The sequence below is a fragment of the Acidovorax delafieldii genome, assembly GCF_007993815.1.
GTDB classification, from domain to species: domain Bacteria; phylum Pseudomonadota; class Gammaproteobacteria; order Burkholderiales; family Burkholderiaceae_C; genus Acidovorax; species Acidovorax delafieldii.
In genome coordinates this window covers 563,916-676,753 of sequence record NZ_VJWE01000011.1, presented here as the reverse complement: position 1 = coordinate 676,753, position 112,838 = coordinate 563,916, and the positions used below count along the sequence as shown (strand labels likewise).

At 66.3% G+C, this 112,838-nt stretch carries 104 protein-coding genes (2 of these 104 cut by a window edge); 59 read left to right on the top strand and 45 right to left on the bottom strand.

Going from position 1 to position 112,838, the window contains the following annotated elements; translation table 11 throughout:
• Window positions 1-723, bottom strand: partial view of a formyltetrahydrofolate deformylase gene (gene purU / locus ATF69_RS05820; RefSeq protein WP_056059864.1) — the 5' portion only. 126 nt of this gene lie to the left of the window's left edge; 723 of the gene's 849 nt are visible here — the first part of the coding sequence; the start codon lies at window positions 721-723; its stop codon lies beyond the left edge, outside the window.
• A gap of 72 nt (window positions 724-795) precedes the next feature.
• Here purU and ATF69_RS05815 point away from each other — a divergent pair, with 72 nt between their 5' ends.
• A complete protein-coding gene (locus tag ATF69_RS05815; RefSeq protein ID WP_165836537.1) occupies window positions 796-3,117 on the top strand; it encodes a putative bifunctional diguanylate cyclase/phosphodiesterase in 2,322 nt (773 codons plus the stop codon).
• A gap of 9 nt (window positions 3,118-3,126) precedes the next feature.
• Here the strand turns inward: ATF69_RS05815 and ATF69_RS05810 are convergent, their stop codons facing one another.
• On the bottom strand, window positions 3,127-3,993 hold the full coding sequence (locus tag ATF69_RS05810) for a ChaN family lipoprotein (protein ID WP_146870185.1): 867 nt from the start codon (window positions 3,991-3,993) through the stop codon (window positions 3,127-3,129).
• Between the two features lie 71 nt (window positions 3,994-4,064).
• Here ATF69_RS05810 and ATF69_RS05805 point away from each other — a divergent pair, with 71 nt between their 5' ends.
• From ATF69_RS05805 to ATF69_RS05790, 4 genes are all read left to right on the top strand, one after another.
• Window positions 4,065-6,011, top strand: coding sequence for a type IV pili methyl-accepting chemotaxis transducer N-terminal domain-containing protein (locus ATF69_RS05805; RefSeq protein WP_235511605.1), 1,947 nt, complete (start codon window positions 4,065-4,067; stop codon window positions 6,009-6,011).
• The gene (locus tag ATF69_RS05800) at window positions 6,008-6,757 is read left to right on the top strand and encodes a response regulator (protein ID WP_146870184.1); all 750 of its coding nucleotides are present in this window, start codon (window positions 6,008-6,010) and stop codon (window positions 6,755-6,757) included. The genes ATF69_RS05805 and ATF69_RS05800 overlap by 4 nt, the downstream gene beginning before the upstream one ends.
• A 271-nt stretch (window positions 6,758-7,028) precedes the next feature.
• On the top strand, window positions 7,029-7,442 hold the full coding sequence (locus tag ATF69_RS05795) for a globin domain-containing protein (protein WP_056745792.1): 414 nt from the start codon (window positions 7,029-7,031) through the stop codon (window positions 7,440-7,442).
• Window positions 7,443-7,572: 130 nt separating this feature from the next.
• Window positions 7,573-7,944, top strand: coding sequence for a hypothetical protein (locus ATF69_RS05790; RefSeq protein ID WP_208758694.1), 372 nt, complete (start codon window positions 7,573-7,575; stop codon window positions 7,942-7,944).
• A gap of 130 nt (window positions 7,945-8,074) precedes the next feature.
• Here the strand turns inward: ATF69_RS05790 and ATF69_RS05785 are convergent, their stop codons facing one another.
• The gene (locus ATF69_RS05785) at window positions 8,075-9,181 is read right to left on the bottom strand and encodes a helix-turn-helix transcriptional regulator (protein WP_146870183.1); all 1,107 of its coding nucleotides are present in this window, start codon (window positions 9,179-9,181) and stop codon (window positions 8,075-8,077) included.
• Between the two features lie 386 nt (window positions 9,182-9,567).
• Between ATF69_RS05785 and ATF69_RS05780 the strand changes: the two genes are divergently transcribed.
• The 18 genes from ATF69_RS05780 (at window position 9,568) to ATF69_RS05695 (ending at window position 32,800) form a co-directional block, all read left to right on the top strand.
• Entirely contained in the window at window positions 9,568-10,506 is a 939-nt protein-coding gene (locus ATF69_RS05780; protein WP_158641478.1) for an IPTL-CTERM sorting domain-containing protein, read from the top strand.
• 188 nt (window positions 10,507-10,694) lie between these two features.
• Window positions 10,695-11,366, top strand: coding sequence for a hypothetical protein (locus ATF69_RS05775; protein WP_146870181.1), 672 nt, complete (start codon window positions 10,695-10,697; stop codon window positions 11,364-11,366).
• Between the two features lie 88 nt (window positions 11,367-11,454).
• Window positions 11,455-12,126: an IPTL-CTERM sorting domain-containing protein gene (locus ATF69_RS05770; protein WP_146870180.1), complete on the top strand. Its 672-nt coding sequence runs from the start codon at window positions 11,455-11,457 to the stop codon at window positions 12,124-12,126.
• A 149-nt stretch (window positions 12,127-12,275) separates the two neighbouring features.
• On the top strand, window positions 12,276-12,971 hold the full coding sequence (locus ATF69_RS05765) for an IPTL-CTERM sorting domain-containing protein (protein ID WP_146870179.1): 696 nt from the start codon (window positions 12,276-12,278) through the stop codon (window positions 12,969-12,971).
• A gap of 381 nt (window positions 12,972-13,352) precedes the next feature.
• Window positions 13,353-14,645, top strand: coding sequence for an MFS transporter (locus ATF69_RS05760; RefSeq protein ID WP_116748705.1), 1,293 nt, complete (start codon window positions 13,353-13,355; stop codon window positions 14,643-14,645).
• 20 nt (window positions 14,646-14,665) lie between these two features.
• Window positions 14,666-16,075, top strand: coding sequence for a NarK family nitrate/nitrite MFS transporter (locus ATF69_RS05755; protein ID WP_146870178.1), 1,410 nt, complete (start codon window positions 14,666-14,668; stop codon window positions 16,073-16,075).
• 34 nt (window positions 16,076-16,109) lie between these two features.
• A complete protein-coding gene (locus ATF69_RS05750) occupies window positions 16,110-19,913 on the top strand; it encodes a nitrate reductase subunit alpha (protein WP_146870177.1) in 3,804 nt (1,267 codons plus the stop codon).
• A gap of 17 nt (window positions 19,914-19,930) precedes the next feature.
• Window positions 19,931-21,454, top strand: a complete 1,524-nt coding sequence (gene narH, locus ATF69_RS05745) for a nitrate reductase subunit beta (protein WP_056745774.1) — start codon at window positions 19,931-19,933, stop codon at window positions 21,452-21,454.
• A gap of 20 nt (window positions 21,455-21,474) precedes the next feature.
• Window positions 21,475-22,176, top strand: a complete 702-nt coding sequence (gene narJ, locus ATF69_RS05740) for a nitrate reductase molybdenum cofactor assembly chaperone (RefSeq protein WP_146870176.1) — start codon at window positions 21,475-21,477, stop codon at window positions 22,174-22,176.
• Window positions 22,173-22,904 carry a respiratory nitrate reductase subunit gamma gene (gene narI / locus ATF69_RS05735; RefSeq protein WP_146870175.1) on the top strand — a complete coding sequence of 244 codons (732 nt, stop codon included), beginning with the start codon at window positions 22,173-22,175 and terminating at the stop codon, window positions 22,902-22,904. The genes narJ and narI overlap by 4 nt, the downstream gene beginning before the upstream one ends.
• A gap of 147 nt (window positions 22,905-23,051) precedes the next feature.
• Window positions 23,052-23,885, top strand: a complete 834-nt coding sequence (locus ATF69_RS05730) for a peptidylprolyl isomerase (protein ID WP_425291768.1) — start codon at window positions 23,052-23,054, stop codon at window positions 23,883-23,885.
• A gap of 36 nt (window positions 23,886-23,921) precedes the next feature.
• The gene (locus ATF69_RS05725) at window positions 23,922-24,599 is read left to right on the top strand and encodes a carbonic anhydrase (RefSeq protein WP_015012284.1); all 678 of its coding nucleotides are present in this window, start codon (window positions 23,922-23,924) and stop codon (window positions 24,597-24,599) included.
• Window positions 24,600-24,699: 100 nt separating this feature from the next.
• Window positions 24,700-27,144, top strand: coding sequence for an adenosylcobalamin-dependent ribonucleoside-diphosphate reductase (locus tag ATF69_RS05720; protein WP_146870174.1), 2,445 nt, complete (start codon window positions 24,700-24,702; stop codon window positions 27,142-27,144).
• Window positions 27,145-27,203: 59 nt separating this feature from the next.
• Window positions 27,204-27,881 (top strand): nitroreductase family protein, encoded by a 678-nt coding sequence (locus ATF69_RS05715; protein WP_208758693.1) that lies wholly within the window; start codon window positions 27,204-27,206, stop codon window positions 27,879-27,881.
• A 45-nt stretch (window positions 27,882-27,926) separates the two neighbouring features.
• Window positions 27,927-28,340: a ribonucleotide reductase subunit alpha gene (locus ATF69_RS05710; RefSeq protein ID WP_146870173.1), complete on the top strand. Its 414-nt coding sequence runs from the start codon at window positions 27,927-27,929 to the stop codon at window positions 28,338-28,340.
• An 8-nt stretch (window positions 28,341-28,348) separates the two neighbouring features.
• Window positions 28,349-28,933, top strand: a complete 585-nt coding sequence (locus tag ATF69_RS05705; protein ID WP_146870172.1) for a hemerythrin domain-containing protein — start codon at window positions 28,349-28,351, stop codon at window positions 28,931-28,933.
• A 246-nt stretch (window positions 28,934-29,179) separates the two neighbouring features.
• A complete protein-coding gene (locus ATF69_RS05700) occupies window positions 29,180-30,247 on the top strand; it encodes an AbrB family transcriptional regulator (protein WP_146870171.1) in 1,068 nt (355 codons plus the stop codon).
• A 123-nt stretch (window positions 30,248-30,370) separates the two neighbouring features.
• Window positions 30,371-32,800: a tetratricopeptide repeat protein gene (locus ATF69_RS05695; RefSeq protein ID WP_146870170.1), complete on the top strand. Its 2,430-nt coding sequence runs from the start codon at window positions 30,371-30,373 to the stop codon at window positions 32,798-32,800.
• A gap of 52 nt (window positions 32,801-32,852) precedes the next feature.
• Here ATF69_RS05695 and ATF69_RS05690 read toward each other — a convergent pair whose 3' ends face one another.
• From ATF69_RS05690 to ATF69_RS05680, 3 genes are all read right to left on the bottom strand, one after another.
• On the bottom strand, window positions 32,853-33,152 hold the full coding sequence (locus ATF69_RS05690) for a BTH_I0359 family protein (protein WP_055392879.1): 300 nt from the start codon (window positions 33,150-33,152) through the stop codon (window positions 32,853-32,855).
• A 213-nt stretch (window positions 33,153-33,365) separates the two neighbouring features.
• Window positions 33,366-34,517: a DUF3108 domain-containing protein gene (locus ATF69_RS05685; protein ID WP_146870169.1), complete on the bottom strand. Its 1,152-nt coding sequence runs from the start codon at window positions 34,515-34,517 to the stop codon at window positions 33,366-33,368.
• Window positions 34,518-34,551: 34 nt separating this feature from the next.
• Complete coding sequence (locus ATF69_RS05680; RefSeq protein ID WP_146870168.1) at window positions 34,552-35,334, bottom strand: IclR family transcriptional regulator; 783 nt, start codon at window positions 35,332-35,334, stop codon at window positions 34,552-34,554.
• Window positions 35,335-35,437: 103 nt separating this feature from the next.
• Between ATF69_RS05680 and ATF69_RS05675 the strand changes: the two genes are divergently transcribed.
• Together ATF69_RS05675 and ATF69_RS05670 are read left to right on the top strand one after the other, a co-directional pair.
• Window positions 35,438-36,448, top strand: a complete 1,011-nt coding sequence (locus ATF69_RS05675; RefSeq protein ID WP_108499870.1) for a fumarylacetoacetate hydrolase family protein — start codon at window positions 35,438-35,440, stop codon at window positions 36,446-36,448.
• A gap of 96 nt (window positions 36,449-36,544) precedes the next feature.
• Window positions 36,545-37,522, top strand: coding sequence for a Bug family tripartite tricarboxylate transporter substrate binding protein (locus ATF69_RS05670; protein ID WP_146870167.1), 978 nt, complete (start codon window positions 36,545-36,547; stop codon window positions 37,520-37,522).
• Between the two features lie 120 nt (window positions 37,523-37,642).
• Here the strand turns inward: ATF69_RS05670 and ATF69_RS05665 are convergent, their stop codons facing one another.
• The 3 genes from ATF69_RS05665 to ATF69_RS05655 form a co-directional block, all read right to left on the bottom strand.
• Window positions 37,643-38,056: a VOC family protein gene (locus tag ATF69_RS05665; RefSeq protein WP_056745754.1), complete on the bottom strand. Its 414-nt coding sequence runs from the start codon at window positions 38,054-38,056 to the stop codon at window positions 37,643-37,645.
• A gap of 129 nt (window positions 38,057-38,185) precedes the next feature.
• Entirely contained in the window at window positions 38,186-39,208 is a 1,023-nt protein-coding gene (locus ATF69_RS05660) for a zinc-binding alcohol dehydrogenase family protein (protein WP_146870166.1), read from the bottom strand.
• Window positions 39,209-39,281: 73 nt separating this feature from the next.
• The gene (locus ATF69_RS05655; RefSeq protein ID WP_146870165.1) at window positions 39,282-40,436 is read right to left on the bottom strand and encodes an alkene reductase; all 1,155 of its coding nucleotides are present in this window, start codon (window positions 40,434-40,436) and stop codon (window positions 39,282-39,284) included.
• A 178-nt stretch (window positions 40,437-40,614) separates the two neighbouring features.
• Between ATF69_RS05655 and ATF69_RS05650 the strand changes: the two genes are divergently transcribed.
• From ATF69_RS05650 to ATF69_RS05635, 4 genes are all read left to right on the top strand, one after another.
• Window positions 40,615-41,532 (top strand): LysR family transcriptional regulator, encoded by a 918-nt coding sequence (locus tag ATF69_RS05650; RefSeq protein WP_146870164.1) that lies wholly within the window; start codon window positions 40,615-40,617, stop codon window positions 41,530-41,532.
• Window positions 41,533-41,785: 253 nt separating this feature from the next.
• Window positions 41,786-42,949 carry an iron-containing alcohol dehydrogenase gene (locus ATF69_RS05645; RefSeq protein WP_146870163.1) on the top strand — a complete coding sequence of 388 codons (1,164 nt, stop codon included), beginning with the start codon at window positions 41,786-41,788 and terminating at the stop codon, window positions 42,947-42,949.
• A 174-nt stretch (window positions 42,950-43,123) separates the two neighbouring features.
• Window positions 43,124-44,215, top strand: a complete 1,092-nt coding sequence (locus tag ATF69_RS05640) for an alpha/beta hydrolase family protein (protein ID WP_233193818.1) — start codon at window positions 43,124-43,126, stop codon at window positions 44,213-44,215.
• 147 nt (window positions 44,216-44,362) lie between these two features.
• Window positions 44,363-45,043, top strand: a complete 681-nt coding sequence (locus tag ATF69_RS05635) for a type 1 glutamine amidotransferase domain-containing protein (RefSeq protein ID WP_108499655.1) — start codon at window positions 44,363-44,365, stop codon at window positions 45,041-45,043.
• A 146-nt stretch (window positions 45,044-45,189) separates the two neighbouring features.
• On the opposite strand, the gene ATF69_RS05630 is transcribed toward ATF69_RS05635, so the two are convergent.
• A complete protein-coding gene (locus ATF69_RS05630; RefSeq protein ID WP_146870162.1) occupies window positions 45,190-47,310 on the bottom strand; it encodes a molybdopterin-containing oxidoreductase family protein in 2,121 nt (706 codons plus the stop codon).
• A gap of 137 nt (window positions 47,311-47,447) precedes the next feature.
• Between ATF69_RS05630 and ATF69_RS05625 the strand changes: the two genes are divergently transcribed.
• Complete coding sequence (locus ATF69_RS05625) at window positions 47,448-48,596, top strand: ABC transporter substrate-binding protein (RefSeq protein ID WP_056745736.1); 1,149 nt, start codon at window positions 47,448-47,450, stop codon at window positions 48,594-48,596.
• 46 nt (window positions 48,597-48,642) lie between these two features.
• On the opposite strand, the gene argE is transcribed toward ATF69_RS05625, so the two are convergent.
• On the bottom strand, window positions 48,643-49,800 hold the full coding sequence (argE, locus tag ATF69_RS05620) for an acetylornithine deacetylase (protein WP_056745734.1): 1,158 nt from the start codon (window positions 49,798-49,800) through the stop codon (window positions 48,643-48,645).
• A gap of 76 nt (window positions 49,801-49,876) precedes the next feature.
• On the opposite strand from argE, the gene ATF69_RS05615 reads away from it, so the two are divergent.
• The 4 genes from ATF69_RS05615 to ATF69_RS05600 all read left to right on the top strand — a co-directional run bounded on the left by ATF69_RS05615 (window position 49,877) and on the right by ATF69_RS05600 (window position 55,249).
• A complete protein-coding gene (locus ATF69_RS05615) occupies window positions 49,877-51,088 on the top strand; it encodes a M20 aminoacylase family protein (protein ID WP_099731436.1) in 1,212 nt (403 codons plus the stop codon).
• 101 nt (window positions 51,089-51,189) lie between these two features.
• A complete protein-coding gene (locus tag ATF69_RS05610; RefSeq protein WP_146870161.1) occupies window positions 51,190-52,287 on the top strand; it encodes a M14 family metallopeptidase in 1,098 nt (365 codons plus the stop codon).
• Window positions 52,288-52,444: 157 nt separating this feature from the next.
• Entirely contained in the window at window positions 52,445-53,419 is a 975-nt protein-coding gene (locus ATF69_RS05605; protein WP_056745727.1) for a helix-turn-helix transcriptional regulator, read from the top strand.
• 186 nt (window positions 53,420-53,605) lie between these two features.
• Window positions 53,606-55,249: a tannase/feruloyl esterase family alpha/beta hydrolase gene (locus tag ATF69_RS05600; protein ID WP_244303661.1), complete on the top strand. Its 1,644-nt coding sequence runs from the start codon at window positions 53,606-53,608 to the stop codon at window positions 55,247-55,249.
• A 60-nt stretch (window positions 55,250-55,309) separates the two neighbouring features.
• On the opposite strand, the gene ATF69_RS05595 is transcribed toward ATF69_RS05600, so the two are convergent.
• From ATF69_RS05595 to ATF69_RS05580, 4 genes are all read right to left on the bottom strand, one after another.
• The gene (locus ATF69_RS05595) at window positions 55,310-56,476 is read right to left on the bottom strand and encodes a mandelate racemase/muconate lactonizing enzyme family protein (protein ID WP_146870160.1); all 1,167 of its coding nucleotides are present in this window, start codon (window positions 56,474-56,476) and stop codon (window positions 55,310-55,312) included.
• A 52-nt stretch (window positions 56,477-56,528) separates the two neighbouring features.
• Window positions 56,529-57,227: an SDR family NAD(P)-dependent oxidoreductase gene (locus tag ATF69_RS05590; RefSeq protein WP_146870159.1), complete on the bottom strand. Its 699-nt coding sequence runs from the start codon at window positions 57,225-57,227 to the stop codon at window positions 56,529-56,531.
• A complete protein-coding gene (locus tag ATF69_RS05585; RefSeq protein ID WP_146870158.1) occupies window positions 57,217-58,179 on the bottom strand; it encodes a Bug family tripartite tricarboxylate transporter substrate binding protein in 963 nt (320 codons plus the stop codon). The genes ATF69_RS05590 and ATF69_RS05585 overlap by 11 nt, the downstream gene beginning before the upstream one ends.
• 81 nt (window positions 58,180-58,260) lie before the next feature.
• Window positions 58,261-59,199: a dihydrodipicolinate synthase family protein gene (locus ATF69_RS05580; protein ID WP_146870157.1), complete on the bottom strand. Its 939-nt coding sequence runs from the start codon at window positions 59,197-59,199 to the stop codon at window positions 58,261-58,263.
• A gap of 118 nt (window positions 59,200-59,317) precedes the next feature.
• Between ATF69_RS05580 and ATF69_RS05575 the strand changes: the two genes are divergently transcribed.
• A complete protein-coding gene (locus ATF69_RS05575) occupies window positions 59,318-60,265 on the top strand; it encodes a LysR family transcriptional regulator (protein WP_146870156.1) in 948 nt (315 codons plus the stop codon).
• Window positions 60,266-60,298: 33 nt separating this feature from the next.
• Here ATF69_RS05575 and ATF69_RS05570 read toward each other — a convergent pair whose 3' ends face one another.
• The gene (locus ATF69_RS05570) at window positions 60,299-60,766 is read right to left on the bottom strand and encodes a nuclear transport factor 2 family protein (protein WP_146870155.1); all 468 of its coding nucleotides are present in this window, start codon (window positions 60,764-60,766) and stop codon (window positions 60,299-60,301) included.
• Between the two features lie 89 nt (window positions 60,767-60,855).
• Here ATF69_RS05570 and ATF69_RS05565 point away from each other — a divergent pair, with 89 nt between their 5' ends.
• Window positions 60,856-61,464, top strand: coding sequence for a TetR/AcrR family transcriptional regulator (locus tag ATF69_RS05565; RefSeq protein ID WP_146870154.1), 609 nt, complete (start codon window positions 60,856-60,858; stop codon window positions 61,462-61,464).
• 52 nt (window positions 61,465-61,516) lie between these two features.
• Here ATF69_RS05565 and ATF69_RS05560 read toward each other — a convergent pair whose 3' ends face one another.
• Both ATF69_RS05560 and ATF69_RS05555 read right to left on the bottom strand, forming a co-directional pair.
• Window positions 61,517-62,074, bottom strand: a complete 558-nt coding sequence (locus tag ATF69_RS05560) for a DUF922 domain-containing Zn-dependent protease (protein ID WP_146870153.1) — start codon at window positions 62,072-62,074, stop codon at window positions 61,517-61,519.
• Between the two features lie 32 nt (window positions 62,075-62,106).
• The gene (locus tag ATF69_RS05555) at window positions 62,107-63,741 is read right to left on the bottom strand and encodes a wax ester/triacylglycerol synthase family O-acyltransferase (protein ID WP_146870152.1); all 1,635 of its coding nucleotides are present in this window, start codon (window positions 63,739-63,741) and stop codon (window positions 62,107-62,109) included.
• Between the two features lie 149 nt (window positions 63,742-63,890).
• Here ATF69_RS05555 and ATF69_RS05550 point away from each other — a divergent pair, with 149 nt between their 5' ends.
• Window positions 63,891-64,145 (top strand): acyl-CoA-binding protein, encoded by a 255-nt coding sequence (locus tag ATF69_RS05550; protein ID WP_055397012.1) that lies wholly within the window; start codon window positions 63,891-63,893, stop codon window positions 64,143-64,145.
• Window positions 64,146-64,208: 63 nt separating this feature from the next.
• On the opposite strand, the gene ATF69_RS05545 is transcribed toward ATF69_RS05550, so the two are convergent.
• The gene (locus ATF69_RS05545; RefSeq protein WP_146870151.1) at window positions 64,209-65,129 is read right to left on the bottom strand and encodes a hydroxymethylglutaryl-CoA lyase; all 921 of its coding nucleotides are present in this window, start codon (window positions 65,127-65,129) and stop codon (window positions 64,209-64,211) included.
• Between the two features lie 201 nt (window positions 65,130-65,330).
• On the opposite strand from ATF69_RS05545, the gene ATF69_RS05540 reads away from it, so the two are divergent.
• Window positions 65,331-66,392: an ornithine cyclodeaminase gene (locus ATF69_RS05540; protein ID WP_146870150.1), complete on the top strand. Its 1,062-nt coding sequence runs from the start codon at window positions 65,331-65,333 to the stop codon at window positions 66,390-66,392.
• A gap of 21 nt (window positions 66,393-66,413) precedes the next feature.
• Here ATF69_RS05540 and ATF69_RS05535 read toward each other — a convergent pair whose 3' ends face one another.
• Genes ATF69_RS05535 through ATF69_RS05525 form a run of 3 tightly spaced genes read right to left on the bottom strand, consistent with a single transcriptional unit; the run spans window position 66,414 to window position 68,699 of the window.
• Window positions 66,414-67,118, bottom strand: a complete 705-nt coding sequence (locus tag ATF69_RS05535) for a nitroreductase (protein ID WP_146870149.1) — start codon at window positions 67,116-67,118, stop codon at window positions 66,414-66,416.
• A gap of 8 nt (window positions 67,119-67,126) precedes the next feature.
• Window positions 67,127-67,534: a polyhydroxyalkanoic acid system family protein gene (locus ATF69_RS05530; RefSeq protein WP_146870148.1), complete on the bottom strand. Its 408-nt coding sequence runs from the start codon at window positions 67,532-67,534 to the stop codon at window positions 67,127-67,129.
• Complete coding sequence (locus ATF69_RS05525) at window positions 67,527-68,699, bottom strand: aminopeptidase (protein ID WP_146870147.1); 1,173 nt, start codon at window positions 68,697-68,699, stop codon at window positions 67,527-67,529. The genes ATF69_RS05530 and ATF69_RS05525 overlap by 8 nt, the downstream gene beginning before the upstream one ends.
• A gap of 81 nt (window positions 68,700-68,780) precedes the next feature.
• Here ATF69_RS05525 and ATF69_RS05520 point away from each other — a divergent pair, with 81 nt between their 5' ends.
• Entirely contained in the window at window positions 68,781-69,455 is a 675-nt protein-coding gene (locus ATF69_RS05520) for a DNA-3-methyladenine glycosylase I (RefSeq protein WP_146870146.1), read from the top strand.
• 4 nt (window positions 69,456-69,459) lie between these two features.
• Here ATF69_RS05520 and ATF69_RS05515 read toward each other — a convergent pair whose 3' ends face one another.
• The 5 genes from ATF69_RS05515 to phnF are packed head-to-tail and all read right to left on the bottom strand — an operon-like array spanning window position 69,460 to window position 73,226.
• Window positions 69,460-70,659, bottom strand: a complete 1,200-nt coding sequence (locus ATF69_RS05515) for an MFS transporter (RefSeq protein ID WP_146870145.1) — start codon at window positions 70,657-70,659, stop codon at window positions 69,460-69,462.
• 39 nt (window positions 70,660-70,698) lie between these two features.
• On the bottom strand, window positions 70,699-71,121 hold the full coding sequence (gene arsC, locus ATF69_RS05510; RefSeq protein ID WP_146870144.1) for an arsenate reductase (glutaredoxin): 423 nt from the start codon (window positions 71,119-71,121) through the stop codon (window positions 70,699-70,701).
• Entirely contained in the window at window positions 71,118-71,732 is a 615-nt protein-coding gene (gene phnN / locus ATF69_RS05505) for a phosphonate metabolism protein/1,5-bisphosphokinase (PRPP-forming) PhnN (RefSeq protein WP_146870143.1), read from the bottom strand. The genes arsC and phnN overlap by 4 nt, the downstream gene beginning before the upstream one ends.
• Entirely contained in the window at window positions 71,729-72,457 is a 729-nt protein-coding gene (locus ATF69_RS05500; protein WP_146870142.1) for a DUF1045 domain-containing protein, read from the bottom strand. The genes phnN and ATF69_RS05500 overlap by 4 nt, the downstream gene beginning before the upstream one ends.
• The gene (phnF, locus tag ATF69_RS05495) at window positions 72,444-73,226 is read right to left on the bottom strand and encodes a phosphonate metabolism transcriptional regulator PhnF (protein ID WP_008903098.1); all 783 of its coding nucleotides are present in this window, start codon (window positions 73,224-73,226) and stop codon (window positions 72,444-72,446) included. Before phnF ends, ATF69_RS05500 begins: the two co-directional genes overlap by 14 nt.
• A 75-nt stretch (window positions 73,227-73,301) precedes the next feature.
• On the opposite strand from phnF, the gene phnG reads away from it, so the two are divergent.
• From phnG to ATF69_RS05435, 12 genes are all read left to right on the top strand, one after another.
• On the top strand, window positions 73,302-73,814 hold the full coding sequence (gene phnG / locus ATF69_RS05490) for a phosphonate C-P lyase system protein PhnG (RefSeq protein WP_146870141.1): 513 nt from the start codon (window positions 73,302-73,304) through the stop codon (window positions 73,812-73,814).
• Window positions 73,811-74,452, top strand: coding sequence for a phosphonate C-P lyase system protein PhnH (gene phnH / locus ATF69_RS05485; protein WP_146870140.1), 642 nt, complete (start codon window positions 73,811-73,813; stop codon window positions 74,450-74,452). Before phnG ends, phnH begins: the two co-directional genes overlap by 4 nt.
• Before the next feature lie 2 nt (window positions 74,453-74,454).
• A complete protein-coding gene (locus ATF69_RS05480) occupies window positions 74,455-75,558 on the top strand; it encodes a carbon-phosphorus lyase complex subunit (RefSeq protein WP_146870139.1) in 1,104 nt (367 codons plus the stop codon).
• Complete coding sequence (locus ATF69_RS05475; protein WP_146870138.1) at window positions 75,555-76,475, top strand: alpha-D-ribose 1-methylphosphonate 5-phosphate C-P-lyase PhnJ; 921 nt, start codon at window positions 75,555-75,557, stop codon at window positions 76,473-76,475. The genes ATF69_RS05480 and ATF69_RS05475 overlap by 4 nt, the downstream gene beginning before the upstream one ends.
• A complete protein-coding gene (locus ATF69_RS05470; RefSeq protein ID WP_146870137.1) occupies window positions 76,472-76,933 on the top strand; it encodes a GNAT family N-acetyltransferase in 462 nt (153 codons plus the stop codon). The genes ATF69_RS05475 and ATF69_RS05470 overlap by 4 nt, the downstream gene beginning before the upstream one ends.
• Entirely contained in the window at window positions 76,930-77,718 is a 789-nt protein-coding gene (gene phnK / locus ATF69_RS05465) for a phosphonate C-P lyase system protein PhnK (protein WP_146870136.1), read from the top strand. Before ATF69_RS05470 ends, phnK begins: the two co-directional genes overlap by 4 nt.
• Complete coding sequence (gene phnL / locus ATF69_RS05460; RefSeq protein ID WP_146870135.1) at window positions 77,715-78,446, top strand: phosphonate C-P lyase system protein PhnL; 732 nt, start codon at window positions 77,715-77,717, stop codon at window positions 78,444-78,446. Before phnK ends, phnL begins: the two co-directional genes overlap by 4 nt.
• A complete protein-coding gene (locus ATF69_RS05455; protein ID WP_146870134.1) occupies window positions 78,443-79,597 on the top strand; it encodes an alpha-D-ribose 1-methylphosphonate 5-triphosphate diphosphatase in 1,155 nt (384 codons plus the stop codon). The genes phnL and ATF69_RS05455 overlap by 4 nt, the downstream gene beginning before the upstream one ends.
• Before the next feature lie 112 nt (window positions 79,598-79,709).
• On the top strand, window positions 79,710-80,570 hold the full coding sequence (phnC, locus tag ATF69_RS05450; protein ID WP_146870133.1) for a phosphonate ABC transporter ATP-binding protein: 861 nt from the start codon (window positions 79,710-79,712) through the stop codon (window positions 80,568-80,570).
• Window positions 80,571-80,616: 46 nt separating this feature from the next.
• A complete protein-coding gene (gene phnD, locus ATF69_RS05445) occupies window positions 80,617-81,564 on the top strand; it encodes a phosphonate ABC transporter substrate-binding protein (RefSeq protein ID WP_055399982.1) in 948 nt (315 codons plus the stop codon).
• Between the two features lie 34 nt (window positions 81,565-81,598).
• Window positions 81,599-82,405, top strand: a complete 807-nt coding sequence (phnE, locus tag ATF69_RS05440) for a phosphonate ABC transporter, permease protein PhnE (protein ID WP_146870132.1) — start codon at window positions 81,599-81,601, stop codon at window positions 82,403-82,405.
• 13 nt (window positions 82,406-82,418) lie between these two features.
• Entirely contained in the window at window positions 82,419-83,003 is a 585-nt protein-coding gene (locus ATF69_RS05435) for a phosphonate degradation HD-domain oxygenase (protein ID WP_146870131.1), read from the top strand.
• Between the two features lie 35 nt (window positions 83,004-83,038).
• Here ATF69_RS05435 and ATF69_RS05430 read toward each other — a convergent pair whose 3' ends face one another.
• The gene (locus ATF69_RS05430; protein WP_056059735.1) at window positions 83,039-83,500 is read right to left on the bottom strand and encodes an Lrp/AsnC family transcriptional regulator; all 462 of its coding nucleotides are present in this window, start codon (window positions 83,498-83,500) and stop codon (window positions 83,039-83,041) included.
• Window positions 83,501-83,597: 97 nt separating this feature from the next.
• Here ATF69_RS05430 and ATF69_RS05425 point away from each other — a divergent pair, with 97 nt between their 5' ends.
• The gene (locus tag ATF69_RS05425) at window positions 83,598-84,566 is read left to right on the top strand and encodes an EamA family transporter (protein ID WP_056745662.1); all 969 of its coding nucleotides are present in this window, start codon (window positions 83,598-83,600) and stop codon (window positions 84,564-84,566) included.
• On the opposite strand, the gene ATF69_RS05420 is transcribed toward ATF69_RS05425, so the two are convergent.
• Genes ATF69_RS05420 through ATF69_RS05395 form a run of 6 tightly spaced genes read right to left on the bottom strand, consistent with a single transcriptional unit; the run spans window position 84,511 to window position 91,485 of the window.
• Window positions 84,511-84,909, bottom strand: coding sequence for a RidA family protein (locus ATF69_RS05420; protein ID WP_055400021.1), 399 nt, complete (start codon window positions 84,907-84,909; stop codon window positions 84,511-84,513). The genes ATF69_RS05425 and ATF69_RS05420 overlap by 56 nt on opposite strands.
• Before the next feature lie 2 nt (window positions 84,910-84,911).
• Window positions 84,912-86,579, bottom strand: coding sequence for an AMP-binding protein (locus ATF69_RS05415; protein ID WP_146870130.1), 1,668 nt, complete (start codon window positions 86,577-86,579; stop codon window positions 84,912-84,914).
• Window positions 86,580-86,583: 4 nt separating this feature from the next.
• Entirely contained in the window at window positions 86,584-87,780 is a 1,197-nt protein-coding gene (locus ATF69_RS05410; RefSeq protein WP_121941830.1) for an acyl-CoA dehydrogenase family protein, read from the bottom strand.
• 4 nt (window positions 87,781-87,784) lie between these two features.
• Window positions 87,785-88,639, bottom strand: a complete 855-nt coding sequence (locus tag ATF69_RS05405) for an enoyl-CoA hydratase family protein (protein ID WP_142148883.1) — start codon at window positions 88,637-88,639, stop codon at window positions 87,785-87,787.
• Window positions 88,636-89,127 (bottom strand): MarR family winged helix-turn-helix transcriptional regulator, encoded by a 492-nt coding sequence (locus ATF69_RS05400; RefSeq protein WP_146870129.1) that lies wholly within the window; start codon window positions 89,125-89,127, stop codon window positions 88,636-88,638. Before ATF69_RS05400 ends, ATF69_RS05405 begins: the two co-directional genes overlap by 4 nt.
• A gap of 6 nt (window positions 89,128-89,133) precedes the next feature.
• Window positions 89,134-91,485, bottom strand: coding sequence for a bifunctional salicylyl-CoA 5-hydroxylase/oxidoreductase (locus ATF69_RS05395; protein WP_146870128.1), 2,352 nt, complete (start codon window positions 91,483-91,485; stop codon window positions 89,134-89,136).
• A gap of 113 nt (window positions 91,486-91,598) precedes the next feature.
• Here ATF69_RS05395 and ATF69_RS05390 point away from each other — a divergent pair, with 113 nt between their 5' ends.
• Entirely contained in the window at window positions 91,599-92,885 is a 1,287-nt protein-coding gene (locus tag ATF69_RS05390) for a class I SAM-dependent methyltransferase (protein ID WP_146870127.1), read from the top strand.
• Window positions 92,886-92,894: 9 nt separating this feature from the next.
• Window positions 92,895-93,209 (top strand): DUF1840 domain-containing protein, encoded by a 315-nt coding sequence (locus tag ATF69_RS05385; RefSeq protein WP_056059719.1) that lies wholly within the window; start codon window positions 92,895-92,897, stop codon window positions 93,207-93,209.
• A 112-nt stretch (window positions 93,210-93,321) separates the two neighbouring features.
• On the opposite strand, the gene ATF69_RS05380 is transcribed toward ATF69_RS05385, so the two are convergent.
• The 9 genes from ATF69_RS05380 to ATF69_RS05340 all read right to left on the bottom strand — a co-directional run bounded on the left by ATF69_RS05380 (window position 93,322) and on the right by ATF69_RS05340 (window position 104,756).
• Window positions 93,322-94,404, bottom strand: a complete 1,083-nt coding sequence (locus ATF69_RS05380) for a Bug family tripartite tricarboxylate transporter substrate binding protein (protein WP_342212237.1) — start codon at window positions 94,402-94,404, stop codon at window positions 93,322-93,324.
• Between the two features lie 240 nt (window positions 94,405-94,644).
• The gene (locus ATF69_RS05375; RefSeq protein ID WP_056059714.1) at window positions 94,645-95,631 is read right to left on the bottom strand and encodes a tripartite tricarboxylate transporter substrate-binding protein; all 987 of its coding nucleotides are present in this window, start codon (window positions 95,629-95,631) and stop codon (window positions 94,645-94,647) included.
• A 347-nt stretch (window positions 95,632-95,978) separates the two neighbouring features.
• Window positions 95,979-97,226: a phenylacetate--CoA ligase family protein gene (locus ATF69_RS05370; RefSeq protein WP_146870126.1), complete on the bottom strand. Its 1,248-nt coding sequence runs from the start codon at window positions 97,224-97,226 to the stop codon at window positions 95,979-95,981.
• 223 nt (window positions 97,227-97,449) lie between these two features.
• The gene (locus ATF69_RS05365; protein ID WP_056060067.1) at window positions 97,450-98,262 is read right to left on the bottom strand and encodes an ABC transporter ATP-binding protein; all 813 of its coding nucleotides are present in this window, start codon (window positions 98,260-98,262) and stop codon (window positions 97,450-97,452) included.
• A 221-nt stretch (window positions 98,263-98,483) separates the two neighbouring features.
• Window positions 98,484-99,812: an ABC transporter substrate-binding protein gene (locus tag ATF69_RS05360; protein ID WP_056059709.1), complete on the bottom strand. Its 1,329-nt coding sequence runs from the start codon at window positions 99,810-99,812 to the stop codon at window positions 98,484-98,486.
• 126 nt (window positions 99,813-99,938) lie between these two features.
• Complete coding sequence (locus ATF69_RS05355) at window positions 99,939-101,015, bottom strand: branched-chain amino acid ABC transporter permease (protein WP_056059708.1); 1,077 nt, start codon at window positions 101,013-101,015, stop codon at window positions 99,939-99,941.
• 28 nt (window positions 101,016-101,043) lie between these two features.
• A complete protein-coding gene (locus ATF69_RS05350; protein ID WP_056059706.1) occupies window positions 101,044-101,973 on the bottom strand; it encodes a branched-chain amino acid ABC transporter permease in 930 nt (309 codons plus the stop codon).
• A 15-nt stretch (window positions 101,974-101,988) separates the two neighbouring features.
• Window positions 101,989-102,774 (bottom strand): ABC transporter ATP-binding protein, encoded by a 786-nt coding sequence (locus tag ATF69_RS05345; protein ID WP_056060064.1) that lies wholly within the window; start codon window positions 102,772-102,774, stop codon window positions 101,989-101,991.
• 35 nt (window positions 102,775-102,809) lie between these two features.
• Window positions 102,810-104,756: an AMP-dependent synthetase/ligase gene (locus ATF69_RS05340; RefSeq protein ID WP_146870125.1), complete on the bottom strand. Its 1,947-nt coding sequence runs from the start codon at window positions 104,754-104,756 to the stop codon at window positions 102,810-102,812.
• Between the two features lie 181 nt (window positions 104,757-104,937).
• On the opposite strand from ATF69_RS05340, the gene ATF69_RS05335 reads away from it, so the two are divergent.
• Together ATF69_RS05335 and ATF69_RS05330 are read left to right on the top strand one after the other, a co-directional pair.
• Entirely contained in the window at window positions 104,938-106,698 is a 1,761-nt protein-coding gene (locus tag ATF69_RS05335; protein ID WP_146870124.1) for an ExeA family protein, read from the top strand.
• A 5-nt stretch (window positions 106,699-106,703) separates the two neighbouring features.
• The gene (locus tag ATF69_RS05330) at window positions 106,704-107,519 is read left to right on the top strand and encodes a general secretion pathway protein GspB (RefSeq protein WP_146870123.1); all 816 of its coding nucleotides are present in this window, start codon (window positions 106,704-106,706) and stop codon (window positions 107,517-107,519) included.
• Between the two features lie 134 nt (window positions 107,520-107,653).
• Here ATF69_RS05330 and ATF69_RS05325 read toward each other — a convergent pair whose 3' ends face one another.
• Window positions 107,654-108,865 carry an ABC transporter substrate-binding protein gene (locus ATF69_RS05325; protein ID WP_244303660.1) on the bottom strand — a complete coding sequence of 404 codons (1,212 nt, stop codon included), beginning with the start codon at window positions 108,863-108,865 and terminating at the stop codon, window positions 107,654-107,656.
• A gap of 165 nt (window positions 108,866-109,030) precedes the next feature.
• On the opposite strand from ATF69_RS05325, the gene ATF69_RS05320 reads away from it, so the two are divergent.
• Window positions 109,031-109,756 carry a Crp/Fnr family transcriptional regulator gene (locus tag ATF69_RS05320; RefSeq protein ID WP_056059696.1) on the top strand — a complete coding sequence of 242 codons (726 nt, stop codon included), beginning with the start codon at window positions 109,031-109,033 and terminating at the stop codon, window positions 109,754-109,756.
• 98 nt (window positions 109,757-109,854) lie between these two features.
• On the opposite strand, the gene ATF69_RS05315 is transcribed toward ATF69_RS05320, so the two are convergent.
• Window positions 109,855-111,570: a methyl-accepting chemotaxis protein gene (locus tag ATF69_RS05315; RefSeq protein WP_146870122.1), complete on the bottom strand. Its 1,716-nt coding sequence runs from the start codon at window positions 111,568-111,570 to the stop codon at window positions 109,855-109,857.
• Window positions 111,571-111,736: 166 nt separating this feature from the next.
• On the opposite strand from ATF69_RS05315, the gene ATF69_RS05310 reads away from it, so the two are divergent.
• Window positions 111,737-111,958, top strand: a complete 222-nt coding sequence (locus ATF69_RS05310; RefSeq protein WP_146870121.1) for a hypothetical protein — start codon at window positions 111,737-111,739, stop codon at window positions 111,956-111,958.
• Between the two features lie 17 nt (window positions 111,959-111,975).
• Window positions 111,976-112,838: the 5' portion of a DUF4394 domain-containing protein gene (locus ATF69_RS05305; protein ID WP_146870120.1), read on the top strand. 31 nt of this gene lie beyond the right edge of the window; the window shows 863 of its 894 coding nt (coding positions 1-863); it begins with the start codon at window positions 111,976-111,978; its stop codon lies beyond the right edge, outside the window.

Here is a 112,838-nt window from a genome sequence, read left to right as displayed (position 1 = left end):
GGTGTGGTCGGCGCGGGCCACGTCCTGCTCGATGATCGGGCCTTCGTCCAGGTCGGCCGTCACATAGTGGGCCGTGGCGCCGATCAGCTTCACGCCCCGGTCATGGGCCTGGTAGTAAGGCTTGGCGCCCTTGAAGCTGGGCAGGAAGCTGTGGTGGATGTTGATGGCCCGACCGGCCAACTTTTGACATAGGTCAAGAGAAAGTATCTGCATGTAACGGGCCAATACCACCAACTCGGCCCCTTCGCCCTCGATAATCTCAAACTGTTTGGCTTCGGCCTGGGCTTTGGTGCTGCCCGTCATCGGGATGTGATGAAACGGCACGTTGTAGCTGGCCGCCAGCTGGTAGAAGTCGCGGTGGTTGCTGATGATGGCGCGGATGTCGATGGGCAGCAGGCCACTCTTCCAGCGGAACAGCAGGTCGTTGAGGCAGTGGCCTTCCTTGCTGACCATGAGCACGGTTTTCATGGGGGCTGCCGTGGCGTGCAGGCTCCAGTGCATGTTGTAGGGCTCGGCAAAGCTGGTCAGGCGCGCTTTGAGGGTGGGGTGGTCGTGCTGGTCGCAGGCAAACTGCACCCGCATGAAGAACAGGCCCGTGGCGTGGTCGTTGTACTGCGCGGCTTCTTCGATGTTGCCGCCATGCTCCAGCAAAAAGCCGGAGACGGCGTGCACCAGCCCCAGGCGGTCGGGGCAGGACAGGGTAAGGATGTAGGCGTTGGTCATAGCTGTGCAATTGTCGCAGCAAGGGCCAAAGGCCGTGAAACCGTGAAATCAACAAGGAGCGCAAGAAGCGCAATGGGCAACGAGGGCTATGCCTCATCACTGGTCCCCTGGCGGGGCATGCTGCTGTACCTGGTGCTGGGGGTGGCCTGGGTGTTTGCGGGCGATGTGTTGCTGGCCCACTGGGTGACCGACCCGGCCCTGCTGACCCGTTTTCAGACCTGGAAGGGCTGGGGCTATGTGGCGCTGACCAGCGGCCTGGCCTGGTGGCTGCTGCGGCGCATGCGCCGCGCCGAAAAGGTGCGCATGGCCATGGCGCAGGAGCTGACGCAGATCGTGCGCCATGCGCCGGCCGGGTTTGCGCGGGTGGCGCTGGACGGCAGCTTTCTGTGGGCCAACGCCCGCCTGTGCGACCTGCTGGGGGCCACGCCCGCGCAGACGCTGGGCCTCAATTTTCGCGATGTGATGATCGCCCAGGACCCTGACTGGGCGGCGTCGCAACTGGAGCGCCTGCTGGCTGGCGAGATCGACCACTATGTGGGCGAGCGCCACTGCCTGCGGCTGGACAACGGCCGCCGGGCGCCTGTGCTGTGCACCGTGACGCTGGCGCCCGAAGTGGGCGATGAGCCCGCGCACCTCGTGTGTGTGGTGCAGGACCTCGACGAGATCAAGGCCGCGCGGGCCGCGCTGCAGCGCAGCGAGGCCCGCCAGCGCCTGGCGGCCACGGTGGTGGACAACACCATGGAGGGCGTGGTGGTGACCGACGCCCACAGCCGCATCCTGTCGGTCAACGCGGCGTTCACCCGCCTGCTGGGCTATACCGAGGAGGAGCTGCTGGGCAAGACCCCGCGCGTCTTCAAGTCGGGCCGCCACGACAAGGCTTTTTATGAGGCGATGTGGTCGGCGCTGACCGAAACCGGGTACTGGCAGGGCGAGATCTGGAACCGCCGCAAGAACGGCGAGATCTTCCCGGAGCACATGTCCCTGTCGGCCGTGCGCGACCCGGCGGGCGAGATCACGCACTACGTGTGCATGTTCACCGACATCTCCGAAGAAAAGGCCCAGCAGCGGCAACTGGAATACCTGGCGCACAACGACCCGCTCACGGGCTTGTCCAACCGCACCTGGTTCGGACACCAGCTGGAGCTGGCGGTGCAGGAGGCGCAAGGCAGTGGCGAGCACATCGCCGTGCTGCTGCTCAACCTGGACCGCTTCAAGGACGTGAACGACAGCTACGGCCATGCCACGGGCGACGAGGTGCTCAAACACATTGCGCGGCAGGTGCAGTCCGCCCTGCGGCCCGGAGACGTGCTGGGGCGCATGGCGGGCGACGAGCTGGCCGTGGTGGCGCGCAACCTGCGCCATGCCGATGGTGCCGCCGCCGTGGCGCGCCACCTGATCCGCGCCGTGGCCGAGCCCTGGCGTTCGCCCGACGGGCTCGAGGTGGTGGCGGGCGTCAGTGTGGGCATCTGCATGTTCCCTGAGCACGCTGGCACCACCGAACTGCTGCTGCAGGGCGCCCACGCGGCAGTCTATGGCGCCAAGGCGCGCGGCCGGGGGGCGTGGTGCTTCTTCCACGAGGCCATGACCCAGGCGGCCCGCGAGCGGCTGGAGCTGGAGTCGCGCCTGCGCCTGGCGCTGGCCCAGGGCCATCTGCAGATGTACTACCAGCCCCAGATCGACATTGCCACCGGTCGCATCCAGGGCGCCGAAGCCCTGGTGCGCTGGAACGACCCGCAAGAGGGGCTGATCTCCCCCGCGCGCTTCATTCCCGTGGCCGAGACCTCGGGCGTCATCGGCCCGCTGGGGGAATGGGTGGTGCGCGAGGTCTGCCGTCAGGGCCAGCAATGGCGTGATGCCGGGCTGCCCCCGCTGACCCTGGCGCTGAATGTGTCACCGCGCCAGTTCCACCTGACCGACTTGGCCGGTTGCACGGCGGCCGCGCTGCAGGCCAGCGGGTTCCCCGCGGCACTGCTGGAGCTGGAGATCACCGAAAGCGCCCTGGCCGAACGTACCGAAGAAGCCCGCCAGGTGCTGGTGCGCCTGCGCGAGCTGGGGGTGCGCATCGCGGTGGATGACTTTGGCACCGGCTATTCGTCGCTGGCGCAGCTCAAGCGGTTTCCCATCGACGTGCTCAAGATCGACCAGGGATTCATCCGCGATATTCCGCAAAGCGAGGACGACATGGCCATCAGCGCCGCCATCATCGCCATGGGGCACAGCATGGGCCTGTCGGTGCTGGCCGAGGGGGTGGAGACCGAGGGCCAGTTGGCCTTCCTGCGCGAACGGGGCTGCGACGCCTACCAGGGCTACCTGTGCAGCCGCCCTGTGCCTGCCGACGATTTTGTGGCGCTGCTGCGCGCGCAGGCGGAGACTGCAGCCGCCGCGCAGGGCTAAAAGGCGCGCTCAGACCTTCTGTCCGGGGGGCGCAGGGCGCCACTGCTCGCGCAACTCTGCGCACACATCACGCGGGGGCAGCGCCGGGGTCTGGACCACGGCATCTGCTTGTGCACCTGATTTGATAGCGGCTGGCGCATGCTCCACCTGCGCTATCACTACTTTTGACACCAGATTTGCCGGCCAATGGGTTGGCACGCCCAGGTGGCGCAGCACATGGCCGCCGCCAGCCACCAGCAGCACTGTCTGGCCGGAGCGCAACGCCTCCTGGGCCGTCCGGGCCATGCTGGCGTCGCGGGCGATCTGGATGCGGGCCATGGGCGCAATTTGTGGCTCCGGCAGCAGCCCGCAGTGGCCGTCGCGCAGCGCCTGGTATTGCTGCGCCAGCGCGGGGGCGGGCAGGTGCCGGTCCCACGCGGTCTCCGCCATGGCGGCCCGCATGCGGGCGCGAGGCAGGTTGCCTCCCAACACGGGCACGCCGGCGCCCACGGCCGCCATCACCACCGGACCATAGGCCTGCCATGGCCAGGCGGCGTTGTCCCATTGCAGGGCGGCCTGGGCCTGCGCTTCGCTGGCATCGCGCGGCAGGCCCCGTGTGCTTTGGCCCCGCTCGGCCATCTCCATCACCACGGCCGCCAGCTGCCCGCGCGAGGACAACCACGCCACGGCCTCGCGCTGCAGGCGCTGGTGGTCGGGGGCATCGTGCTGCTCGCCCAACAGCAGTACATCGGCGGGAAGCAGGCTCTGCAAGCGGTCGGTCCAGAGGGGGGAGGGCGGCGTGCCCGGGGCAGGGGCGTAGGCGCAGCCAGCCAGCGCCACGGTGACGCTTCCCAGCACCAGCCAGGTGCGCAGGAGAGGGAGGGGCAGTCGTTGCATGGCTCCATGCTACGCGGGCCGCTCTTGACCCAGGTCAAGGTTGTGGCCATGCCCCTTCCCTACACTGCGCCATGCGCTCCCGTCCCACGCTCTCCACCAAACTCCTTGCCATGGGCGCGGGCTTCTTGTTGGTGGCGCTCGCTTCCATCGGCCTGACCCTGTGGGTGACCTGGAAGCTCGAGGGCGGCGCAGCGGCGGTCAACGAGGCCGGCCGCCTGCGCATGAACATGTTGCGCATGGTGCTGGTGCTGCAGACCGAGCCACCCGAGGCCGTTCAAGAACGCGCCCGCCAGTTCGACGCCAGCCTGGAGTTGCTGCGCACGGGCGATCCGTCGCGCCCGCTGTTTGTGCCGTGGAGCGATGAGACACGTACGCGGTTCGATGGCATCCGCGCCCGGTGGGCCGAGGCCCGCACCGGGTGGGTCAGCGCATCGCCCCCGGACCGCGCCCGGAACCTGGCAGAGGCCGATGCCTTTGTGCAGCAGGTCGATGGTTTTGTGGATGCCATCGAGATCCAGATCGCGGGCTGGACCGCCGCGCTGCACCTGTTCCAGCTGTTCATGATGGCGCTGGCCATCGTGGCTGCCGTGACCTTCATGGCGGTGAGCTATCTGCTGGTCATCAATCCCGTGGCACGTCTGCAGCAGGCCCAGGCCCGACTGCGCCAGGGCGAGCTGGGCACGCGGCTGCCGGTGGATACGGATGACGAGTTCGGTCAGCTGTCGGCGGGCTTCAACCTCATGGCGCATGCACTGCAGGCATCGCACGACGAGCTGGAGCACAAGGTGCGCGAAAAGACCGCCAGCATCGCTGTGCAGAACCAGCGCCTGGCCGCGTTGTATGAGGTGAGCGCGCTGGCCAGCACGGCGGGCAGCCTGGAGCTGCTGGCCCAGGGTTTTGTGCAGCAGATCCGCCGCGTGGCGGGGGCCGACGCAGCTGCCGTGCGCTGGTCCAATGAGGCCAACGAACGCTATGTGCTGCTGGCGGGCGACGGCCTGCCGCGCACCATGGCCGAAGGCGAACACTGCCTGCACACGGGCACCTGCCTGTGTGGCCAGCCGCAGGCCCAGGCGCGCACGCGGGTCATTCCCATCACACCGTCGACCACCGTTGCCTTGCCCCATTGCCGCGAGGCGGGGTTCCAGACCATGGTCACCATCCCGGTGCAGATGCTGCAGCGCCTGCTGGGCGAGGTGGATCTGTTCTTCCGCTCGCCAGTGGAGCTGACCGATGAACTGCGCGACCTGCTCGAAGCCATGACGCGCCACCTGGCCAGTGCCATGGAGGGCCTGCGTGCCACCGCGCTGGAGCGCGAGGCGGCGGTGGCCGAGGAGCGCAGCCTGCTGGCGCGGGAGCTGCACGACTCCATCGCCCAGTCGCTGGCCTTCCTCAAGATCCAGACCCAGCTGCTGCGCGATGCCGTGGCGCGCGGCGATGAGGCCAAGCGCGACCGCAGCATCGGCGAGCTGGATGTGGGTGTGCGCGAGTGCTATTCCGATGTGCGCGAGCTGCTGGTGCACTTCCGCACCCGAACCAGCGAGGAAGACATCGAGTCAGCGCTGCGCGCCACCTTGTCCAAGTTTGAGCACCAGACCGGCATGGCCACCACGCTGGGCATGGTGGGCCACGGCTTGCCGCTGGCGCAGGACGTGCAGATCCAGGTGCTGCACATGGTGCAGGAGGCCTTGTCGAACGTGCGCAAACATTCGGGCGCCACGCGGGTGGATGTGCTGGTGCACCGCCATCCACGCTGGCGCTTTGAGGTGCAGGACAACGGAACTGGCTTTGAGGTGGCCTCCGTGCCACCGGACTCGCTGCATGTAGGCCTGGGCATCATGCGCGAGCGGGCCCAGCGCATTGGCGCAGTGGTCCAGGTGGAGTCCGCTCCGGGGCAGGGCACCCGCGTGTGCATCGAGCTTCCCTCGGTCGCACCCACCCAGCCTCACCAGCCCGCCGCATCCACCCATTCAGCGGGTTCGATATACGCCGTAGCCCCCCAACAAGCCACCATGCCATGACGACCTCCGTATTGCCCGTTGCCACAACCCCCGCGTCAGCGCCGACGACACCGCCGGTCACGCTGCTGGTGGTGGACGACCACACGCTGTTCCGTCGCGGGCTGATCGCGCTGCTGAGCCAGTATGAGGGCCTGTCCGTGGTGGGCGAGGCGGGGGATGCCGCGCAGGCCCTGCGGCTTGTGCCCCAGCTGCAGCCGCAGGTGATCCTGCTCGACAACCACCTGCCCGGGGTGATGGGCGTGGATGCCATCCAGGGCCTGCGCGAAGTCTCGCCCGCCTCGCGCGTGCTCATGCTCACCGTGAGCGAGGACGCGCAGGACCTGGCCACCGCGCTGCGCAACGGCGCGCAGGGCTACCTGCTCAAGACCATCGACGGCGACCTGTTGGCCCAGGCCATTCGCCGTGCCGCCCGGGGTGAGCCCGTGGTAAGCCCCGAACTCATGGGCAAGCTGGTGGCGGCGTTCCGGTCGCAGGGTGCGCCCGAGATAACGCCCGTCGCGTCCATACCCGCCGATGCCGCTGCGGTCGCTGCAGGCGCCGCCAGCGGCTTCACACCCCTCTCACCGCGCGAGGAAGACGTGCTGCGCGAGATTGCACGCGGCGCAAGCAACAAGGAGATCGCGCGCACGCTCGACATCGCCGAGACCACGGTGAAGATCCACGTGCAGCACATCCTGCGCAAGCTGGGCCTGAGTTCGCGCGTTCAGGCGGCCGTCTACGCGTCAGACCGGCAGCGCGCAGAGTAGCGCGGCAGTGCAACCGCCGTGGTCGGCCAGGGATTTGCCGCTGACCACTCTGCGGGCAAGCCGGTGCACCTGCGCAAGCGCGCGCTGCGCAAGGCCCGGCGCATGAAGCCATCGCGCCCGTTACATCGCCAATCGCACATAGCGCGTCGCCCATAGCGCCTGCCGTCATGCAACCCCTGGGGGTGGGGCGCAGCGCGGGGGAACTTCATAGACTTCTTTCCAGTGTTCTACCTGCCACTGGCCAACGGCCGCATTGCTGAGGAAGCCTTTGATGTCCCCCGAACAAATCCATCTGGTTCGCCAGAGCTTTGCGCAGGTTGCTCCTGTCGCCGCGAAGGCGGGTGCGCTGTTCTACGCCAAGCTGTTCGCGCGCGATGCCGCTATCAGCGGGCTGTTCGCCTCGTCCGACATGAACGAACAGGCGCGCAAGCTGCTGGACATGATCGGCAGCGCCGTGCGCATGCTCGGCCAACCCGAGCAGCTGGACGCCGCACTGCGCGCACTTGGCAAACGGCACGCGGGCTATGGCGTAGAGGCCGCGCACTACGACACGGTGGGTGCGGCGCTGCTCGACACACTGGCCGAAGCACTTGGCGGCGCCTTCAACCCCGCCACGCGCGAGGCATGGGGCGCCTTGTATGCCCACGTGGGCACCACCATGCGGGCGGGGGCCGCAGGGGCGTAGCATTGCAGCGGCGGGCGGTTTGCTTGCCCGGGTGACCGATCCTTGTCTGGTTGCACGCCCCGGGGCATGATGCTTTCGCCAGCACCTGGTGCCGGGGCGCTGGCCCCCATCGATACAGGAGCAACAACGCATGAAAATCACCTCCTTGCGCCGCTTCGGCGCAGCCGCAACCATGGCAGCAGTCTCCCTTGCTACCGTCTTCGCCTCTGTCACTGTCGTGGCCGACACCACCAAGCCGCTGCTGTTCAAGATCGTTACGGTCAAGGACGATGTCATCGTTGCCGTGCCGCCGGACGAGGCCGGTGCCCCGCGCCCCGAAGCCGCCGCCATTGGCCAGGCTCTGGCCGCCAAAGGCGCGCTCACCCTCTGGCAATACGCCACACGCAAGGCAGCCGACGGCGCACTGGAAATGGCCCCTCGGGCCAAGATCAGCGTGCTGGCGCACGACAGCCTGCGTGTGGAGCCCTACACACCAGCGGTGCGTGTTGTGCCGGTGCCGTAGTGGCGCTTGCCTGGCCTGGAAGGACTTGCCCTGGTCGGGCTGAAAAAAAAGCCGAAAGGAGCGAAGCCCGTGTGTTTCTTCATGAAGCCCCTTTTGAACGGGCTCTTACCCTCGCCCCACCAGAGGCTCCTCAACGGGGCGCCAGCAGACGGGCTTGCAGCTCCAGCCGGTTTTGCACGCCCAGCCGCGTGTAAATCTGGCGGCGGTGGTAGGTGGCGGTGTTGGCGCTGATCCCCATGCGTTCGGCAATCTGCGCTTCCGGCAAGCCCCGCGCCAGCCAGTAGGCCAGTTCGTGCTGGCGCTGCGGCAGGCCCAGCGCACGCAGTGCGGGCAGCAGGTGCGCCACGCGCGGCACCCGGTGGGTGATCTGAATGCCCACCGCCTGTCCTTCGCCCGCTGCGGCGGCCATCTGCGTGGCGCGCAGGCTGAACCAGCCGCTGGCGTTGTGCAGGTCCAGCTGGGGCAACGCTGCCGCAGGGCCATTGCGGCTGTCACCATGCCGCCCCGCAAAATGCAGGCGCTGCAGCAGAGCCTGCAGCGCGGGGGGCAGCTCAGAGCGGCGGTGCCAACTGGGACCAAAGGCCTGCGCCAGCAGCTGATTGGATTTTTGTGACGTCCACAGCAACCGTCCCTGGGGCGTGGTCACCAGCATGGCACTGTCGTGCACCACGCTGTCCTGCGTGTCCAGCTCCCCCGGCTGCAGAATCCGCGCCAGCCACGGCTCCAGCCGCCCTAGCATGGCCAGGTCCCGCACCCCAAAGCGCGACGCAGCCATGCTGCGGTACAGCTTGATCGTGCCCAGGCCCTCGCCCTGCGGCGTGCGCAGCACCAGGCTCAGCAAATCAAACACCTCCACCGGCCGCAGCGTCACGTTGTAGAAGTCGCTGCGCAGCAGTTCGCTGATTGGCACCGCCAACAGCTGCTCCAGCCCCTGCGCCCCGTGGTCAAAGCGCACCGCGTCGGCAAACTGGTGGGCACTGCGGCGCATCACCTTGCGCTCGCTGGCCATCACCTGCGGGTCAAAGTAGGTGTGGATCGTGTCCCGCCCCATAGACGGCTCCAGATATGCATCCATCCCCCCATTGCCGCCCGGATAGAAGTACGCGCCCGAGTCAAAGCTGATGAGGTAGTGCAGCTCGTGCAACACGGGCTCGATGAGCTGAGGCCCGTTGAAATCAAGGCAAGCCATCTGCTGCAGGCGCGCAATGGCCCGCTGCTGAATGCGGGTGAGGGGCATGGACGTGACTGAAAAGTTTGCTGCAGCGCATCAATGCAATGCGTATATCGCAACGTAGCACATCGAATGTGTTGTTGCCCAACCCTTGGGGGTGGGGCGCCGCGCGGGGGGGCTCCATAAACTTTGTTGCAGCCCAACCCCTTCTATCGAGGGCTTTCGTGCTCTCTTTTGAATAGCGGGCCTGAAAAGCCAGCCATCGCAGACCATGCCATGAAAAGAACCGCTGTTTTCCGCGCTCCGGCCTGCCACAAGGTCTGCGCAGGGGGCCGCGTGGGCGGTGAATCGTCTGTCTTTGCAGACTCTATTTGCTCATTGAAAGATAGCTTTTAGCGCTTGCTGGATAAGCACTAGAGCCCATTTTTATGAAATTTTCAGGCAGACCTCCCATGAAGAAATACCTTGTACTCCTGGCTTCAGTCCTTCTTCAGGCCAGCGCTTGTGCTGCCACTTACACCTTCACGGGCCCTCTCTACACCAATCTGACCCCGTTCACCACCCCGTGCGCCACGCCCACCTGCGCCGACTTCTCCACGGCCATGCGGCAAACGGGCAGCTTTGCCACCGCCGCACCGTTGGCGCCCAACCTGGTCAATACAAATATCACTAGCTTGGTCCAGTCGTTTTCCTTCGACGATGGGCTCATGCAATACAACAGCGGGGACTCCGCCACTCGGTTGAACTTTGCCTTCGTCTCCACGGATGCGGCCGGCAACATCCTGAACGAAAACATTGCAATTTTTCATTGGCAAACCGCAAGCCACGGTGTCAATGAACGGATAGACGTGTTCAGGGTCAACTTGAGCAGCTATTTCAACGGGTACTGCCAAGCCCTGAATGGCTCCGGCGCTTGCACGCTATTCGGCACAGATGCTTCTACCAGCAGGACTTTGGCCTACATTGGGGCAGGTGGGTGGGTTACTTCCGCATCTCCGCCACAGGTGGCCCCCACCATCACCAGCGCCACACCACCCGGTGGCACCGTGGGCGCCCCCTACCACTTCACGGTGGTGGCCACGGGCACGGCTCCCATCGCCTTCACCGACGCAGGAACCCTGCCGCCAGGGCTTGTTATCGACCCCAACACAGGTGTCATCACCGGCACGCCCACCAGTGTGGTCAACCAAGGTGTGACCATCACTGCCAACAACGGTGTGATGCCCAGCACGGTGCAGACATTCATGATGGCCATCGCCCCCGCCCCCGCCGCCGCGACCTCGGTGCCCACGCTCAGCGAATGGGGCTTGCTGCTGATGGCCTGTCTGGTGGGTGGCGCAGGCTGGTGGCAGGTGCGGCGCCGTGCCACGTCGCGCTGGCCCGCGGCATGAGCGTGCAAACACGTCCAGCAGCGGTGGTAGCGCCCGCGCCGGACTCCGCTGGGGCGAGGCTGCTTGTGCTCTTTGCACACACATCGCACTGCGCAGTTGGTCTGGTTTGCTATCCAAGTGATAGCTTGATGCGGTTTGCATACGGGCGTTCGCGCCTGCTTTTATTGAAATTTTCAGACAGACGCTTCATGAAAAAATACCTCGCACTCCTGGCTGCGGCCCTTCTCCAGACCGGAGCCTGGGCCGCCACCTACACCTTTGCCGGCCCCACCTACACCAGCCTGCAAGACTACTCAGCGCCTTGCGCTGTCGGCACCTGCGCCAACTTCAACGCGGCCATGCAGCAAACGGGCCACTTCACCACCAGCCAGCCGCTGCCACCCAACCAGAGCAGCCTGGACATTGCGCCCCTCATCACCTGGTACGACTTCAATGATGGTGTGACGAGTTACACCATGAACGGGCTCAACACCCGGCTGGCAATGGCCAAGGTATCCACCGACGCAGCGGGCCAGATTGTCGATACCGACATCGTTTTCCAGTGGTGGCAAACCGGCAGCCATGGTGTGGGCGACCGGTTGAGCTACATGTCGGTCAACTTTGCCAGCTACTTCAATCGGACCTGCACGTCTCTTGAAAGCCCCGACGTCTGCAATACCTTCGGTGACGACAGCGCCGCCAGCCACGGCTTTGCCCACTTTGCCGAAGGTAGTGACGGCTGGACGAGCGATGTCCCCGTGGTGGCGCCGGGCGGGCCGCAGTCCGTGCCCGTTGACAACCCGTTTGCCCTGGCGCTGACCGCCGCCGGCTTGCTGGGCCTGGCATTGCGCGCGCGGCAGAAGCTGCTCTTCAAAACATAGCTGCTTGTGCTTTTCTGATAAGTGCTGAAGGCGATTTTTGCATCCACCCGTCCATCCACCCAGTTCGCGTATTTGGCGATAGAGCACCATGAAAAAATATCTTGTACTCCTGGCTGCGGCCCTTCTTCAGGCGGGCGCCTGGGCTGCCACTTATACCTACACGGGCCCTGCCTACAACGCTTCAGAACTGCACAATTTCACGGCTTGCCCCCCAGGTACGGGCAATTGCGGGGCCTACACCACGGCAATGGCGGAGACTGGCTCGTTCACCACGGCCGTCCCTGTGGCCGCCAATCTCAATAGTGAAGACATCACGTCGCAAGTCACTTCGTTTTCCTTCTCTGACGGGCTGACTGTTTACGCCAGCGGTGACCCCCAGGTCACGCTCATGAGCGTGGTGGCTACCACCACAGGCGGCGTGCTTCAGTTCTCTGTGACGCTGCTGCGCTGGCAAACGTCTGCCCCCCATGCGAGTGGAGACCATCTCGACCGGATTTCGCTGAGCCAAGGCGGTCAGCACAACGCTGTGTGCAGTGATGTTGGGCTGAATCCGCAAGGGGATCAGTGCTATGCCTCTAGTGCGGGCGACGTGTTTTCCAGTTGGCGGAATGACGCTTTGGTGAACGGCATTTGGGTAGCCTCCGGCCTTCCGCCCGTGGCCTCCACCGCAGTTCCCACGCTGGGCGAATGGGGCCTGTTGCTGCTGGCCTCTCTGATGGTCGGGGCGGGCTGGATGGCGGTGGGCCGGCGCCGTATGTGAGTGCGAATTCTGCCCAGCGGCCTGCAGGCATTCACCATCAAGTCTGCTATCCAAAAAATAGCTGTTTGCGCTTGCCAGATAAGCGCTAGAAGTAGTTTTTTCATCAAACCACCCTCACTTCCACTTCGCGCACCTGGCGACCCATCCCCGTGAAAAAGTACCTTGTATTTCTGGCCGCAGCCCTGGTGCAGGCGGGCGCCTGGTCGGCCACTTACACCTACGCGGGTGTTCCGTACACAGCCGCAGCCATCACCAACTACAGCAGCTGCACGGCTGGAGCCTGTGGCAACTTCACGGCGGCGATGGCGCAATCGGGGTCGTTCACCACCGCGGCCCCGTTACCCGCTAATTTGAACAACGCCGACATCGCTTCGCTGATCACCAGCTTTTCATTCAGCGATGGGTTGATCCAGTACAACAGCGCTGACCCCGACACCACCTTGGTCGGCGCCCAGGCATCCACCAATGCCAGCGGGGATGTGTTGGCGATAGAGCTCAGCTTTCAACATTGGGCAGACAACAGCCCCCATGTGCTGGGCAGCCGCATGGGCGTGATGATCCTGCGCCTTTTGGCGCGCAAGAATAGCCAGTGCCAAGGCGTCGTATTCCAGTCGCCCAGTGGTCGAGACGTGTGCCAACACGTGGATTTCGATGCGGCCAGCAGCCGGGTCACTCTTTCAGCGCCTGGCACCCCTGGGGCGTGGACTGTCACGGGCCTTGGCCCCGTGGCCGCCAAGGCCGTTCCCGCGCTGGGTGATTGGGCGGTGCTGTGCCTGGCGTGTGCACTGGCTGGCATGGGTTGGTGGACCACCCAGCGCCGCCGGTTTATCCACCGTTCGGGCTGAGCCTGGAGAAGCCACGGCCTGTTTCGGTGAGTGGGGTTCCCACTGGAGCCGTTCACTGAGCGCAGTCGAAGCGCCGCGCAAGGCGTCGACAAGCCTGTCCTGAGCCTGTCGAAGGGCTCAGCCAGAACGGCTGCTTCAAGTTCAAAGGTGTCGACTGAATAACGCACTGTCACGCGTTTGGCTGATGGCACGGCGCTCCGCAGCCTGCGTTTGCTCGCTTGCCTGCCCGGGATGCTTGCCGCAGGGAGTAGTTCTTTCGGATGATGTGCCCCGCAGCGCGGCCTAGTCCTTCTGCCGCGCCCCGGCTGGTCGAGTGAAGGATGTGCAAAGGTCGCCACAAACGCGACCATTCCTCTCATGCAAAAAGAGAGGAATCGCGCAATGGCCAACGCAACCCTGCCCCCGGGCGACAGCCCGCAGCGCACTCGCCAGGCTTGGTCGGTGCTGATCGTCAGCACCTTCGCCTTCACGGTCTGCTTCATGGTGTGGATGATGTTTGGCGTCATCGGCATCCCCATCAAGAAGATGCTGAACCTGAACTCCACGCAGTTCGGGCTGCTGATGTCCATGCCCGTGCTCACGGGCTCGTTGGTGCGGGTGCCCCTGGGTATCTGGACCGACAAGTTCGGTGGCCGCATCGTGATGGCGGCCGTCATGGCTACCACCGTGCCTGCCATCTGGCTCATGAGCTATGCCACGGAGTACTGGCACTTCCTGACGATCGGCCTGTTCGTGGGCTTGGCGGGGGGCTCGTTCTCAGTGGGCACGCCCTATGTGGCGCGCTGGTTCCCCAAGCATCGCCAGGGCACGGCCATGGGTGTGTATGGCGCGGGCAACTCGGGTGCAGCCGTGAACAAGTTCGTGGCGCCGGTGCTGCTGGTGGCCTTCGGCTGGACCATGGTGCCGCAGGTGTATGCGGCCATCATGCTCGGCACGCTGGTGCTGTTCTGGTTGTTCAGCTACAGCGACCCGGCCCACCTAGTGCCCAGCAACGTTAAGTTCACCGACCAGCTCAAGGCGCTCAAGGACCCCAAGGTCCTCAAGTACTGCCAGTACTACAGCATCGTGTTTGGCGGCTATGTGGCGCTGTCGCTGTGGATGGTGCAGTACTACGTGGGCGAGTTTGGCCTCGACATCCGCGTGGCGGCACTGCTGGCCGCGTGCTTCTCGCTGCCCGGCGGTGTGCTGCGCGCCATTGGAGGCATGCTGTCCGACAAGTACGGCGCCCACAGCGTGACCTGGTGGGTGATGTGGGTGAGCTGGATCTGCCTGTTCCTGCTGAGCTACCCCCAGACCGATTTCACCATCGTCACCGTCAACGGCCCCAAGACCTTCCACATCGGCCTGAACGTGTACCTGTTCACCGGTCTCATGTTTCTGCTGGGCATTTGCTGGGCCTTCGGCAAGGCCAGTGTCTTCAAGTACATCAGCGACGACTACCCCCACAACATCGGCGCCATCAGCGGCATCGTGGGTCTGGCTGGTGGCCTGGGCGGGTTCGTGCTGCCGATCCTGTTCGGTGCGCTGATGGACCTTACCGGCATCCGCTCCAGCGCTTTCATGCTGATGTACGGCGTGGTGTGGGTCTCGCTCATCTGGATGTACTTCACCGAAGTGCGCAACACCCGTCTCATGGGTTCGCAGGGCGCTGTTGCGCAACCTGCCACCCGTTGATCTTTCAAGGAAAACTCACCATGTCTGCCACTACCACCAGCGGGCGCCAGGGGCGTCTGCTCACCCTCTGGGCCCCGGAGGACAAATCGTTCTGGGAGCGCGAAGGCGAAGCCATCGCCAAGCTCAACCTGTGGATCTCGGTGCCCGCGCTGTTCCTGGCCTTTGCCATCTGGCAGGTCTGGAGCGTAGTCGCCGTGAGCCTGCCGGGCCTGGGCTTCAAGTATTCGACCAACCAGCTGTTCTGGCTGGCGGCGGCACCCGCGCTCTCGGGCGCCACGCTGCGCATCTTCTACTCGTTCATGGTGCCGCTGGTCGGTGGCCGCCGCTGGACGGCGATCTCCACCGCCTCGCTGCTGATCCCGGCCATCGGCATCGGCTTTGCGGTGCAGGACAACACCACGGCCTACCCCACCATGCTCATCCTCGCGCTGCTGTGTGGCCTGGGCGGCGGCAACTTCAGCTCCAGCATGGCCAACATCAGCTTCTTCTTTCCGAAGGAGCGCAAGGGCTCCGCGCTGGGTGTGAATGCGGGCCTCGGTAACCTGGGCGTGTCGGTGGTGCAGTTCCTCAGCCCTCTGGTCGTTACGGCCGGTATCTTTGGGGTCTTTGGTGGCGATGCACAGACCATTGTGAAGAACGGCCAGACCGCGCAGGTGTGGACGCAGAACGCCGCCTTCATCTGGGTGCCATGGATTGCGCTGACGGCGCTGGCCGCCTGGTTCGGCATGAACGACATTGCCGATGCGCGTGCCTCGTTCGCTGCGCAGGCCGCCATCTTCAAGCGCAAGCACAACTGGCTGATGTGTGTGCTGTACCTCGGCACCTTCGGGTCGTTCATCGGCTATGCCGCAGGCTTTCCGCTGCTCATCAAGAGCCAGTTTCCTAACATCAACCCCCTGGCCTACGCATGGCTGGGGCCGCTGGTGGGCGCGGTGGTCCGGCCGTTTGGCGGGTGGCTGGCCGACAAGCTCGGCGGCGCGCGCGTCACGCTGTGGAACTTCATCGTCATGGCGACTGCCGTGGTGGGCGTCACGGTGTTCCTGCCATCCGCAGGCAATGAAGGTCAGTTTGCAGGCTTCTTCGTGTGCTTCCTGGTGCTGTTCCTCACCACCGGTATCGGCAATGGCTCCACCTTCCGGATGATCCCCGTGATCTTCCTGACCGAAGCCATGCGCGGTGTGGACCCCCGCAACACTGCGGCCGTGGCCCAGGCCAACAAGGAAGGCAACACCCTGGGCGCCGCCACGCTGGGCTTCACGGCCGCCATGGCGGCCTACGGCGGGTTCTTCATTCCCAAGAGCTATGGCAGCTCCATCGCGCTGACCGGCAGTCCCCACGCAGCGCTGTGGACGTTCTTCGCCTTCTACCTCGTTTGCATCGTGATCACCTGGTGGCACTACGCGCGCAAGAACGCCGCCATGCCTTGCTGATGACCCCTGAACAGAACAGAACAAGGAGCCCCCGATGAGCCATTTCCTCGACCGCCTTTCGTACTTCTCGCAGCCCCGCGAGACCTTTGCCCAGGGCCATGGCGAAACCAATGGTGAAGACCGCACCTGGGAAGACGCCTACCGTGACCGCTGGGCACACGACAAGATCGTGCGCAGCACCCACGGCGTGAACTGCACGGGCTCCTGCTCGTGGAAGATCTACGTCAAGGGCGGCATCGTGACCTGGGAAACCCAGCAGACCGACTACCCCCGCACCCGGCCCGACCTGCCCAATCACGAACCCCGTGGCTGCGCACGCGGCGCCAGCTACAGCTGGTACCTGTACAGCGCCAACCGCGTGAAGTACCCCATGGTGCGCGGCCGCCTGCTCAAGCACTGGCGCGCCGCCATCGCCCTGGCCAAGAGCCCGGTGGACGCCTGGGCCAGCATCGTCGAGAACGATGCCTCCAAGCGCGAATGGCAAAAGCAGCGCGGCCTGGGCGGCTTTGTGCGCAGCACCTGGGACGAAGTCAACCAGATGATCGCTGCGGCCAACGTGTACACCATCAAGAAGCACGGCCCGGACCGCATCATCGGCTTCTCGCCCATCCCGGCGATGTCGATGATTTCGTATGCGGCGGGTTCGCGTTACCTGAGCCTCATCGGCGGCGTGTGCATGAGTTTTTACGACTGGTACTGCGACCTGCCCCCCAGCAGCCCGCAGACCTGGGGCGAGCAGACCGACGTGCCCGAGTCGGCCGACTGGTACAACAGCTCGTACATCATTGCCTGGGGCTCCAACGTGCCCCAGACGCGCACGCCGGATGCGCACTTCTTGACCGAGGTGCGCTACAAGGGCACCAAGGTGGTGTCCATCACGCCCGACTACTCCGAAGTCGCCAAGCTGGGCGATCTGTGGATGCATCCCAAGCAGGGCACCGACGCTGCCGTGGCGATGGCCATGGGCCATGTGATCCTGAAGGAGTTCTACTTCAAGGACGGCGGCAAGGGCCGCTCGGCGTACTTTGATGACTACGCACGCCGCTACACCGACCTGCCGCTCCTGGTGGTGCTGAAGGAAAAGACGCTGCCCGATGGCCGCACGGTGATGGTGCCCGACCGCTATGTGCGCGCCAGCGACTTTCCGAACAAGCTCGACCAGTCCAACAACCCCGACTGGAAGACCGTGGGCTACGACGAACTGGGCCAGGTCACGCTGCCCAATGGCTCCATCGGCTTCCGCTGGGGGGCCGACGGACGTGCCGACCAGGGCCTGTGGAACCTGGAGGACAAGGAAGCGCGCACCGGCAACACTGTCAAGCTCAAGCTTTCGGTGATCGAGGACGGCGCGCAGGCCCATGAAGTGGCTGATGTGGCCTTCCCGTACTTCGGCGGCGTGGCAACGCCCAACTTCACGGCCAACGAACAAGGCGGCGACGTGATGGTGCGCCGCGTGCCGGTGTCCCACCTGGAGCTGGCCGGGCACGAAGCCCAGGGCCGGGTGATGGTAGCCACCGTGTTCGACCTGCTGGCTGGCAACTACGGAATTGACCGGGGTCTGCCCGGCGAAGAGCAGGGCGTCACCTACGACAGCGACCGCCCCTACACGCCCGCCTGGCAAGAAAAGATCACCGGTGTGCCGCGCGATCAGATCATCACCGTGGCGCGCCAGTTTGCCGACAACGCCGACAAGACGCATGGCAAGTCCATGGTGATCATCGGCGCGGCCATGAACCACTGGTACCACAGTGACATGAACTACCGGGGCATCATCAACATGCTGATGCTGTGCGGCTGTATTGGCCAAAGCGGTGGCGGCTGGGCGCACTATGTGGGCCAGGAAAAACTGCGCCCACAGACGGGCTGGACGGCGCTGGCCTTTGCGCTGGACTGGATCCGCCCACCGCGCCAGATGAACAGCACGAGTTTCTTCTACGCCCACACCGACCAGTGGCGCTACGAGAAGCTGGGCATGGAGGAAATCCTCTCGCCCCTGGCTGACAAGAAGGCCTACCACGGCGCGCAGATCGACTACAACGTGCGCGCCGAGCGCATGGGCTGGCTGCCATCAGCGCCCCAGCTCAAGACCAACCCCATGCAGGTGGCCAAGGATGCCGCTGCAGCGGGTATGGACGCGAAGGATTACGTCGTCAAGTCTCTGAAGGACAGCACGCTCACGATGAGCTGCGAGGATCCGGACCATCCGTCCAACTGGCCGCGCAACATGTTCGTGTGGCGCTCCAACATCCTGGGCTCGTCGGGCAAGGGGCATGAATACTTCCTCAAGCACCTGCTGGGCACCACCCACGGCGTGCAGGGCAAGGACCTGGGTAAAGACGAAGCTAAGCCCGAGGAAGTGCAGTGGCACACCAACGCGCCCGAAGGCAAGCTGGACCTGCTGGTCACGCTCGACTTCCGCATGAGCACGACCTGCCTGTATTCGGACATCGTGCTGCCCACGGCCACCTGGTATGAAAAGAACGACCTCAACACCAGCGACATGCACCCCTTCATCCACCCCCTGTCCACGGCGGTGGACCCTGCCTGGCAGGCCAAGAGCGACTGGGAGATCTACAAGGGTTTCGCCAAGGCCGTGAGCGAGGTCAGCGTGGGCCATCTGGGTGTGGAGAAGGACGTGGTGCTCACGCCCATCATGCACGACACGGCGGGTGAAATGGCCCAGCCCTACGGCGTGCGCGACTGGAAGCGGGGCGAGTGCGAACTGATCCCCGGCAAGACGGCGCCGCAGGTCACCGTGGTCGAGCGCGACTACCCCAACCTCTACAAGCGCTTCACCGCCCTGGGCCCCTTGATGGACAAGGCAGGCAACGGCGGCAAGGGCATCGGCTGGAACACGCAGACCGAAGTCGGCCAATTGGGCGACCTGAACGGCCGTGTGAAGGAAGAGGGCGTGACGCAAGGCATGCCCCGCATCGTGACCGACATCGACGCCACCGAAGTGGTGATGATGCTGGCACCCGAAACCAACGGCCATGTGGCCTGCAAGGCCTGGGAAGCCCTGGGCAAGCAGACGGGCCGCGACCACGTGCACCTGGCGCTGCACCGCGAAGACGAGAAGATCCGCTTCCGCGATATCCAGGCGCAGCCGCGCAAGATCATCAGCTCGCCCACCTGGTCGGGCCTGGAAAGCGAGAAGGTCAGCTACAACGCGGGCTACACCAACGTGCACGAGTACATCCCATGGCGCACGCTCACGGGCCGCCAGCAGTTCTACCAGGACCACCCGTGGATGCGTGACTTCGGCGAAGGCTTTGTGAGCTACCGCCCACCGGTACACCTCAAGACGCTGGAAGAAGTCGAGGGCAAGAAGCCCAACGGCAACCGCGAGATCGCGTTGAACTTCATCACCCCGCACCAGAAGTGGGGCATCCACAGCACGTACAGCGACAACCTGATGATGCTCACGCTCAACCGGGGTGGCTCCGTGGTGTGGCTGAGCGAAGACGACGCCAAGGTTGCGGGCATCGTGGACAACGACTGGGTTGAACTTTTCAACGCCAACGGCGCCATTGCGGCCCGCGCGGTGGTGAGCCAGCGCGTGAACCCCGGCATGGTGATGATGTACCACTCGCAAGAGAAGATCATCAACACCCCTGGCTCCGAGATCACCGGCACCCGTGGCGGTATCCACAACTCGGTCACGCGCATCGTGCTCAAGCCCACCCACATGATTGGCGGCTACGCACAGTACAGCTACGGCTTCAACTACTACGGAACCATCGGCACCAACCGCGACGAGTTCGTGCTGGTGCGCAAGATGGACCGCGTGGACTGGCTCGACGATGAGCCTGTGTCCAGCACCGCAGCCCACGCCTGAAGCCAAGGAGAAACACGATGAAAATTCGCGCACAAATCGGCATGGTGCTGAACCTGGACAAGTGCATTGGTTGCCACACCTGTTCCGTCACCTGCAAGAACGTCTGGACCAGCCGCCCCGGGGTGGAATACGCCTGGTTCAACAACGTCGAAACCAAACCCGGCATCGGCTACCCCAAGGAATGGGAAAACCAGGACAAGTGGAATGGCGGCTGGGTGCGCAGCCCCGACGGCTCCATCGCGCCCCGCCAGGGCGGCAAGTGGAAGCTGCTCATGCGCATCTTCGCCAACCCCAACCTGCCGCAGATCGACGACTACTACGAGCCCTTCACGTTCGACTACGACCACCTGCAGTCCGCGCCTGAAACCAAGGCCGCACCCACGGCCCGCCCGCGCAGCCTGATCACCGGCAAGCGCATGGAGAAGATCGAGTGGGGCCCGAACTGGGAAGAAATCCTGGGCGGTGAGTTCAGCAAGCGCAGCAAGGACAAGAACTTCGACGATGTGCAAAAGGACATCTACGGCCAGTTCGAAAACACCTTCATGATGTACCTGCCGCGCCTGTGCGAGCACTGCCTGAACCCGGCGTGTGTGGCATCGTGCCCCAGCGGCTCGATCTACAAGCGCGAGGAAGACGGCATCGTGCTGATCGACCAGGACAAGTGCCGTGGCTGGCGCATGTGCGTCTCAGGCTGCCCCTACAAGAAGATCTACTACAACTGGCAGTCGGGCAAGGCCGAGAAGTGCATCTTCTGCTACCCCCGCATCGAGGCGGGCCAGCCCACGGTGTGCTCGGAAACCTGCGTGGGCCGCATCCGCTACCTGGGTGTGCTGCTGTATGACGCAGACCGCATCCAGGAAGCCGCCAGCGTGGAGCGCGACCGCGACCTGTACCAGGCCCAGCTCGACATCTTCCTGAACCCGAACGACCCCGATGTCATCAAGCAGGCCCGCATCGACGGCATCCCGGACAGCTGGATGGACGCCGCCCGCAACAGCCCCGTCTACAAGATGGCGGTGGACTGGAAGGTGGCCCTGCCGCTGCACCCCGAGTACCGCACGCTGCCCATGGTCTGGTATGTACCGCCCCTGTCGCCCATCACGGCTGCCGCCAATGCGGGCCATGTGGGCGTGAATGGCGAGATCCCCGACGTGTCGCAGCTGCGCATCCCCGTGCAGTACCTGGCCAACCTGCTCACCGCCGGTGATACAGGCCCTGTGGTGCGGGCGCTGGAGCGCATGCTGGCCATGCGCACCTACCAGCGCGACAAGCATGTGGAGCAGCGCCAGAACCTGTCGGTGCTCAAGCAGGCGGGCCTGTCGATGGCGGAGGTGGAGGAGATGTACCACGTGATGGCGATTGCCAACTACGAGGACCGCTTCGTCATCCCATCTGCCCACCGCGAATACGCCGAAAACGCGTTCGACATCCGGGGCGGCTGCGGCTTCTCGTTTGGCAACGGTTGCTCCGACGGCGCCACCGAGACCAGTATGTTCGGTGGCAAGAAGCCGCGGACCATCCCCATCAAAGCGACTGTTTGAGCGACACGGAAGGAATCACCATGTTCAAGAAGAACCCGACCTCCGTGCGCCTGACCCTGCGCGCCCTGGGCTACCTGCTGAGCTACCCCGATGCGCAGCTGCGCAGCGTGATGCCGCAGCTCATCGACGCTCTGCAGGCCGAGCAAGCCCTGACGGCCGAGCGCATGGAGGAGTTGAAGGTGGTGTGCGAGCACCTGGCTGCACTCGACCCGCTGGAAGCCGAAGCCCGCTACGTGGACAACTTTGATCGAGGCCGCCAGACCTCGCTGCACCTGTTCGAGCATGTGCACGGCGATTCGCGTGACCGGGGCCCGGCGCTCATCGACCTGTTGCAGACCTACGAGAAGGCAGGCCTGCAGTTCCAGGCAGAGGAGCTGCCCGACCACCTGCCGGTGGTGCTGGAGTTCGCCTCTACCCAGCCGCCCGAAGTGGCCAGGGAGTTTCTGGGCGAAATGGCCCACATCCTCAATGCGCTGTTCAGCGCCCTCGTGGCGCGCAACAGCCCCTACGCCAGTGTGATTGCCGCCGTGCTCGAAGTCTCGGGCCAGCGTGTGCAGTCGGTGGCGCTCACGCCCGAGCCGCCCATGGACGAGGTCTGGGCCGAGCCCGAAGCGTTTGGCGGTTGCAGCACCCAGGGCCAGTCCAAGCCCGACCAGCCGCAGCCCCTGCATTTTGTTCGTACCCCCCGCGCCGAGCGGGCACCCGAAGGAGTCTCAGCATGACCACCTGGCTTGACACCCTGCTGTTTGGCATCTATCCCTACATTTGCCTGGCCGTGTTCTTCATCGGCAGCTGGACGCGGTTTGACCGTGACCAGTACACCTGGAAGAGTGACTCGTCGCAGCTGCTGCGCACCGGCAGTCTGCGCTGGGGCAGCAACCTGTTCCACATCGGCGTGCTGTTCCTGTTCTTCGGCCACACGGTGGGCATGCTCACGCCGCACTTTCTGTATGAGCATTTCATGAGTGCAGGCGCCAAGCAGCTCATGGCCATGGTCTCCGGCGGGATCGCGGGCACGCTGGGCTTCATCGGCCTGTCCATCCTGCTGCACCGCCGCCTGTCGGACCCTCGCATCCGTGCCACGTCCAAGACCAGCGACATCCTGATTCTGGTGCTGCTGTGGCTGCAACTGGCACTGGGCCTGGCCACCATTCCGCTGTCGGCGCAGCATCTGGATGGCTCCATGATGATGAAGCTGGCCGAGTGGGGGCAACGGGTGGTGACCTTCCGCAGCGGCGGGGTGGAGCTGCTGGCCGAGGCGGGCTGGATTTTCAAGGCCCACATGTTCCTGGGCATGAGCATCTTCCTGGTCTTCCCCTTCACCCGTCTGGTGCATGTGTGGAGTGGATTTGGCACGCTGGCCTATGTGCTGCGCCCCTACCAGGTGGTGCGTGCGCGCCGCTTGAACCTGCCCCCAGGCCACATGCAGTCGCAAGACCGCCGCGCCTGAAATCCACCGACTATCAAGGAGCACACCATGAGCGGATGTGGAACCGGGAGCTGCGGATGCGGCTCCACTGACAGCGGCGTGGCGGCAGCACCTGCCAGCACGCTGACCCCGACGCAGGCTGCGGCCTACGAGGCCCTGGTGGCAACGATGGACGATGTGCCCCTGCAAGCCACCCTGGCACCACAAGCTGGCGCCATGGGGGGCGGTGGCTCGGTGGCGGCCGAGGTGGCACGTGTCAATGGCGTGGCCCTCAATGCCCCGCACGAGTCGCTGGACGAAGAGGCCCTGCGCCAGCGTGCGTGTACCGAGCTGCTGCGCCAGGCGGCGCAACAGGCGGGCCTTCTGCCCGCGAGCGATGTGCCGGGTGTTGAGGGGGCTATCAGCGTCCAGGCCTCCAATGCCATTGAGCAGTTGCTGGAGCGTGAGCTGGACCTCCCTGACCCTTCAGAAGAAGCCTGCCGCCGTTACCACGACGCCCACCCTGCGGCACACGCCCAGGGAGAGCGTGCCCAGCTGCGCCATGTGCTCTTTGCCGTGACGCCGGGGATAGATGTGAAGCAGTTGCGCCTGCGGGCCGAGGCCTTGCTGATTGAGCTGCGCTGCGCGGACGATGGCGGTGCCCAATTTGCCAAGGCAGCAGCCCAGTGGTCCAACTGCCCCAGTGGCCAGCAGGGCGGCGACCTGGGCTGGCTCACCCGCGCCGATTGCGCCCCCGAGTTCGCCCGCGAGGTGTTTGGCGGCGCCGAGATCGGCGTGCTGGCGCGCCTGGTGCACAGCCGCTTTGGCCTGCATGTGGTGGAGGTGGTGGCCCGTGACCCCGGGCAGCAGCCCTCGTTTGAGGAAGTGCGCCAGGCCATTGCGCTCACCCTGCGCCAGCAGGCCTGGGTGAATGCGTTGCGCCAATATTTGCAGCTGCTGGCGGGCGCCGCCGTGGTCGAAGGGGTGGCGCTGGACGCGGCCGACACTCCGCTCGTACAGTAGTTGCTCCACACACCACCGTTATCTGATTGCCTGCCCATGCCCGACGAGTTGCTGGACCGCTTGCGCCGCTTCCATGACGACGCTTTCCCCCAGTATCGCCAGCAGTTCCAGGCGCTGGTGGACGAAGGGCAGCATCCCACCACCTTGTTCATCGGGTGTTCCGACTCCCGCCTGGTGCCCTATCTGCTGACTGGTGCGGGGCCGGGCGAGCTGTTTCTGGTGCGCAATGTGGGGGCGTTCATCCCGCCGTACGACGGGTCGCATGGCCACCATGGCACCACGGCGGCCATCGAGTTCGCGGTGCTCAACCTGCAGGTGCGCCGCATCGTGGTGTGCGGCCACAGTCACTGTGGGGCCATCAAGGCGATGTATGGTGAGGTGTCGCCCGAGGCCCCCAACCTCAACCGCTGGCTGGACCTGGGGCGCGAGGCACTGTTGCCCATGCAGCCGGGTCCCGAAGTATTGCGCCGCACCGAGCAGCGCGCGGTGGTGCTGCAGCTGGAGCGCCTCATGGAGTACCCCATGGTGCGCAGCCGGGTGCAGTCGGGCCAGATCAGCCTGCACGGTTGGCACTATGTGATCGAGGACGGCGAAGTGCATGTGTTCGATGTCCAGACCGGTGGATTTGTGCCCGCTTCGCAGTCGGACCACAGCGGCACCGGCCCCTACCAGCCCTACGTGGAGCATGATGGGCAGGTGCTGGTGGACGAGTGAGCGGCTACCGACTTGCCATGGCGCTGCATTCGGAGTGGAATGAGCGCTCCTTGACGGAACGCAACCCCGTTTCAGCCTGAAACCCAAATCATCGGCCCCCATGAAACGCGAACCCCAGCCCCCACTCAACCCCACCTCGTCCCTGCAGCCCATCAGCCTGGATGTGTTGCGGGAGAAATACCTCAAACCCGGCGAAACCACGGCCGACGAGCTGTACCAGCGCGTGGCACGGGCCCTGGCCTCGGTCGAAAAACCCGAGCTGCGCGAAAAGTACGAGGCCCTGTTCCTCGCCAACCTGAAGGCGGGCGCCATCGGCGCAGGCCGCATCATGAGCGCAGCGGGCACCGACATCCAGGCCACCCTCATCAACTGCTTTGTGCAGCCCGTGGGTGACTGCATCCAGGGCGTGGATGACGAAGGCTTTCCGGGCATCTACGAAGCGCTGCGCGAGGCGGCCGAGACCATGCGCCGTGGCGGGGGCGTGGGCTACGATTTCTCCCGCATCCGTCCCAAGGGCGCACAGGTGAAGGCCACCGCCTCCATGGCATCGGGGCCGTGCAGCTACATGAACGTGTTCGACCAGTCCTGCTCCACCGTGGAGAGCGCTGGCGCACGCCGGGGTGCGCAGATGGGCGTGCTGCGCATCGACCACCCCGATGTGCACGAGTTCATCACCGCCAAGCGCACGCCAGGCCGCTGGAACAATTTCAATGTGTCGGTGGGTGTGTCGGACGAGTTCATCCAGGCCGTGCAGAACAACGCACCGTGGGAGCTGGTGCACAAGGCCCGCCCCGGCACCGCCCTGCTGGCCCAGGGCGCTCGCCAGCGCGCCGATGGCCTGTGGGTCTACGTCACCGTGGCCGCGCGCGAGCTGTGGGACACGATCATGAAGTCGGCCTACGACTTTGCCGAGCCTGGCATCCTGTTCCTGGGGCGCATCAACGAAGACAACAACCTGCATTACTGCGAAGACATTGCGGCGACCAACCCCTGCGGAGAGCAGCCGCTGCCGTCCTATGGCTGCTGTGACCTGGGCCCCATCATCCTCACCCGCTTTGTGCGGCACCCCTTTGGTTTTGGCGGTGTGGCCGCGTTTGACTTTGACGCATTCACCCAAGCCGTGGCACTGCAGGTGCGCGCACTCGACAATGTGCTCGATGTGACCTACTGGCCGCTGCCGCAGCAGCGCGACGAGGCCATGGCCAAGCGCCGTATTGGCGTGGGCTTTACCGGCATGGGCAACACGCTGGCCATGTTGTGCCTGCGCTACGACTTGCCCGAGGGCCGCACCATGGCCGCGCGCATTGCCGAGTGCATGCGCGACGCAGCGTATGCCGCATCGGTGGATCTGGCGCGCGAGAAAGGTGCGTTTCCAAAGTTCGATGCGCGGGGCTACCTGGCGGAAGGCACGTTTGCGAGCCGGCTGCCCGAATCGCTCAAGACCGCGATCCACCAGCACGGCATCCGCAACAGCCACCTGTTGTCCATCGCGCCCACCGGCACCGTGAGCCTGGCCTTCGCCGACAATGCCTCCAATGGCATCGAGCCGCCGTTCTCGTGGATGTACAAGCGCAAGAAGCGCGAGTCCGACGGCAGCACCACCGAATACGCTGTGGAAGACCATGCCTGGCGCCTGTACCGCGAGCTGGGCGGGGATGTGGAGGCGTTGCCGGACTACTTCGTCTCGGCCCTGGCCATGCCGGCCGAAGGCCACATCGCCATGATGGAAGCCGTGCAGCCTTTTGTGGACACGGCCATCTCCAAGACCGTCAACATTCCCGCGGACTACCCCTACGAAGGGTTCAAGGACCTGTACCTGCAGGCCTGGCGCGCCAAGCTCAAGGGCCTGGCCACCTACCGGCCCAACAGCATTCTGGGTTCGGTGCTCGAAACCCATGCGGAACCTGCGCCTGCACCCGCTGCGGCGCCTGTGGTGCCACCCGCACCCCCGGTGGACCCCATGCGCACCGTGATCGAAAGCCGTCCGCAAGGGGGCCTTTCAGCGGTGGCTGAGAAGCTTGAATACTGGACGCAGGAAGGCCACAAGACCCTGTACCTCATCGTGTCCTTCCTGCCCGTGCCCACGGGCGTGGGCAACGGTACGGTGGACCGCGCCATCGAGTTCTTCATGCCGGTGGGCCAGAGCGGCGAGTCGCAGCAGTGGATCACGTCCAGCATGCGCATGCTGTCGCTCGCAGCGCGCGGCGGTTTTCTGGAGCGGGCGCTGTCCGACATGCGCAAGGTCGCCTGGGACCGTGGCCCGGTGCGCCTGGGCACCCACCGCAAGGACGACGGCACGCTGGTGCCCATGTGGCACGACTCCGAAGTGGCGGCCATGGCCTATGCCATCCAGAACATCCTGGCGCGCCGCGTGGCCGACCCGGTGCAGCAGCAACTGCCGCTGGACGAGCCCGCCCCGCTGCCCGTGGCCGTGCCCCAGGCCATGGCGGGCAAGAAGTGCAGCGAATGTGGCGCCCATGCGGTCATCCGCAAGGACGGCTGCGACTACTGCACGCAGTGTGGGCACCTGGGGAGCTGTGGATGAATGGTCGGGCTCGGCATCGGCCTTCCCGGCACACACGGTAAGCATTGGAAGGATTCCCCATGTCTGTCATTCCCTGGCCGTTGAACCCTTCGTCTCGCGCGCAGCCTGCTGCGGCGCGGGCCAGTGCGCCTGACGATGTGGCCGGGCTGGCGGCGGCGTTGATCCAGTCACGCCAGACCATCCTGCCCAAGCGCCTGGGCGGGCCCGGCCCCAATGCGGCCGAGCTGGCGCAGATCCTCCAGGCCGCAGCCCACGCGCCAGACCATGGCCAGCTGCTGCCCTGGCGCTTCATCCTGGTGCCGCAGGCCGCGCGTCCGTCGCTGGCCGATGTGTTTGCGCAGGCCCTGCTGGAGCGCGACTCTGCCGCCACCCCCGAGCAGGCCGAGCAGGCACGCGAGAAGGCGTACCGCTCCCCGGTGTTGCTTTTGGCGGTGGTAGATGCCGAGCGAGGCGACGCCGAGATTGATCTGGCCGAGCGCACCGTCTCTGCCGGCTGTGCCGTGCAGAACATGCTACTGATGGCCACCGCGCAGGGCTACGGTTCGGCACTGACCAGCGGCAAGGCGCTGAAGGCGCCGAGCCTGCGGGCCTTGTTTCAACTGGCGGCCTCCGAGCAGGCCTTGTGTTTCATCAGCATCGGCACCGTGTTGTCGCGCAAGGCGGTGCGCGCACGCCCTGCGGCAGGCGCCTATGTGAGCACACTGGATGCCAAGCGGGGCGTGGTGCCTGGATTTTGAAGCGCGCTGGTGGCCCCCACCTTTCATTGATTGCGAGACCTTTTCATGGATATTTCCAGTTTTGACGACCTGCTGCAGGCTGCGCGCATGCAACCCGAGCCGCAGCGCCTGCTGTTCGTCTTCGCGGCGGTGGAGCTGCCCGACGACGCCACCCCGGCGCAGCGCGCGCGCTTCGAGGCCGGGCAGGGCGGTGCCCTGGTGCCGCTGATGTGTGTGGACAAGACGCCGCAGGAACTGCCATCGTTCGACGCACTGGTGACCGAGGCCCGCCAGTTCACCGCCCCCGGCCACGACTGGGCCATCGTGTTTGCGGCGGCGATGTCCGGCACGCTGAACCAGGCGCCCAGCAGCGCCGATGCCGAGGCGCCCTTGCAGCGCATGGTGGATGCGATCAAGGGTGGGGCGCATGGGGCGTTCATTCCGTTTGACCGCCAGGGCCACCCTGTGCGGTTTGGCTGAGGCCTGCCATGGCACAGGCGTCCGTACCTGCGTCCGCATCCACATCTGTTGCTGCGCCAAAGCATCTGCCCGGCTTCAGCGCACCGGCCGTGGGCTTTGAGCAGCCTTTTGCCATGCTGGAGGCCTGCCACGAGCGCGTGCAACGCACGCTGGGTTTGCTGGGCCGCTTGCGTGAGCATGTGCGAAAGCAGGGCGTTGACAACGATGCCCGCCAGGCCGCGCGGGATGTACTGCGTTATTTCGACATCGCAGCACCGCTGCACCACCAGGACGAAGAACTGCATGTGTTCCCCCTGCTGCTCGCCCAGGCCACGCCCGAGGTCCGGGCGCTGGTCACGCGCCTGCTGCACGACCACGTGGCCATGACCACCGACTGGGCAGCGGCCCGGGCCGGGCTGCAAGGGTTGCTGGATGAAAGCGCCACCGGCTTCACGCCCCAGGACGAGGCCGCGCTGGACCGTTTTGCCATGCGGTATGACGCCCACATCGCCGCCGAAGAAGGCGTGGCCTATCCTGCTGCTGCCGCTTTGCTGCCGCCCGCGTCCCTTGCGGCGATGGGGCAGGAGATGGCTGCGCGGCGGGGTGCGATCTGATTGCTATTAAAAATATAGCTGAAAGCGCATATTCGACTAGCGCAAGAGGCCGCTAGGGCTGAAATTTGGCGCCAGCTGCCCCCAGGGACTGCTTGGCGCACGGTGCCACGCGGCCGTTGCCCGGTGGCGATGCCAGCCGTTCCGTCTGGGCAGCGCCTTGGCGGCTGCAGGGCCAGCGGCTCGCGCGATACTGCGGGGTTGCGCGACCCGCCGCGCCTGTTTGCTTGCCTGCCTGCCGTTTCCCGTATGCGCCCCCTCTTTATTGTTCGCACCCTGGCCACCCTGGCCTTGGCGTGTGCCGCTGCCGCTGCCTGTGTGGCCCTGCAGACCCCGCTGCCCTGGATGATCGGCCCACTGCTGGCTACTTCTGTCGTGTCGATGGCCGGCGGCCCCACCGAAAGCTGGGGCCCGCTGCGCAACGCCGGGCAATGGACCATTGGCGCCGCGCTGGGCCTGTATTTCACGCCCCAGGTGGTCGCGCTGATCGGCGGCCTGTGGTGGGCCATCGTGCTGGGCATTGCGTGGGCGCTGTTCTTGGGCTGGCTGTTTGGCGCCTGGCTCTACCGTGTGCACGCGCCCCGCATGCACGGTGTTCCTGCGCCGATGCTGCGCGCCACCAGCTACTTTGCCGGCGCGATTGGGGCAGCGTCCGAGATGACCTTGTTGTCCGAGCGCGAAAACGCACGCACCGACCTGGTGGCCGCCAGCCACAGCCTGCGGCTGCTGATCGTTACGGTGACCATTCCGTTCGCGCTGCAGTTCAGCGGCCTGCACGGCCTCGATATCCTGCCGCCCACGCTGCGGGTGGTGAACTGGTCGGGGCTGGCGCTGATGGCGCTGCTGACCGGTGCGGGGGCGCTGCTGATGGACCGGCTGGGCCGCGCCAACCCCTGGTTCATGGGGGCGATGCTGGTGTCCATGGGCCTGACCATGGCGGGCCAGAGCCTGTCAGCAGTGCCCCAGGGCATGGTCAATGCAGCGCAGCTCGTGATCGGGGTGAGCCTGGGCGTGCGGTTTCGCGCGGAGTTCTTGCACACCGCGCCGCGTTGGCTGGCGTCGGTGGCGCTGGGCACGGTGGCGTTGATGGGCGTGTGCGCACTGTTTGCCGGTGCCCTGGCCTGGGCGACGGGGCTGCCCTGGGTCACCTTGCTGCTGGGCACTTCGCCCGGCGGCATCACCGAGATGGCCATCACGGCCAAGGTGCTGCAGCTGGGGGTGCCCGTGGTGACGGCGTTCCAGGTGTGCCGGCTGATTGCGGTGCTGATGCTGGTGGACCCGCTGTACCGAAAAATTTACCCGCCTCCCGGGACCTGATGCCTCGCAGCGGCCGATTGTGGTGGGTGGGGCCACGGCCTCCCGCACAATCAGGGTCCATGGCGATGCGTTCGCCCATACAACCATCTTGCGCGCGGCCCTGGACGGCTGCATATCCTGACCATGAGCATCAAGTACAACTTGGGCGGCCGCCCTCCACAGAGTCTTCAGACCCAGCAATCGGCATTGTTCGAACAGGCTCTGCGCTTGCACCAGCAGGGGCAGTTGGCACAAGCCAATCAAATTTACAACGCTATCCTGCAGGCCAATTCGCGCCATTTTGGCGCCTTGCACATGCTCGGCGTTCTGGCGTACCAGACGGGGCACCACCAGGCTGCATGTGACTTGATGGCGCAAGCGATTGCACAGCAGCCAAAGGACCCCGCGCCCCATGTCAATCGCGGGCTTGCTTTGGGTGCATTGGGACTGCGCGAGGAGGCGCTGGCGCATTTTGATCGTGCCATTGCCCTGCGCGCTGATTTCGCCGAGGCCCATGTCAACCGCGGAAAGACACTGGTGGAGTTGGGGCGGGTTCCAGAGGCCCTCCAGAGTTACGATCTGGCCATCGCAACCCAACCCCGGATGGCAGCCGCCCACAACAACAAGGGAACCGCGCTTCGGACGCTGGAGCGGTTGGATGAGGCCTTGGAGTGCTACCAGCGGGCGTGTGCGCTGGATGGCAACTATGTTGATGCGCTGCTGAACATGGCAACGCTGCACGCGGCACTTGGCCAGGCAGATGAGGCGCTGGCTGGCTTCGACCAGTTGCTCGCGCTGCAACCTCAACACGCCCAAGCCCACAACGGCAAGGGCGCGATCCTGGCGCAGAAGGAGCAGTGGGCGTTGGCGGTACCGCACTTCCAGGCCGCCATTCAGTCGGACGAGAAGCTGGTGTCAGCACACAAGAATCTGGGGCAGGCATTGCATGCGCTGGCCCAGTATGCCCAGGCCGTGCCTGTATTGCGAAAGGCTGCAGAGCTGCAACCCGATGACCTGGACATCCTTGCCTTGCTGGCCGTCGCGCAGACCGATGCAGGGCAGTTTGCCGACGCGCTTGGCACATACGACTTGGCCATCTGGATGGCCCCGGACAGGCCTGGCTTGTACTTCAACCGCGCGGGTCTCCACGTACGATTTAACAGACATGCGCAGGCGCTGGCAGACTTCATGGCGGCGTCCGATATGCAGCCGGACAACCAGCATTTGTTCGGCTGGATTGCGAACAGCCGTGTTCACGCGTGCGACTGGAGCGGGCTGTCTGCCGATTTGAAGCGCTGCGAAGAAAGTATTCGTGCTGGGGAAAACAATGTGCCGCCTTTTGTGGCGTTGTCGTTGTTTGACGCCCCCGCATTGCAGATGCAGGCTGCTATCAATCGCGTAGCGGCAGACTTCCCGGAAAACCATTCTCTGGGCGCCATTTCTCAACGTGCGCCCTCTCAAAAAATCCGCGTGGGCTACTATTCCGCAGATTTTTACGGCCATGCGACTGCATTCCTCATGGCGGAGCTTTTTGAAAAGCACGACCGGCAGCGTTTTGAGTGGTTCGCGTTTTCCTACGGGCCGAATGTCCAGGACTCAATGCGAGAACGCCTGGCCGCCAGCTTCGATCACTTTATCGACGTGCGTGAGCACAGAGACATTGATGTTGCCCGCATGTCCAGAGAGTTGGGCATAGATATCGCCGTCGATCTGAAGGGCTTCACAACAGACCAGCGCTTTGGAATTTTTTCCCATCGCTGTGCTCCCGTGCAGGTCAGTTACCTGGGATATCCGGGAACGACAGGGGCGCCTTATATGGACTACGTCGTGGCCGACAGGGTGGTCATTCCGGAAAAGGAGAGAGAGTTCTTTACCGAGAAGGTGGTGTACCTGCCGCACAGCTACCAAGTCAATGACGCGAAGCGCAGAATCAGTGACAGGGTGTTCACGCGTGAGGAACTGGGGCTTCCAAGCAGTGGTTTCGTATTTTGTTGCTTCAACAACAATTACAAGATTCGTCCCCCGGTTTTCGACAGCTGGATGCGCATCCTGCAAGCGGTGCCGGGCAGTGTCTTGTGGCTCTTCGAAGGCAATGCCAGCGTCATGGACAACCTGCGCGCAGAGGCGCAGTCCAGGGGTATAGCCGGTGATCGCCTGGTGTTTGCCCCGCGCATGCCGTTGGACGATCACTTGGCGCGGCACCGCTTGGCCGACCTGTTCCTTGATACCTTGCCGTACAACGCCCACACCACTGCGAGTGACGCGCTCTGGGCAGGCCTGCCAGTCCTGACGCGGGCAGGCCAATCGTTCGCGGCGCGAGTGGCCGCCAGTCTGCTGCAGGCGGTAGGAATGCCGGAGTTGGTGACCCACACTGCAGAGGAATATGAAGCGCTCGCCATTGCGCTGGCGCAGGACCCTGTCCGGTTGCAGGCGCTGCGCGACAAACTGGATGCGGAAAAAAACCAAGCCCCGCTATTCAACGCAAAACAGTTTGCGAGTGACATTGAGGCGGCGTATCTGGCAATGCACGCGCGTTGTGTGCAAGGCCTGCGTCCCGATCACATCGAGATATGAGTGGCTGGTAGCCGCCCCCGAGCGACGGGGGCGGGACTCGAAGCTCCAGCTTTCAGTGCACCACCACCGGGTTCTGCGCCAGGCCCGCGTAGCGGTCCAGTGCGTCTTCCACTTCTTCCTGGGTGGGCGTGTCGCGCTGCCAGGCCAGGATCTGTTCCTGGAACATCTCGGCCCAGGAACCGTCCAGGTAGACCTCTTTGCCGGAGCGCTTGTCCACGATTTCAAAACCATGGCGCGCAAGCTGGGGAACGGCGGGGGCGGTGTCGTTGAGCACCTGGGCGCTCTTTTTCTCCACGGCATCGGGCAGCATATGGACCACCACGAAGGATTCTGAGTCGTAGAGCATGTGCATCGTGTTCCCCTTGTCGATATAGATGTCAGATGACAGCGGGTGCGCAGAGTTCAAGGGCCCCGGGCCAAGCCACGGCTTTTGTCCCCTGCTGCGTTGCAGTATTTCATGAAAAACGGAGCACGCCGGGTTCGCGGGGCTTTTTTGCCCGGATGGCGTATGGGCGCAACACTCCGTGCGGCGCGAGCCATCGGAGGCAGTGCTTTGAACAGGTTCTCAGGGTGGGCTGCTGGCGCGCAGCAGCAGGTCGGCGAAATCGCCGTTGGCCTGGGTGAGCTTGATGCGCACGGGCAGATAACCCAGCCCCGGCGCCACCCAGAGTTCGGCCTTCTGGTCGTAGTCCTTGCGGGGCAGGCGCAGCAGCTTGAGGGCAGGCGTGGGCCCGGCGGGCAGGTCCAGGGTTTCGGGGCCTTCCACGGTGAAGGTCCAGCGGTCGGCGCTGCGGGCGCTCACCGTGGTCAGCGTGATCTGGGTGCCGGGCACAAAGCGGCCTGGGTCTGCAGCCAGTAGGGCGCCCAGCTGGATGAACAGGCTCAGGCGGTCCTGCACGCCCGGCCCTGCCGCCGCGTCGGGCGTGTTGGCGCTGAAGGTGACACGGCCCTTGGCGTAGTCGAAATGGGCGGCCTGCTCGCTGCGGGATTTGTCAGAGAACTTTTCGGGCAGCAGCCCCTGCGCTGTGACCGTGCCCACGCTGCGCTGCGTGCGGGTACCCACCAGGAAGGCACTGATCTCCTGGCGCGCTTCGTAGCGATTGCCGTCGTGCTGCCACAGCAGTTCGGCCCGGGCGCTGTAGGCGAACTTTTTGGCCTGGCCGCTCACATCAAACGCGAGGCGCGTGGGGGCAGGCATGCGCACGGGCGGCGGTGGGGCGCTGGCACTGCGGCCGGTGCCTCCGGGCGGGCGGATGTCCACGCCCGTGCCGGGCTGGGCGTCTTCAGCCGGGGGCTCTGGGGGGGCGGCCGGTGCCGATGCCGCAGGCGCGGGCGCCGGGGCGGCGTCGTTGGCAGGCGTCTCAGGGGTTGCGCTGGCCACGGTGGTTGCGGCACCAGGGTCCGCAGGCGCGCCGGCTTCCGTGACAGGGGCGGCCGCCAGTGGCGCCTCGGGACGGTCTGGAGCGACAGGGGTTGGTGGGCGCTTGGGGGTGGGCGCCTTTTTACGGGCCGGGGGCTGCGGTGCGGCGACGGGCGCGGCGGTCACGCCGGAGGGCGCAACGGCTGGTGGGGGCGGTGCGGGCGCGATGCTGCGCGTGCTGAACACCTGGCTGGACGGCTGTGCAGGGCTGTCCCAGGCCAGGGGCACGCCGCTGAGCACCAGCCAGTGCAGGGCCAGCACCAGGGCCGTGATGAAAACCAGCGCGCGCCGTGGCATCTGCTCGCTGCTTGTGTGTGCGGGTACGGGGCCGTCAGGCGGTGCCTGCGCCCAGGTCGCTGGACAGCTGGGCTGCGGCCGCGCGCAGCGGCGCATCAATGGCGCCGCCCCATTCGGGGTCAAAGGTGGCGATGGATCCCAGCGTGGTGATGCCCAGCTCCAGGTGACCGTCGGCATCGAAAACCGGCGCGCAGAAGGCGACGATGCCCGGCAGCAGCGTGTCCACCACGCGCGCCGCGCCGCGCTCGCGCACCTTAGCGAGCAGTGCGTTCACTTCGGCCATGGTCGCGGGCAGGTCGGTGCGGCGCATCTTCACGGCGCGGGCCAGCTCCTCTTTGAGCAGCGGCGCCACCACCTCGGGCGACATGAAGGCCGCAAAACACCGGCCCGTGGCCGACGACAGCAGCGGCATCACGTCGCCCAGGCGCAGATTGGCGGTGACGGCCTGGGGCGATTCCTCCCAGTGCACGATGGTGGGGCCGTGGTTGCCCCACACGGCCAGCGCCAGCGTGTGGCCGATGGTTTCCATGAGCGCGGGCATGCGTTCGCGGGCCAGGCGCACGCCATCGAGCCGTGTCAGCGAGGCCAGCCCCAGCTTGAGTGCAGCCGGGCCCAGGTCATAGCGCGCGGTGCGGGGGTCTTGCGAGACTAGGCCCAGGCGCTGAAAGCTCACCAGATACCGGTGCGCCTTGGCCGCGCTCATGCCCGCCGAGGCGGCCACATCCTTGAGCATCAGCGGTCCGCGCGAGCGGGTCAGCCCCTCCAGCAGGGCAAAACCGACCTCGACCGATTGAATTCCTGCACGTTCTTTGTCCATGTGCACTAAAATTTGCGAGTTTTGTTTAGTTAAATCAATTTACCCAAGCGTAATTTTCGCTAGCGGTGCCCATCAACCCTTCTGAGACAAAGGTCCTGCCACCATGAAACTCGCTACCTACAAAGACGGCTCGCGCGACGGCCAACTGGTTGTCGTCTCCCGCGACCTGGGCACGGCCCATTATGCGACCGGCATTGCCAGCAAGATGCAGCAGGTGCTGGACGACTGGGGCTTCATCTCGCCCCAGCTGCAGGACCTGTACGACCAGCTCAACAGCGGCCGCGCGCGCCACGCCTTCCCCTTCGACCCCGCCCAGTGCATGGCCCCGTTGCCCCGCGCCTACCAGTGGGCCGACGGCTCGGCCTACATCAACCACGTTGAACTGGTGCGAAAAGCGCGCAACTCCGAAGTGCCCGAAAGCTTCTACACCGACCCCCTGATGTACCAGGGCGGCAGCGACGACTTCATCGGCCCCTGCGACGATGTCGTGGTGCCCAGCGAAGCCATGGGCATCGACTTCGAGGCCGAGATCGCCGTCATCACCGGCGACGTGAAGATGGGCACCACCGCCGACCAGGCGCTGGACGGCATCCGCCTGGTGATGATTGCCAACGACGTGAGCCTGCGCAACCTGATCCCGGCCGAGCTGGCCAAGGGTTTCGGTTTCTTCCAGAGCAAGCCCGCCACCGCCTTCGGCCCCGTGGCCGTCACACTGGACGAGCTGGGCGACGCCTGGGACCACGGCCGCGTCAACCTCACCGTGCAGTCCACCTGGAACGGCCGCAAGGTCGGCATGTGCGACGCGGGCCCCGAAATGACCTTCCACTTCGGCCAGCTCATTGCCCACATCGCCAAGACGCGCAACGTGCGCGCCGGCTCCATCGTGGGCAGCGGCACCGTCAGCAACAAAGGCGTGGAGCAGAACGGCCGCATGGAATGGCCCAAGGGCTACAGTTGCATCGCCGAAAAGCGCTGCATCGAAACCATCCAGGACGGCAAGCCCAGCACCGACTTCATGAAGTTTGGCGACACCATCCGCATCGAGGTCAAGGGCAAGGACGGCGCCAGCATTTTTGGTGCCATCGACCAGACCATTGCCGCACCGGCCGCCTGAGGCCCCGCAGAGCAAAATTTGAATAAAAACGGCTGTATGCGCTAGAGGAACATGCGCTTGCAGCTATCAAATTAATAGTATCAAGGAGACAACCCCATGCAACGCCGTACCCTCTTGTCCGCCCTGGCCGCCGCAGGCGCTACTACCGCCGCGCCCTGGGCCGCCGCCCAGTCCGCCTGGCCCGACCAGCCCCTGCGCTGGGTGGTGCCATACCCCGCCGGTGGCGGCACCGACGTGCTGGCCCGCACCGTGGCCGAAGCCATGCGCCAGACGCTGGGCCAGCAGATCGTGGTGGACAACCGCCCTGGCGCCTCCACCAACATCGGCGGCCAGATGGTGGCCACGGCCAAGCCCGACGGCAACACCTTCATGTCGGCCGACAACGCCATCCTGGCCTACAACGAACACCTGTTCACCAAGCTGCCGTTCAACCCTGAAAAGGACTTCACCTACGTGGGCGGCATCAGCCGCTTTCCGCTGGCGCTGGTGGTGCACCCGGCGTTTGAAGCCAGGACGGTGAAGGAATTCCTCGCCTACGCGCGCGCCAACCCCGGCAAGCTCAACTACGCATCGCCGGGCAATGGTTCGCCACACCACCTGGCGATGGAGATGTTCAAGAACCGCACCAAGACCTTCCTCACCCACATCCCCTACCGCGGCGCGGCGCCCGCGCTGCAGGACGTGATGGGTGGCCAGGTGCCCTGCATGTTCCTGGACCTGGCCGCTGGGCTTCCCGTCATCACCTCGGGCAAGGTGCGTGCGCTGGCGATTGGCTCGGCCAAGCGCGTGGCCGCGCTGCCCGACGTGCCCACCTTGGCCGAAGCCGGTGTGCCCAACACCGAAGTGTTTGCGTTCCAGGGCATCCTGGCGCCCGCCGGTCTGCCCGCTGCGATCACGGCGCGCCTGAACGGCGACCTGAACAAGGCCCTGCTCAACCCCGCCGTGGTCAAGCGCATGGCCGACTTCGGCATGGAAGCCCTGCCCGGCACGCCCGAGCAGTTCCGCGCCATGGCACGCTCCGAGTCCAAGCGCTGGGGCGAGATCATCAAAGCGGCAGGCGTGAAACTCGACTGACCCCCCTGAGCGGCTGCGCCGCTTCCCCCCAGGGGGACGCACCCGGTGGCCTGGCAAAGCCAGTTCCACGGGGGCACTCGCTTGGCGGCGCGCCCTCTGCGGAGGGTGCAGCGGTGTTTCTTACTCCGGCAGGTGGCACACCGCCTCGATGTTGTTGCCCTCGGGGTCGATGACAAACGCGCCGTAATAGTGGGGGTGGTAGTCGGGCCGCAGGCCCGGGGCGCCGTTGTCTTGGCCCCCGGCTTCGATGGCGGCGCGGTAGAAGGCATCGACCTGGGCCCGCGTGGTGGCCCGCCACGCCAGGTGGCAGCCCGTGGTGGCGGGCGGGCCGCCGTAGGGCGAGGGGCCGTCGATGAACCACACATCCGCCTTCTTGCCGTCGGGCTCGGACGGAGCCGGGTAGGCATAGCCCAGCATGTTCGAGCCGTAGTTGCCTTCAAAACACAGGCTGTAGCCCAAAGGCGCGAGGGCAGCGGTGTAGAACGCCTTGGTGCGGGCGATGTCGGTGACACGGAAGGTCATGTGGTCCAGCATGGGAGGTCTCCTCGGGTTGTGGTGCCCTGATTTATACCTGAAAGACTGTTTATAAATACAGTATTTTTCAGCCCGACACACAATCTGCCGCGCGGGTGGTGCTACGCCCCCTGCGTGGCCCGCAGGTCTTCAGGCCCACCCCTCCAGCACCAGCTTGCCCCGCGCCTTGCCGCTCTCGATCAGCGCATGTGCGCGCTTCAGATTCTCGGCATTGATCGTTCCAAAGCGCTGGTCCAGCGTCGTGCGAATCAGCCCCGCATCCACCAGCTGCGCCACCTCGGTCAGCAGCCGGTGCTGGCCGATCATGTCGGCGGTGCCGAACAGTGCGCGGGTGAACATCAGCTCCCAGTGCACCGACACCGACTTGCGCTTGAACTTCGTCACGTCGAGCGACACCGGGTCATCGATCAGCGCGAACTGGCCCTGCGGCGCGATGACCTCAACGATCTGGTCGAAGTGCGCGTCGGTCTGCGTGAGGCTCACGACGATGTCCACCGTGGGGTGGCCGATGCGGGCCAGCTCTTGTGTGAGCGGCTGGCTGTGGTCGATGACGTGGTGGGCGCCCAGGTCGCGCACCCACTGCTGCGTTTCGGGGCGCGATGCGGTGCCGATGATCGTGAGGCTGGTGAGCCGCGCCGCCAGCTGCGTGAGGATGGAGCCCACGCCGCCGCTCGCGCCAATGATGAGCAGGGTCTTGTGGGTGGGCTGCTTGCCAGGGGCCACACCCAGGCGGTCAAACAGCAGCTCCCACGCGGTGATGGTGGTCAGCGGCAGCGCGGCGGCTTCGGCAAAGTCGAGCGATTGGGGGGCATGGCCCACGATGCGTTCATCCACCAGGTGCAGTTCGCTGTTAGTGCCCTGGCGTGCGATGGAGCCCGCGTACCAGACGCGGTCGCCGGGCTGGAACAGCGTCACATCGGGGCCCACGGCGCGGACGATGCCGCTGGCGTCCCAGCCCAGCACCTTGTAGTCGGGCCCGTCGCCGCTGCGTGAGCTGCTTTTGCGCACTTTCGTGTCCACGGGGTTGACCGAAACGGCGTGCACTTCCACCAGCAGATCGCGGCCCGTGGCCACCGGGTCGGGCAGGGTGATGTCGAGCAGCGACTCGGGGTGGTCGATGGGGTGGGCGGTTTGGTAGCCAACGGATTTCATGATGGGTCCTTGAGGTGCAAAGGGAGTTGAAGCGGGGGATATGCGAAGTTCGGAAGGGCGCGTGGTGCCGTTTTCAGGCCACTTCAGCCGCGCCAGCCCGGGCCTTGGGCGCAGCCAGCGGGGCCGGTGTGTAGTCGCTGTAGCCATGTGCGTCGCCGCCAAACAGCGTGGCCGCATCGAACGGGGCCAGTGGCAGCCCGGCGGCATAGCGCGCAGGCAGATCGGGGTTGGCAATGAACGGGCGGCCAAACGCCACCAGGTCGGCCATGCCGGACGCGAGGATCTGTTGCGCGCGTTCGGGTGTGTACTGGCCCGCCACCATCACTCGGCCGCTGAATGCGGTGCGTAGAGCCTGGCGGAATTCATCTGGAATGCGGGGGGCGTCGTCCCAGTCGGCCTCTGCCAGGTGGATATAGGCCAGGCCCAGCGTGTCCAGCTCGCGCGCCAGGTGCAGGATGGTGGGGATGATCTCCAGGCAGTCCATGCCGCGCTGCGTGATGAACGGGGCCAGGCGCATGCCCGTGCGTTCGGCGCCGGCCTCGCTGGCCACGGCAGCGGCCACTTCGCGGGCGAAGCGGGTGCGGTTTTCCACCGGGCCGCCATAGGCGTCGGTGCGGTGGTTGGAGGTCGTGCGCAGAAACTGGTCGAGGAGATAGCCGTTGGCGCCGTGGATCTCCACGCCGTCGAACCCTGCGCGCATGGCGTTGGCGGCGGCACGGCGGAAGTCGTCCACCACGCCAGGAATCTCGGCGGCCTCCAGTGCGCGGGGCACGGGGCAGTCGAGCATGCGGCCCACGCCGTCTTCGCCTGCCACCCATACCCGTGCCGCCGGGGCCAGGGCCGAGGGCGCCACGGGCAGCCCATCGGCATGGAAGCTGGCGTGCGACATGCGGCCCACGTGCCACAGCTGCAGCACCATGCGCCCGCCCGCGGCGTGCACTGCTTCGGTCACGCGGCGCCAGCCTTGCACCTGCGCGTCGCTGTGGATGCCGGGCGTGAAGCTGTAGCCCTGGCCTTGGCGAGACACCTGGCTGGCCTCGCTGACGATCAGGCCCGCACTGGCGCGCTGGGCGTAGTAGTCGGCCATGAGCGCGTTGGGCACGTCGCCCGGCTGGCTGCTGCGGGCGCGCGTCATGGGCGCCATCACGATGCGGTGGGGCAGTGCCAGCGGCCCCATCTGCAGCGGGCGGAACAAAGCGGGTAGGGCGGTGTGTGGGGTGGTGGTCATGGCAGGGGCTCGGGTCGGCGGCAGGCCGGTGTGGAACATGATGTGAATGGTGGGCTTTCTGCAATAGTTTTTAAATCGGCGGTTGATTGAAAGAATATTCAAAGAAAATTTGAACATCAGCCCCTGGTGGTGGTGTCGTTCCATCGCCGTCGTCTTCCCTTTCCCATCCACCCTCGCCATGAAAAGCCTGCAAGACCTCGACATCTTTGTGCGCACCGTGGACAGCGGCAGTCTTTCGGCCACGGCCCGTGCACTGGACCTCACCCCCGCCGCCACGAGCGCCGCGCTCAAGCGGCTGGAGGCCGAGCTGGGCGTGGCGCTGTTCGTGCGCTCCACGCGCAGCCTGCGGCTAACGCAGGAGGGCGCGCTGTTTCTGGAGCACTGCCGCCCCGCACTCGCCGCGCTGCAGCAGGTGCAGGGCCAGCTCGCCAGCGGCCGGGCGGGCGAGCTGCGTGGCATGCTGCAGCTGGCGGCCCCGTCCGACCTGGGGCGCAATGTGCTGCTGCCCTGGCTGGATGCCTTCCAGGCACTGCACCCCGGCATCGACATCCGCCTGCAGCTGTCGGACCGCATGGCCAATGTCTACGGCGAACCGGTGGATGCCGCCTTCCGCTACGGCAAGCCGCAGGATTCGAGCCTGGTGGCGCTGCCGCTGGTCGCCGAACACCGGCGCGTGCTCTGCGCCGCCCCCTCCTACCTGGCAGCGCACGGCACGCCCGATACGCCCCACGCCTTGGCTGCGCACGATGGCCTGTGCTTCATGCTGGGCGAGGACGTGCACGACCGCTGGCGCTTCTGGGACGCATCGGGCCAGGAAGTGGTGGTCCGCGTGCGCAGCCGCAACGTGGCCAACGACGGCGACGCGGTGCACCGCTGGGCGGTGCTGGGCCGGGGCATTGCGTACAAGTCGTACTTTGATGTGGCCGACGACCTCGCCGCCGGGCGCCTGGTGCCGCTGTGCCCCGGCTGGACCACCGAGGCCGTGCCGCTCTTCCTGGTGGCGCCCAGCCGCCGCCAGTTCACGCCGCTGGTGCGGGCGCTGCGCGACTTCATGGCCGAGCGGCTGCAGGCGCTGATGGAGCGGGCGCCGCACTGAGTGCCTGTTGACGACACCCGCTGGATCGTCAACACGCTCCCAGCGCTAGCAGCAGTCGCATGCGCAGCGCCCGACCTGCTGCATGAGGCTCTGCTGGCGGCAGGGCTATCGCACGCGCGACCGGCACCCGGCCCCCGTGCGCCGCACAATCGCGCCCTTGCTGTTGCAACCCAGGGCGGCGCGCCCCCTGCGCCCACCCGCGCGGCCGGGTTCCTGGTGATGCAGCGACGGCCTTTGACGGAGAAAGACCAACATGCTGAATTTCGACTTCCACAACCCCACCCACATCGCCTTCGGCCAAGGCCGCATTGCCGACCTGGCCAAGCTCGTGCCCGCTGCCGCCAAGGTGCTGATCCTGGTGGGCGGTGCCAGCGCCGAAAAGACCGGCACCCTGGCCGAGGTGCGCGCCGCGCTGGGCGAGCGCCAGCACGCCACCTTCAGCGGCATCGAGCCCAACCCGAGCTACGAGACCTCCATGAAGGCCGTGGCGCAGATCCGCGAAGGCGGGTTTGACTTCTTGCTGGCCGTGGGGGGCGGTTCGGTGATCGACGCCACCAAGTTCATCGCGGCCGCTGTCCGTTTTGAAGGCGATGACCCCTGGGCCATCCTCGAAAAGCACGGCCGCAACGTCAAGGGCGCCATGCCGTTTGGTTCCGTGCTCACGCTGCCCGCCACAGGCTCGGAGATGAACAACGGCGGCGTCATCACCCACCGCGCCAAGGGCGCCAAGCTGTCGTTTGGCAGCGTGCACACCTACCCGGTGTTCTCGGTGCTCGACCCCACCAAGACCTACACCCTGCCACCCCAGCAACTGGCCAATGGCGTGGTGGATGCGTTTGTGCACACGGTCGAGCAGTACCTGACCTACCCGGTCAACGCACCCGTGCAGGACAGGTTTGCAGAAGGCATCCTGCAGACGCTGATCGAGATCGGCCCGCGCCTGCTGACTGCCCCCGAGCCGGTGTACGACGACCGCGCCAACCTGATGTGGGCCGCCACCATGGCGCTCAACGGCCTGATCGGCGCGGGCGTGCCGCAGGACTGGGCCACGCACATGATCGGCCACGAGCTGACGGCGCTGCATGGCATCGACCACGCGCGCACCCTGGCCATCGTGCTGCCCGCGCTGCTGAACGAGCGCCGGGTGGCCAAGCGCGCCAAGCTGCTGCAGTACGGCGAGCGCGTGTGGGGCATCACCACCGGCAGCGAGGACGAACGCATCACTGCCGCCATCGAGCGCACGCGCGATTTCTTTGAGAGCATGGGCATCGCCACCCGCCTGTCGGGCTACGGCCTGGGCAGCGAGGTGGTGAACACCGTGGTGACGCAGCTGGAAGCGCACGGCATGGTGACGCTGGGCGAACAGCGCGAGATCACCCCGGCGGTGAGCCGCCGCATCCTCGAAGCGGCGCTGTAAATGGAGGTGGACGGGGAGGGCGGGGTCCCAGGCCCTCTCTCCTGCTTGCCCCGCCTGCGCTGCATTTCGCGCCGCGCAGCAGCGTTTCGTCGCAGGGCGCTGGAGCCCGCCCCTTGCGCCGCCTACAGTGCCGTCAAGCCACCTCCTTGGGTGGCATTTGACGAAAGGCGCACCGTGACCCTCATCCTCATCCTGGCCCTCCGCTCCGCGTGGCGCAACGCCCGAGCCCCGTTGCTGGCAGCTTTTGTGGCCATGCTGGCCTGGGCCGCGCCGGCATCGGCCCAGCACGCCGGCCTGCGCACCCTGGTGGTACCGGGCGCAGAGCCCGTGACCGTGGCGCTGTTCTACCCCACGCCGGTGGTGGCGCGCACCCAGCCCATGGGGCCCTGGCGGCCCGTGGTCACGCCGGGCGCCCCGGTGGCAACCGCGCCCCTCAAGGGCCTGATCCTCATCTCGCACGGCACGGGCGGCCATGAACTGGGCCACCACAACCTGGCCACGCGCCTGGCGGCCGACGGCTATCTGGTGGCGGCGTTGCGCCACCCGGGCGACAACTGGGAAGACCGGTCGATGATTACCTCGGGCCGCTACTTCCGCGAGCGCCCCCGCCAGGTAAGCCGCGTGCTGGACGCGCTGCTGGCCAGCCCCGAATGGGGCCCCCGCATTCCGGCCGGGCGCATTGGTGCCGTGGGGCATTCGGCAGGTGGCTATACCGTGCTGGCCCTGGCCGGTGCGCAGGCCGAACCGGCCCGTGCGGCACAGCACTGCCGCAGCGTGTCGGACGACCCCGGCTTTTGCAGCCTGGGCAAGCTGCCCGCCCGTGGCCAGGCCGCTCAGACTTCCAAGGAGGCACCTGCGGCCGCCACAGCGGCACCCACGCAGGCTGGCGCCCCCGTGCTCGATGGCCCGCTGGTCTCGGTGGCAGACCCCCGCATCCGCGCCGTGGTGGCCATGGCGCCCATGGCCGTGGTGTTCACGCCAGACAGCCTGAAGGCCATCAGCGTGCCCGTGCGGCTGATGGTGGCCGAGCGCGATGCCGTGCTTGTGGGCCCCTACCATGGCGGCTATGTGGCAGCGAATTTGCCGTCTGCACAGGCCAGTACGGTGCCGGGTGCAGGCCACTTCGCCTTCATGGCCCAGTCTGTCTGGCCGCTGGCGTCCGAGGCGGGCGACGCCGCCGCCAACCCCGAAGGCTTTGACCGGGTGGCCTATCACGCCACGCTGGAGAACGAGGTGGCGGAGTTTCTGGCCAGGCAGCTGCGTTGACAGGTTGAGGGCCCGCAGGCGCGGCAGCGCCGTGCTGTAAGCCAATGCCGCAAACCTGCCCGCATCGCGGGACAACGGGCCCGATGGCTGGTACGGTGGTGGTTTGGTTTTTCCGATCAACCCCTCCCCACACCGAAAGCGACTTCCATGGCACACATTCTCATGGTTCTGACGTCCCACGACCAACTGGGCGACACCGGCAAAAAGACGGGCTTCTGGCTGGAAGAGTTTGCTGCACCGTACTACGTGTTCAAGGATGCAGGCGTGCAGATCACGCTCGCATCGCCCCAGGGCGGCCAGCCGCCCCTGGACCCCAAAAGCGACGACGAAAACGCCCAGACCGATGCCACGCGCCGCTTCAAGGCCGATGCTTCAGCGAAGCAGCAGCTGGCCAGCACCGTGCCTCTGTCCAGCGTGAAGGCCGAGGACTTTGATGCCGTGTTCTACCCCGGCGGCCACGGCCCGCTGTGGGACCTGGCCGAAGACGCGCAGTCCATTGCCCTCATCGAAAAGACCTTTGCAGCAGGCAAGCCGCTGGCGCTGGTGTGCCACGCACCCGGCGTGCTGCGCCACGCCAAGGCGCCCGACGGGTCGCCGCTGGTCAAGGGCAAGAAGGTCACGGGGTTTACCAACAGCGAAGAAGACGCGGTGCAGCTGACCCAGATCGTGCCGTTCCTGGTGGAGGACATGCTCAAGGCCAACGGCGGCGTGTATTCCAAAGGCCCCGACTGGGCGCCCTATGTGCTGACCGACGGCACGCTGATCACGGGGCAGAATCCGGCATCGTCCGAGCAGGGCGCCCATGCGTTGCTGAAGCTGTTGGGGTAAGGGGCCGCGAAGGAACCCTGCAAAGCCGCAGATCCTGCGCAGAACGGGTGTTTGCGCAGGTTAAGGGTAAAAATGGCTGCAAGCGCTAGTGGATATTGCGCGAGAAGCTATTGAATAAATAGCAAACCCGGCATCTCAAGCTGCCCTCAGGCCGTGGTGCCGACGCGGGCCCCGGCATCCATGCCGGCATCGGCGGCGCCTGTGGCCTCCACTTCCACCAGACAGTCATAAAACGTGGGCGCGCGGCCCAGGTCGGTCAGCGCCTGGCTGGTCACCTCGTTCACGTTGGTGCCGTTCAGCCCCAGCTTGCGCCACCAGATGCCCAGGCCGTTGACCACGCCGGGCCGTGCGCGGCGCGAGACGGTGGCGTGGCATAGGTAGCTGCCCCGGTCGTTGAACACGCGCACCACGGCGTCATTGGCAATGCCGCGTGCTTCGGCATCGTCGGGGTGGATCTCCAGCACGGGGCGGCCCTCGATGTTGCGCAGGCTCTGCACATTCACGAAGGTGGAGTTCAAGAAGTTGCGCGCGGGCGGCGAGATCATGGCCAGCGGGTAGCGGGCGTCCGTGCCCTGCAGTTCGTAGTTGGGCAGGTGGTCGGGTAGGCCGTCCAGGCCCTGGGCGGCCAGGCGTGCGCTGTAGAACTCGCACTTTCCAGAGGGTGATGGGAAGTTGCCTTCGGCGAACGGCGCATCGGGCAGCGCCAGCGTGGCAAAGCCTTGGCTTTCAAGCATTGCGTAGTCCACTGCATCGCCAAACGCCTGGCGGCACAGGGCCTCGTCGCTCTCGGCAAAACAGGGCTCGGCAAAGCCCATGCGCGCCGCCAGTTCGCGGAAGATCTGCGCATTGCTGCGCGCCTGGCCCTGGGGCGCAATGGCGGGACGGTTGAGCAGCACGTCGGTGTGGCCGTAGCTCAGGTGGATGTCCCAGTGCTCCAGCTGCGTGGTGGCGGGCAGGATGTAGTCGGCGTAGTCGGCCGTGTCGGTCTTGAAGTGCTCCAGCACCACGGTGAACAGGTCCTCGCGCGCAAAGCCCTGCACCACCTTGCTGGAGTCAGGCGCCACGGCCACGGGATTGCTGTTGTAGACCACGATGGCCTCCACCTTCGCACCGAAGGTGGGTGATGCCTCGCGCAGCAGGTCGTCGCCAATGGTGGACATGTTGATGGTGCGCGGTGTCTGGGCGGGCATCAGGTCGGGCCGCTGCAGCACGGCGCGCTGCGCCGGGAACTGTCCCGAGCTGGACAGCAGCACACCGCCCGCGCGGTGGCGCCAGGCGCCCGTGAGCGCAGGCAGGCAGGCCACGGCGCGCACCGCATTGCCGCCGCCGCGCACGCGCTGCATGCCGTAGTTCAGGCGGATGGCGGCGGGCTTCGTCGTGCCGTAGTCCTGGGCCAGCTGGCGAATCTGCTCCACCGGAATGCCGCACACCTCGGCCGCGCGCTCGGGCGGCCACTGCAGTGCGCGTTCGCGCAGCGGGTCCCAGCCCAGCGTGTGGCGGGCGATGTAGTCGTGGTCCAGCCAGTCGTTCGCGATCAGCTCGTGCATTAGCGCCAGGGCCAGCGCGGCGTCGGTGCCGGGGCGCAGGGCAATGTGCTCGTGGCATTTGTCGGCCGTCTCGCTCTTGCGCGGGTCGATGCACACCAGCTTGGCGCCATTGCGCTTGGCCTGCTGGGCGTAGCGCCAGAAGTGCAGGTTGCTGCCGATGGAGTTGCTGCCCCAGATGAGGATGAGCTGCGACTCGGCAAAGAACTCCACCTTCATGCCCACCTTGCCACCCAGGGTCTGCACCAAGGCCTCGGCCCCGGCCGATGCGCAGATGGTGCGGTCCAGTTGCGAGGCGCCCAGCTTGTGGAAGAAGCGTCGGTCCATGCTCTCGCCCTGCACCATGCCCATGGTGCCCGCGTAGCTGTAGGGCAGGATGGCTTCGGGCGCGCGCGCGGCGATGGTCTGCAGGCGCTTGGCGATGTCGGCCAGCGCCTCGTCCCAGGTCACAGGCACGAACTGGCCGGCCCCCTTGGCGCCCGTGCGCTTGAGCGGCGTGAGCACGCGCTCGGGGTGGTAGCTGCGCTCGGTGTACTTGCTCACCTTGGCGCACAGCGCGCCATCGGTGTGGCGGTGATCGGGGTTGCCCTGCACGCGGGTGGCCACGCCGTGCTCGTCCACGGTGGTGAGCAGGGCGCAGGTGTCGGGGCAGTCGTGGGGGCAAGCGCCGCGCACCTGAATCAGTGCCGATGGAGGGGAATTAGCGTCAGAAGGCGTGGGCATTCGGGGGCTGGATCGTTAAACTGGCTGTCAGGGTTGGAACGGGCGTGCATATGGGTCCCCCGTTTCCAAGGGGCTGCCTACCGGCAGTGCAGAGGGGCATGCCCCTTCTTTCTTCTTACAAGAGCAGAGATTTCACCATGAACCAGACAGTATTGGGGCGCAGGCAGTTTTCGGTGGGCATGGGCGCCGTGGCGCTGGGCGGGTTCGGCCTGGCGCGTGCGCAGGGCGAGGGGCGCATCGTGCTGGGGCAGTCGGCCGCCTTCACCGGCCCGGCGGCGCAGCTGGGCGTGCAGTTCAACCAGGGTGCCAAGCTCTTTTTTGACCAGCTCAACGCCCAGGGCGGCGTGGGCAAGCGCATGGTGGAAATCCGCACCATGGACGACGGCTATGAGCCCGACCGGTGCGCCGAGAACACCCGCAAGCTGATTGCCGACGAGGTGTTTGCCCTGTTTGGCTACATCGGCACTCCCACCAGCCTGGCGGCGCTGCCACTGTTCACCAAGGAGAAGGTGCCGTTTTTTGGCCCCTTTACCGGTGCCGAGGCGCTGCGCCAGCCGTTCAACCGGCTGATCTTTCATGTGCGTGCTTCCTACTACGACGAAACCGCACTCATCGTGCGCCAGCTCACCAACCTGGGGCTCAAGAAGATTGCGGTGTTCTACCAGAACGACGCCTATGGCAAGGCGGGGCTCGATGGCGTGAACCGCGCGCTGGCCGAGCTGAAGCTGACACCCGTGGCGACGGCCACCGTGGAGCGCAACTCCACGGACGTGAAAGCGGCCGTGGACAAGCTGGTGCCCGCCACGCCCGATGCCGTGGTGCAGATCACGGCCTATGCGTCGGCCGCCGCGTTTGTGCGTGCGGCGCGCAAGGCGGGCTTTGGCGGCACGTTCTACAACGTGTCGTTTGTGGGCACCCAGGCGCTGGCCGACGAGCTGGGCAAGGACGGTGCGGGTGTGGTGGTGTCGCAGGTGGTGCCCTCGCCCTACCAGCCCTCGCGCCAGATCACGCGCGAGTTTCTGGAGGCCATCAAGAAGGGCGGCGACAAGGTGCAACCCAACTACTCCAGCATGGAAGGCTATCTGGCTGCACGCGTGTTCGCCGAGGGCCTGCGCCAGGCCCAGGCCGGCGGAAAGATCACGCGCGAGAGCTTCATCACGGGCACCGAGTCCATCGGCAACCAGGTGATCTCGGGCTTTCCGGTGTCGTTCAGTGGCACCAGCCACGCAGCCTCGAAGTTTGTCGAGATGTCGATGCTGACCGGGGACGGCCGGGTCAGGACCTGATCCCGAACGTGGGGCGCGCGCGCCGGCCCCCGCCGCTCCGAAGCGATTAGCCCAGCGTGCGCGTGCGCGCCAGCCCCTGCATGAACGCCTCGCAGCGTCCCAGCTGCTCCAGGCTCACGTACTCGTCGGGCTGGTGGGCCTGCTGGATGCTGCCGGGGCCACACACCACGGTGGAGATGCCCGCGTTCTTGAACAGCCCCGCTTCGGTGCCAAAGGCCACCAGGGTGGTGCCTTTTTCGCCCGACAGCTCCTGCGCCAGGCGCGTCACCGGGTCGTCCTTGCTGCCCAGGAAGCTCGGGATTTCGCAGATGGTTTCGAATTCAAAACCCGCTGCAGGCGCCACCTTCTTCATGGCGGGCTCCAGCGATTTGGCGTAGGCCACCACCTCGGACTGCATCTGCGCGGCGTTGGCCGTGGGCAGGTCGCGGAACTCGTAGCGGAACTCGGCGTCGCGCGGCACCACATTGTCGGCAATGCCACCATGGAACTGGCCCACGCTGCTGGTGGAGAACGGCACGTCAAAGCCCTCAAAGCGGGGCTCGTTCTTTTCAAAGTCTTCCGCCATGTCGCGCACCCGGCCCACCACGCGGGCGGCCATCTCGATGGCGTTGACCGAATGCGGCGTGAGGGACGAATGCGCCTCCTTGCCACGCACGCAGCACTTGTAGCGGTACACACCCTTGTGCGCGATGGCGGGGATCATGCTGGTGGGCTCGCCCACGATGCAGGCCAGGGGCTTGATGTTCGCGTCGCGCAGGTCGGCGATGAGTTCCTTCACGCCAAAGCAGCCGATCTCCTCTTCGTAGCTGAACGCCAGATGGACCGCAAAAGGCGCGTCGCTGTTCAGGAACTGCTCTGCGTGCGAGACGGCAATGCCAATGAAGGCCTTCATGTCGGCACTGCCGCGCCCGTACAGGTTGCCGTCCTTGACCAGGGCACTCAGCGGGTCCATGGTCCAGTCCTGTCCATCCCACGGCACCGTGTCGGTATGGCCCGAAAGGATCACGCCCGCCGGCTTGCCCTCGCCCAGGGTGGCGAACAGGTTGGCCTTGGTCTTGTCGTCGTTGAAGGTCAGGCGGCTTTTCACGCCCAGCTTGGCTAGGTGGTCGCGGATGAAATGGATCAGCTCCAGATTGGAGTTATGGCTGACGGTGTTCATGCGCACCAGGGTTTGCGCAAGTTCGAGGGCGTGGGCAGAAATCATGGGTGGCTAGCGAATAACCCGGGTTGGCACGTGTGTTGCTGTCGGGCTAGACTGTGAGATCGTAAGGACACATATCATGAACGTTATTGACTCCATCGTCACCCAGGCGGCCAGTATTGCAGCGGTGCGCCGGGACATTCACGCCCACCCCGAGCTGTGCTTCGAAGAGGTGCGCACCGCCGACGTGGTGGCGCAAAAGCTCACCGAGTGGGGCATTCCCATCCACCGGGGTATGGGCAAAACGGGCGTGGTGGGCATCGTCAAGGGGCGCGACGGTGGCGCCAGTGGCCGCGCGATTGGCCTGCGCGCCGACATGGACGCACTGCCCATGCAGGAGTTCAACACCTTCGCCCACGCCAGCAAACACCAGGGCAAGATGCACGCCTGCGGCCACGACGGCCATGTGGCCATGCTGCTGGCGGCGGCCCAGCACTTTGCCAAGCACCGCAACTTTGACGGCACCGTGTACCTGATCTTCCAGCCCGCCGAAGAGGGCGGCGGCGGGGCCCGCGTGATGATAGAGGACGGCCTGTTCGAGCAGTTCCCCATGGAAGCCGTGTACGGCATGCACAACTGGCCAGGCATGCCGGTGGGCACCTTTGCCGTGAGCCCCGGCCCGGTGATGGCATCGACCAGCGAGTTCAAGATCACCCTGCGTGGCAAGGGCGGCCATGCGGCGCTGCCGCACACCGGCATCGACCCGGTGCCGATTGCCTGCGGCATGGTGCAGTCCTTCCAGACCATCATCAGCCGCAACAAGAAGCCCGTGGACGCCGGCGTGATCTCGGTCACCATGATCCACGCGGGCGAGGCCACCAACGTGATTCCCGACAGCGTCGAGCTGCAGGGCACGGTGCGCACCTTCACCACCGAAGTGACGGACCTCATTGAAAAGCGCATGCGCCAGATCGCCGAGAACCACTGTGCTGCGCACGATGCCAGCTGCGAGTTCGAGTTCGTGCGCAACTACCCGCCCACCGTCAACTCGCCCGCCGAGGCCGAATTTGCCCGCAAGGTCATGACCGGCATCGTGGGGGAAGAGCGTGTGGTGGTTCAGGAGCCCACCATGGGTGCTGAAGACTTTGCCTACATGCTGCAGGCCAAGCCCGGTGCGTATTGCTTCATTGCCAACGGCGACGGCGCCCACCGCGAGATGGGCCACGGCGGCGGCCCCTGCATGCTGCACAACCCCAGCTACGACTTCAACGATGACCTGATCCCGCTGGGCGCGACCTACTGGGTCAAGCTGGCCGAGGAATGGCTGGCCCAGCCCGCCAAAGCGGCCTGAAGCAGCTTGACGCGCCGTTGATCCTCCTCCACCCGGGCGTGCGCAGCGCGCGTGCCCGGGTTTTCTTTTTGTCTTCCCACTGACTCCTGAAAGCCCTGCCCATGACCGGAATCGTTGAAGCCTTCTCGCCCAGCTACGCCCAGGCGCGCACAAAGTTTCTGGAGGCCGCCGCAGCCGCGGGCCTGTCCATCGAATCGCACGCCCACCCGCTCAAGGGCCGCGACGGCGAAGACCTGGCCATGGACGTGGTGCGCGACGGCCCGGCCGATGCCAAAAAGCTGCTCATCGTGAGCAGCGCCTGCCATGGCGTCGAGGGCTACTGCGGCAGCGGCGTGCAGGTGTTTGCGCTGCACGATGCCGAGTGGCGCGCCAAGGCGCGCGATGCCGGTGTGGCCACGCTCTACATCCACGCGCTCAACCCCTATGGCTTCTCGCACGTGCGCCGCTTCACACACGAGAACGTGGACCTGAACCGCAACTTCCAGGACTTCAGCAAGCCCCTGCCCGTGAACACGGCCTACCGCGAGGTGCAGCCCCTGCTGCTGCCCGAGCAGTGGCCACCCGGCCCTGAGAACCAGGCAGCGGTGGCGGAGTACATCGCCACCAAGGGCGAGGCCGCGTGGCAGGCCGCCATCTCGCAAGGGCAGCACGAGTTTCCGCAGGGCGTGTTCTTTGGGGGCACCGAGCCCACCTGGAGCAACCGCACGCTGCGCCAGGTGCTGCGCCAGCACGGTGCGGCCGCGTCGAAGATCGCCTGGATCGACCTGCACACGGGCCTGGGCCCCAGCGGCCATGGCGAGCGCATCTATGCGGGCAATGACAACGCCGTGGCCGTGGCCCGCGCGCGCGCCTGGTGGGACGGCGGCGGCGCCACGCCGGTCACGTCGATCTACGACGGCTCGTCCACCTCGGCCTTCCTCACCGGCCTGATGTGGACCTCGATCTACGACGAGTGCCCCCACGCCGAGTACACCGGCATTGCCATGGAGTACGGCACCGTGCCCGTGCTCGACGTGATGAACGCCATCCGTGCCGAGCAATGGCTCCAACTGCACCCCGAAACTCCGGCTGACAAGGCTGCCCAGATCAAGGCGCAAATGCTGGCGGCCTTCTACACCGACACGGACGCGTGGAAGGGCCAGATCATCAGCCAGGCACGGCAGTCGATGTTCCAGGCAGTGGACGGGTTGACGGCCTGATTTTGTGTTCCAGAGGCCTCAGGCGCTAGTGCTATATGCCTGAGATGCTATCAATATGGTAGTTGGTGCGCAGGGGTTTGGCGGGTAGTACGGGTTCAGGAGGGTTGGGGTTGCCACCGTGGGGCGGCTACCATCGCGCCAAAAACCAGGAGACACCATGGCCTCTGACCCTCTGCGCGCGCTGAGCCGCAGCCTGCTTCGGCTGTCGGAGCAAGCCCAGCAGGTGGCCCCGCAGGACTTGCTGCACCAGGCCATGCAGACCTTGCAGGGGCTGGTGCCTTTTGATTCCGCCTGGTGGGGCGAGGTCTCGGCGGGCGATGTGCAGGTGGCACCTCGCAACTGGCTGCACGGCAGCATTGGCCTGAGCCGCAGCTTTGCCGAGGAGTGGAATGCGCTGGCGGCGGTGGACCTGTTTGGGCTGCAGTCCATGCAGCAGCTGGGGGTGGTGATCCGTGAGCGTGACGTGGTGGGCCCGTTACCCGAGCACCCGGAGGTGGCCGCCTTCAGCCAGCGCCACGGCCTGTATCACTGCATGGCCCTCACGGCCGAGCTGCCCCACAGCGGGCTCATGTTTTTTGTCTCCATCTACCGCCCGCCAACGCGGCCGGAATTCTCGGATGGAGAGACCGTGCTGTTCGGTGAATTCGTCCTGCACCTGCTGCAGCAATGGCACCACCGTCTGCAGCGCCTGCAAAGCGACACGCCCGGCCGCCCCTGGGACAGCTTTGCCCTGGCCCGGCCGTCGGGCGAACTGCTGTTTGCCGGGCTGCGCATCAGCCGGGCGTTGGGCGAAGCCAGCCCCGGCTGGCACGGCACCCACCTGCCGCCGGTGGTGGCGCAGGCGCTGGCCGGCGCGCCCTGCACCCTGTCGGTGGGCAAGGCCTGCCGCCTGCGCTTGGAGCCCTGCGGGCCACTGGTGGCCGTGAGCCTGGCGTCGCGCCAGCACAAGCAAGCCCTGGCACCGCGCGAGCTGAGCGCCGCCATGCTGTACGCCCAGGGCCGCTCGCACAAAGACATTGCGGCCACGCTGGGCCTCACGCCCGCCACGGTGCGCACCTACCTGCGCACGGCCTATGCCGCGCTGGGCGTGAGCAACAAGCTGGAGCTGGTGGCCGCGCTGCGCCACCAGTAGCGATCAGCGGCGGGGTGCCGCGCGCGGGTTTGCGGGGCTCGGTAGTTTCCCGCTCCCTCTGCATTTGCAGAGGCTGCAACCGTGCCGCCTTTTCCTATCGTCCGCACCGGAGTCCAGACACCGGTGCGGGCCAGACCGCCGCCCGGCCTGGGCTCCTGAAGAACCGTCATAACAGGAGACCCTTGCATGTTCCCGAACCCCCACCCCTTCGCCGTGGCGCCCCGACGCCACCCTCACCCCCTGGCACGCGCAGGGCGACGGACCGCTGCCTGCACCCTGGGTGCTGTGGCAGCCCTGGCCCTGACCGCCTGCGGCGGCGGCGGCAGCGACGCCAATCCCCCGCTGGCCAGCAAGCCCCTGGCTGAGGCCTGCGCCGCCTACGCATCCACCGCCTTGCCCCATGGCGCCAAGGTCACCCGTACCGAGCTGCGCAGGGCCGAGGGCACGTTGCCCGACGTGTGCATCGTGCGCGGGCAGATCGTCTCGTCGCCCGAGTCCACCATCAACTGGGCGGTGGAGCTGCCCACGCTGGCCCAGTGGAACGGCAAGACGCTGACCATTGGTGGTGGCGGCTTTGACGGCTTCATCCCCACCGACGACCCGTGGTACCAGCAGCTGGTGGGCGCGTCGGCCAACCCGTACGTGAAGATCAGCTCCGACTCCGGCCACCAGATCCGCGGCTTTGCCTGGGGCAAGAGCGACGTGGCGCTGCGCAACCACGCGTTCGACGCCAACCATTTCGTCCTGGAGGTGGGCACTTCCATCGCCACCGAGTTCTATGGCAAGCGCCCCGTGCGGCGCTACCACATGGGCCATTCCAACGGCGGTCGGTCGGGGCTCATCTCCACGCAGAAGTACCCCAAGGACTACGACGGCGTGGTGGCCATGGAGCCCGCCATCAGCCAGCAGGCGCACCAGGTCAACCTGGGGCCCACGGTGCTGCGCCACATCTTCAAGAGCCGCGACAACTGGATGAGCCCCGCCAAGATCGCGCTGTATGCCAAAGCCGAGGTGGCGGCGTGTGATGGCCTCGATGGCCTGAAGGACGGCATCATCGGCAACATCGAGGCGTGCAACTACGTGCCCACCGAGCTGCTGTGCCAGGGTGCGGACAACGACAGCTGCCTCACGGCCGGCCAGATCGAATCCATCCGCCTCATCTACAGCGACCACAAGACACCCGTGACCCTGTCGCGCGGTGCCGTGGGCTACCCGCGCTATGGCCGGGGCGGGGCGTCCACGTCGGACTGGCAGTCGTACATGTTCGGCACCAGCTTTGACGCGCCCGATTCGTTCAACCACATGGCCGTGACGGAAGCTGCGCGCCTGGTGGAGGGCAACCTCAACGCCAACATCCTGAGCCACGACCCCACGCAATACCAGGCGCAGTACGCGCGGCTGGCCGAGATGATCGATGGCACGGACCCCGACATCTCCGCCTTTGCCGACAACGGCGGCAAGCTGCTGATCTGGTACGGCCTGGGCGACACCTGCGTGTCGCTGTACCGCACGGCGGAATACTTCGACACGGTGAAGCAGCGCCTGGGCGCCAGCAAGGTGCAGGGCTTTGCGCGCATGGTCACCTCGCCCTCCAACGGGCATGACCTGGACGGCGCGGGCACCGAGCCGCGCTCCATCGACCTGCTCGCCGCCATGGACGCCTGGGTGGAAAAGGGCGCGGCGCCTGACAAGCTGGTCGCCACGAAGTTCGCCCCCGGCACCAGCACCCCCGTGGCGCAGCGCCCGGTGTGCGAGTACCCCAAGTTCCCGCGCTACAACGGCACGGGCGATCCGGCCAAGGCCGAGAGCTTTACCTGCTCTGCGACCTGAACGCGGCGCTGGATGCAAAAAGGCACGCCCCTGGGCGTGCTTTTTTTTTGTGTCCAGTCGTCAGGATGCCAGCGCGCGCATCTCTGCGATCAGGTCCGACTTGCCTTCGAAGCCGATGCCCGGCAGCGGCGGCAGCGTCACGTAGCCGTTCTCGACCTTCACGCCATCGGGGAAGCCACCGTAGGGCTGGAACAGATCGGGGTAGCTCTCGTTGCCGCCCAGGCCCAGGCCTGCCGCGATCGCCAGCGACATCTGGTGGCCCCCGTGTGGAATGCAGCGGCTGGGGGACCAGCCGTATTCCTTGAGCATGTCGAGCGTGCGCAGGTACTCCACCAGGCCGTAGCTGAGCGCGCAGTCAAACTGCAGCCAGTCGCGGTCCTTGTGCATGCCGCCGTGGCGGATCAGGTTGCGCGCGTCCTGCATCGAGAACAGGTTCTCGCCCGTGGCCATGGGGCCCTTGTAAACCTCGCCCAGCTTCGCCTGCAGCTCGTAGTCCAGCGGGTCGCCCGCTTCTTCGTACCAGAACAGCGGGTACTGCGACAGGGCCTTGCCGTAGTCGATGGCGGTCTTCAGGTCGAAGCGGCCGTTGGCGTCCACTGCCAGTTGCTGTCCCGGGCCCAGGATCTTGAGCACTGACTCGATGCGCTCGCAGTCTTCGGCCAGCGTGGCCCCGCCGATCTTCATCTTGACCACCGAGTAGCCGCGCGCCAGGTAGCTTTCCATTTCCTTCTTGAGGCCGTCCAGGCCCTTGCCGGGGTAGTAGTAGCCCCCGGCGGCGTAGACAAACACGCGCGGGTTGGGTGTGCCGTTGCCATAGCGCTCGGCCAGCAGCTGGAACAGCGGCTTGCCCGCAATCTTGGCCGTGGCGTCCCACACGGCCATGTCGATGGTGCCCACGGCCACCGAGCGCTCGCCGTGGCCGCCGGGTTTTTCGTTGATCATCATGCGGGCCCAGACCTTGTGCGGGTCCAGGTTCTCGCCCGTCTCGTCCAGCAGGCTGGCCGGCTCAGCCTCCAGCACGCGGGGGATGAATCGGTCGCGCATCAGCGCGCCCTGGCCGTAGCGGCCGTTGGAGTTGAAGCCGTAGCCGATCACCGGCTTGCCATCGCGGATCACGTCGGTGACCACGGCCACGAGGCTCAGCGTCATCTTCGAGAAGTCGATGTAGGCGTTGCGGATGTCCGACTTGATGGGACGGGTCGATTCGAGGATGTTGACGATCTTCATGGTGGTCGCGTTGGTTGGCAAAGAGGGAAAGGGGCGGGATCAAAAGGAAAGATCAGCGGGCGAGCGAAGAGCCCCCGCAGATCGCGATGTCCTGCCCCGTGATGGCGGCGGCAGATTCAGACAGAAGAAAGCCCACCAGTGCGGCAATCTCGGCAGGCTCGATCAGGCGGCCGATGGGCGGCAGGCGCGGTGCACTGCCCTGGCGGGCGGGGTCGTTCAGCATGCCGGTGGCGGTGGCTGCGGGCGAGACGACATTCACCGTCACGCCCTGCGCGGCCACCTCGGCGGCCCAGCTGCGCGCCAGTGCAATCAGCGCGGCCTTGGTCGCGGCGTACTGACCGCGCCCGGCCATGCCCTGCGCCACGCGGCTGCCAATGAACACCACGCGCCCCTGACCGCACTGGGCCATGCCGGGCACGATGGCATCGGCCAGCCGGGTGGCGGCATCCACATGCAGGCGCCACATCAGCTCGCCGCCCGCATGGTCGAGCTGGCCCAGCGGCCCCACGCGCAGCACGCCGGCCGCATGGACCAGCGCGTCCACGCCGGGCAGTGCAGCGGCCACGCGGGCAATGTCTGCGCCATCGGCCAGGTTGGCCGGTGTATGGGTGAACGAGGGGTGAACGACCGTCGCCTGGGCCACATCCAGGCCCGTCACGCGCCAGCCGCCGGCCAGCAGCGACTCGACGATGCTGCGGCCTATGCCGCTGCTGCTACCGGTGACGATGGCGTGGCGGGTATTACTCGACACGGATGTTCCCTTCGGTGACGATCTTCTGCGAGCGCTCCATGTCGCTGCGCTGGAACTTCGCAAAATCCTCCACGCTGCCCGGTGTGGTCAGCAGCCCTTGCTCCTTGAGCTTGGGCGTCATCTCGGCCAGTGCCTTGTTCACCTCGGTGTTCAGCCGCTGGGTGATGTCCGCCGGCAGCTTGGCCGGGCCCCACAGGCCATACCAGCTGTAGAACTCGTAGCCCGGAATCGTCTCGCCCACCGTGGGCACGTCGGGCAAGCTCGCGGCGCGCTGGGCGGAGGTGACGGCCACCACGCGCAGCATGCCGCTCTTGTGGTACTGCAGAGATCCCAGGATGGGGTCGATGAACCCGTCGATCTGCCCGCCGATCAGGTCCTGGAACGCAGGCGCCGTGCCCTTGTAGGGCACGATCAGGTAGTCGAGGTTGCCTGCGCGCTTGAGCAGTTCGGTCGAGAGGTGCCCGGCCGACCCGATGGAGCCCACGGCGAAGGTCATCTTGCCGGGGTTGGCTTTGGCGTAGGCCATCAGCGACTTGATGTCGGTGACCGGCAGGTTCTTGTTGATGGCCACCGACAACGGGGCCTTGGCCACCAGCGCCACGGGCGTGAAGTCCTTGACCACGCCGTAGGGCACGGACTTCATGGTCATGGGCGCCGTGGTGAAGGTGGATGCGTTGAACAGCAGCGTGTAGCCGTCGGCCGGTGCCTTGGCCACCACGTCGCCGCCGATCACGCCGTTGCCGCCCGCCTTGTTCTCGACGATGAAGTTCTGGCCCATCTGGTCGCCCAGCTTTTGCGCGAGCATGCGGCCCACGGTGTCGAGCGTGCCGCCTGGCGGAAAGGGGATGACCATCCGGATGGGCTTGGCGGGGTAAGCCTGCGCAAAGCTGCTGGCCGCCATCGCGAGTGTGGCTAAACCCAGGGCGGCGCGAATGAAAAGGTGGCGTTGCATGGTGTCTTGTCTCCTTGTCGGTTTTCTTGTGTGCAATGAGGCGCGGGGGACTCAAAATCCCCCGCGCCTCGCAGGGACCGCTCAGCGCTTGAGCAGGCCGGCCTGCTTCACCGCAGCGCGCAGCGCTTCGAACTCCTTGGCGTTGGGCGCCTCGGTCGGTGGGCGCACGGTGGCGTCGTCGATCACGCCTGCCAGGTACATGCCACCCTTCATGCGGGCGTGGGCCTCGCCAGTGGGCTCGCCGCCGCCATACACCGCGTCCTTCAGGGGCGTGATGACAGCCTGCACCGCCATGGCTTTCTTCAAGTCGCCGGCCTTCACCGCATTCCACAGATCGATGATGAGCTGGTGGATGAAGGTGGCAAAGCCCACCAGCGCGCCGTCCACGCCCTGCACCATCGAGGCCAGCAGGTACTCGTCGTGGCAGGTCAGGATGGCCTTGGACGCGTCGGCCTCGCGGATCGCCTGGATGTCGCGGGCGTACTTGTTCATGTCGCGCTGGCCCACCTTGAAGGCCTGCAGGTAGGGCAACCGGGCCAGGTCGGCCAGCAGCTGCGACGAGTACGAGGCACGCGTCCAGGCCGGGTAGACGTGGCAGACCAGATCGGCGTTGGGCGCCGCCTTGTGGATGGCCTCGAAGTACTGCAGTGCGTGGCCGGGCGTGAAGCCAAAGCGCAGCCAGTGGTGCGGGGGCATCACGTCCAGCGCCACGGCACCAGCCTCGACGGCAGCGCGGGCATGGTCGGCCGCGTCGGCCAGGCCTTCGCAGACGATGGACGAAATGACAGGCATGCGCCCCTTGAGTTCGTCGGCCACGATGCGGGTGACCTCGGCGCGTTCAGCCGGTGTGAGGGAGAACACCTCGCCGGTGTGGCCGTTGGTCATGACGGCCACCACGCCCTCGTGGCCCGCCAGCCAGGCGGCGAGCTTGCGCAGCGCGGGCTCGTCGATGCGGTGGTCGGGGGTGAAGGGGCACGAGATGGCGGGGGTGATCCCGCGATAATTCGAGATGGCAGGCATGCTTTCTTGTCTCCGTTGGAAAAGCTGGTGAACAACGGGGTGGATCATTCCGCGCCATGCTGCAGCGGTCCAATACTCGAATCGCATACAACTATCTACCGATCCATCGCGGAGACACATGGGACCCGGCAATCGACCCCTGGACCTGGAATGGCTGGAGGATTTCCTCGCCCTGGCCGAGACGGGCAATTTCTCGCGCGCGGCGGAGGCCCGCGCCATTGCCCAGCCCGCCTTCAGCCGCCATATCCGCGCACTGGAAGACTGGGTGGGCGTGGAGCTGTTCGACCGCAGTGCCCATCCCGCGGCGCTCACGGCGGCAGGCCAGCGCTTTCTGCCGCTGCTCGAAACCATCTTGGCCAATCTGGAGGCTGCCCGCATCAAGGCCCGTGCTGCACACGACCTGGCGGCTGCCAGCCTGCGCTTTGCGGCCACGCACGTGCTTTCGCTCACGTTCTTTCCGCGCTGGCTGGTGGGCATGGAGGCCCGGCTGCGGCTGGGGCCTATCCAGACCATGTCCGACAGCTCGCAGGCCTGCGAAGACCTGATGCTCCAGCGGCGTGTGCAGTTTGTGCTGTGCCATGGCCACGCCGAGGTGCCGGGGCGCCTGGACGAGGCGCAGTACCCGATGTGCCGCCTGGCGGACGACCGGCTGCTGCCAGTCAGTGCGCCACAGCCCGGCGGCGCAGCAGGCCAGGCGCTGCATGCGCTGGGCCAGCAGGCCCCGGTGCCCGTGCTGGCCTACAGCGAGGCGTCGGGCCTGGGCCGCATCATGCGGGCCCGCATGCGCGGGGTGTTTGCTGACGGTGCTGACGGCCCGGTGGCGGTGGTGTTCACCGCGCACCACGCGGTGTTGCTCAAGACCCTTGCCCAGGAAGGGCGGGGCGTGGCCTGGCTGCCCGAAAGCCTGATTGCCGACGAGTTGCGCGCCGGCACGCTGGTGGCTGCCGGTGGCGCCGACTGGAACGTGCCGGTGCAGATCCGCCTGTACCGCCAGCGCGCCGAGATGTCGCCAGTGGCCGAGTCCTTGTGGGAACTGGCGGTGGCGCAGGTGGCACCGCAGGCCTGAGCGCTTGCCGTTCCCCTGGCTGGCAGCCGATTCTTAAAGGCCCAGGTCGCTCAGCCCCGGATGGTCGTCCGGCCGGCGCCCCAGCGGCCAGAAGAACAGCCGGTCCGCGGCCTGGATGGGGTGGTCGTTGATGCTGGCGTGGCGCACGGCCATCAGGCCTGCGTCGTTGAACTCCCAGTTCTCGTTGCCATAGCTGCGGTACCACTGGCCTGCGTCGTCATGCCATTCGTAGGCAAACCGCACGGCGATGCGGTGGCCGCTGAACGCCCACAGCTCCTTGATGAGGCGGTAGTCCAGTTCGCGTGCCCACTTGCGCTCCAGCAACAGCCGGGCGGCCTCGCGGCCCACGGGGAACTCGGTGCGGTTGCGCCAGCGCGTGTCCTCTGTGTAGGCCAGGGCCACGCGTGCAGGGTCGCGCGAGTTCCAGCCGTCTTCGGCTAGGCGCACTTTCTGGACGGCGGTGTGTTGGGTAAAGGGGGGCAAAGGCGGGCGTGTTTCCATGGGAACCTCGACGGTGAAGGATTGATGTAGACAGGTCTGTCTACGTGCCATCATAAAGCCATGTAGACAGACTTGTCTACAATGAGCGAATGACCTTTGATCCTCTCCCTGTCGGCTGGCAAGACCTGCCCGCCCGAGACCGCCTGCTGCACACGGCGCACGCGCTGTTCTACCGGGATGGCATCCGCGCCACGGGCATCGACCGGGTGATTGCGGAGTCTGGCGTGACCAAGGTGACCTTCTACCGGCATTTCCCGAGCAAGAACGCGCTCATCTGTGCGTATCTGGAGTACCGGCACGCGGGCTGGATGGGCTGGTTCGCCGACGCGCTGCAGCGCCATGCGCACGCGCTGCCCTCAGGGGCGGATCGCACGCGGGCATTGGCGCCTGCCCTGGCGGAATGGTTGGGCAGCAAGCACTTTCGGGGCTGTGCCTTCATCAACAGCGTGAGCGAGCTGGGAGACACCGTGCCGGAGGTGCTGGAGATTGCGCAGCGCCACAAGCGCGACATGACGGCGTTGCTGGCTGCCTTGTTGCCAGCGCCTTCCCACCGTGCGCAGGACGCGCAGGCGCTCACCCTGGTGGTGGAGGGCGCCATCGTGCGTGCGCAGATGGGCGAACCTGTCGCCGCGGTGGTGGCCGCAGTGTCCCGCCTGACGGATGCGTTGGTGGCGGCGCCTCCTCAGCGCAAGGGGTGAGCCTGTCGGTCGATAGAAAAGATGGGAACGCTCCTGGTGGTCGACCGGGCGGTCAGTCCAGTCGCGCGCCTTGTGTGGCTCCGTGGCGGGTGCGCTGGTCGTACTGCTTCTCGCGCGCCACGTGGTCCTGCAGCAGCCGGTGGCCCAAGGCGTTGGCTTCGCGCTCCAGCGTGGCGCAGTCGGGCGCTGCGGGCATCTGGCGGATGGCCTGGTCAATGGCCTGCGCTGCGTCGCGCCCGATCTGCACATGGCCTTGCTCGTGGTGGGACAGCGCCTGCAAATAGCGGTCAAAAACCGCCTGCTGCGAAGGGCTGGCGGCCTGCAGGTCGGGCAGCTGCACTTCGGTGCGCAGCCGGGTGTTGACTTCGGTGATCGCACAGCGGCCCGAGGCCTCGCGCCACCAGCGGAAGGTCCAGCGCACGTTCCAGCGGGTGTAGCCATGAAAGCGCTGTCCACCCACCGAAATGGGGGTTGCAGCATGCAGGGCATCGCGCAGTGTCTCTCCGGGCTGGGCGCGCACCACGTAGGGCCGCTGGGTGCTTTCTTCCTCCACGGCCGCGTGTGCCCCACCCGCAGACAGCAGCAAGGCCACCACCCACCCGAGACGCACGCAGCGTGGTGGCTCTGGCAACGCAGATGCGTTCAGTCGCCCCACGGCAGCATCAGCGTGAGCAGCGACAGCTGGTCGAACTCGGGCGCAAAGGCATCAATGATCTGCTGCGGCTCGGGGCACAGGGTGGTGTCGGTGATCACGCCAAACTGTACGCCGCCGCCGTAGCTGAGGATGGAGACCCCCAGGCCGATGTCACCCGACTGCGGTACCCAGAACATGCACTGCGTGACGCGTGCGCCGCACAGCGTGAGCTGCTCCTTGGGGCCGGGCACGTTGGTCATCACCGCCGTGGTCTTGCGGCCAAACAGGTTGAGCAGTGCGTCCTGCGCGGGCTTGATCATCAGGCCTGCCACGGCGAGCATGGCAAACGCCAGGATGGGCTGGGTGCTGCCCTTGAGCGCGTTCATGCGCTTGCGCACTTCGTACACGCGCTCGACTGGGTTGGCCACGCCGATGGGCAGCACCAGCGGCACCAGGCCAAAGCGGTTGCCCAGCTTCCAGGCCTCTTCCATGGGGCGTAGGTTGACCGGAATCATGGCGCGGATCTCCTGGCCCGTGGGGTCGTCGCCCTGGCTGCGCAGGTAGCCGCCGATGGCGCCCGCCACGCACGACAGCAACACATCGTTGATGGAGCAGTTGAGTGCTTTGCCGATGGCCTTGACCTCTTCGAGCGGAATCGGTGGGCACCAGGCCACGCGCTTGGCGCTACCGGGCTGGCCCTTCAGGCGCGTGGGGGAGTCGTCAGGCATCAGCGCCAATGCTGCCGCATCGCTGACGAGCTGGTAGGCCACGCGGGCCATGTCCATGGTGCCGGTCAGCCCGTGGTGCATGGCCTTTTCCGGGTCTCCCAGCATCTGCAACGACTTGGCGGCGCTGTCGCCCGCCAGGTCCAGGGCCTTGACGGTGAGGCCGGTGAAGGGCTTGATGAGTGCGTCGGCGATCCAGTCCTCGGCGGTGGCGGCTTCCTTGTCTGCCCGCGCCTTGCGCTTGGGGGGCTCCGAGCCGCCGTCCACCAGCGACATGGTCACCGAGATGAGTGCAATGCCGTCGGCAATGCAGTGGTGGATGCGCACGATGAGCGCGCTGCCTTTCGCGCCGTCATCACCCACAAAGTCTTCGATCAGGTGCATTTGCCACAGCGGGCGGCGTGTATCGAGCGGCTGCATGGCGAGTTCGCCCACGCGGTCCTGCAGTGCGCGCTGCATGCTGTGGCCTGTGCGGTGGGGCAGCTTTTCGCGCAGCACATGCGCAGCGATGTCGAAGTTGCGGTCCTCCACCCAGGTGGCGCCTGCGGCATCTTCCACCACCCGCTGGCGAAAGCGCGGGTACTGCAGCAGGCGCTGCTGTACGCGTTCGCACAAGGCCTCCCAGGTGATGCCGGGTGACAGGGTCCACACGCCGTTGATCATCATCAGGTTGCTGTGCGAATCCATGCGCAGCCAGGCGGTATCGACCTTGCTCATGCGTTCGCCCGACAGGCCCAGCATGCCGGTGGCCGCGCGGCGCACGTTCTTCTGCACCACGGTGGCGGCCTTGCGGGCTGCGGGGGGCAGGGCCTGGGCGGCCTTGCGTGCCACCTCAGGCGCCTGGTCGCGCATGGTGCGCAGGGGGCTCGTGCTGAGGCCGGGGGCGGCTTTGCGGGGGGCTGGAATGCGGGTCACCATCAGATGTACACCTATTGTTTGATTTTTGGGGGCTTGCCTCTATGGATTGAGCGGCCCCGGGCCGTGCTCAGCCCGTAAGATACAACGCAGCAAACCCTTGCCGACACCGTTCTTTCCCTCCCCCCACACATCCCAAGGAGCACACCCACATGGCCGACCTCAATGCCACCTTCGAAGCCGCCGTGGCCAATTCCAAGAACCTGAGCGAGCGTCCCGACAACGCCACGCTGCTCAAGATCTACGCGCTGTACAAGCAAGCCACCGCCGGCGACAACACCGAGAAGAAGCCCAGCTTCTCCGACATGGTGGGCCGTGCCAAGTGGGACGCCTGGGAAAAGCTCAAGGGCACGGGCGCCGATGAGGCCAAGCAGCAGTATGTGGACCTGATCACGTCGCTGAGCTGATACGGAGCTCCTTCCAAAGAAAAAGGCGACCTCGGTCGCCTTTTTCTTTGGGGGCAGAGGCGCCTAACGCTGGACCCACCCCTTGGGCAGCCCCACTTCCGGCGTCATGCCGTAGACCGGCTCGCCCGGCAGCCCCGCCTGCAGCGGCACGCGGGCGGCCATCAGGCGCTCCAGGTCCACCCCCGTGGCAATGCCCATGGCTTCGAACATGAACACCAGGTCTTCGGTCACCACGTTGCCCGACGCGCCCGGCGCATAGGGGCAGCCGCCCAGGCCGCCCAGCGACGCATCAAAGGTGCGCACCCCCACGTCGTAGGCCGCCAGGCAGTTGGCCAGGCCCAGGCCGCGGGTGTTGTGCATGTGGGCCGCACCGGCCTTGGCACCCAGCTCGGCGCGCAGGCGCGTGAACAGGCGGCGCACCTGCGCCGGGTTGGCCATGCCGGTGGTGTCCGACAGGCCCACCTCGTCGGCACCGGCCTCGGCGCACAAGCCTGCGAGCCAGATCACATCGTCCTCGGGCACCAAGCCCTGCAGCGTGCAGCCAAAGGCGGTGGACAACCCCACCTCCACCAGCACGCCGGGCGCCTGCGCGTTACGCAGCTGTGCCACGGCGCGCACCTCCTCGACCATGGCCTCGCGCGTCTTGCGCACATTGGCCAGCGAATGGGCAGCACTGGCCGATACCGGAAGGGTGACCTTGTGCACCCCTGCTGCCAGCGCCGCCTCGGCGCCGCGGAGGTTGGGGGCCAGGGCCATCACGGTGATGCCAGGGTGGGTGAGCGCGTGCTGCACCACTTCGGCCACATCGGCCATCTGGGGCAGCAGGCGGGCGGGCACGAAGGAGCCGACTTCGATCTCGCGCAGGCCGGCCGCCACCAGGGCGTCGATCCAGCGCAGCTTGTCGGCCGTGGGCATGGTGGCTTTGACGGACTGCAGGCCATCGCGCGGGCCGACTTCGCTGATGAGTACTTGGGGTTGCGTCATGGTGCTGGACGGAGGATGCCGCCGAGGATAGCGCGCTGGCGCTGCCAGAAGGTGCCCTGGGGGTTTTGAACAAAGTGGCAATTTGTGATGCCATACCGGCAAACAGCCCAGCAATATGCAGCAGATTGGGCGATTCCCATTGTTTTGGCGCTTCGGGACACTGCTTGGAGCCCTATCCATTCCCATTCGGAGACAAGCGCCATGCCCTCACACCATCCTTTTTCCACCCGCTACCTCAGTGCCACCGATGTCATCGACATGGTGCAGCGCAAAGGCGTCGAGGCCTGCCTGCGCGGCATTGCCGACTACATCCAGGCCGACTTTCTGCGCTGGGGCGCGTTCGACAAATCCGCACGTGTGGCCAGCCACTCGCGCGACGGCGTGATCGAACTCATGCCCATTGCCGATGACCAGACCTATGCGTTCAAGTACGTCAACGGCCACCCCAAGAACACGCGCTGGGGGCTGCCTACGGTGATGGCGTTTGGCGTGCTGGCCGATGTGGCCACGGGCGCGCCGCTGCTGCTGAGCGAACTCACGCTCACCACCGCCCTGCGCACCGCCGCCATGTCGGCCGTGGCCGCCCGCGCCCTGGCGCGGCCTGGCAGCCGCACCATGGCGCTGATCGGCAACGGCGCCCAAAGCGAGTTCCAGGCACTGGCCTTCCACCACCTGCTGGGCATCACCGCGCTGCGGCTGTTTGACACGGACCCGACCGCCACCGCCAAGCTGCAGGCCAACCTGCAAGGCACAGGCCTGCGCACCGTGGCCTGCAACAGCACGGCCGAGGCCGTGCGCGGCGCCGACGTCGTGACCACGGTGACGGCCGACAAGACCAACGCCACCATCCTCACGCCCGGCATGCTGGCGCCCGGTATGCACATCAACGCCGTGGGCGGCGACTGCCCCGGCAAGACCGAGCTGCATGCCGACGTGCTGCGCCAGGCCCAGGTGTTTGTGGAATACGCGCCGCAGACGCGCATCGAAGGCGACATCCAGCAGCTGCCTGCCGACTTTGGGGTGACCGAGCTGTGGGAAGTGCTGGCAGGCCAACACACCGGCCGGGCCAGCGATGCCGCAATAACGGTGTTTGACTCCGTAGGCTTTGCGCTGGAGGACTTTTCTGCGCTGCGCTTCTTGCGCGATACGGCCGCCGAGCTGGGCATGGGCCAACCCATCGAACTCATCCCCCAGCTGTCAGACCCCAAGAACCTGTTTGGGCTGCTGCGCACGCACAACCCCCTGCTGCGCGCTGTGGCCTGACGCCTGTCCGGTCACCCCTTCTCAGTCCCTCCAGACCACGCTGCTGGCGGAGTCGGCGCGTGTGGTGCGGAAATGGTTGGCCGGGTGGGCTGGGTCCGCCATGCCAAAGGAGATGCCGCAGACGATGCTGCGGTCATTGCCAATGCCCAGCACCTCGCGCAGCACGCCGGGGTAGGACGCCAGCGCCGCCTGTGCGATGGAGCCCACGCCCAGGCTGTGCGCGGCCAGCATGAAGTTGCTCACATACGCGCCACAGTCCACCGCACCATAGACGCCCAGTGCCTCGTCGCTGGTGACGATGGCCACATGCGGTGCGCCGAACATCGTGAAGTTCTGCGCCGCCTGGCGGGCCGAGGCTTCGCGGTCACCCTTGGCAATGCCCAGGGCTTCGTACAGGCCCCAGCCGCATTCGCGCCGCCGTTCCTGGTACACGCCCCGGTATTCGCGGGGCCAGGGCAGGTCGGGGTTGGGGGCTGCGGTGGTCATGTGCGACTGCAGTGCGCTGCGCAGGCGCTCCAGCGTGGTGCCGCTGGCTATGGTGAGCTGCCAGGGCTGCGCGTTGCACCACGAGGCCGTGCGCTGCGCGGTGACCAGGATGGCTTCGATGGTGCCGCGCGGCAACGGCTCGGGCAGAAAAGCGCGGCAGCTGTAGCGGGTGTGGAGCAGCGTGGAGAGGGTGTCAAACGCCGGGCTGTGGGCGGCGGTCCCGTTCGCGGTGGATGTCATGGCGGTGGCTAGGCCTTCTTGGCCTTGGCGGCAGGCTTGGCCGCTGACTTGGGGGCCGGCTTGTCAGCATCCGCGTCTGCTGCATGTTTCTTCTTGTCTGCGGCGGGCTTCTTGGCGCCGGGGTGGGGCGCGTTGAGCAGGGCGTCCAGCTGCTCGCCTATTTCGGCCTCGATGCGGTCCTTGAACGCGCCGAACAGAAAGCCTAGCTGTGCCTTCATCTCGAACTGGTGCGCATCCACCAGCAGCGTGCCCTTGACGCCCGAGCGGGAGAAGGTGAGCAGGTCTTCCTTGTCCCCTTCTTCGTAGGTGCATTCCATGTCGAATTTTTCTTCGGCCTTTTCGGCCCAGGAGAAGGCGACCTTGCGGGCTTCCTTGAAGCCCAGGTGGTGTTCGCGGTGGATATGAATGTCAGGCACCGGCTGTCTCCTTGAGGTGTTGGGGGTCAGGTAAAAGGGCGCGCAGTGTGTCGTGCCGCTCGGGCAGGGGCTGCTGCGTCAGTTGTCGTACGGCATCATAAAACCGGGGCCAGTTGCGCCCCTCGCGTTCAAACAAGGCCTCGAACGCGGGCACCAGTTCGTCGTAGGCGGCCTGGGCGGCAAAACTGGCGTTGTTGGCCTGGGCCACCCAGCGGTCGTAGCCTGCCACCTGGGCAGTGGTGGCCCGGGGGGGCGTGCCGCCGGGGGCGTCCAGCCAGCGTGCGCGCAGTGCGGCATAGTCGTCTCGAAACGCTTGCATTGCTTCTTTTTTCATAGCACTCAAGGCATGATCTTCTATCGCTTGAAGCTCCTTCTGCTCATAAATGGCCGCCAGGCGGGTGCGCGTGGCCCGGGTGAGCATGCGGAAGGCGCTGCGCCGCGCTTCGCTGGTGGCGTAGGCCTCGCGCGCGGCGGGGGTGGACTGCGTGGCCAGCCACCGCGCCACGCCAATGCGTTCCACCGCGGTGGCAAAGGATTCGTTGAACAAGGTGTCGTTCTTGGCATAGACCACCTGGTGCGCCAGCTCGTGGAACAGCAGGCGCACAAAGTCTCCCTCGGGCCAGGCGATGAAGGTGGACAGCAGCGGGTCGCCGCCCGCCCAGTTCATGTAGCCCAGCGTGGAGTAGGCGGGCACGCCGTACACCTCCACCTCCAGGCCCTGTGCGGACAGCTCGGCGGCCTCGGCCTGTGCCGCAGCTTCGGTGAAATAGCCACGGTAGCCGATGCAGCCCGTGACCGGAAAGCACCAGGTGTGCAGCGTCAGCGAATAGGGCGGCGCTGCGACCACGTTCCACACGGCGGCGGGGCGCTTCAGGTCGGCATAGCGGCGGTAGCTGGCGTTGTCGGGCAGGCCGAGTTCTGCCACCGCAAAGGCCCGCGCACGTTGCGCCAGCTGCAAGCGCTCGCGCAGGGCGGGCGAGATGTCCTTGCGCGCCACCCATTCGTCAATCGGTTCTGCGGCATGCATGATCTGCATGTGCCCGCGCAGCGACTGCCAGTAGTAGCCCAGCGCGTTGGAGGGACCGGTGGTGCTGGCGCAGCCGGCCAGCACCAGGCAAAACATCAGGCTGAAAGTGGCCCGCAGGCGGGAAAGTGGCTGGCGCATGGGGGCAGTTTATGGGCAGATCGAACCCTTTGCGCTCGCCCTGTCAGCAGCCTGGCTGTTGCGCTTTCTAGAATGCCGCGCATGACCCCTTTGACCGCTCCCGATCCTGCTCGCCAACCCGCGCTGGCCGACGGCCTGTTCGCCGACGAGGCCGGTTGCCCGCGCTGCACCTGGTGCCAGTCCACGCCGCTGTACCGCCACTACCACGACACCGAGTGGGGCTTTCCGGTGGCCGACGACCGCAGGCTGTTCGAGAAGATCTGCCTGGAGGGTTTTCAATCGGGCCTGAGCTGGCTCACCATCCTGAACAAGCGCGAGGGCTTTCGCGCGGCGTTCGCGAACTTCGACGCCGAGCAGGTCGCAGCCTTCGGCCCGGCCGAGGTCGAGCGCCTGGTGCAGGACGCGGCCATCGTGCGCCACCGGGGCAAGATCGAGTCCACCATCAACAATGCCCACCGTGTGCTGGAGCTGCGGCGCGAGTTTGGTTCGCTGGCGCACTACGCCTGGCGCTACGAGCCCGCTGCCACCGACCGGCCCGAGCGCATCACGCGCGAAGTGGCGCGCACCCTGTCCACATCGCCGGCTTCCATTGCCATGTCCAAGGACCTGAAAAAGCGCGGCTGGAGCTTTGTGGGCCCGACCACGGTGTACGCCTTCATGCAGGCGATGGGGCTGGTCAATGACCACCTGGAAGGCTGCCACTCGCGCCCCGCAGCGCTCGCTGCGCGCAAGGCGTTTGTGGTGCCGCGCGGTTGATTGCTCAGACCCGCGCCACGGGACGCAGTAGCCACAGCGCTCCCAACGCGGCGAGGCCCAGCAGTGTGGTGAGCCACAGGGCCGCTGCCCCGGCGCTGTCCAGCAGCATGCCAAACAGCACCGGTGCAAACGCCTGCGCCACGCGGGCGGGCACCATCATCAGGCCCTGGCGCGCGCCGTAGCCTGCTGGCCCAAACAGCACCAGTGGCAGCGTGCCCTTGGCAATGGTCAGTATCCCGTTACCTGCCCCGTGCAGCACGGTGAACACCGCTGCCGCAGGCCCGCCCAGCACCATCAGCAGGCCCGCGCCCACAGGGTGTGCGGCGGCTGCCAGCTGGGCCGATAGCAGCGGGTGCAGGCGGCGCAGAAAACCAAACTCCAGCAGGCGTGCCGCCACCTGCGCAGGGCCCACCAGTGCCGCCAGGGCCACTGCCGCATGCAGCGACGTACCGCTGGCCTGCAGCAGGCGCGGCAGGTGGGCTGCCATGGCGGTGCTGGTGAACCACGTGACCGCAAACACAAAGGACAGCAGCACGGTGGTGCGCAGCGGGTGTGCTGGAGTGGGCGGGGCGGATACGGCCGTTTCTGTGGCGGGCGCTGCGATGGCGTCCGTCGATGGTTCGGGGGCCTTGTCTGCGGCGTCGGCGCGCGGCAGCCAGCCATTGAGCGGCACGCCCACCAGCAGGTGCAATGCGGCCCAGCCCGCACACGCGCCGCGCCAACCCCACTGCGTCTCCATCCAGGCCGACAGCGGCCAGCCCACGGTGCTGGCGAACCCCGCGATCAGCGTGATGCCGGTGATGGCGCTGCGCGCGCCCTGGCCGTACAGCCGCACCAGCGTGGCAAACGCCGCCTCGTAAAGGCCCGACCCCATGGCCACGCCCATCAGCACCCACGCGGCAAACAGGCCCACCGGGCCTTGCGCCAGGGCCATGCCCGCCAGAGCAGCTGCAAACAACAGGTTGGTGCCCATCAGCACCGGGCGGCCGCCATGGCGGTCAATGGCGCGACCCGCGAAAGGCCCGAGCAGCGCCGACACGATGAGCGCCACGGAAAACGCGGCGAACACCGTGGGGGTGGCCACACCCAGGTCGCGCGCCATGGGCGCGGCCAGCATGGCAGGCAGGTAGTAGGACGAGGCCCAGGCCAGCGTCTGGGCCGTGCCCAGGCGCGCCACGGTCCAGCGTTGCGAGGCGGCGCTCATTCCGCGCGGTGGGCCATGGCGGGGGCGCGCGAGGTTGCCTCAGACACGCTGGCCCTGCGCGTTGATGACGACTTCGCCATCCTCCTTGGTGAAGGCACCTTGCTGCGGTGCGGGCAGGATGTCCAGCACTTTCTCGGACGGGCGGCACAGCCGCGTGCCCAGGGGCGTGACCACGATGGGGCGGTTGATGAGGATGGGGTGCTGCAGCATCGCGTCGATGAGCTGCGCGTCGGTGACGCCCGGTGCGTCCAGTTGCAGCTCGGTGAAGATCGCCTCCTTGGTGCGCACGGCGTTGATCACCGGCTCGCCTGTCGCTGCAATCAGCGCCACCAGCGTGGCACGGTCGGGCGGGGTTTGGAGGTATTCGATGACCTCGGGCTCCATGCCGCTGTTGCGGATCATGGCGAGGGTGTTGCGGGACGTGCCGCACTTGGGGTTGTGATAGATCGTGATGGTGGTCATGGCGTGCTGGAAAGTACGGAAACAATGGGCGAAAGTTTGCCACTGCGCTGGGGCCAGCCCGGTAAATTTTCCAACGCGTTCAGCAGCCGCAGGCCCGCATCGCCCAGCGCTCCGTCGTTGTGCACCTCCAGGCTGGCCGCGCCCGGCGGCGGGCTGTAGGCCAGCGCGCGCTGCACCCGGGCCTCCACCTCTTCGCGCGTCTCGCGGCCGCGCGCCAGCAGACGTCCGCGCAGCACCTGCGGGCTGGCGGTGATGTGCACGGCCACCAGGTCCGGGAAGCGCGCCAGGGCCTCGGGCAGGTAGGCGCGCGAGCCATTGAGCAGCACCCAGTGGCCCTGCGCCAGCGGCGCCAGTTGCGCATGCCGCACGCCGTAACCCAGGCCGTTGGCCTGCCAGTGCAGGGCAAATGCGTGGTCGCTGCACAGCGCAACAAACGTTTGGGGCGAAACGCTTTCATGCACTTCGCCGGCAGACGTCGCGGCACGGCTGATGGTGCGCTGCGCCCAGTGCACGGGGCAGGGCTGGGGCAGGTGGGCGCGCAGCCAGTCCAGCAGGCTGTCCTTGCCCGCACCCGAGGGGCCCATGCAGTAGACCAGCCGGCCCGCGGTCATGCGCCCATCTCCAGGTGATCCAGCAGCACAAAGTCGGCGCCGGGTGTGGGCTCTGCGAACAAGGCCAGGCTGTTGAACTTGAGGATGGGCAGGTCCGAGAAGAACTCCTGCGCGGCCTCGAACACCAGCGCCTGCGTCTGTGTGTCCACCTGCGCCAGGCTGCCGGTGAGCGACAGGTGAAAGCGGAACTCGTCCAGCACAAAGGGGTAGCCCCATTGCTGCAGCAGCGCGTCTTGCCGGGCAGTGAGCCCCGCCGAGCGGCGCCGGGCGAGGTCGGCGTCGGACAAGGGAGCGGCCAAGGGCTGGAGCGCCGTCACGCAGGTGGCGGCGGTCTCCTGGATCTGCGCATTGGCGAGGTGCAACGCCGGGGGCACCAGTGCCAGAAAGTCGTCGATGCGTTGCACCTGCAGGGGCGGCAGCACAAAGGGTTGCAGCCCGCGCGCCACGGACTGCACGGCCTGGTGCAGCGTGATCCAGTCGGCGCCGGGCGCCAGCGCAAACGGCGCCTTGAGTGTGGCGTGCCAGCCGTAGCGGCGGGGTGCTGCGGTCAGGCGGTGCAGATCGTCCGCCGCCACGCTGTCGATGGCGAGCTGCTGCAGCGGCTGCAGCAGCGCGGCGCAGCGCCCCAGCCAGTGGCTGCCGGCCAGCCAGCCCAGGCTGCCCGGGTTGGGTGCGAAATAGACCGCATAGCGGTGGTGGGTGGGTGGCATGTCAGGCGTGTTCATCGTGGTCAATGGTCAGTTTCACGCGGTCGCCCGCAAACCAGGCGCGGGCCCATTCGATGGGCGTGCCTGCCAGGTCCACGTTCAGGCTCTCTACCTGCAGCACGGGGCGTGAGGTGGGCTGGCGCAACTGGGCGGCCACTTCGGCGCTCGGCAGCTCGGCGGTGATGCGGCTTTCGCGGCGCGTGTAGTCAGCAACGCCGTGGGCAGTGAAGCCTGCGGTGATGGAGCCCGTTTCGCGCACCACGGCCGCCAGGTTTTCGAAGCGGGGCAGGGGAAAGTAGCGCTCGCTGATGTGCAGGGGCTGGCCCTCGGCGTCGCCCCGAACGCGCAGCGCCAGCAGCGGGCTGCGCGCGGGCACTTGCAGCGCCTTGGCCAGCGCCGCCGTGGCGCGCGTGGTCTGGGCCTGCAGCACCACCAGGCTGCCGCGCAGACCGGCCTGTGCCAGGCCCTGCTGGTGGCGCGTGCGCTTGCCCAGCACCAGGTCCACCGCAAAGTCTTCCACATAGGTGCCGCTGCCCTGCGTGATGCGCACCAGCCCCTGGCTGCACAGGCTGGCGAGCGAACGGCGGATGGTGTGGCGGTTCACGCCGAACTGCTCGGCCAGCGCGTGTTCCGAGGGCAGTCGCTGGCCCGGCGGATAGACGCCGCTGCCGATGGCCTCGGCCAGCTCGGCGGCTATGCGCGTCCAGAAGCTGTCGCGCGCAGGGCGCAGTGGTGGTGCTTGCGGGACCTGCAACGGGGTCGTGAGAGAGGTGGTGCTGGCTGTCATGAAACCTACATGCGCGCTCTTTAAGCTGGCGCCAGTTGTTCAATTTGTCTATACAACTTTCAGGGTACCACTTCCATGTTTCAAGCCTTTGACAACCCGGGACCGGGCCGCCCACTGGGCCGCGCGCAGTGGATGGCGCTGCTGGCCCGGGCGCCGCTGGGGCTGCTCGAATCTGCCTTGCATGAGCATGCCACGCGCCCCGCGCGCTGGCTGCGTGCGCCAGAGACCGGTCTGATGATGGTGCAGGGCCGCGCCGGTGGCACGGGCGAGCGCTTCAACCTGGGTGAGGTCACCGTCACCCGCTGCGCGCTGCGCGTGGCCGACGCATCGGACACTTCTGAGGCCACCGTGGGCGTGGCCTACGTGCTGGGCCGTTCGCACCGCCAGGTGCAGCTGGCGGCCTTGGCCGATGCGCTGCTGCAAGACCCTGTTCAGCAACCGGTGCTGGACGCACAACTGCTCGACCCCATCCGCAACCACCTGCGCAATATGCAGGCTGAGCGCCAGGCGCGGGCTGCCAGCACCAAGGTGGACTTTTTCACCGTGGCGCGCGAGAGCGGTGCCGACAACGACGAGGACACCGAATGAGCACGACCTCCTTGGCATCGCTGGGTGCCGGATTTTCGAACGAAGCCTTTGGCAGCCAGGCGGTGTTCCGCGCGGTGCTGCAGGCGCTGTCGCACCCCGGCCGCACGGTGGCGGTAGAACACGACGCGCAAGCTCCTGCCGTGGGGCATGCCGTATCGGCTGCCGTGCTGCTGGCGCTGCTCGACAGCGACTGCACGTTGTGGCTCTCGCCCAAGCTGGCAGCCAGTGATGCCGGTGCCTGGCTGCGCTTTCACACAGGCTGCACTGTGGTGGCCGACGCCGCGCAAGCCCGTTTTGTGTGGGTGGCGCAGGGTGATGCGCTGCCTGCCCTGAACCGTCTGGCCCTGGGCACCGACATCTACCCCAACCAATCAGCGACTTGCGTGGTCGATGTATCGCGTGCCGCCGTCACCACGGCGGACGCAAGTGAGGCATGGCACTTGCGCGGCCCCGGCATCCAGGAGGTGGCGGACTTGCAGGTGGATGGCTTGCCTGAGGACTTCGAGGCCCAGTGGGCGGCCAACCATGGGGTGTTTCCACGCGGTGTGGATCTGCTGCTGGCCACTGCGGACCACATCGTGGGCCTGCCCCGCACCACGCGGGCGACGCGCAGCGCCACAGCCCTTCAGGAGGCCTGAGCATGTACGTAGCCGTCAAAGGCGGAGAAGCCGCCATTCTCAAAAGCTACCAGTTGTTGGCCCGCCAGCGCCGGGGCGATGTCTCGCAGCCCGAACTCTCGGTAACGCAGATCCGCCAGCAGCTCAAGCTGGCCGTGGACCGGGTGATGACCGAGGGATCGGTGTACGACCCTGAGCTGGCGGCCCTGGCCATCAAGCAGGCAGCAGGCGACCTGGTGGAAGCCATCTTTTTGCTGCGCGCCTACCGCGCCACGCTGCCACGCCTGGGCACCACCTGCGCGCTGGACACCAGCCGCATGGCGCTGGACCGCCGCATCTCCGCCACCTTCAAGGACCTGCCTGGTGGCCAGGTGCTGGGCCCCACCTACGACTACACGCAGCGCCTGCTGGACTTCAAGCTGCTAGCCGAAGGCACGGTGACGCCGCCTGCCGCTGCAGCAGCTGTGGTGTCGCCCAGCCCCACACCCCGTGTGGTGGACCTGCTCAACCAGGAAGGCCTGATCGAAACCCGCCCCGTGCCCCCGGGCGACCCCGCGCCCACGGACCTGACCCGCGAGCCGCTGCGCTTCCCCGCCAACCGGGCCACGCGCCTGCAAAACCTGGCGCGCGGCGACGAGGGCTTCCTGCTCGCCATGGCGTATTCCACGCAGCGCGGCTATTCGCACTCGCACCCGTTTGTGGGTGAGGTGCGCCTGGGCACGGTAGCGGTGGAGGTCGTACCCGAAGAGCTGGGCTTTGCCATCGAGATCGGTGACATCGAGATCACCGAATGCGAAATGGTGAACCAGTTTGCGGGCAGCAAGAGCCAGCCCCCGCAGTTCACGCGCGGCTACGGTCTGGCTTTTGGCCACAGCGAGCGCAAGGCGATGGCCATGAGCTTGGTGGACCGAGCCCTACGTGCCGATGAGCTGGGTGAACCGGTGGAGTCGCCCGCGCAGATGCAGGAATTTGTGCTGGGCCACAGCGACAGCCTGGAGGCGTCTGGCTTCGTGCAGCACCTGAAGTTGCCGCACTACGTGGACTTTCAGTCCGAGCTGGAGCTGGTGCGCAAGATGCGCGCCGCTGCCGCCCACCCCACCACCCCCGCCGAGGAGGATGCCGCATGAACGCGCCCATGGAACCCGCCGTGATGGGCCTGCCCGCCGACGCCGCACCGGTGGACGGCCACTTCAACTTTGCCTACCTGGACGAGCGCACCAAGCGCATGATCCGCCGCGCCATCCTCAAGGCCGTGGCCATCCCCGGCTACCAGGTGCCGTTTGGCTCCCGCGAAATGCCGCTGCCCTATGGCTGGGGCACGGGCGGCATCCAGGTCACCGCGTCCATCATCGGCCCGCAGGACTGCCTCAAGGTCATCGACCAGGGATCGGACGACACGGTCAACGCGGTCAACATCCGCCGCTTCTTCGAGCGCACCACGGCCGTGGCGACCACCACCCGCACGCGCGAGGCCACGCTGATCCAGACGCGCCACCGCATCCCCGAGACACCGCTGGCCGAAGGCCAGGTCATCGTCTACCAGGTGCCAGTGCCCGAGCCCATGCAGCGCCTGGAGCCGCGGGAGACCGAAACGCGCACTCTGCATGGCCTGGCCGAGTACGGGCTCATGCACGTCAAGCTCTACGAAGACATCGCGCGCTACGGCCACATTGCCACCACCTACGACTACCCCGTGCTGGTCAACGGCCGCTATGTGATGGCGCCGTCGCCCATCCCCAAGTTCGACAACCCCAAGATGCACATGAACCCCGCGCTGCAGCTGTTTGGCGCGGGCCGCGAAAAGCGCATCTACGCCGTGCCGCCCTATACACCGGTGGAGAGCCTGGGTTTTGAGGACCACCCGTTCGAGGTGCAGCGCTGGGATGCTGCCTGCGCGCTGTGCGGCGCCACCGACAGCTTTCTCGACGAGGTCATCACCGACGACCAGGGCGGGCGCATGCATGTCTGTTCCGATTCGGACTACTGCCACGAGCGCCAGGCGCAGCAGGCCGAAACGGCGCAGGTGGAAGGCGGCGCGGCATGAGCGCCGTGCACATTCGCGAAGCCCGGCAGGCCGACCTGGAGAGCGTGCTGGCGCTGTATGCCGCCATTGAAGACAGCCCGGCCGACGTGCTGACCCTGGAAGAAGCCCAGGCCGTGTGGGCCCAGTTCGCCCGCTACCCCAGCTACCGCCTGTGGGTGGCCTGCGACCCCGCGCAGCACGGCGCCGTGGTGGGCACCTATGCGCTGATCGTCATGCACAACCTGGCGCACCGGGGCACGCCCTCGGCCATCGTGGAAGACGTGGTGGTGGCACAGGACCAGCAGGGCCGAGGCATTGGCCGCCAGATGATGGCCCACGCCATGCAGCAGGCGCGCGACGCGGGCTGCTACAAGCTCGCGCTCTCGTCCAACGCCCGCCGCAAGGGCGCGCATGCCTTCTATGAATCCCTGGGCTTTGCGCAGCATGGCCTGAGCTTTGTTGTCGAGACCCTCACATGAATCACCCCGAACCTTCTGCGCCGCTGCTGAGCGTGCGCAACGTCAGCAAGCGCTATGGCGACCGCGTGGCGCTGCAAGGCGCGTCCTTTGACCTGTGGCCCGGCGAGGTGCTGGCCGTGGTGGGCGAGTCGGGCTCCGGCAAGTCCACGCTGCTCAACGCCATTGCAGCACGCAGCGCCCCGGACGAAGGCACGGTGCAGTTCCGCCAGCGCAGCGGCGAGCTGCAGAACATCTACGCCATGACCGAAGCGCAGCAGCGCCTGCTGGCCCGCACCGACTGGGGCTTTGTGCACCAGAACGCGGCGGACGGCCTGCGCATGGATGTGTCCGCCGGTGCCAATGTGGGTGAGCGCCTGATGGGCCTGGGCGAGCGCCACTACGGCCGCCTGCGCGCCACGGCCACGGAATGGCTGCAGCGTGTCGAGATCGATGCGGCGCGCATCGACGATGCACCGCGCACGTTTTCGGGCGGCATGCGCCAGCGCCTGCAGATTGCGCGCAACCTGGTCACCCAGCCTCGCCTGGTGTTCATGGACGAGCCCACCTCGGGCCTCGATGTATCAGTGCAGGCGCGCCTGCTGGACCTGCTGCGCCAGCTCACGCGGCAGATGCAGTTGGCGGCCATTGTGGTCACGCACGACCTGGCCGTGGCACGCCTGCTGGCCCACCGCATGGTGGTCATGCAACGCGGCCGCGTGGTGGAGGCGGGCCTGACCGACCAGGTGCTCGACGACCCGCAACACCCCTACACCCAGCTCCTCGTTTCTTCGGTACTGCAGCCATGAACCAGCCTTCCATTGCGCCCATTCTCCAGATGCAAGGGGTGGCCAAGCGCTTCACCCTGCACCACCAGAACGGCATTGAACTGCCCGTGCTCGCCCACGTGGACCTGGCCGTGCAGCCCGGTGAATGTGTGGTGCTGGACGGCCCCTCGGGCATGGGCAAGAGCACGCTGCTCAAGATGATCTACGCCAACTACCGGGTCAATGCAGGGAGCATCACCGTGCGCTCGGCCGATGGCGCAGTGGTGGATGTGACGCAGGCCACGCCGCGTGCGCTGGTGCAGCTGCGGCGCGACACCGTGGGCTACGTGAGCCAGTTCCTGCGGGTCATCCCGCGCGTGTCGGCGCTGGACGTGGTGGCCGAGCCACTGGCGGAAGACGCCGGCGACGACCCAGCGGGCATCGAGGCCGCACGCGAGACCGCCCGGCAGTGGCTGACCCGCCTGCGCATCCCCGAGCGGCTGTGGCACCTTCCACCCGCCACCTTCTCGGGCGGGGAGCAGCAGCGCATCAACATTGCCCGCAACATGATCAAGCCCAAACCCCTGCTGTTGCTGGACGAGCCCACCGCATCGCTCGATGCAGCCAACACCGAGACCGTGATCGCCATGATCCGCGAGGCGGTGGCGCGCGGCGCGGCCCTGGTGGGCATTTTTCATGACGCACAGGTCGGCACTGCCGTGGCCACGCGCCGCGTGAACGTGGGTGACTTCCGGGGAGCATCGGCATGAATACAACCGTGTTCAAGAACGCCCGTATGGTGCTGCCAGGCGAAGTGGTGTTGGGCAGCCTGCACGTGGATGGCGGGCGCATTGCGTCGCTGGACAGCGGGGCCACCTCAGCTTTGCAAGGCATCGACCTGAGGGGCGACTACCTGCTGCCCGGGCTGGTCGAAATCCACACCGACAACTTTGAGCGCCACCTGATGCCGCGCCCCAAGGTGCAATGGGCCGAAATGCCCGCACTGCTGGCGCACGACGCCGAGATTGCGGCCGCAGGCATCACGACGGTACTCGACGCGCTGGGCGTGGGCGAGGCCGACGTGGACAGCCTGCGCGGCAGCGCCTGGAACCGCGTGCTCGACACCATCGATACCTGCACCGAGCGCAACCTGCTGCGGGCCGACCACCACCTGCATGTGCGCTGCGAGCTGCCTGCGCCCAACACCATCGACCTGTTCGAGCCCTTCCACGGGCACCCACGCCTGTCGCTGATTTCGCTGATGGACCACACCCCAGGCCAGCGCCAGTGGGAGAACATCGAGCAGGCACGCACCTACTACACCGGCAAGAAGGGCTGGAGCGCCGAGAAATTCGAGCGCCAGGTGGCGCACGCGGCCACGCTGCAGGCGCAGTACGCCGAGCCCCACCGCGCGTACTTCGTGGATTACTGCCGCACGCACGGCATCTCGCTGGCCAGCCACGACGACACCACGGTGGCCCATGTGGAGCAGGCCCATGCCGAAGGGGCCGCAATGTCGGAGTTCCCGACCACACTGGCCGCAGCCCAGGCCGCGCACGAACGTGGCTTGCTCACCGTGATGGGCGGGCCCAACGTCGTGCGCGGTGGTTCGCATTCGGGCAACGTGGCCGCGGCCGACCTGGCGCGCAGGGGGCTCTTGGACATCCTCTCTTCCGACTATGTGCCCGGCAGCCTGCTGAGCGCGGTGATGCGGCTGGTGCAGGACGACATCCTGCCTCTGCCACAGGCCGTGGCCACCGTCACCCACAACCCGGCCAAGGCGGCGGGCATGCTGGACCGGGGCGCGCTGGCGCCCGGCCTGCGCGCCGACCTGGTGCAGGTGCACATGGCCGAGCTGCCCGATGGCGGCCGCCAGGCCGTGGTGCGTGGAGTGTGGCGCGAAGGGCAGAGGGTGCTGTAGAGCGCGTGCAGGTCTTTTCCTGACATCCAAACTTCTCCCAACTGTCAAAGCACTGTCACGCCCCACAACCACACTCCGGTTGTCTAGACGACTTAACCCCCAGGAAGCTGCCATGAATGCCGCACTGCACATCCACCAACTGAACAAGCATTTCGCCAACGGCAAACACGCCCTGCGCGACATCAACATCACCGTGCAGCGCGGCGAGATGGTGGCGCTGATTGGTGCCTCGGGCTCGGGCAAGTCCACCCTGCTGCGCCACGTGGCGGGCCTGGTGGTAGCCGATGCGGCCAGCGATTCGCTGATCGAAGTCGATGGTCGCTGCGTGCAGCAGGGCGGGCGCATCCACAGCGACATCCGCAAGGTGCGTTCGCAGGTGGGCTTTGTGTTCCAGCAGTTCAACCTGGTGGACCGCTTGCCGGTGTTGATGAACGTGCTGGTGGGCCTGCTGCACCGCACGCCCTGGTGGCGCGGCTGGCTGCGCATGTTCAAGCCGCAGGAGCGCGCGCTGGCGCTGGAAGCGCTCCACCGCGTGGGCATTGCCGAATGCCATGCACAACGTGCTTCCACCCTGTCCGGCGGGCAGCAGCAGCGCGCGGCCATTGCCCGCACGCTGGTGCAGGGCGCCAAGGTGGTGCTGGCCGACGAGCCCATCGCCTCGCTGGACCCCGAATCCTCGCGCAAGGTCATGGACATCCTGGCCCGCATCAACCGCGAGGACCGCTGCACCGTCATCGTGTCGCTGCACCAGGTGGATGTGGCCATCAAATACTGCCCCCGCGTGGTGGCGTTGCACCACGGCCAGGTGGTGTACGACGGCCCGTCGGCGGCCCTCACGCCCGCACTGCTGCGCAGCCTCTATGGCGTGCACGCCGACGAAATTCTGTCGGATGCAGCGGGTGCCCCCACAGCACCCGTGCACGCCCCAACACCCGTCCCACAGTGGGCGCCCGCCATGGTCCAGGCCGCCTGAACGGTCTTTTTGTTTCTTTTCAATTCCTTTCTCTGGAGTTTTCAACATGTTCAAGAAACTGTGTGCCGCCCTGACGATCGGGCTGGGTTTGACCACGGGCGCGTTGGCCCAGGACATCAACTTCGGCATGATCTCGACCGAGGCCTCGCAAAACCTCAAGGCCGACTGGCAGCCCCTGCTGGATGACATGGCCAAGCAGACCGGTCTGAAGATCAACGCCTTCTTTGCATCCGACTACGCAGGCCTCATCGAAGCCATGCGCTTCAACAAAATGCAGGTGGCCTGGCTGGGCAACAAGTCGGCCATGGAAGCCGTGGACCGCGCCAATGGCGAAGTCTTTGCGCAGATGGTGAACGCAGACGGCACGCAGGGCTACTACTCGCACCTCATCGTGCACAAGGACAGCCCCCTGGCCACCCTGGATGACGTGCTCAAGAACGGCAAGTCGCTGAGCTTTGGCAACGGCGACCCCAACTCCACCTCGGGCTTCCTGGTGCCCGGCTACTACGCCTTTGCACAGAACAAGATCGACGCGAAGACGCACTTCAAGATCACGCGCAGTGCCAACCACGAGACCAACGCGCTGGCCGTGGCCAACAAGCAGGTGGATGTTGCCACCAACAACAGCGAGAACCTGGAGAAGATCAAGGAGCGCCAGCCCGAGAAGTTCAAGGACATCAAGATCGTCTGGACCTCGCCCCTCATTCCGCTGGACCCTCTGGTGATGCGCAAGGACTTGCCCGAGGCCACCAAGACCAAGATCCGCGACTTCTTCTACAACTACGCCAAGACCGATGCGCGCGAGAAGGAGATCGTGATGAAGATCTCCAAGCTCTCGGGCTTCAAACCATCGACCAATGCCCAGCTCACCCCCATCCGCCAGCTAGACCTCTTCGGCAAGCGCAACAAGATCGAGGCCGACGCGACGCTGGCCGATGCCGACAAGAAGACCCGCCTGGCCGAGATCGACCAGCAGCTGGCGTCGTTGAAGTAATCCGTAGGTTTCTTGTTGCGGCCCGGGTGTCTCCATGTCCTCTGCTTTGAATCCCTCGCTGGCCACACTGGCCAGCACCTCGTCGCCCAAGCGCAGCCTGGCCTGGTACCTGTCGTGGGGCATCCTGCTGGTGTTGCTGGCGGCGTCCTGGAAGGGCGCCGACATGCGCCCGCTCGATCTGTGGAACGACTCGGGCAACATGGTCAGCTATGCGGCGGAGTTCTTTCCGCCCAATTTTGCGCAGTGGCAGATCTATGTGCAGGAGATGCTGGTCACGCTGCAGATCGCGCTGTGGGGCACGGCGCTGGCGGTGGTCACCGCCGTGCCGCTGGCACTGCTGGCCTCGTCCAACATCGTGCCCTGGTGGGTCTACCAGCCGGTGCGCCGCGTGCTGGACGCGTGCCGCGCCATCAACGAAATGGTGTTTGCCATGTTGTTTGTGGTGGCCGTGGGCCTGGGGCCTTTTGCGGGTGTCCTGGCCCTGTGGATCCACACCTCGGGAACCCTGGCCAAGCTGTTTTCCGAAGCCGTGGAGGCGATTGACCCGCAGCCCGTGGAAGGCATCCGCTCCACCGGTGCGAGCGCACTGCACGAAATCATCTATGGCGTGATCCCGCAGGTCATGCCGCTGTGGATCTCGTACACGCTGTACCGCTTCGAGGCCAACGTGCGCTCGGCCTCAGTGGTGGGCATGGTCGGCGCTGGAGGCATTGGGGTGGTGCTGTGGGAAATCATCCGGGGCTTCCAATACGCCGAAACCTGCGCCGTGATGCTCATCATCGTGGTCACGGTGAGCGTCATCGACCTGGTGTCGGCCCGCATCCGCAAGGCACTGGTTTGACAAGGGGTACGCCATGGCATTGAACCTTGAAGACATTGCCCGCCTGCTCGCTACCCGGGGCGTGAACCAGTACGGCCGCGAGGCGGTCAGCCAGCTGGAGCATGCGCTGCAGTGTGCACAGTGGGCCGAAAAATCGGGTGAAACCCCGGCCACTGTCGTCGCGGCCCTGCTGCACGACCTGGGACACCTGCTGGCACCCGGGGGCGACACGGCCGAGCAGGACGACCTGCACCAGTACATGGCCATCCCGTTCTTGCGGGGCCTACTGCCCGACGCGGTGCTGGAGCCCATCCGCCTGCATGTGGATGCCAAGCGCTACCTGTGCACCATGGAGCCGGGGTACTGGGAGACACTGTCGCCCGCATCGCAGCACAGCCTAGTGCTGCAGGGCGGGCCCTTCACGCCCAAAGAGGCGATGCAGTTTGCGGCCCAGCCTTTTGCGCAGGAGGCCATCCGCCTGCGCCGCTATGACGACCACGCCAAGGTGCCGGGGTTGGTCACGCCCCCGCTGGGCTACTACATGGCGCTGGTGCAGCGTCTGGTGCCAGTTCCGGCGACTGTTGCTGCTGCGGCTGAACTCGCCCCGGTGGCTGCGTAAAAAGCCGCGCGACCAAGCCGAGGCCCCCCTGCGCATCAACCTCCCTTGTCGCCATTCACCCAGCCCAGGTCCAGCGGCCGGTCCTCGAATTCGGTGTTCAGGACCACGGTGCTCGTGGTGCGCGCCACGCCGGGAATCGCCTTGATCTGGTAGAGCACGTCCTCCAGCCCGCGTGCGTGTGTGGTGCGGATCTTGGCCAGGAAGTCGTGCTCGCCAGCCACGCTGTGCAACTCCTCCACCTGGGGGATACCGCGCAGGCGCGGCGCAATGTCGCGGCAGTGCGCGCCGCCATCGTTGCGGATCGCCACAAACGCGGTGAAGTTCAGCCCCACGCGTTCCGGGTCCACGCTGATCGAAAACCGGCGAATCACGCCCTTGTCCAGAAGCTTCTTCACGCGCTCGTGCACGGCGGCGGTGGACAGTCCCACTTCGGCCCCCACATCGGCATAGGAACGTCGCCCATCGGCGCCTAGCGCCGAAATAATTCTGGCGTCCATGTCATCTGTCTGAATATTTGCTTGCATAGCCGCTCGATTTTGGTAAAAATTCCGAAAACCTTGCGGTTTCCATAAATTATTCGGTCAGGTGAAGAATATGCCGGCAATTTTCAATGCGCAAGCCCGCGCACAGCGCAAAGGGGCGGTGGCCATGGCACTGCTGTTGGTCTACATCGTCTGGGGCACTACCTATTTCGCCATTGGTATTGCGCTGCAGAGCATGCCGCCACTGCTGATGAATGCGATCCGCTTCCTGTGTGCAGGGGGGGTGATGCTGCTGATTGCGTTGTGGCAAGGCCATGCATTGCCCACGTGGGTGCAATGGCGCAACTCGGCGGTGGTGGGCGGCTGCATGGTGTTTTTGGCCATGAACCTGATGGGTTTTGCGCAAAAGCTGGGCATTGGCTCGGGCCTGATGGCCACAGTGGTCACCACCATGCCCATGTGGCTGGCGTTGTGGTCGCGCTGGGGCGGCGAGCGCGTGCCGTTCACCAGCTGGATCGGCCTGGCCCTGGGCGTGGTGGGTGCGCTGCTGCTGGCGCTGGAGGGCGACTTTTCAGCCACCTGGCTCGGTGCGCTACTGGCCTTTGGTGCTCCTCTGTGCTGGAGCGTGGGCTCGTATGCATCGCGCAAGCTGTCGCTACCCGCGCCCGCCATGGCATCGGCCGCGCAGTGGTTTGCGGGGGGCGCCATGGGGCTGGTGGTAGCGTTGTGGTTTGAGCCGTTGAGCGCCCTGGGCCACGTCACTGCCAAGTCGTGGGCGGCGTGGGTCTATCTGCTGGTGTTTGGCACCTTGGTGGCGCTCAATGCGTACCTGTGGCTGCTGCAGAACACGTCGGCCGCGCTGGCGGGCAGCTATTCGTTTGTGAACCCTGCGGTGGCTTTGCTGGTGGGCGTGGCGCTGGGGGGCGAGCTGCTCACCGGCTGGGTGTTTGCCGCGCTGCCGTTGATTGGGGCGGCGCTGGCGTTCATTCTGTACGGGCAAGCGCTGCAGCGGTGGCTGGAAAAGCTCAGTCCGGGATTACAGCGGTTGCTTCAATCTCGATCTTCGCGCGCTCTTCCATAAGCCCCGCCACCTGCACACACGCCATCGCCGGAAAGTTCTTGCCCAGCACCTCGCGGTAGACCGCGCCCAGCTCCTTCAAGCGGCTGTTGTATTCGTTGCGGTCGGTCACGTACCAGGTCAGCCGTACCAGGTGCTCGGGGCCTGCGCCGCCAGCCTCCAACACCGCCCGCACGTTCAGCAGCGTCTGCCTCGTCTGGTCGATGAAGTCGTCGCTCTCAAACTGCTGCTGCGCATTCCAGCCGATCTGGCCGCCGGTAAAGACCATGGTGCCGCGTGCGGCCACGCCGTTGGCGTAGCCCTTGGGTGTGACCCAGCCCTCGGGCTGCAAAAGGGTGTTTTTCATCGTCATGTTGTTTTTGTTGCAGTGGGCGATCCGGCGGAGGGTGATGCGGCCGCACCCTGGCGCAGCTTGAAGCGCTGCAGTTTGCCGGTTTCGGTGCGCGGCAGGGCGGTCACAAACTCCACCACGCGCGGGTATTTGAACGGGGCGATGGTGGCTTTCACATGGTCCTGCAAGGTCTTGACCATGGCGGCATCGCCCGTGTGCCCGGGCTTGAGCACACAGATGGCCTTGACCACCATGCCGCGCTCCTCGTCGGGCACGCCGATCACGCCGCACTCGGCCACTGCTGGGTGGCGCAGCAGGGCGTCTTCCACCTCGGGGCCGCCCACGTTGTAGCCGGCGGTGATGATCATGTCGTCGTCGCGCGCCTGGTAGAAAAAGTAGCCGTCGGCGTCTTGCGTGAACGCATCGCCCGGGTAGTTCCAGCCGTCCTTCACGTACTTGGCCTGGCGCGGGTCGTCGAGGTACTTGCAGCCCGTGGGGCCGATCACCGCGAGCTTGCCCACGGTGCCGCGTGGCAGCTCATTGCCATCGTCGTCCACCACCTTGGCGGTGTAGCCGGGCACCACCTTGCCGATGGCGCCGCGCCGGCTCTCACTGCCGGGCGAAGAGATGAAGATGTGGAACATCTCGGTGGCGCCGATACCGTCCGTCATGTCGAGGCCGGTCGCCTCCTTCCACAGCTGGCGCGTCGCGTCCGGCAGGCCTTCGCCCGCGCTCACGCTGGTGCGCAGCTGGGGCAGGCCGATCTGTTTGGCGAACGGTGCCATCTGCCGATAGAAGGTGGGGGCGGTGTAGCAGATGGTCACGCCCGCGTCGCGCATCAGCCGCACCATGGTTTCGGGGGTGTAGGGCTGGTCCGGAAAGTAGACGCTGGCCCCGGCCCACATCGGAAACACCAGCAAGCCGCCCAGGCCGAAGGTGAACGCCAGCGGAGGAGAACCCGCCACGATGTCGTCGGGCTTGGCCTTGAGCACATGGCGCGGCCAGGCCTCGCAGCCTGCCAGCACATCGCGGTGCGTGTGCACGGCCGCCTTGGGGGAGCCTGTGGTGCCCGAGGTGAACGCCATCAGCGCGATGTCGTCCGCCGACGTGGGGCAGGGCGGCGTGGTGCCGGGCTTGCCCTGCGCACGCTGCAGCAGGTCTGCCGCATCGGGCGCGGTGTGAAACGGCACGACGGTAGCCAGCACCGGGTGCTGTGTTTGCACCGTCTGCAGTTCGGCCAGCAGGCGGCCGTCGCACAGCGCCAGCGTAGGCTGGGCGCGGTCGATGATGCTGCCCAGCTCTACCGCGCGCAGCAGGGGCATGGTGGCCACCGCAATCAGACCGGCGTAGACGGTACCCAGCCAAGCCAGCGCCATCTCCACCGTGTTGCCGCCGCGCAGCAGCACGCGGTTGCCGGGCACCAGGCCGTGGTCTTGCGTCAGCACCTCGGCAATGCGCGCGGCCTCGGCGCGGGCGTCGCGGTAGGTGTACGTGCGGTGCGGGCCGCGCAACAGGGGGCGGTCGATGTGGCCAGCGCGCTCGGCCTGGTCGAACAGCGCCTGCACCAGGTTGGCCTGGTTGGCGATCTGCAGCTCAGGCAGGTCGTAGCGCAGTGTGGGCCAGGCCTCGGGCGGCAGCAAGCGGTCGTGCACGAAGTGGTCGGGCTGGGCGGAGGGGGCTTTCATGCGTTTACTCCTGCAGAACGGCCTTGCCGATGATCAGTTGCTGCACCTCGGTCGCGCCTTCGTAGATGCGCAGCGAGCGGATGTCGCGGTACAGCGATTCGACCTTGCTGCCCACTTCCACGCCGCGCCCGCCGTGCAGCTGCAGCGCCATGTCGATGACGCGCTGGGCGTTTTCAGTGGCGGTCATCTTGGCCATCGCCGCTTCGGCAGTCACGCGCGCCTGGCCCGTGTCGCGCAGCCAGGCCGCGCGGTAGGTGAGCAGCGCGGCGCTGTCCACCAGCGCGGCCATCTCGCCGATCTTGGCTTGGGTGAGCTGGAAGTCCGCCAGCGTCTGGCCGAACATGCGGCGCTGGCGGGCGTGGTGCACGGCCTCGGCCAGTGCGCGGCGCGCCATGCCCAGTGCGGCGGCGGCCACCGATGCGCGGAAGATGTCGAGCGTGCGCATGGCCAGCTTGAAGCCGCCGTTCTCGTCGCCCAGCAGCGCGGTGGCGGGCACGTTGCAGTTGGTGAACTGCAGCGTGGCCAGCGGGTGGGGAGCCATCACATGGATGTGGCGCGAGGCGTCCAGGCCCGGCGTGTTCGCATCGACGATGAAGGCGCTGATGCCGCGCGTGCCGCCGCTCGGGTTGGTCTTGGCGAACACGCAGTAGAAGTCGGCGATGCCGCCGTTGCTGATCCAGGTTTTGGTGCCGTTCAAGCAAAAAGTGCCTCTAGCGCTAGTCGAATCTGTGCTGGCAGCTATGGTTTGCATAGCGCCCACATCTGACCCCGCCTCGGGCTCGCTCAGCGCAAACGCAGCAATCAGTTCGCCACGCGCCACGCCTTGCAGGTAGCGCGCCTGCTGCGCGGGGCTGCCCGCCAGCGTGATCGCACCGCTGCCCAGTCCTTGCATCGCAAACGCAAAGTCCGCCAGCGGCGAGTGGTAGGCCAGCGTCTCGCGCAGCAGCACCAGCGCGCGCGAGTCGAGCGCAGGCAGCGCGCCGCCGTGTGCGGCGGGCACGCAGTAGCGCAGCCAGCCGCCCGCGCCCAAGCGCTGCACCCAGTCGCGGCAGGCGGCGCGGTCGTCGGTTTCATCGACCTGCTGTGCGGCAGCCCAGGGCACCAGGCCCTCGGCCAGCGCGCGGTGGGCGTCGTCGAAGAAGGGCAGGGCCAGGTGCGCCGTCGAGGGCGGGCGGGGGGCCGGGGGCGTTGCAACGTGCATGGGTTCAATCTCCCTGGAACACGGGCTTTTGCTTGGCGGCGAACGCTTCGTAGGCGCGGCGGAAGTCTTCGGTCTGCATGCAGATGGCCTGGGCCTGCGCTTCGGCTTCGATGGCCTGCTCGATGGTCATGCTCCACTCCTGGCTCAGCATGGTCTTGGTCATGCCGTGGGCGAAGGTGGGACCGTCGGCCAGCGTGCGCGCCGTGGCCTGCACGTTGGCCAGCAGGTCAGCGCTCTCATACAAATCGTTGAAGAAGCCCCAGGCGAGACCCTCGTGCGCCGTCATCGCGCGGCCTGTGAACAGCAGTTCGCTGGCGCGGCCCTGGCCGATCATGCGCGGCAGCAGTGCGCAGGCGCCCATGTCGGCACCGGCCAGGCCCACGCGGGTGAACAAAAAGGCGGTCTTGGTGGCCTCGGTGCCGTAGCGCATGTCGCAGGCCAGCGCCATCATCGCGCCCGCACCGGCGCAGATGCCGTCGATGGCGCCCAGCACGGGCTGCGGGCAGGCACGCATGGCTTTCACCAGGTCGCCCGTCATGCGCGTGAACTCCAGCAGTTCGGGCATGGTCATGGTGGTCAGCGGGCCGATGATCTCGTGCACGTCGCCGCCCGAGCAAAAGTTGCCGCCCGCACCGGTGACCACGATGGCTTTCACGTCGGTGGCAAAGCGCAGCGCGTAGAAGAAGTCGCGCAGCTCGGCATAGCTCTGGAAGGTGAGCGGGTTCTTGCGGTCGGGCCGGTTGAGCGTGACGGTGCCCACGCCAGCATCAAAGCTCCATGCGAAATGCTCGGCCACGTAGCGGGCCTCTGGGTTGAACTGCTCGCGCATGGGGTTGCTCGCCCCGATGAAGTGTTTCATTCGGCTGTCTCCAAAGAATTGTTTTGTGTGTGCTCTTTCACCTTGCCCAGCAGGCGGTACAAGGTGGCGATGTCGCGCTCGCCCAGCGTGGCGAAGGCCTCGACGATCCATTGCTCGTGCTGGCGCGCCATGGTGTTGAACTGCTCGCGGCCCTGCGGCGTAAGGCGCACCAGGTACGCGCGGCGGTCGCCTTCCACGTCCAGGCGCTCCACCAGGCCTTCGACTACGAGCTGGTCGGTGATGCCGGTGATGTTGCCGCTCGTCACCATCATGCGGCGCGAGAGTTCCTTCATCTTCATGCCGTCCGGCGCCCGCTCCAGCTGCGCCATCAGGTCGAAGCGAGGCAAGGTGGTGTCGAACTGCGCGCGCAGATGGCTGCGCACCTGCTTTTCGATGAGCTGGGTGCAGGTGAGCAGGCGCAGCCACAGACGCAGGGCTTCGGGATGTTCGCTGGGGGCGGCGCCGTGCAGGCGGGCTTCGAGGTCCATGATGGTTTACTCGATTGCTTCTATTTTTGTAGCTGCTGGCGCTTGATTCACTAGCGCTTGTGCCTGCTTTTGCTTGGAAATTTCGCGCAGCATCTGGTCGCGGCCGCTGTGATACTGCACCGGCCAGTCGGTGTGCGCTGCGGCCACGGGGCTCAACTGCGCGGCGGCGTGCAGCGTCCAGGCCGGGTCGGCCAGGTGGGGGCGGGCAATGGCACACAGGTCGGCGCGGCCGGCCGCGATGATGCTGTTCGCGTGGTCGGCCTCGGTGATCGCGCCCACCGCCATGGTGGCAATACCCACCTCGTTGCGGATGCGGTCGGCAAACGGCGTCTGGTACATGCGTCCATACACCGGGCGCGAGTCGCGTGTGGTCTGGCCGGAGGACACGTCGATCAGGTCTGCGCCTGCCGCCTTGAACAAGCGCGCAATGGCGATGGCGTCGTCGGCAGTATTTCCGTCAGGGAGCCAGTCGTGGGCCGAGATACGCACGGAGAGCAGCTTGTCGGCCGGCCACACGGCGCGCAGCGCGGTCAGCACCTCCTGCGGGTAGCGGCAGCGGTTCTCCAGGCTGCCGCCGTATGCATCGGTACGCTGGTTGGTGGCGGGGCTCAAAAAGCTGGCCAGCAGGTAGCCGTGTGCGCAGTGCAGCTCCAGCCAGTCAAAGCCGCAGGCCATGGCCCGGCGGGCGCTGTCCACAAAAGCGGCGGTCACGCGGTCCATGTCGGCGCGGGTCATGGCGGCAGGTGTCTGGTTCTGAGCGCCATAGGCGATGGGGCTGGCGGCCAGCAGGGGCCAGTTGCCGGCCTCCAGGGGCTCGTCGGTACCTTCCCAGCCGACACGCGTGGAGCCTTTGGGACCGCTGTGGCCCAACTGCAGGCCGATCTTGGCCGTGCTGCTGCCGTGCACAAAGTTGACGACGCGCGCAAAGGCGGCTTGCTGTGCGTCGTTCCACAGACCGGGGCAGGCAGGGGTGATGCGGCCCTCGGGCGTGGGGCTGGTCATCTCCACCATCACCAGCGCGGCGCCACCCAGGGCCCTAGCGCCCAGGTGCACCAGGTGAAATTCCTGCGGTACGCCCTCGACTGCGCTGTAGGTGGCCATGGGCGAGACAACGATGCGGTTCTTGAGCGTGAGGCCCTTCAAAGTGAACGGCGTGAGCATGGGGGGAATCGCTGCCTTGCCACCCGCGAGCCAGGCCTCATAGCCCTCCAGCCACGCGGCATCGCGCAGCCGCAGGTTCTCGTGACTGATGCGCTGGCTGCGAGTGAGCAGCGAGTACGTGAACTGCTCCACGGGCATGCCGGCGTAGCGCGCCACGTTCTCAAACCACTCGGTGCTGTTGCGCGCGGCGTTCTGGATCTTCAGCACCTCCACGCTGCGGCGCGCTTCATAGTGCTGCAGCACCTCGTCAATCGGCAAACCCGTGGCGAATTCGTTGGCCAGGTCAATGGCGTCTTCGAGCGCGAGCTTGGTGCCGCTGCCAATCGAGAAATGTGCCGTGTGCGCTGCGTCGCCCATCAGCACGATGGGCACACGCTTGCCGCCAACGGTCTCGCGGTGCACCCAGGTGTTGCAGATCACGCGCGGAAAACGGATCCAGTTGGCCGAACCGCGCAGGTGCGTGGCGTTGCTGATGAGCGCGTTGCCGTCCAGGTATTGGGCAAACAGCTTTTCGCAGAATGCAATGGCCTCGGGCTGCTCCATCTGGTCCAGGCCGTGGGCCTTCCACACGGCCTCGGGCGTTTCGACGATGAAGGTGGAGGTGTCGGCGTCAAACTGGTAGGCGTGGGCCTGGAACCAGCCATGCTCGGTCTGCTCGAAAGCAAACGTAAAAGCGTCGAACTTTTTCTTGGTGCCCAGCCATACGAAGCGGCACTGGCGCAGATCGATGTCTGGCTGGTAGGTGGCTGCGTAGCGGGTGCGGATGCGGCTGTTGAGGCCGTCGCTGGCGATGACCAGGTCGGCGTTGTACTGCGCAGCCAGCGCCTGGTCGTCGGTCACGTCGGTTTCGAACACCAGCTCCACGCCCACCGCCAGGCACCGGTCCTGCAGGATGTTGAGCAGGCGCTTGCGGCCAATGCCGCAGAAGCCGTGGCCGGTGGAGCGCACGCTGCGCCCCTTGAAGAACACTTCAATATCGTCCCAGTGGTTGAACGCGTCGCCGATCAGGGCTGCCGTGGGCGCGTCGGCCGCCTGCAGGTTGGCTAGCGTCTGGTCCGACAGTACCACCCCCCATCCGAAGGTGTCGAACGGCCGGTTGCGTTCGACCACCGTGACGCGGTGCGCGGGGTTTTGCTGCTTCATGAGCAGGGCGAAGTAGAGACCGGCGGGCCCACCGCCAATGCAGAGGATGTTCATGCCAAAATAGTTTAGGTTTAAACAAAACGCTGTCAATGGGGCCTTCCCGGCGAAACCCCTGATGCCATTGCGGGGTGTTGACGCAGTGCAGCAAATTTTTCAAGATGCGCCGCATGAAGCACTTGCTGCACACCTTGGAGGGGCGGCTGGCGGCCTTGCCGGTGCCGATGGCAGTCCAGTTGCCTGCGGGCCAGCAACTGGGCGCGCCCGAGCCCGCCGTCACCTTGCGCTTTCGTGACCGCATGGCACTGGTGGCGCTGGCCACGGGCGAGATCGGCAATGTGGGGGCTGCCATCGTCGAGGGGCGCGTGGCGCTGGAAGGCGGCATGCGCGACCTGATGGCCGCCGCTGCAGGCCTGCTGACCCGCGACCCGGCCCGCGACCAGCACCATGGTTGGTGGCAGAGGGTGCTGGCAAGGGCGCGGTCCATGGCTGCGCATACGCTGGCGCACGACGCGCGCCATGTGCAGTTTCACTACGACCTGTCGGACGACTTCTACGCGCTGTGGCTGGATCCGCGCCGCGTCTACTCGTGCGCCTATTACCGTTCACCGGACCTGACGCTCGCCCAGGCCCAGGAGGCCAAGCTCGACCACATCTGCCGCAAGCTGCAGCTGCAGCCCGGCGACCGGTTCCTGGACATTGGCGCGGGCTGGGGTGGCTTGCTGCTGTGGGCGGCCGAACACTACGGCGTGGATGCCACGGGCATCACGCTGTCGCGCAACCAGCATGCGCATGTGCAGCGGCGCATTGAAGAGCGTGGGCTGCAGGGGCGCGTGCGCATGCAATTGGTGGATTACCGCGAGCTGCAGGTGGAGCAGCCCTTCGGCAAGATCGCGTCGGTGGGCATGTTCGAGCATGTGGGCCGCGCACAGATGCTGCGTTACTTTGAAACCGTGGCCCGCCTGCTGCGCCCGGGCGGGCTGGTGCTGAACCACGGCATCACGGCCGGGGGCGCAGACAACGCGCAGCTGGGCGCAGGCATGGGTGACTTTATCGAGCAGTACATCTTCCCCGGCGGCGAGCTTTTGCATGTGAGCGCGGTGTTGCACGACTTGGCGCGCGCGGGCCTGGAGATGGTAGACACCGAGAACCTGCGCCCGCACTATGCGCGCACGCTGTGGGCGTGGTCCGACGGGCTCGAAGCCCGATTGCCTGCAGCCCGTGAGGTGCTGGTCGCACAAGGAGGGGAGGAGCAGGGTGATAAGGTCTTGCGTGCGTACCGCCTGTACCTTGCGGGCAGCGCCCTGGGTTTTGAACGTGGCTGGATGGCGCTGCATCAGATGCTGGCCATCAAGCCGGATGGCGACACGGCCAGAGGCCTTTTGCCCGGCGCACAATCGAGCTATCCGTTCACCCGCGACTACATGTATGCGGACCCTGGCAACCTCTTCCGATAGGCCTTGACCATGCTCTACAAGTTCAAATCCCGCGCCACCGCCGACCTGATCATGCTCGAACCCCAGGGGCGCCAGATCGTGACCATCATCGGCAAGACCCCTGGCGCCAGCGGCATCGTGACCGCTGCCCAGATCCCCGGCGCCATTGCCGCGCTGGAGGCGGCCGTGATCGCCGACGAAGCCCAGCCCGAAGCCCAGGAAAACGATGAGGCCGCGGCTGAAGAAATCAACGAGGCCGTGCGCCTGCGCCAGCGCGCTGCGCCGTTCATCGAGATGCTCAAGCGCAGTGCTGCGGCGGATGTGGATGTGGTGTGGGGTGTGTGACCTGATCGCGAGTGCGCCTGCCGCTCACCAGCCGTTGTCAGGCTTGGCTGCGTGCGGTCCGCAGACGCCGCAGCCCATGCTCGCGCAACGGCTGATGCGGTGGCGCCAACCTTTAATCCACCTTGGCCCCCGACGTCTTCACCACCTGCGCCCACTTCTTGTGCTCGTTGTCGATGTGCTTGGCAAATTCGGCCGGCGTGTTGCCGCCGGGGATGGCGCCTTGTGCCAGAAGCCGCTCCTTCATGGCGGGCGTGGCCAGTGACTTGGCGACTTCCTGCTGAATGCGGTTGACGATGTCGGCGGGTGTGCCCGCCGGGGCCAGCAGGCCGAACCAGGAGCTGGCCTCGTAGCCCTTGAGTGTGGGGCCGCCCGCCTGCTCCACGGTGGGCACATCGGGCAGTGCGCCCGAGCGCTCGGAGCTGGTCACGGCCAGCGCGGTGAGCTTGCCGGCCTTGATCTGCGCCATGGACGAGGGCAGGTTGTCGAACATCACGTCCGCATTGCCCGCCACCATGTCCATGAGCGCCGGGCCCGAGCCACGGTAGGGCAGGTGCAGCATGAAGGTGCCGGTCATGCTTTTGAACAGCTCGCCAGCCAGATGGATCGACGTGCCGTTGCCGCTGGAGGCCATGTTCATCTTGCCGGGGTTGGCCTTGGCCACCCGGATGAAATCCTGCACGTTGTGAATGCCCTGGGCCTTGGCCTTGTCGGCATTCATCACCATCACATTGGGAACAGCCGCCACCATGGTGATGGGCACAAAGTCCTTGATGGGGTCGTACGGCAGCTTCGCGTACAGCGCACGGTTGATGCCGTGGGTGCCCACGGTGCCCATCAACAGCGTGTAGCCGTCGCCGGGCGACTTGGCGACGATCTCCGCGCCCACATTGCCGCCGGCGCCGGCACGGTTGTCCACGATGAACTGCTGGCCGAAGGCCTTGGACAGCTCGGGCGCCATGGCGCGGGCCAGGATGTCGGTCGTGCCACCGGGCGCAAAGGGCACGACGATGCGCACCGGCTTGGTGGGCCATGCCCCCTGGGCGCGCGCCATGGTGGGCAGCAGCGCCGCCGCGCAGGCCAGTGCCAGCGCACTGGCCGCCAGGGTCAGCGCCTGGCGACGTCGCGCACGAAGTGGGTGCACGGCGACTGTCGCACCGGATGGGCGAGTGGGTGCGTGGGGGGGAGTGCGTGCCATGGAGATCGATCCTTGATGTCGGGGGGGAGGAGAAAGGTCTGCCCTGGTTCTACGCGCGTTGGCGCAGTGGGGGCAGATGGATAACCCCAATCCTGTCGGCGCATGGGATTTGCCAGGTGCTATGTCTTGCGCATGGTGCGAGTAACACCCCACCACACACCCATGAAAAAAAGCCGCAACTCGGCGGCTTTTTTGGGGGCTGACAGGGCTGCGTTCAGAGCTCTGCCGGGTGGGAAAGCATCAGTCCGCGTAGGTGCCAGCGGCCTTGATGACGGCTCCCCACTTGTCGATCTCAGCCGCCACAAACTTCTTGTGTTCCGGGCCATCGATGCGCTTGTCGGTGATGACCACGGCGCCCAGGGCTTCCTGCTTCTTGATGAACTCAGGGTCCTTCAGCGCGACCTTGAGGGCTTCGTTGATCTTCTTCTGCACATCGGCTGGCGTGCCCTTGGGGGCGTACAGGCCGTGCCAGATGCTCACGTTGAAGTCCTTCAGACCGGATTCGGCCAGGGTGGGCAGGTCCTTGAGCGCGGGCGTGGTCAGGCGCTTGGCGGTGGTCACGGCATAGGCCTTGACCTTCTTGCCTTCGATCTGGCTGGTGGTGTTGGTGGTCTGGTCGCACAGCAGGTCGATCTGGCCGCCGATCAGGTCGGTGATGGCAGGGGCCGTGCCCTTGTAAGGCACATCCGTCATGTCCGTCTGCAGGGCGGACTTGAACATCAGTCCGCACAGGTGCGAGGCCGCGCCCAGGCCCGCGTTGCCCAGGTTGATCTTGCCCTTGTTCTGCTGGATCCAGGCGGTCAACTCCTTGAAGTTGTTGGCGGGCATGGTGGGGCGAGCGATCAGCGTCATGGGCACTTCGTTGACCATGCCCAGGTATTCAAAGTCGTTGGGTACGCTGAACGACAGCTTGCGGTACAGCGCAGGCATGGTGGACATGCCGATGTGGTTGAGCAGCAGCGTGTAGCCATCGGGTGTGGCGCGGGCTACACGGGCGGCACCGATCGAGCTGCCTGCGCCGGCGGTGTTGTCCACCACAACGGTCGCGCCCAAAGGCTTGCGCAGCGCCTCGGCCAGGTCGCGCGCCACACGGTCGGTGGGGCCACCCGCCGCAAAGGGCACCACCAGGGTGACTGTCTTGTCCTTGGCGGGGAAATCCTGCGCATGGGCGCCAAAGGCGGCCACTGCAGCGGCAGCGACGAGGGCGAGTTTCAGCGTTGTTTTCATGGGTGCTCCTGTAAATGACGGGCCATGATAGCGAGGGGTATTTCCGGCAACATTGCGGATAGTACGTAGCACACAAGCCATATGGTCTTTAAGCCAAAGAGGCCTCTAGCGTAGATATTTATTGGCTTAAATGCTATTCAAAAGATAGCATTTGTAAGGGTAAACACTGCGGTACCCCGGCGCGCAAAGTGGACATGTTTTGCGCTGTCGCAAGGGCAGGCGCGATGTCCTGGCCGTTGATGTGCATGCACATCTTTTGGGCGCCAGCATGCGTTGCCGGCGCTGCCAGCACCGGCTCACGCAACGCTCCTGCGGCCCCTGCGAGAACGTCAGCGGGCTCTCAGGGGCTACTTGTAGCTGCGCGCGTCTTCGATGACCTTGCCATCGTTGGGCAGTGTGCCCGGCGGCACCATCTGCACCTCGCCGCGCAGCTTGGTCACTTCGCGGATGGCGTCGCTGAGCTGGTGGGCCAGGCCCTCGGCGGTTTCGGTGGTCTCCACCTGCAGCACCATCTGGTCGTTGGCCATCTCGCCGCTGACCACGAGCCGAGCGCGCTGCACCTGTGGAAAGCGCCGCGCGATGGTGGCGATCTGGCCGGGGTGCACGAACATTCCGCGCACCTTGGTGGTCTGGTCGGCCCGGCCCATCCAGCCCTTGATGCGGGTGTTGGTGCGGCCGGTGGGGCACTGGCCCGGCAGCACCGCCGACAGGTCGCCAGTACCAAAGCGGATCAGCGGGTAGTCAGGGTTGAGCGTGGTGATGACCAGCTCGCCCACCTCACCCTCGGGCACGGGGTCGCCCGTGCCGGGACGCACGATCTCGACGATCACGCCTTCATCCAGCACCAGGCCTTCGCGGGCCGAGGTTTCATACGCAATCAGGCCCAGGTCGGCGGTGGCATAGCACTGGTAGCCCGCGATGCCACGCTCGGCAAACCAGTCGCGCAGCGAGGGCGGGAAGGCCTCGCCCGACACCAGGGCCTTGGTGACGGTGGGCAGCGCCACGCCCATCTCTGCAGCCTTCTCGACGATGATTTTCAGAAAACTGGGCGTGCCGATGTAGCCCGCAGGCTTCAGCTCGGCCATGGCCTGCACCTGCTGCTCGGTCTGGCCCGTGCCACCGGGGAAGACGGTGCAGCCCAGCGCGTGGGCGCCGGTCTCCATCATCGAACCCGCAGGCACAAAGTGGTAGCTGAAGCTGTTGTGGATCAGCTCGCCGCTGCGAAAGCCCGCTGCGTGGATCGCGCGCGCCATGCGCCAGTAGTCACGCCGTGTGCCCTCGGGCTCGTAGATGGTGCCGGGGCTGGCGAACACGCGGGTCATGCCGGGCCCGAAGTTCAGCGCGCTGAAGCCACCAAACACATTGGCCGCGCGGCCCGCCTGCTGCCGCTCCAGCAGCTCGTATTTGCGCGTGACGGGTAATTGCGCCAGCGCGGCGCGGCTGGTGACAGTCGAAGCATCCACGCCCGCCAGGATGCTGGCAAAGGCGGGTGACGCCTTCTGGGCATGGGCGATCTGCTGCGGCAGCGCCGCCATCAAGGCCGCTTCGCGCTCGGCGGGGCTGCGCGTTTCCAGGGCGTCATAGAACGTGCTCATGCCTGGGTTTCCTTGTGAGGTTGTTTGAGTGAAATATGCCTCTAGCGCTTTTCCATCAAGCGTAAGTAGCTATAAAAACAGGAGTTATTGAAACTGGGTTCGAGAAGGGTGTTGCCTTGAAAACTGGCGCGCCCGAGGCCAGCGCCACCGCGCAAGGGCCGCCCCGCCGCGCTGGTGGCGTCCCCCTGAGGGGGAAGGCGCTGAAGGCGACACAGGGGGCATGTCAGGCCAACCAGCGCTTGCGCCGCTTGTAGCTTTTGACATCCTTGAAACTCTTGCGCTCGCCGCCGCCCACGCCCAGGTAGAACTCCTTGACGTCCTCGTTGTTGGCCAAGTCGCTCGCGGCGCCGTCCATCACCACGCGGCCGCTTTCCATGATGTAGCCGTAGTCCGAATACTTGAGGGCCATGTTGGTGTTCTGCTCGGCCAGCAGGAAGGTGACCTTTTCCTTGGTGTTCAGGTCCTTCACGATGTTGAACACCTCCTCCACGATCTGTGGTGCGAGGCCCATGGAGGGCTCGTCCAGCAGCACCATGCTGGGGTTGGCCATGAGCGCGCGGCCGATGGCGCACATCTGCTGCTCGCCACCCGAGGTGTACGCCGCCTGCGAGGTGCGGCGCGTCTTGAGACGCGGAAAGTAGTTGTAGACCTTCTCCAGGTTGGCCGCGATTTCGGCCTTGCTGGTGCGGGTGTAGGAGCCTGTCATCAGGTTCTCTTCGATCGTCAGGTGGGCAAAGCAGTGCCGCCCCTCCATCACCTGCACCACGCCACGCTGCACCAGGTCGGCGGGCGACAGGTTCTCGATGCGCTCGCCACGCAGCTCGATGGAGCCCTTGGTGACCGCGCCGCGCTCCCCCTGCAGCAGGTTGGAGATGGCCCGCAGTGTGGTGGTCTTGCCTGCGCCATTGCCGCCCAGAATGGCCACGATGGAGCCCTCGCGCACCTGCAGCGAGACGCCCTTGAGCACCAGGATCACGTGGTTGTAGATGACCTCGATGCCGTTGACGTTGAGAACGATATTGCTGTTGGAGTCCATGGTGTTGCCTTCCTGTACCAATCCAAAGGGTTGTTGCACAACCCTTTGGATTGGCGGCTGCCAAAGAGGCAACCGCTGTTCATTGGCCCTTGAAACGGTCGCTGCCCCGGCCAGTGCCACCGCGCAGGGGCCGCCCCGCCGCGCTGGCGGCGCCCCCCTTCCCGCAGCGCGCAGCGCTAAGAGAGAAGGGGGAAGCGGCAAAGCCGCTCAGGGGGATGTGCTTAGCTCTGGCAATCCGCCGCATCCCGGCGCGTCATCTTCTTGTCGGCCAGGTACTTGTCCGCACCGGCCTTGACCATGGGCTTCAGGATCTGCTCATCGGCCTGGTACCAGTCGGACGAGAAGTTCCACTTGCTGCCATCCCAGGTGTGCACGCGCGCCCAGGTGGAGCCCATGTGGTCGGCGCAGCTGGTGGACAGCGGACGCATCACGCCGCCAAAGCCCAGCGCGTCCAGCTTCTTCTGGTCCAGGGCCAGGTTTTCCATGCCCCAGCGCACTTGTTCGCCAGTCATGACCTTGCCCTTGCCAAAACGCTCCTGCGCGCGGCGCACCGATTCGACGGCCAGCATCTGGATGATCACGCCACGGGTGTACAGCACCGAGCCCACTTCGTCCTTGGGTCCCGTGCCCTGGCCCTTGTCGTGCACGTTCTTCAGGATGTCCTGGATCACCTTGGGCTGCTGGCCCGAGGTGTTCAGGGCCAGCGCGTTGTAGCCCTTGGCGCCTTCGCCCACGTCACGCACATCGGGCTCGGCACCAGCCCACCACACGCCATACATCTTGTCGCGGGGGTAGCCGGTGGCCTGGGCTTCCTTCAGGGCGGTGGAGTTCATCACGCCCCAGCCCCACAGCAGCACGTAGTCGGGGCGGCTCTGGCGCACTTGCAGCCAGGTGGCCTTCTGCTCCACGCCAGGGGCTGTCACAGGCAGCATCTGCAGCTCAAAGCCGTGCATCTTGGCGCGCTCCTGCAGCAGCGGGATAGGCTCCTTGCCGAAAGGGCTGTCGTGGTACACCAGCGCAATCTTCTTGCCCTTGAGCTTGTCCAGACCGCCGTTGGCCTTGCCAATGTGCTGGATCAGGATGTCGGCGCCGGTCCAGTAGCTGCCCATGAACGGGAAGTTCCACTTGAACGCCTGGCCGTCCTGCGCCACCGACAGGCCGTAGCCCAGCGTCATCAGCGGAATCTTGTCCACGGGGGCTTTTTCGGTCAGCGCAAAGGTGATGCCGGTGGCCTGGGGGTCGAACAGCGACACGCCGGGGCGGCTCTTGAGGCGCTCATAGCATTCCACGCCACGGTCCGTGGCGTAGCCCGTTTCACATTCTTCAAAAGTCAGCTTCACACCATTGATGCCGCCGTCGCGGGCATTGATCATCTTGATGTAATCCTGCTTGCCGTTGGCCCATGGCACGCCGTTGGGCGCGTAGGGGCCTGTGCGGTACGACAGCAGCGGGAAGAACTGCTCCTTGGCTTGTGCGAAAGCGCTCGTCGCGATGGACGATGCACCGGCAGCAACCACCGCAGCGGCGATCACGATTTTCGAAAGCTTCATGGATGTCTCCTTTGGATGAATGTGTTGAAGCACGGGAAAAAACAGGACAGATAGACAGTTAACGCGGCAATGCGACAGGCACGTATCGGGACTTGCGAGTAAGGGGTTTCCTGCAATGCCGTCCGGTCAATGGGGGAAGGGCCACAGGCGCAGCTTCTGCTTGGCGGTGGACCACAGCTTGGCCAGGCCGTGGGGCTCGACGATGAGGAACCACACGATCAGCGCACCGAAGATCATCAGCTCGGCATGCGAGACGCCCGCCGTGGACACCTCGATGCCAAAGAGCCCCATGAAGGCCGGCAGGAACTGGTTGAGCACGATGGGCAGCACCACGATGAAGGCCGCACCAAAGAAGCCACCCATGATCGAGCCCAGCCCGCCGATGATCACCATGAACAGCAGGCGGAACGATATTTCCACCGAGAAGGCTGCTGGCTCCCACGCGCCCAGGTGCACAAAGGCCCACAGTGCACCGGCCATGCCCACAATGAACGAGCTGACCGCAAACGCGCTGAGCTTGGCGTACATGGGGCGGATGCCGATCACGGCCGCGGCCACGTCCATGTCGCGAATCGCCATCCACTCGCGGCCAATGGCGCCACGCACCAGGTTCTTGGCCAGCAGGGCCACGATGACCAGCAACGCCAGGCAGAAAAGGTATTTGCTGGTGGCGCTTTCGATGGGCATGCCCAGCACCTGCAGGTTGTTGACCGACACCGAGCCCGAGTCGGAGTTGTTGGTGAACCACTTGATGCGCAGGAACATCCAGTCGCTGAAGAACTGCGCCGCTAGCGTCGCCACGGCCAGGTACAGCCCCTTGACGCGCAGGCTGGGCAGCCCGAACAGGATGCCGAAGAACGTGGCGCACAGGCCGCCCAGGATCAGTGCCGGGATCAGCGGCATGCCTGGAAAACGCACGAAGAAGTTGTAGGCGCCGTAGGCTCCCACGGCCATGAAGGCGCCCGAGCCCAGCGAGATCTGCCCGCAGTAGCCCACCAGGATGTTCACCCCCAGGGCCGCCAGCGCCATGATGACGAAGGGGATCAGGATGGCGCGGAAGATGTAGTCGCTGGCCAGCATGGGCACGGCGATGAAGGCAATGGCCAGGATGATGCCGATGGCAATGCGATCCTGCGCGATCGGGAATATCTGCTGATCAGCGCGGTAGCTCGTCTTGAACTGGCCGTTTTCGCGGTAGAGCATGGAAGTCTCCTGTTCTTGTTGTTATGGGTTACACGCGGTCAATGATCTTCTCCCCGAACAAACCTTGCGGTCTGAACAGAAGGAACACCAGCGCCAGCACATACGCAAACCAGATCTCGATGCCGCCGCCCACGAAGGGGCCCAGGTACACCTCGGAGAGCTTCTCGCCCACGCCGATGATCAGCCCGCCGATGATGGCGCCGGGCACCGAAGTGAGGCCGCCCAGGATCACCACGGGCAGCGCACGCAGCGCCACCGTGGTCAGTGAGAACTGCACACCCAGCTTGCTGCCCCAGATCATCCCGGCCACCAGGGCCACGACACCGGCCACGCACCACACGATCACCCAGATGCGGTTGAGCGGAATGCCGATGGACTGGGCGGCCTGGTGGTCGTCGGCCACGGCGCGCAGCGCGCGGCCGGTGGAAGTCTTCTGGAAGAACACCGACAGCAGGGCCACCAGTGCGGCGGCAATGGCGGCGGCAATCACGTCTTCCTTGTTGATCAGGATGCCGCCCTGAAAGAGGCTGTCGAGCATGAAGATCGGTTCCTTGGGCATGCCCACATCGATCTTGTAGATGTCGCTGCCGAACAGCGTCTGGCCCAGGCCTTCCATGAAGTAGGTAATGCCCAGCGTGGCCATGAGCAGCGTGGCGCCCTCCTGGTTCACGAGGTGGCGCAGCACCAGCTTCTCGATCAGCCAGGCCACCACAAACATGATGGCGCCTGCGATCACAAAGGCCGCCAGGTTGGCCACGATGGGGCTGCTGATGCCCGTCCACTTGGGGATCCACTCGGCAAAACGGGCCATGGCCAGCGCTGCGAACAGCACCATGGCGCCCTGCGCAAAGTTGAACACGCCCGAGGCCTTGTAGATCAGCACAAAGCCCAACGCCACCAGCGAATACAGCATGCCGGCCATCAGGCCGCCGATCAGTGTTTCAAGAAAAAATGCCATGTTGTCTTCTCCTGATCAGTGCGAGGTGCCGAGATAGGCACTGATCACGTCTTCGTTGCTGCGCACTTCGTCGGGGCTGCCGTCGCCGATCTTCTTGCCGTAGTCCAGCACCACCACACGGTCGCTGATGTCCATCACCACGCCCATGTCGTGTTCGATCAGCACGATGGTGGTGCCGAACTCGTCGTTCACGTCCAGGATGAAGCGGCACATGTCCTGCTTTTCTTCCACGTTCATGCCGGCCATGGGCTCGTCCAGCAGCAGTACCTGCGGCTCCATGGCCAGGGCGCGGCCCAGGTCCACGCGCTTTTGCAGGCCGTAGGGCAGCTGGCCCACGGGTGTCTTGCGGTAGGCCTGGATTTCCAGGAAGTCGATGATGTGCTCGACGTATTCGCGGTGGCGGATTTCCTCGCGCTCGGCTGGGCCGATGCGCAGCGCCTGCATCAGCAGGTTGCTTTTGATCTTGAGGTTGCGGCCGGTCATGATGTTGTCGATCACGCTCATGCCCTTGAACAGCGCCAGGTTCTGGAACGTGCGCGCCACGCCCATCTCGGCCACCTGGCGCGAGTTCATGTGGTCAAACGTCTTGCCCCGGAAGGTGATGGAGCCCTCGGACGGCGTGTACACGCCGTTGATGCAGTTGAGCATGGAGCTTTTGCCTGCGCCGTTGGGGCCGATGATGGCGCGGATCTCATGCTCCTTGACATTGAAGGAGATGTCGGTGAGCGCCTTCACGCCGCCAAACCGGAGGCTGATGTTCTTGACGTCGAGGATGACGTCGCCGATCTTTTTAGTGGTCATGGTGGGGGGCTTCTCCAGCGGGTAGAGCGCGGGCTTCATGCGGCACTCTTCACAGGCGCAAATGTCTTCGTGTCCGACAGCTTGAGCGTGGCGCTCACGCTGCCGGTGCGGCCGTCCTCGAACTTGACCTGGGTCTCGATGTACTGCTCGGTGCGGCCTGCGTACAGTGCATCGACCAGCACGCCATACTTGTCGGCAATGAAGCCCCGGCGGACCTTGTTGGTGCGGGTGAGTTCGCCGTCGTCGGCGTCCAGCTCCTTGTGCAGCACCAGGAATCGGCTCACCTGGCTGCCAGCCAGCATGGTGTCGGTGGCCAGGTCGGCGTTGACCTTCTCGATGCACTCGCGGATCAGTTCGTACACCTCGGGTTTTTGGGCCAGGTCGGTGTAGCCAGCGTAGGGCAGGTTGCGGCGCTCGGCCCAGTTGCCCACGGCGTCGAAGTCGATGTTGACCATCACGCAGACCTTCTCGCGCTTGTCGCCCAGGGCCACCACTTCCTTGATGTGCGGGAAGAACTTGAGCTTGTTCTCCACGTACTTGGGCGCAAACATGGCGCCGTCGTTGGCGCCGCCCATGATGCGGCCCACGTCCTTGACGCGGTCGATGATCTTGAGGTGGCCATGCGCATCCAGAAAGCCTGCGTCGCTGGTGTGGTACCAGCCGTCGGCCGTCAGCACCTCGGCCGTGGCGGCCGGGTTCTTGTAGTACTCCTTGAGCAGCCCGGCCGACTTGACCAGGATCTCGCCGTTGTCGGCCACCTTGATTTCCACACCGCGAATCGGCACGCCCACCGTGTCGGCGCGCGCCTGGTTGTCGGGCTGCAGGCACACAAACACGGCGGTTTCGGTGGAGCCGTACAGTTGCTTCAAGTTGATGCCGATGGAGCGGTAGAAGGTGAAAAGGTCAGGGCCAATAGCCTCACCCGCCGTGTAGGCCACGCGCACGCGGCTGAAACCCAGGTTGTTGCGCAGCGGGCCGTACACCAGCACATTGCCTAAGGCGTACTTGATGCGGTCGAGGGTGCCCACGGGCTCGCCATCCATGAGGGCGGGGCCCACGCGTTTGGCGACGCGCATGCAGGCCTCGAACATCTTGCGCTTCAAGGCGCCCGCGTCTTCCATGCGGATCATCACGCTGGTGAGCAGACCTTCAAAGATGCGCGGTGGCGCAAAGTAGTAGGTGGGGCCCACTTCCTTCAGATCGATGGTCACCGTGCTGGCCGACTCGGGGCAGTTGACCACGTAGCCGCAGGCCAGCCACTGGGCATAGCTGAAGATGTTCTGGCCGATCCAGGCGGGTGGCAGGTAGGCCAGCACTTCTTCGCTGCTGGTGAGCTTGTCGAACTCGGCGCCCGCGCTGGCGCGGTCCAGCAGCGTGCTGTGGGTGTGGACCACGCCCTTGGGGTTGCCCGTGGTGCCGGAGGTGAAGAACATTGCAGCCACGTCGCCGGGCTGGGCTTTGGCCACCTCGGCCTTGAACCAGCCGGGGTTCTTTGCTGCAAAGGCCTTGCCGGATTCGATCAGGGCATCCAGCGATGCCAGTCCGGGCTCTGCGTAATTGCGCAGGCCGCGGGGGTCGTCAAAGAAGATGTTGGAGATCTGCGGGCATTGCTCGCGGATTTCGAGCAGCTTGTCCACCTGCTCCTGGTCTTCCACCAGGCAAAAGCGCACCTCGGCGTTGTTGAGCGGGAAGATGCATTCGGCCGCCACCGCGTCCTGGTACAGCGGCACGGGGATGGCGCCCAGCGACTGAGCGGCCAGCATGGTGGCGTACAGGCGGGGGCGATTCGCGCCCACCACCACCATGTGTTCATGGCGCTTCAGGCCCGCCAGGTGCAGGCCGGCCGCTACCTGTTCCACCAGGCGCACCAGGTCGGCCCAGCTGTGGGTTTGCCAGATGCCATATTCTTTTTCGCGCAGGGCCGGGGCCTCGGGGCGCTCGGCGGCGTGCTTGAGCAGCAGTTGCGGGAACGTGGTCAACATTGCAGGTTCCTGAAAGTGAGAAGGTGTCAGCCCGGTGACTGCCGGGCGCGCAAGCTTGTGATTGCGCGATGGGGGAATGCTAGGACCCACTTTGACGTCATCTTGTCTTGCCGACGACAATTTAGGGGTAACTCCCGGGTGGGTAAAACCCTGCCCACGGGCGGGCGGTATCCTCCGGGGCATGTACGCCCCGTTCTTCGGCCTTCAGCACCCGCCGTTCTCCATCGCCCCCGACCCCCGCTACCTGTTCATGAGCGAGCGGCACCGCGAGGCGCTGGCGCATCTGCTGTACGGCCTGGATGCAGGCGGCGGCTTTGTGCTGCTGACGGGCGAGGTGGGGGCGGGCAAGACCACGGTGTGCCGCTGCTTTCTGGAGCAGATCCCGTCGCACTGCAATGTGGCCTACATCTTCAACCCCAAGCTCACGGTGGGTGAGCTGCTGCGCTCCATTTGCGACGAATTTGGTGTGCCGCACCAGCCCTCGGTGGCTGGGGTGGAAACGGTCAAGGATTACATCGACCCGCTCAATGCCTCGCTGCTGGCGGCGCATGGGGCCGGGCGCAACACCGTGCTCATCATTGACGAGGCGCAGAACCTGTCGGCCGACGTGCTGGAGCAGCTGCGCCTCTTGACCAACCTGGAAACCAGCGAGCGCAAGCTGCTGCAGATCATCCTGATCGGCCAGCCCGAGCTGCGCACCATGGTTGCCAGCCCCGCGCTGGAGCAACTGGCTCAGCGCGTGATTGCGCGCTTTCACCTCGATGCGCTGAGCGCGCAGGAGACCCAGCAATACATCGCCCACCGCCTGGCCGTGGCGGGCCTGCAAGGCCCGCTGCCCTTCAGCCGCAGCGCCCTGCGGCGGGTGCATGCGCTGTCGCGCGGCATTCCCCGGCGCATCAACCTGCTGTGCGACCGGGCGCTGCTGGGCGCCTACGCGGCCGGGGTGCGCGAGGTCAGCGCCCGCATCGTGCAGCGTGCGGCGGCTGAGGTGTTTGATGCACCCGCGTCGGCCGCTGCGGCGCGCAGCGCCCGGGGCCAGTGGCCCCGCTGGGCGGTGGCGGGCCTGGGCGTGGCGGCGGGTGCCGCGCTGGTGGCGGGCGGCTGGGCCCTGGGGGCCTGGCCGCAATGGTCTCGGCAAGGCGTCGTTTCATCCGCCGCGCCTGCGGGCGCCCTGGCCGGCAAAACATCTGCCAGCGCGCCATCATCCAGCGCCCCGCCCAGCAGTACTGCCAGCGCGGGAGCGGTTACAACGCCCACGGCGCCAACGGCAGGGGCTTCGGCCCCCCGCGGTGCTGCGCCGGTGGCCATGTCGGACCTGCAGCAGTTTTTGGCCGCACTGCCCGCCAGCGACAACGCGGCCTGGCAGACGCTGGCCTCGGCCTGGGGGGCCAGCGTGGCCGACGGTGCCGATGCCTGCGCCACCTTGCCGCGCGACGGCCTGCGTTGCTACCGCAACCGCCGCGCGGGCCTGAACCTGGTGCGGCAGATCGATCGTCCGGTGCTGCTCACGCTGTTCCCGTCCGAAGAGGGCGACGTGGCCGTGTCGGCCGTGCTGCGCCGCCTGGACGGCGACACGGCCACGCTGGAAGGCGGGGGCCGCACGGTGCGCGTGCCCGTGGCCGAGCTGGCCCAGGTGTGGCGCGGCGACATTGCCACGCTGTGGCGCACGCCGCCCGACATGCCCGACAAGGGCGACCTGGCGGAGACGCCCGCTGGCGCCGCCTGGCTGGACCAGCAACTGGCCACGGCTGCAGCAGGGGGCACGCGGGCTGCCGTACCTGCAGCCGGCCGCGCGACCACGCCGGCCCAGCGCCAGTCCCGCATCCAGCGCTTCCAGCTGGCCCAGGGGGTAACCCCGGACGGCCGGGCGGGCCCCTTGACCCTCATGCTGCTCAACCGTGTCAACGGCGTGAGCGAACCGCGCTTGCGCACCGGAGGCTGAACCCAGTGTCTTACATCCTTGATGCGCTGCGGCGCGCAGAAGCTGAGCGCGGCCGTGGCGCTGTGCCCGGCATCCATACCCCGGCGGTGCCTGTCCCCGGTGCCGTGCCGGTGGCAGGGCGATCGGCCATCAGCCCGGTGCTGGTGGCCGTGGCGGTGGTGGTTGTGGCTGCTGTGGCGGCCGGTGGTACCTGGTGGTTTATGCAGCGGCCGGTGCCTGCGGGCACCGTCGTTGTTGCTGCCGCGCCCGCCACATCCGCCGCTGTGGCGCCGTCCATGCCGGCGGTAGCGTCCACGGCGCCGCCGGCAGCGCCTGCAGCTCTGCCAGCAGCCCCCGAAGCGGCCCCTGCGGTGGTGGCGGCGGTGACGCCCCCTCCGGCAGCCGCGCCCCGCGCGGCGGCACCGCAGCGGGAGCGGCCCGCGCCGGTGTCCAGCAGCCCGGTCGCACCACGCTCCCCCGCCACAGACTCCGAACGGTCACGCCCTGCAGAGCTTGCCCCCCGTGAGCGTGTGCCTGCGGCCCCAGCGCCGCGTGTACCCGACATGGCTGCGGCCAGTCCAGCTCCTTCAGCAGCACCGGCGGCTACGGGCACCGTGTTTGCCCAGGCCGATCTGCCCGAGGCTGTGCGGGCACAGCTGCCGTCGCTCAAGATTTCTGGGGTCACCTATTCCAGCAACCCGGTGTACCGCATGGCCATCGTCAACGGCCAGGTGCTGCACGAGGGCGACCCGGCCGGGCCGGGCCTGCTGCTGGAGAAGATCGAGCCCGGCCGCACCATCTGGTCGTTCAAGGGCTACCGGTACGGATTGGCTTCGCAATAGCAGTATTTGGGCAAAATTGGCCGGTAGCGCTAGTGCAATATGCGCTGGCAGCTATTTAATTGATAGCAATTGTGTGGGCATGCGCTGAGCCACCTGTGCCGCTCACATTCGCTGAGAACTGGGGGGACCCAGGGCTATCGCAAGAACCGCCCGTCGCGCCCCACCAGCGTGAGCTCCACAAAGCGCGAGGCGTTGCGGTCGGGCGTGCTGGCGCTGATCTCGAACCCGCCCAGGTCCCATTTTTTCAGGTTCCAGGTGGCGTCGATGAAGGCCGCGCGCGTGGGGTTGCGGCCTGCGCGCTGCAGGGCCTCGGCAAACACGCGGGCGTTGATGTAGCCCTCCAGCGCCAGGTGCGAGGGCTCGGCCGTGGCGCCAGATGCCTTCCAGGCGGCCTGGAATTCGCGCACCACGGGCATCACCACGTTGGAGGGCAGGGGCACCACCTGCGAAATCGCCATGCCCGTGGCGTCCGCGCCCAGGGCCTTGACGGTCGCCGGGGTGCCCATGACCGACAGCGCGTACAGCGTCACGCCCCGCTTGAGCGCGCGGAACGCCTTCACGAACTCCAGCGTGGGCTTGCCCGCCAGGCCAATCACGATGGCCTCCAGGTTGCCGCCCGCCAGTTTGGCTGCGGCGCTGCCCGCGTCCGAGGCATTGTTCTCCACGGTCACCGTGACGGCCTCAGGCAGCTTGAGCCGGTCCATCGACTGCTTGGCGGCGTTGAACACCTCTTTGCCGAACGAGTTGTTCTGGTAGACGATGCCAATGCGCTGCATGCCGATGGTGGACAGGTGCTGCACCAGCTTCTCGGCCTCGTCGGCGTAGCTGGCGCGGATGTTGAACACGTTGCGGGCGTTCTTGGTGCGGCTGAGCTGTGCGCCGGTGAAGGGTGCAAAAAAAGGGATGCCGCTTTCGATCACCTTGGGCAGCATGGCGTCGATCATGGGCGTGCCCATGCAGTTGAACAGCGCAAAGTACCCAGGGTCGGCCAGAAACTGCTCCACATTGGCCAGCGCCTTGGGCACGTCGTAGGTGTCATCCTGCGTGACGAGTTCGATGGCCTTGCCATGCACGCCGCCGCGCGCGTTGATGCCCGCAAATGCGGCCTTGGCGCCCTGGTGCATGGCCGAGCCCAGGTCGCCCAGCGGGCCGGTGAGGGCGGTGGATTGCGCGATCTTGATTGCGCCCTCCTGCGCGCGGGCCGCGCCGCTCCAGCCAAGCCCGGGCAGGCCGACGGCCGCTGCGGTGGCGGCTGCGGCGGCCAGCACCTGGCGGCGGGCCAGGGGGCGCGGCGCGGTGGGCGCGGGTGGGACGGTGTGTGCGGTGATGGAAGGGTGTTGGGTCATGGTGCTTGTCTCCTCGGGGGCTCCGGCCCTGTACGGGCGGGGCGCGAGGCGACATCATCCCGTCACGATTGGCATTTTTTGTCGGTCTGGCGACAATTGAGATCGTGGTATTCCCGCATGCCGAGGCGGCCGCGGGGCGCCCTTTTTCGTGAGAACCTTTGCGCCATGGACCCACGCACCCACCAGGACCTGTCGCTGCACCAGCGGCGCCGTTCGCCCACGCCGCAGGAGCTTGACGGTATTCCGTGGCTCGACTTGCTGCTGCCCGCCGAGCGAGAGCGCGCCGTGGCCTCGTTGCTGGTGGGGGACGCCAAAGCGGGCGACTATGTGTGCCGCGTGGGGCGCCCGGTGACCTACTGGTTTGGGGTGGTGGAGGGCCTGCTCAAGATGAGCACCGACAACGCCCAGGGCCAGACCATGACCTATGCGGGCCTGCCGCCCGGCGGCTGGTTTGGCGAGGGCACCACCATCAAGCGCGAGCCCTACCGCTACAACATCCAGGCCCTGCGCAAGAGCGTGGTGGCCGGGCTGCCGATTGACAGCTTTCACTGGCTGCTGGACCACTCCATCGGCTTCAACCGCTTTGTGATGAACCAGCTCAACGAGCGCCTGGGCCAGTTCATTGCAGCCCGCGAGATCGACCGCCTGAACAACCCCGATGTGCGTGTGGCGCGCAGCCTGGCGTCGCTGTTCAACCCCGTGCTGTACCCGGGCGTGGGCGAGGTGCTGCGTATCACGCAGCAAGAGCTGGCCTATCTGGTGGGGCTGTCGCGTCAGCGGGTGAACGAGGCGCTGGCGGCGCTGGAGGCGCAGGGGGCGATCCGGGTGGAGTACGGCGGCCTGCGGGTGCTGGACCTGGCGGCGCTGCGATCGAGTGTGACTCCCCCCTGAGGCGCTGTGCGCCTTCCCCCTGAGGGGGCGATGCCCTCGCTGCAGTGCGGTCCTTGCTTGGCGCCCCTGGCGTGGAGTGCGCCCGATTGAAAGTCCCGTCAGCTACGTGGCAGTGCGGGAGCGCGGGATGATGGGGCTGAGGCCAGGTGGCGCGGGGCTGCCGTGCGCGTGGGCGCTGGCACTGCGGTGGGCGATGCGGAGGCGCTGGCCGTGCCCCAGCTGTTTTCGTCGCCGCCGTCGCGCGTCAGGCGGAAGGTACCCACCATCTGTGTCAGGCGTCCGGCCTGGTCCTTGAGGCTGTCGGCAGCGGCTGCGCCTTCCTCCACCAGGGCGGCGTTCTGCTGGGTCATTTCTTCCAGCGCACCCACCGACTGGCTCACATGCCCGATGCGCTGGCTTTGCTCCTGCGTGGCCGCCGTGATCTCGCCCATGATGTCGGAGACGCGGCGCACCGACTGCACCAGTTCTTCAATCGTCTTGCCGGCGTGGTTGACGAGCGTGCTGCCCTCTTGCACCTGGTCCACGCTGGTTCCGATCAGCGCCTTGATTTCGCGCGCGGCCTGGGCCGAGCGCCCCGCCAGGTTGCGCACCTCGCCCGCCACCACCGCAAAGCCGCGGCCCTGCTCGCCCGCACGGGCGGCTTCCACCGCCGCGTTCAGCGCGAGGATGTTGGTCTGGAACGCGATGCCATCGATCACGCTGATGATGTCGGCGATCTTGCGCGAGCTGGCGCTGATGGTGTCCATGGTGCGCACCACCTGGCCCACCACTTCGCCGCCGCGTGTGGCCGCATCGGACGCGGTGGACGCGAGCTGGTTGGCCTGGCGGGCCGAGTCGGCGCTTTGCGACACCGTGCCGGTCAGGTCCACCAGCGCTGTCGCGGCGCCCTGCAGGTTGTGCGAGGTCTGTTCGGTGCGCTGGCTCAGGTCCAGGTTGCCAGAGGCCACCTCGGAGCTGGCCACCAGGATGGAGTCGGCGGTCTGGCCGATTTCGCCCACCAGGGCGCGCAGGCGCTCCTGCATGGCGGCAATGGCTTCGAGCAGGCGGCCGGTTTCGTCGTGGATGCGCACTTCGACCTGCGAGGTGAGGTCGCCGCGTGCAATGCGCTCGGCCACCACGACCGCGCGGCCAATGGGGGCGATGATGCTGGCCGTGATGCGCCAGGCAATCAGCGCGCCCAGCCCGATGGCCAGCAGCACCAGCAGCCCACCCACCACGCGGGCACTGCTCTGGGTTTGCTCTGCTGAGACCGTGGCCTCGGCATTCAAGGTGTTTTGCAGCTCGATCAGTTCGCGCAGCTTGGCGCGCCAGGCGGTTTCTGCGGGGGCCACGCGGGTCATCAGCGCCAGCGTGGCGCTCACGGTGTCGCCGTCGTCAGCGGCCTTGATGGCGCTGTCCAGTTCGGGGCGGGTCTTGCCGCCCAGGGCCTGCACCTCGGTCAGCAGCTTGAGTTCTGCGGGGGTGGCCGTGGCAGGGGTGAGCAGTTGGGTCAAAGCGGCTTCTTGCGTGGCGTATTCCTTGAGCGTCTTGCCCACGGCCACGATCTGCTCGCGCGCCTGCTTGGGGTCGATGTCGTTGAGCATGGCGGCGGAGCGGCTCTGGATGCCGATGGCGCTCACGCTTTCCAGCATGCCGTTGACCAGCTTGGCTTTGTTGGCGCCTACGCCGGTGATCTGCGTCATCTGATCGTGCACTTTGCCCACGGACAGCTGGCCCACTGCCGCCACCGCCACCAGGAGTACCAGCATGCAGCCGAACCCCAGGCTGAGCCGGCTGGAAATCGACAGGGATTTGAAGGTGGAAGCAGCCGGCATGGGGGTCCTTGGGTATCGAAAGGATCAAAGCGTGATCAAACGGGGGGCCTCTGCGCAAAGCAATAACGGTGCCCACCGGCCGCCGCGCGCCCGTTGAACGGGCGCCGGAGTCGGTGCAGTGTAGGCAATAACAACAAAATGTGTCATGAGCGTTGAGGATGGTCCCATGCCCGATCTGCATAGCTTTGTTTGTTACAAATACCGCGCCGCACGACCCTGGTGCAATGGCGCCAAAGTGCAACAGAAGGTGGCGCTGAAATTATTCGCAAAACCATCGCGGGCGCCTGTAATTAATACCTGTTTTGCTATCAAAAACAAAGTGAATGTGGGGCTTGGGGTTTGCCCTTGCCCACGCCACGGGCGCTACCGATCAGGTATAAACCTGTAACACTTGCGAGGTCTTTCATGCATCCGTTTTTTCCCTCCTCCACGCTGCGCACCACCCTCGCTGCAGCCGCCCTGGCCTTGCTGGCCGGCTGTGCGGCACCCCGGCACGACACCGGTTTGCGCGATACCCTGGTGGCCGTGACGGCCTCGCATGAGCTCATTACCTTCCAGGCCGCGCAGCCCGAGCGCATCCTGGAGCGGCGCCCCGTGACGGGCCTGGCGCCCGGCGAGCGGCTGGTGGGCATCGACTTCCGCGTGGCCAAGGGCGTGCTCTATGCGCTGTCGCAGGCGGGCCGCCTGTACACGCTCGACATCCCCACCGGTGCGCTGCGCCCGGTGGGCCCTGCACCCGCCGCGCTGGCGCTGCAAGGCGCAGTCTTCGGCTTTGATTTCAACCCGGCAGCCGACCGTATCCGGGTGGTGTCCAACACCGGACAGAACCTGCGTCTGCACCCCGACACCGGGGCGGTGGTCGATGGCGACACTGCGGTGGAAGGGGTGCAGCCCGACCCCAGCCTGCGCTACGCCTGGGGCGACGTCAACGCCCGCCGCAGGCCCGACATTGCCGGTGCCGCCTACACCTACAACCCCAACGACAGCAAGATCACCACCAACTACGCCATCGACCGTGCGCTGGGCGTGCTGGTGATGCAGGGCTCGCGCGAGGGCACCCAGCCCGTGGTGTCGCCCAACGCCGGGCAGCTGCGCACCGTGGGCCCCCTGGGGCTGGGGCCGCTCACGGACGTGGGTTTTGACATCGCCGACGTGGGCAACACCGCCCTCATCGCCGTGCGCACCGCCGCCGATACCCAGACCCGGCTGCACCAGGTGGACCTGGCAACCGGCGCCACCCGCCCCCTGGGCCCGGTGGGCGATGGCGC

Coding starts and splice junctions, on each gene's coding strand:
- ATF69_RS05375 (WP_056059714.1), bottom strand. CDS start 95,631: ATGAAAACAACGCTGAAACTCGCCCTCGTCGCTGCCGCTGCAGTGGCC.
- ATF69_RS05720 (WP_146870174.1), top strand. CDS start 24,700: ATGAAACGCGAACCCCAGCCCCCACTCAACCCCACCTCGTCCCTGCAG.
- phnH (WP_146870140.1), top strand. CDS start 73,811: ATGAGCACGACCTCCTTGGCATCGCTGGGTGCCGGATTTTCGAACGAA.
- ATF69_RS05455 (WP_146870134.1), top strand. CDS start 78,443: ATGAATACAACCGTGTTCAAGAACGCCCGTATGGTGCTGCCAGGCGAA.
- ATF69_RS05670 (WP_146870167.1), top strand. CDS start 36,545: ATGCAACGCCGTACCCTCTTGTCCGCCCTGGCCGCCGCAGGCGCTACT.
- ATF69_RS05555 (WP_146870152.1), bottom strand. CDS start 63,741: ATGGTGACCCGCATTCCAGCCCCCCGCAAAGCCGCCCCCGGCCTCAGC.
- ATF69_RS05500 (WP_146870142.1), bottom strand. CDS start 72,457: ATGAACACGCCTGACATGCCACCCACCCACCACCGCTATGCGGTCTAT.
- narH (WP_056745774.1), top strand. CDS start 19,931: ATGAAAATTCGCGCACAAATCGGCATGGTGCTGAACCTGGACAAGTGC.
- ATF69_RS05680 (WP_146870168.1), bottom strand. CDS start 35,334: ATGGACAAAGAACGTGCAGGAATTCAATCGGTCGAGGTCGGTTTTGCC.
- ATF69_RS05580 (WP_146870157.1), bottom strand. CDS start 59,199: ATGCCTGCCATCTCGAATTATCGCGGGATCACCCCCGCCATCTCGTGC.
- ATF69_RS05565 (WP_146870154.1), top strand. CDS start 60,856: ATGACCTTTGATCCTCTCCCTGTCGGCTGGCAAGACCTGCCCGCCCGA.
- ATF69_RS05380 (WP_342212237.1), bottom strand. CDS start 94,404: ATGGCACGCACTCCCCCCCACGCACCCACTCGCCCATCCGGTGCGACA.
- ATF69_RS05480 (WP_146870139.1), top strand. CDS start 74,455: ATGTACGTAGCCGTCAAAGGCGGAGAAGCCGCCATTCTCAAAAGCTAC.
- ATF69_RS05405 (WP_142148883.1), bottom strand. CDS start 88,639: ATGAAACACTTCATCGGGGCGAGCAACCCCATGCGCGAGCAGTTCAAC.
- ATF69_RS05800 (WP_146870184.1), top strand. CDS start 6,008: ATGACGACCTCCGTATTGCCCGTTGCCACAACCCCCGCGTCAGCGCCG.
- ATF69_RS05340 (WP_146870125.1), bottom strand. CDS start 104,756: ATGTTGACCACGTTCCCGCAACTGCTGCTCAAGCACGCCGCCGAGCGC.
- ATF69_RS05520 (WP_146870146.1), top strand. CDS start 68,781: ATGACCCCTTTGACCGCTCCCGATCCTGCTCGCCAACCCGCGCTGGCC.
- ATF69_RS05790 (WP_208758694.1), top strand. CDS start 7,573: ATGAAAATCACCTCCTTGCGCCGCTTCGGCGCAGCCGCAACCATGGCA.
- ATF69_RS05475 (WP_146870138.1), top strand. CDS start 75,555: ATGAACGCGCCCATGGAACCCGCCGTGATGGGCCTGCCCGCCGACGCC.
- ATF69_RS05425 (WP_056745662.1), top strand. CDS start 83,598: ATGCCGGCAATTTTCAATGCGCAAGCCCGCGCACAGCGCAAAGGGGCG.
- ATF69_RS05395 (WP_146870128.1), bottom strand. CDS start 91,485: ATGAACATCCTCTGCATTGGCGGTGGGCCCGCCGGTCTCTACTTCGCC.
- ATF69_RS05570 (WP_146870155.1), bottom strand. CDS start 60,766: ATGGAAACACGCCCGCCTTTGCCCCCCTTTACCCAACACACCGCCGTC.
- ATF69_RS05355 (WP_056059708.1), bottom strand. CDS start 101,015: ATGCTCTACCGCGAAAACGGCCAGTTCAAGACGAGCTACCGCGCTGAT.
- ATF69_RS05365 (WP_056060067.1), bottom strand. CDS start 98,262: ATGGACTCCAACAGCAATATCGTTCTCAACGTCAACGGCATCGAGGTC.
- ATF69_RS05615 (WP_099731436.1), top strand. CDS start 49,877: ATGAACGTTATTGACTCCATCGTCACCCAGGCGGCCAGTATTGCAGCG.
- ATF69_RS05675 (WP_108499870.1), top strand. CDS start 35,438: ATGAAACTCGCTACCTACAAAGACGGCTCGCGCGACGGCCAACTGGTT.
- ATF69_RS05350 (WP_056059706.1), bottom strand. CDS start 101,973: ATGGCATTTTTTCTTGAAACACTGATCGGCGGCCTGATGGCCGGCATG.
- ATF69_RS05775 (WP_146870181.1), top strand. CDS start 10,695: ATGAAAAAATACCTCGCACTCCTGGCTGCGGCCCTTCTCCAGACCGGA.
- ATF69_RS05595 (WP_146870160.1), bottom strand. CDS start 56,476: ATGAAGATCGTCAACATCCTCGAATCGACCCGTCCCATCAAGTCGGAC.
- phnK (WP_146870136.1), top strand. CDS start 76,930: ATGAATCACCCCGAACCTTCTGCGCCGCTGCTGAGCGTGCGCAACGTC.
- ATF69_RS05420 (WP_055400021.1), bottom strand. CDS start 84,909: ATGAAAAACACCCTTTTGCAGCCCGAGGGCTGGGTCACACCCAAGGGC.
- ATF69_RS05370 (WP_146870126.1), bottom strand. CDS start 97,226: ATGAGCACGTTCTATGACGCCCTGGAAACGCGCAGCCCCGCCGAGCGC.
- ATF69_RS05695 (WP_146870170.1), top strand. CDS start 30,371: ATGAGCATCAAGTACAACTTGGGCGGCCGCCCTCCACAGAGTCTTCAG.
- phnD (WP_055399982.1), top strand. CDS start 80,617: ATGTTCAAGAAACTGTGTGCCGCCCTGACGATCGGGCTGGGTTTGACC.
- ATF69_RS05320 (WP_056059696.1), top strand. CDS start 109,031: ATGGACCCACGCACCCACCAGGACCTGTCGCTGCACCAGCGGCGCCGT.
- ATF69_RS05785 (WP_146870183.1), bottom strand. CDS start 9,181: ATGCCCCTCACCCGCATTCAGCAGCGGGCCATTGCGCGCCTGCAGCAG.
- phnF (WP_008903098.1), bottom strand. CDS start 73,226: ATGACAGCCAGCACCACCTCTCTCACGACCCCGTTGCAGGTCCCGCAA.
- ATF69_RS05540 (WP_146870150.1), top strand. CDS start 65,331: ATGCCCTCACACCATCCTTTTTCCACCCGCTACCTCAGTGCCACCGAT.
- ATF69_RS05780 (WP_158641478.1), top strand. CDS start 9,568: ATGAAGAAATACCTTGTACTCCTGGCTTCAGTCCTTCTTCAGGCCAGC.
- ATF69_RS05605 (WP_056745727.1), top strand. CDS start 52,445: ATGGCCTCTGACCCTCTGCGCGCGCTGAGCCGCAGCCTGCTTCGGCTG.
- ATF69_RS05310 (WP_146870121.1), top strand. CDS start 111,737: ATGCCCGATCTGCATAGCTTTGTTTGTTACAAATACCGCGCCGCACGA.
- phnE (WP_146870132.1), top strand. CDS start 81,599: ATGTCCTCTGCTTTGAATCCCTCGCTGGCCACACTGGCCAGCACCTCG.
- ATF69_RS05655 (WP_146870165.1), bottom strand. CDS start 40,436: ATGACCACCACCCCACACACCGCCCTACCCGCTTTGTTCCGCCCGCTG.
- ATF69_RS05345 (WP_056060064.1), bottom strand. CDS start 102,774: ATGACCACTAAAAAGATCGGCGACGTCATCCTCGACGTCAAGAACATC.
- ATF69_RS05810 (WP_146870185.1), bottom strand. CDS start 3,993: ATGCAACGACTGCCCCTCCCTCTCCTGCGCACCTGGCTGGTGCTGGGA.
- ATF69_RS05415 (WP_146870130.1), bottom strand. CDS start 86,579: ATGAAAGCCCCCTCCGCCCAGCCCGACCACTTCGTGCACGACCGCTTG.
- ATF69_RS05390 (WP_146870127.1), top strand. CDS start 91,599: ATGAAGCACTTGCTGCACACCTTGGAGGGGCGGCTGGCGGCCTTGCCG.
- ATF69_RS05335 (WP_146870124.1), top strand. CDS start 104,938: ATGTACGCCCCGTTCTTCGGCCTTCAGCACCCGCCGTTCTCCATCGCC.
- ATF69_RS05730 (WP_425291768.1), top strand. CDS start 23,052: ATGGACGATGTGCCCCTGCAAGCCACCCTGGCACCACAAGCTGGCGCC.
- ATF69_RS05770 (WP_146870180.1), top strand. CDS start 11,455: ATGAAAAAATATCTTGTACTCCTGGCTGCGGCCCTTCTTCAGGCGGGC.
- ATF69_RS05755 (WP_146870178.1), top strand. CDS start 14,666: ATGTCTGCCACTACCACCAGCGGGCGCCAGGGGCGTCTGCTCACCCTC.
- ATF69_RS05690 (WP_055392879.1), bottom strand. CDS start 33,152: ATGCACATGCTCTACGACTCAGAATCCTTCGTGGTGGTCCATATGCTG.
- ATF69_RS05550 (WP_055397012.1), top strand. CDS start 63,891: ATGGCCGACCTCAATGCCACCTTCGAAGCCGCCGTGGCCAATTCCAAG.
- ATF69_RS05705 (WP_146870172.1), top strand. CDS start 28,349: ATGGCACAGGCGTCCGTACCTGCGTCCGCATCCACATCTGTTGCTGCG.
- ATF69_RS05715 (WP_208758693.1), top strand. CDS start 27,204: ATGTCTGTCATTCCCTGGCCGTTGAACCCTTCGTCTCGCGCGCAGCCT.
- ATF69_RS05315 (WP_146870122.1), bottom strand. CDS start 111,570: ATGCCGGCTGCTTCCACCTTCAAATCCCTGTCGATTTCCAGCCGGCTC.
- ATF69_RS05760 (WP_116748705.1), top strand. CDS start 13,353: ATGGCCAACGCAACCCTGCCCCCGGGCGACAGCCCGCAGCGCACTCGC.
- ATF69_RS05470 (WP_146870137.1), top strand. CDS start 76,472: ATGAGCGCCGTGCACATTCGCGAAGCCCGGCAGGCCGACCTGGAGAGC.
- ATF69_RS05600 (WP_244303661.1), top strand. CDS start 53,606: ATGTTCCCGAACCCCCACCCCTTCGCCGTGGCGCCCCGACGCCACCCT.
- phnG (WP_146870141.1), top strand. CDS start 73,302: ATGTTTCAAGCCTTTGACAACCCGGGACCGGGCCGCCCACTGGGCCGC.
- ATF69_RS05625 (WP_056745736.1), top strand. CDS start 47,448: ATGAACCAGACAGTATTGGGGCGCAGGCAGTTTTCGGTGGGCATGGGC.
- phnL (WP_146870135.1), top strand. CDS start 77,715: ATGAACCAGCCTTCCATTGCGCCCATTCTCCAGATGCAAGGGGTGGCC.
- ATF69_RS05630 (WP_146870162.1), bottom strand. CDS start 47,310: ATGCCCACGCCTTCTGACGCTAATTCCCCTCCATCGGCACTGATTCAG.
- ATF69_RS05710 (WP_146870173.1), top strand. CDS start 27,927: ATGGATATTTCCAGTTTTGACGACCTGCTGCAGGCTGCGCGCATGCAA.
- ATF69_RS05815 (WP_165836537.1), top strand. CDS start 796: ATGGGCAACGAGGGCTATGCCTCATCACTGGTCCCCTGGCGGGGCATG.
- ATF69_RS05385 (WP_056059719.1), top strand. CDS start 92,895: ATGCTCTACAAGTTCAAATCCCGCGCCACCGCCGACCTGATCATGCTC.
- ATF69_RS05410 (WP_121941830.1), bottom strand. CDS start 87,780: ATGCACGTTGCAACGCCCCCGGCCCCCCGCCCGCCCTCGACGGCGCAC.
- ATF69_RS05685 (WP_146870169.1), bottom strand. CDS start 34,517: ATGCCACGGCGCGCGCTGGTTTTCATCACGGCCCTGGTGCTGGCCCTG.
- ATF69_RS05435 (WP_146870131.1), top strand. CDS start 82,419: ATGGCATTGAACCTTGAAGACATTGCCCGCCTGCTCGCTACCCGGGGC.
- phnC (WP_146870133.1), top strand. CDS start 79,710: ATGAATGCCGCACTGCACATCCACCAACTGAACAAGCATTTCGCCAAC.
- narJ (WP_146870176.1), top strand. CDS start 21,475: ATGTTCAAGAAGAACCCGACCTCCGTGCGCCTGACCCTGCGCGCCCTG.
- phnN (WP_146870143.1), bottom strand. CDS start 71,732: ATGACCGCGGGCCGGCTGGTCTACTGCATGGGCCCCTCGGGTGCGGGC.
- ATF69_RS05535 (WP_146870149.1), bottom strand. CDS start 67,118: ATGACATCCACCGCGAACGGGACCGCCGCCCACAGCCCGGCGTTTGAC.
- ATF69_RS05645 (WP_146870163.1), top strand. CDS start 41,786: ATGCTGAATTTCGACTTCCACAACCCCACCCACATCGCCTTCGGCCAA.
- ATF69_RS05660 (WP_146870166.1), bottom strand. CDS start 39,208: ATGAAATCCGTTGGCTACCAAACCGCCCACCCCATCGACCACCCCGAG.
- ATF69_RS05665 (WP_056745754.1), bottom strand. CDS start 38,056: ATGCTGGACCACATGACCTTCCGTGTCACCGACATCGCCCGCACCAAG.
- ATF69_RS05725 (WP_015012284.1), top strand. CDS start 23,922: ATGCCCGACGAGTTGCTGGACCGCTTGCGCCGCTTCCATGACGACGCT.
- ATF69_RS05585 (WP_146870158.1), bottom strand. CDS start 58,179: ATGCAACGCCACCTTTTCATTCGCGCCGCCCTGGGTTTAGCCACACTC.
- ATF69_RS05400 (WP_146870129.1), bottom strand. CDS start 89,127: ATGGACCTCGAAGCCCGCCTGCACGGCGCCGCCCCCAGCGAACATCCC.
- arsC (WP_146870144.1), bottom strand. CDS start 71,121: ATGACCACCATCACGATCTATCACAACCCCAAGTGCGGCACGTCCCGC.
- ATF69_RS05610 (WP_146870161.1), top strand. CDS start 51,190: ATGACCGGAATCGTTGAAGCCTTCTCGCCCAGCTACGCCCAGGCGCGC.
- ATF69_RS05545 (WP_146870151.1), bottom strand. CDS start 65,129: ATGACGCAACCCCAAGTACTCATCAGCGAAGTCGGCCCGCGCGATGGC.
- ATF69_RS05795 (WP_056745792.1), top strand. CDS start 7,029: ATGTCCCCCGAACAAATCCATCTGGTTCGCCAGAGCTTTGCGCAGGTT.
- argE (WP_056745734.1), bottom strand. CDS start 49,800: ATGATTTCTGCCCACGCCCTCGAACTTGCGCAAACCCTGGTGCGCATG.
- ATF69_RS05750 (WP_146870177.1), top strand. CDS start 16,110: ATGAGCCATTTCCTCGACCGCCTTTCGTACTTCTCGCAGCCCCGCGAG.
- ATF69_RS05805 (WP_235511605.1), top strand. CDS start 4,065: ATGCGCTCCCGTCCCACGCTCTCCACCAAACTCCTTGCCATGGGCGCG.
- ATF69_RS05635 (WP_108499655.1), top strand. CDS start 44,363: ATGGCACACATTCTCATGGTTCTGACGTCCCACGACCAACTGGGCGAC.
- ATF69_RS05575 (WP_146870156.1), top strand. CDS start 59,318: ATGGGACCCGGCAATCGACCCCTGGACCTGGAATGGCTGGAGGATTTC.
- ATF69_RS05430 (WP_056059735.1), bottom strand. CDS start 83,500: ATGGACGCCAGAATTATTTCGGCGCTAGGCGCCGATGGGCGACGTTCC.
- ATF69_RS05515 (WP_146870145.1), bottom strand. CDS start 70,659: ATGAGCGCCGCCTCGCAACGCTGGACCGTGGCGCGCCTGGGCACGGCC.
- ATF69_RS05650 (WP_146870164.1), top strand. CDS start 40,615: ATGAAAAGCCTGCAAGACCTCGACATCTTTGTGCGCACCGTGGACAGC.
- ATF69_RS05525 (WP_146870147.1), bottom strand. CDS start 68,699: ATGCGCCAGCCACTTTCCCGCCTGCGGGCCACTTTCAGCCTGATGTTT.
- ATF69_RS05700 (WP_146870171.1), top strand. CDS start 29,180: ATGCGCCCCCTCTTTATTGTTCGCACCCTGGCCACCCTGGCCTTGGCG.
- ATF69_RS05360 (WP_056059709.1), bottom strand. CDS start 99,812: ATGAAGCTTTCGAAAATCGTGATCGCCGCTGCGGTGGTTGCTGCCGGT.
- narI (WP_146870175.1), top strand. CDS start 22,173: ATGACCACCTGGCTTGACACCCTGCTGTTTGGCATCTATCCCTACATT.
- ATF69_RS05325 (WP_244303660.1), bottom strand. CDS start 108,865: ATGACCCAACACCCTTCCATCACCGCACACACCGTCCCACCCGCGCCC.